Source organism: Paraburkholderia sp. HD33-4 (assembly GCF_021390635.1).
Classification (GTDB): Bacteria; Pseudomonadota; Gammaproteobacteria; order Burkholderiales; family Burkholderiaceae; genus Paraburkholderia.
Genome location: NZ_JAJEJS010000003.1, coordinates 173015 through 288357, shown reverse-complemented (window position 1 = coordinate 288357; position 115343 = coordinate 173015). Strand labels below are relative to the sequence as shown.

The window sequence follows — 115343 nt, the reverse complement described above, 5'->3', positions numbered from 1 at the left end:
GCGTTGAATTGGGCGTCGCGGTCGAGGCGATTGGCGAGCCGCAGGAAAAGTCGAGCGGCGGCGCGCGCTACGTCGTGCGCTGCCAACCCCTCGTCGCTGATCCGACACGATCGAACGAAGTCTTCGAGGTCGCGGCCGACACGATCCTGATCGCGATCGGCGTCGATTGCGCGCCGGCGTTTCTGGCCGGCACGGGGCTCGCGGGACGCCATGGCGTCGATGTCGACGAAACCTGCCGCAGTCCCCACGCGCCGTGGCTTTACGCGGTCGGCGACGTCGCGCATGTGCTCGATCGTGCATGCGAGCGCGGCGGTCTGCGTCAGGAGACGTGGCGCAATGCCGAGAACCAGTCGCTCGCGGTCGCGCAGGCGCTGCTCGGCCGCGCGCAGCCCTACCGCGAAACGCCGTGGATGTGGACCGATCAGCTTGGCAACAACATCCAGGTCGTCGGCCAGCCCGATTCGCGCGACGAAGTCGTGCTGCGCGGCGAACCGGGCGCCGGCGCATGCGCGGCGCTGAGCGTACGCGACGGTCGCGTCGTCGCGGGCGTGCTCGTCAATGCGGGCCGCGAGCGGCGCTTCCTCGAAAAGCTCGTCGCGAGCGCGATGCCCGTGGACCTGGCGCGCCTCGCGGACCCGCGCACGTCACTCAAGGAGCTTGCCGCATGAGCGCGATCTCGATGGGTTTGACAGAGGCCGAGGCCCGCGCCTGCAACGACACGCCCGCAAATACCGACGTACAGATGGCGGCGCTCGCGGCACGCGTCGAACGGCTCGAAGCGAACGAAGCGATTCGCGCGCTGAAGGCGTACTACGGCGCGCTAGCCGATGCGAAGTACACCGGCGACTACCGCAAGCTCGACGCACAAGCGCTCGCCGACGTCGCTCGCCAGCAGGCTGCCTGCTTCACCATCGATGCGGTCTGGGCGGGTGGCAAAGGCTTCGGCGGCGACCTCGTTGGACGCGAGGCCATCGAGCGCTGGTTTCTCGCCTCGCCGTGGCGTTTCGCGATGCATTACTACGTCAGCGAGACGCTCCAGGTCGACGCCGCGCGCGGCGTCGCGCAAGCGAACTGGCGGCTCATGCAGGTCGCGCTGCGCGAGGGTGCGGACACGCGCGCAGGCGCGGTCTGGCTCGGCGCGGTGACGACCGAACACTACCGGCGCGACGCGGCGAGCGGCCTCTGGCTGATCAGCTACATGAAGTTCGAAGCGCTCCACATGATGACCCTGGCGGATGGGCCGTTGCCGCTCGCCAGCAATTTTGCGGACCTCGACGCGCTGCGCGTCGCCCGCACCGAGGACAACCAGTCATGACAGAAGTCATTGCGTCGCCTTGCGCGACCCATTCGCAATCCTGCTGCGGCGAGCTCGCCGCGCTCGATATCGCCGAGCACGCCTGCGAGGTCCTGCAAAACACGCCGGTCAACGCCGAGTACCGGCACATGATCGTCGCGGCGCCGGCCGGCGCCGCGCTCGCGCAGCCGGGCCAGTTCTTCCATCTCGCGTGCCCGCCGGGCGCCGCGGGCAGTTCGTTCCTGCGCCGGCCGATGAGCGTCTATGGGGCCGATCCACGGCGACGGACTGTCGAGTTTCTCTACAAGGTGCAGGGCACCGGCACCCAAGGCCTGGCCACATTGCAGCCGGGCGACACGCTCGACGCGCTCGGGCCGCTCGGTCATGGCTTCGTACTGCCCACGGGCACCCGCCACGTGCTGCTGCTGGCACGCGGGGTCGGTCTCGCGACGCTAGCGCCGCTCGCCGCGCATGCCGTCGCGCAGGGCGCGCAGGTGAGCGCCGTGCTCAGCGCGCGCAGCCAGGCACTGGTGATGTCGGCCGAACGCCTGCGCGCAACGGGCGCGACCGTTCATATAGTCACCGACGAAGACGGCAGCAGCGATGCCTCCCGCGTCGAAGCGCAGCTCGAAGCACTGCACGCCGAAGCGCCGTTCGACTTCCTCTCCACCTGCGGCTCGAACCGGCTTCTGCTGCTGCTCCAGAAGCTGGGCCGCGCGTGGGGCGTGGCGGGGCAAACCGCAATCGAGCAGCGCATGGGTTGCGGCATCGGCTCGTGCTATGCCTGTGTGCGCCCGTTCCGCGAGCGTGCGGATTCAGACCGTCTGACCTTCCGGCGCGTTTGCTGGGACGGCCCCGTGTTCGATTTGCAGGAAACCACATCATGGTAGATCTGAGCGTCAAGGTGGGCGGACTCACGCTCGCCAATCCCATCATGCCCGCGTCGGGCACCTTCGCGGACGGCAACGCGCGCGTCTTCGATCTGAATTGCCTCGGCGCGATCGTCACCAAGACGATCACCGCCGACATTCGCGAAGGCGTGCCTCCGCCGCGGGTCGCCGAGTTCAAGGACGCCACGCTGTTTTCGATCGGCATTCCGAGCAAGGGCGCTGACTATTACATCAACACGACGGTGCCGTTCTATCAGCGCTATACGCCGCCGATCGTGGGCAGCATCTCGGCGAACTCGGCAACCGAATTTGGTGAACTGGCGGCGCGCATCGGCACGAGCGGCATCGCGGCGATCGAGGCAAACGTCTCGTGTCCGAACCTGAAGAAGAACGGCAAGGCGTTCGGCATGGACCCCGACGCAACCTATCAGGTCGTGCATGCGATGAAGTCGAGCACGGGAATTCCGGTGTGGGTCAAGATGACCCCGAATGCCGGCAACCTGGTCGAAGTCGCGCTCGCGGCGCAAGCGGCCGGCGCCGACGCGCTCGTGTGCTGCAACGCGATTCTGGCAATGGCGATCGATGTGCAGACCTTCAAGCCGCGCGTCGCGAATGTGATGGGCGGCCTGACCGGCGCGGCGACCAAGCCGATCCTGCTGCGCATGGCTTATCAGTGCGCCGCGGCCGTCGAGATTCCGGTGATCGGCTGCGGCGGCATCAGCACGGCGGAAGACGCCATCGAGTTCATGCTCGCGGGTTGCACGGCGGTCCAGGTCGGCACCGCCAACTTCGTCACGCCGAACGCGATGCCGCGGGTAATCGACGGGATGCGGGCGTTTTGCGAGCAGCGCGGCATTGAACGCGTGGCCGACCTGATCGGCGCGATGACGCGTCATGACGTGATCAATCTTCAGAAGGACTATGCGCTATGAAGGTCATTCCCATTGTTTCCGTTTGCGGGCGCACGGTCCGCGCGCCTGAGCATGCGCCCGAGCAGACGTTCGCGAGCGGCGGGGCGGCATCGGTCGCGGACGTCGGCGACGCGTGGCATCTGATCGGTGAAGCGGCTCAATGTTTCGACGGCAACGATTGTCTGAGCGTGACGATCGACGCAGTAAAGGTGGGTCTGTTTCGCGTTGATGGCGAGATCCACGCGATCGACGACGTCTGCACGCACGGCAACGCGCTGCTGAGCGAGGGCTTCCTCGACGGCCACGAGATCGAGTGTCCGTTGCACGCGGGACTCATCGACGTGCGCACGGGCAAGGGAACGACCGCGCCGATCGTGCGCGATACGCGCCGCCACGAGGTGCGGATCGACGGCGGCAATCTCTACGTTCGGCTGAGCCGCTGAAACGATGGCCTCTTTATCGACTAACACGCGGCCGGCGCACGCGCCGAAGATCGCCGTGATCGGCACCGGCGGCACGTTCGCGATGCACGCGCGCGGTCCGTTCGACTGGGTCGAGTATTCGGAAAGCGGCGTCGTACATCCGATCGACACATTGCTCACGACGCTCGGCGAACTGGCACCCGAGGTCGAACTGCTGCCCGTGACGTTTCGCAGCCTCGGCAGCGTGGCGATCCGGCCGGCCGACTGGGTAGAACTCGCGCGCCTGATACGGCGCACCGCGCTCGCCGATCCGTCGATCACTGGCTTCATCGTCACGCACGGCACCGCGACGCTCGAAGAAACCGCGTGGTTCCTGCAACTCGTGCTCGACATCGCGCAACCGGTCATCGTCACCGGCGCGCAGCGACCCGCGAACACCGCGGGCAGCGACGTGCTCGCGAACCTGCGTGGCGCGATCGCGGCGGCGCGCGATCCGCACAGCGCGGCACACGGCGTGCTGGTCGCGATGGACGGCTGGCTGTTCTCCCCGCGCGACGTGACCAAGGCGGCCAGCTTCGAGCTGAACGCGTTCGAGTCGCCGGGCTACGGGCCGCTCGCGCGAATCGAACCGGACGCGCGAATCGCGTGGCGGCGCAATGCGATCGCCCCGCGTAGCGCCGGCGAACCCGCGTGGTTTGCACGCGCGCTACTGGAGGCGGACTCGCCGTTCGCGCTGCCGCGCGTCGATATCGCGATCTCGTATGCGGGCGCGGACGGGGCCGCGATCGACGCGCTTGTCGCGGCGGGCAGCGCAGGCATCGTCAGTGCGGGACTGGTGCCGGGACGGCCGGCGGCAGGCGAGGCGGCCGCGTATCGCCTGGCGGTGGAGGCGGGCGTCATGGTCGTGCAGTCGAGCCGCGCGGCGCGCGGCGCGGTGCCGCCACAAGCGTTTCTGGCACGCGACGGCGTGATCGCTGGCGGCGATCTCGCGCCGCATAAGTTGCGCATTGCGTTGATGCTCGCACTCACGTTCAATGACGACTCGAGCGCCACTTACGCGCAACGGCGCGAACGCATCCAAACCATTCTGCTGGCGCTGTGAACGCTTCAGCACGCAAGGAGACCTCTCCAATCATGCAGTTCTCTTACCTCGTGACCTGGGTTAAGTCGGATCCGGCGGCGCGCGTCGCCGCACCCGATCTCGACCGGATTACCGCGATCGTCGACGCGACGCCCGCATTGCGCCGCTCGCGCCTTTACACCCCGGAGTCCGCTGACGACTACTACACGCAGGACGGCCCATCGCCGATCTTCGCGATGCAACTCGACTACGACACGGTGTTCGACCTCGAAGCGCCGATCGCGCCAGGTGGTCATTTGCAGGCGCTCGCCAGCGCGGCTCTGCCGAGCCTCGCCGGCTGCCGCGTCGAGCAGCAGGCGATGCTGCGCCGCCCGTTTCCGGTCGCCGATGCCGAACCACGCGTGCCGGCAGGTAGTCTGCCTTGCCAGTTCCTCGTGCACTACCCGGGCCATGCGCTCGACTTCGACGCGTGGATCAACTACTACCTCACGCATCATCCGCAGATCATGTTCGACTTTCCGGGCGTGCGCGAGATCGAGATCTTCACGCGCATCGACTGGCTCGATGCGATGCCGTGGACGCGCGTGCACTACATGCAGCGCAACAAGCTGATGTTCGACAGCGCGCAGGCGATCACCGAGGCAATGCACTCGCCGGTGCGCCACGCGATGCGCCAGGACTTCGAGAAATTCCCGCCGTTCGAAGGCAGCAACATCCATCATCCGATGGCGGCGCGCACGACCGTCTACGACTAATCGCGACACAGGAGAGGCAAGCATGAGTATCGGGTTCGGTCATCTCGCGCGCATCGGCCATCTCTATCCGTCGGGCGGACTGTGCGACTTCGAGATTCAGGCCATGGCACCCGATGGCGTGCAGTTCGTCACGACGCGTCTGCCGTTTCGCGACACTTCGATCGAGTCCGATCGCACACTGATCGACGACATCGAACAGCACGCGCAACTGCTCGCCGACGCGAGGGTCGATCTGATCGCGACAAATTGCACGGCGGCCGGCGTCGTGAACGGGCCTGACGCGATCAATGCACGGGTGAAGGCAGCGACGAACATCACAGCGGTCACGACGATCGAGGCCGTGCTCGCCGCGTGCGACGCGCTGGGCGTGAAAAAGCTCGGACTCGTCACCGCCTACAGCGAGCACGTGGTGGCGGCGGAGCTGGCATTTTTCGAGCAACGCGGGCTGAGCGTCGTCGCCGAAGCGAGCCGCGCGTGCCGGACGCCGTTCGAGCAGGGTACGTTGCCGCCGGAGGTCTGGTCCGACATTGCGACGCGCTTGCCGCGCGACTATGACGCGCTGCTGATCAGTTGCGCGGGGATTCGCGTGAGCAGTGTGATCGGGTCGATCGAAGCGCAAGTCGGGCGTCCGGTGATTACCAGCAATTCCGCGCTGTTGTGGTACTGCTTGAGAAGGCTGAACATCGCCGCGAAGTCGCCGGGATACGGAGTTCTTATGGCCCGGTAGGGCGGCGCGATGAAAGTGCTCCTGCCTCGTTCCGCACAATACCGGTGGTACTCGTTTGACATCACGCCGTTGGACGGCTGACAGATGGTTGGCGCGTCGGATGATTTCATGCGGACGACAAACACGAAGTTCCGCTGTTCCATCCACGCTGCATGCACGTGAAACGTTTCGCCGTTGCGGACGGTAACTCCCCGAACATGACGCGATAGTCATGCGCGAAGCCGCTGAGATGCCAGAAGCCCCATTTCGTCGCCGCCGACGTGACGGATTCGCCGAGCCTTAATTCCCGACGCACGTGATTCAGACGCACCGCTCGAAGGTATGCAATTGGATTCAGGCCAAGCGCGTCCTGGAAGGCATACTGCAGTGTCCTTCTGCTAACGCCCAACTGCACGCATAGTTCGGCTATCGATAATGGACAACTTGCTGGATCCTGAAACTGTTCCTGCACGGAATTCACGAGGGACCAGTATTTTGCCGGGCCGACATGAGTGTTCGCACCCGGCGCAACAGAAATGACTTCGGAAATCGCATAGAGGATCGTTCTTTCGAGAAGCTCGATGCGATCGTCACTGTTTGCCTGTTCGCCCGCTGATGACTGCGCGGCGGCGGCGAGCGTCTGCTTGAGAAGGTCGCGCAGATTGCCTGCGGCTTGGGCGGCCATTGGGATGAGCGGCCCCATCGGTCGGGAAACGAGCGACGTACCCAGAACACGCATCGAATTCGCCGACAGCTTCTGAGGCTCTATTTCGACGTTCACGAGAACGTGCCGGTCCGGCGAGTAGAACTCAAACTCCGAGCTGCTGGAGAAGACATGCAGGCTGTCACGTTCGCTTTTTTTTCCGCACATCCTGGCGTGGCCCTCCAGTTCCAGTGGAACGGCGACAGCCAGCCTGTCGGAAGGCACCGAGCCTTGCTGCATGATGACTTTGTCCAGTTGCTCGACGAGCAGCCTGATCCCGCCAAGCCAAACAATCGACGACGATCCGTGGAAAAGACCGCCCGAGATCTGTGTGTATCGAAGGTTCCAGCCGTCGAATGCACGCGCCTGCTCGTCCACTTCAGTGAATGAGCACACTGCGACCGTGCGCGCCAGAAGCCGGGCACTTGGAGAAGTCGTCGAAACAGGAGCCGTACTCATCAGAGGAAAAGCGGGTTACCGCATCACGTAATCTTTGGTTCAGGAGGATAACGTGCAGAGGCGGCAAAACAGATGCCCGTAAAAACCCTTGCTAACCGAAATTCGATCATGCGGTGCTTTCTGGCGCAATCACTTCGGGGTCGACAAGGTCCGATCGATCCGGAGAACGAACGCAGTTGCAAAACAAAATAAATCCAGGGGCCAAAGGGAAGGATTTGCAGTGGCACGAGCCTTCGATCCTACCGATGTGCTTGCATTCCAGATGCATGTCGCAATGCTTCTAGCCGGAACATGCTGAGTGCGATTGAATGAGAGTCCGATGACCTCAAGCCCCACGATTCCCAACTCCCGCTAGCGGATACATCGTGTTCAATCGCGCTAACGCGGCCACTGCTATGTCGGCGCGGAGAAAGCTTACACGTCAAGCTTTTTGAAAAAATGTCCGGTCGTCGTTAGGGATGACCCGTACTTGCCGAAATCCGATAGTGCACAGGAAAACGGCCTTCTACAGTGAGATCAACCTGCAAGCCGGGACCAATGCCTGGAGTTCGGGCGATACCGTCGCGGTCTGACGCGGGATATACGACTCCGTGGAGACAGAAAGATGGACATGAAAAGACGAAGTACCGATGACGACCTCTTGTCACCCTCGATCAACCTCGGACGATTGCAGGATCGGAAGGTTCTGATCACCGGCGGTGCGGGTGGGATGGGCCGTGCCGCGTCGCTGTTGTTCGCCATGCACGGCGCAGAGTTGGCGATCGTCGATATCGCGCGGGAGGCCGGCGAACAGGTGGTGGATGAGATCCGCAGCAAAGGCGGCCGCGCGACCTTCTATCAGGCGGACGCATCGAGCTCCGAGCAGATCGGCGCTGCGGTACACGCGGCTACCGAGTCGCTCGGATGGATCGACTGTCTGTTCAACCATGCGGGAACAATTGTCGTGAAGCCCCTGCACGAGACCACGGACGAGGACTATGACCGGCTTATGGCGATTAACGCCAGGTCCGCCTTTATCACTTGCCGGGCTGTGCTGCCGGGTATGGTCGCGCGCGGCAAGGGCAGTATCGTCATCACATCATCGATTGGCGGCGAGAAAGGGTTTGCGCTAGAGAGCGTGTATTGCATGACCAAGGGCGCGGTTCTGCAACTGGCCCGGTCCATTGCGGCCGAGTACAGAGGAAGTGGGATCCGCTGCAACGCGATCTGCCCTGGATTCGTTCGTACCGCTCATGGCCTTCGCGAGATCGACGAGCTCGACCAGCTTGGCCAGAAATGGGAAGACGCAGGCCTTGCCGATACTCAGGTCCGTATCTGCGAAGCCGAGGAGGCGGCGTCGGCGGCACTGTTCCTTTTGTCGGATGACGCCAGTTTTATCAACGGCGCAGCCCTTTACGTTGACAACGGCTGGTATTCGAAAGGCTAGTCGTCGGTGAAATTAGCAGAACCATTGCCGCCTTGATAGATAGGAGTTCCAAATGCATGATAGAGAGAAAGCGCAATCCGGCGTACGCGACAGCGAAGACAGCAGATTGCTGGCACTAGGCTATCAGCCGCAATTTCGCCGCGTACTCGGTCTCTTCGCCGACTTTTCCCTCGGCTATTCCTACATGAGCCCGATGGCCGGCGTGTTTGCGCTGTTCTCGACAGCGCTCATGGCCGCTGGACCGGCCTTTTTCTGGACGATGCCGGTGGTGCTCGCGGGTCAGGCCTTTGTATGTCTGGTTTTTGCGGAGGCCGCGTCTGCCTACCCCATCGCCGGGGGGATCTATCAATGGGCACGGCAGCTCGGTGGAACACGTTGGGGGTTTCTGACCGCCTGGATTTACCTGTTCGCGCTCGTTGGAACCGCGGCCGGAATCGCCGCCGGTGGGGCTCCCTTTCTGGCCAGCCTTCTGGGTGCGCCCGCAACCCCGGAGTTCAACGCCATCGCGGGCATCGCGATTGCCGTCATTGCGATAATCGCGAACTTCGCTGGCACTCGTGTGCTGGCAAAAGCCACGGAAGTCGGGGTCTGGGCCGGCATCGCCGGGTTGATCGTCTGCGGCGTCTATATGCTCTTTTTCGCCCGCGTGCAGCCACTCTCGATTATCTGGCACACGTACAACATCGCGCATGGCAACTACACCGCAGCATTATTTTCAGCGGGGCTCATCGGCATCTGGATTTTCTATGGCTTTGAAGCCTGCGGCGATCTCGCCGAGGAAGTGGACGGCGCGTCGCATGCGGTACCGCGCGCCATGCTGCTGACCATCGTATGCGGAGGCACCTCCGCATTGCTGATGACGGTCGGCCTGCTGTTCGCCATTCCCGATCTGGCGGGCGCGCTCAGTGGCAAAGTTGCCGATCCGGCGAGCGCCGCGATTCAACAAGCGTTAGGTCCGCTGGGATTGAATATCACCATGGTGTGCCTGCTTTGCGTCGTTGTCAGCGCGGTCGCCTCGGTGATCGCTTCGATCAGTCGCCTGATGTTCTCGCTTGGCCGCGACAATATGATCGTCGGCGCCCGTTTCCTGGGCCGGCTCAGCGGAACGCGGCAACAACCGACTCCTGCGATCTGGACGACGTCTGCCTTGACCATCCTGGTCCTGTCGGTCGGGTTCATTTCCGCTAATGCCGCGACGCAGATCATCAGCTTCGCCACCACCGGCATTTACACTGCGTTCCAGATGGTGGTGCTTGCGTCTCTGGTATCGAGTCTGCGAGGGTGGCGTTCCGACGGTGCCTTCCAGCTTGGCTCGAAGGGCATCATCATCAAGGTCATCGCGCTGGCTTTCGGCGTTGCTTCGATCATCGATCTTGCGTGGCCGAGAACGCCCGAAGCAGGCTGGTTCGCAAACTGGCTCATCGTCATTTCCCTGATCGTCATTGTTGTTGCCGGGTTGATTCAAATGGCCAAGCTCGAGTTGCCATCGAATCGATTAACCGTGGAATGAAGATACGGTTCCCATTCGTGAGGTGCAGATCGCGCTGCCGGCCGCGCGGGGCGGCCACGGCTAGCCTGGCCCGGACGGGACGCCACCTCGCTCGGAGAAAGGTGTGCTTCGCCGGCTACATCGATAACGATGGCGAACGGCGTGCTGGCAGGCACGCCGTAATCCGTGGCTTTCTTGGTAACTGGCGCGGGACGGGCCTCGGCCTCCTCACGCCTTTCTCAGTCTCACCGTGGTGAGTCGCGTGCGTTGGAGTCAGAGCGGCAGCAACTCCGAGACTCGCATCCATTTGCTGCGTGTTCCGGCCAGCCGTGAAAGCAAAGGCGCCTCGGCAACGAGGCACTCAACGGGAAAGCAGCGTGCCCCATGCGAAGTGAGCCACAGCATTCGGGCGACGCCATCGGCCACTGACACGTATGGCTTTGTGGTCGTCCCAACGAAGGACGAAGCGTTGATCGATCGGGAGATCGATTCGGGACGTACCCGGCACCGGACTTCAGTTAACGGGACAGGGTCGGTCCTTCCAAGCAAGAAATCCTTCTCGGCGAATTCGAGATTTTTCCTGAGCGATGTAGACGCCTTACGTAGCGAAGACGGGTCTTCGCCTTCAGCCAACGTCCCATTGCGCCATAGCCCTAGCACTGCGTCGCGCCGGACTTCAACGATTGCACGTTCTTCATTCCTGGGACCGGTAGGGTTCACCTTCATGAAGACGTCACCGCGATCGGTACCAATCTTAAACAACGCGACTTTGCAAGCAACCGGAGAATCAAAGGGTCCAATGTAGGTTTGCACGGTAATCCCAATTTGGAAATAACAATTTGGCAACGCCGGGAATGGGTCGACATTCAGGCAAAGTGCTTCGCTGTTTCACGAACGCCACATCCGTGTGCGAGCCAGACGGTTGACTCTGGCTGATCGCAATCACTGGCGGCATGTTCATTTTCGACGCCACTGCGCAAAGAATCGTCGCCGTGAGGCACCCGTTTCCGTTCGACAACCGTCCGGAGTTCGAAATGGACATCCTCGGCGAGGCGTTTGCGTGTGAACATGACTTTTCCGGTCGTAGTTGGAAAGATGACGTGCAGGATGGACCGCTGTTTTGATTTGAATACAAGCCTTGTCTCGTCGCTAGAAAATTTTCGACGTCTTACTAGAACGGAGACCACGTCGAGGCGGATATCTGGCTTCGGGTCGGCGAATTGATGGACTCTGTGTCTTCGGAAGTGAGTTACGAATCAGTCTGCCGCGGGTCCGCTCGCTGGTCTGGCGGTGACTATTGATTCCCGAACAAGTCGCGATTGCGCAACGGCATTATGTGATTGAATCGCCATAGGGCGAAGATCACTTACACCCGTTCGTCATTCGTCGATGGCGTTACAGTGGACGAGCCGACATTGGGTTCCACTCCTTCGTTGGCCCGCTCACGCGGTCTTTATCGGCGTTTGACTGCAACACAAACGCTTGGTCCGCTGGTACGGCGAACGCGCCACCATCGGTCGATGGTTGCTATAGAGCAGTCGCGCCGAGTCGGCGGGCGCGCGGTCGGCGGCGCCTGTTCGACCTCGGCGGGATACGCCTCAGGTGCCGAAATTTGAGGTTGGCGGCAGCCATTGTCGCGCCCCCAATTGCCTGTCCGGATGAGGTGTAAACCCTTATTATCCCTAAGACTACTATCAACCTATACTATGTCTACACTTCGTAGACAAACAAATCATGTCTAAACAGAAGCTTCAATTGGCACCCGCGGACACCGAATCCGGAGCGTCGGGAGATCGTAAGAATGTGATGGCGGAGACGCTGCGGCGTCGTATCGTGAGCATGGAGCTCGCGCCCGGCGCGGTCGTCGACGAGCTGGCGCTGGCCGAGGAGTTCGGACTGTCGCGTCCGCCGGTACGCGAACTGATGCGCCAGATGGCGGCCGAGGGTTACCTTGAACTCGAACCGAATCGACCGGCCCGGGTGTCACCAATGGGCTACCAGTCGTTGCGGAGCTTTTTCCAGGCCGCGCCGCTGATTTATGTCGCAACGACGCAGCTGGCAGCGAGCCACGCGACCCCCGAAGAGGTAGAGCGTTTGAAGCAGATCCAGGCGCAATTTCGCGCGTCGATCGAGCGCAACGACCTGCAGGGGCGCGTGCTGCATAACGATGAATTTCACTTTGAAATTGGTCGCATTGCCCGCAACGCTTATCTGATGCCAAGCCTGCGGCGTGTATTGATCGACCACGCGCGCCTCGGCAAGGTTTTTTATCGCGCGCCGACGACGAGTGATATGCAGAAGGACCTGGACAAGGCCGTGGATCAACACGACCAGATCATCGAAGCGATTGCACGTGGAGATGTCCAGCTAGCCGGCGAACTGGTTCGTAGTCACATGGAACTGTCGCGCCGACGTATGACCGAGTATGTGATCCCGGAAGGGCTGAACGTACCGATCCAGTTTTAAGGGCCGCGCGGAACGGCGCACAAATCTTGGTGCGCCGTTCCTGTCAGACCGCGGGGGATTACCTCATAGCGACCATGGATTTAGGAATGCAAAGTATTTCATCGGTTCCCGCCGACGACAGTATGTGCGGTTGGTATCACACCAGCCGGGCTCGCAAGCCACGGCCGGGCCACGTGGGCGAATCACATGCGCGCTGGGCCGTGATCGGCGCAGGCTTCACCGGTCTGGCCGCCGCACGCCAGCTGGCCCTGAACTTTCCGGACGACGAAGTCGTGCTGGTCGACGCACAAGAGGTCGGGTTCGGCACATCGGGACGCAATGCCGGCTTCGCGATCGACCTGCCACACGACATTGGCGCTGACGACTACATCGGCGACATTGCGACCGCCAAGTCCACGCTAAGGCTGAACCTGCTCGGCCAGAGGATCCTGCGAGAGATCGTCGGCGAGCACGGCATCGATTGTCAGATGAGCGCTTCCGGCAAATATCAGGCAGCGGTCGAGGAGCGCGGCGTGGCCGTGCTTGACGCCTACCGGCGTGGCCTCGACAAGCTCGGCCAGTCGTATGAAGTGATCGAAGGGAAGGACCTGTCCGAGCATATCGGCACATCGTTCTATCGCAAGGCATTGTTCACGCCGGGGACGATCCTCGTACAGCCGTCGGCGCTGGTCAAAGGATTGGCCGACTGCCTGCCGCCGAACGTGACGCTGCACGAACATACACCGATTACCGATGTCGAGTACGGCGAGAAGATCGTGCTCGCGCATCGCAACGGCCGTATCGTTGCCGACAAGCTGGTGCTCGCGAACAACGCGTTCGGCGCACGCTTCGGTTTCCTCGAGCGCACGATGCTGCCGGTTTTTTTGTACGCGAGCCTGACGCGTCCGCTCACCCGGGCCGAACAGCTGCAGCTCGGCGGCAAGCCGTTCTGGGGCGTGATTCCGGCCGATCCGTTCGGCAGCACGGTGCGGCGCACGCACGATAACCGCGTCCTCGTGCGCAACAGCTTCAGCTTCAATCCCGACGGTCGTCCGAAGGAACAGAACCTGGCGCGCTTCGTCGAGCGGCATCGGCAGTCGTTCCAGCGGCGCTTCCCGATGCTGCCGGATGTCGACTTCGAATATACGTGGAGCGGTTCGCTGGCGCTGTCGCATAACCACAAGGGATTCTTCGGGCAACTCGCGCCCAATGTGTATGGCGCGCTGTGCTGCAACGGGCTCGGCATCACGCGCGGCACCGTCACCGGCACGCTGCTCGCCGACTGGCTCGCAGGTAAGCGCAGCGATCAGATCGATTTTCTGCTCGCCACCTCGGGCCCGAACAAGACGCCGCCAGAGCCGTTCCTCTCGCTCGGCGTCAACGCAACCCTTTGGTGGGGCCAACGCAAGGCAGGACTCGAAAGCTGAACCCACCTCAGTCGTCGACGCAGCCGGCAGGCCGACGGCGGTTTGCGCGGAACGCATCAATCGGCGGAGCGACCGAGCCAACCGCATACGAAATGTTCAGGTTCAGTACGCAAGACCCATGGCGCAAGCCAGGACTTTTGCAGCAGATTTCAAGGAAGGAAACAGCAATGCTGAAGAATCACCTGACTATTGAGGAGGTTCCGCTCAATGGATTTCATCAACTGCTGACCATCCGCTCGAGTGGCGGCTGGCTGATGGATGGGTACGTGCTGAGCATTATCGGTGTGGCGATGGTGCAGTTTTCCGCCGCGCTGGGCCTGACCAGTTTCTGGGAAGGGATGGTCGCCGCTTCCGCGCTGATTGGCATCTTCTTTGGCGGCTTCCTCGGCGGCTGGCTGTCCGACCGCCTCGGCCGTCAGAAGCCCTATTTCTTCGGTCCGGTCATCTTCTTCGTCGGTTCGCTCGCACAGCTTTGGGTGCATTCCGGCGAAGCACTGTTCGTTCTGCGCTTCCTGATCGGCATCGGAATCGGGATCGAGTATCCGGTCGCCGGTTCGCTGCTGGTCGAATTCATGCCGCGCAAATACCGCGGCCCGCGTCTCGCACTGCTGACGATCATCTGGTTCCTCGGCGCGGCACTCGCGTATATCGTCGGTAATCTGATCCTCGCGAGCGGTGGTCCCGATGCCTGGCGCTGGGTGCTGGCGAGTCCGGCCGTGATCGGTCTGGCGCTGTTCGTGGTGCGCATCGGTACGCCCGAGTCGCCGCGCTGGCTGCTCAGCAAGGGCCGGGCAGCCGAGGCGGAAGCCGTGATCAAGCGAGTGTATGGTCCTTCGTTTTCCCTGGCGAATTTGCCTGAAGAGAAGACCGGCAAGAAAATTTCTTTGGGGGCACTGCTGCATTCCGGCTACGGCAAGCGCATGTTGTTCGTATCGCTGTTCTGGAGCTGCTCGGTGATTCCGGTGTTCGCGGTCTATTCGTTCGCGCCCCGTGTGCTCGAAGCGCTGAATCTGACCGGCAAGTGGGAGTCGCTCGGTTCGGTCGCGATCACGCTGCTGTTCGTGGTGGGCTGCTTCATCGCGACGCGCATCATCAACACGCTGGGCCGGCGCGCGATGGTGATCCACAGCTTCCTGTGGTCGGGCCTCGCACTCCTGGCGCTCGGCGCCGCCTCCAACGGCTCTGCGCTGGTGATCCTGGTGCTGTTCGGCGCGTATGCAGTGCTGATCGGCGGCGCGCAGGTTCTGCAGTTGGTGTACCCGAATGAAATTTTCCCGACCGATATCCGCGCGTTTGCGGTCGGCATGGGTGCATCGCTGTCGCGGATCGGCGCGGCGGTCGGAACCTGGCTGGTGCCCATCGCGCTGCAAAGCATCGGTATCGGCAACACGATGTACGCGGCGGCGGCCGTCTCGTTCATCGGTCTCGCGGCGTCGCTCGCGCTGGCACCCGAGACCTGTTCGCTGAGTCTGCAGGAGGCCGCATCGCTGAGCCACTGACCTTTACCACGCGTGCCGACATTCAAACCCTGGCGGCGCGCGCTTCGTTGAAGCACTCGTTTTCCTTTTTAAGCGGAACCACATCATGAACTTCGAAGGCATTTATACCCCGGCTATCACGCCGTTGAACGCAGCAGGGCAGATCGACAAGGCGGCGTTCACAGACGTGCTCGAATCGCTGATTGCGGCGAAAGTGCACGGCATCATCATCGGCGGCTCGACTGGCGAGTACTACGCGCACACCGCGCAGGAGCGCTTCGATCTGGGCGCGTTCGCGAAGGAAGTTATTGGCTCGCGCACCGCGCTGATCATCGGCACGGGCGCGGTCCGTACCGAGGACTCCATCGAGTACGCGAAGGCCGCGAAGGCGATCCAGGCGGACGCAATCCTGGTCGGCTCGCCGCCCTATGCGCTGCCGACTCAGCAGGAAAACGCCGCGCACGCGCTGGCGGTCGACCGCGCGGCCGACCTACCGATCATGCTGTATAACTACCCGGGCCGCATGAGTGTGTCGATGGGCCGTGAGTTCTTCGAGACGGTGACCCGCGCGTCGAAAAACTTCGTCGCCATCAAGGAAAGCTCGGGCGAAACTGGCCAAATGCACATGCTCGCGCGCGAGTTCCCACAGCTCGGCCTGTCGTGCGGCTGGGATGATCAGGCGCTGGAATTCTTCGCATGGGGCGCGCGCAGCTGGGTGTGCGCCGGCTCGAACTTCCTGCCGCGCGAACACATCGCGCTGTACGAAGCGTGCGCGGTCGAAAAGGATTTCGACAAGGGCCGCCGCATCATGTCCGCGATGCTGCCGCTGATGGACTTCCTCGAAGGCGGCAAATTCGTCCAGTCGATCAAGTATGGGTGCGAGATCGCCGGACTGCGCGCCGGCGGCGTGCGTGCGCCACTACAGGAACTCGACGAAGCGGAGAAACAGGCGCTGCGCACGGTAGTGACCGAACTCAAGCGCGAAGTCGCGGCCGTGGCGGGAGGCAAAGCCTGATGGCCGATCTGCTCAGCGCTACCGAATACGCGGCGCTTGCCGCGCAACTCCGGTTACCGACTCAGGCGTTCATCGACGGCGCGTTCCGTGCGTCGATGTCCGGTGCAACGTTCGTGACCACCAACCCGGCGACCGGCGAAGTCCTCACTGAAATCGCCGCCTGCAATGCGGCCGACGTTGACCTGACGGTCGCGAGGGCGAAGGCCGCATTCGAGGACGGACGCTGGCGCAATCTGGCGCCGTCGCGTCGCAAGTCGATCCTGCTGAAGTTCGCCGATCTGCTTGAGCAGCACGCGCACGAGCTCGCGACGATGGAGTCCCTCGACAGCGGCAAGCCGATTCGCGAATGCCAGAACACCGACGTTCCAGAGACGATCCATACGATCCGCTGGCACGCCGAGCTGATCGACAAGATCTACGACAACACCGCTCCTGTGGGCGCCAGTGCGCTGGCTCTGGTGGTGCGCGAGCCGATCGGCGTGGTGGGTCTCGTGCTGCCGTGGAATTTCCCGCTGCTGATGCTCGCGTGGAAGATCGGCCCGTCGTTGGCGGCGGGATGCTCGATCGTCGTGAAGCCGGCCAAGGAGACCACGTTGACCGCATTGCGCGTCGCGGAACTTGCTTACGAAGCCGGTGTGCCGGCGGGCGTGTTCAACGTGTTGCCGGGCAGCGGCAAGGACGTCGGTGAGCCGTTGGGGCGCCACGCGGACGTCGATATGGTCAGCTTCACCGGCTCGACTGAGACCGGCCGCCGCTTCCTTCAGTATGCGTCCGAGTCCAATCTGAAGCGGGTCGTGCTCGAATGCGGTGGCAAGAATCCTGCCGTCGTGCTGCGTGACGTGGAAAATCTCGATACGGTCGCGCAGCATGTCGTCAGTGGCGCGTTCTGGAACATGGGCGAGAACTGCTCGGCCTCGTCGCGCCTGATCGTCCACGCGGACATCAAGGACGAACTGCTGCAGCGGATCGGTGTGCACCTGCGCGAATGGAAAATGGGCAATCCGCTCGATCCGGAGAACCGGCTCGGTGCGATGGTCAGCAAGGCGCACTTCGAGAAAGTTCGCGAGTATCTCACGCACGCCGCTGCCGAACGCATGTGTGTGCCGTTCGGCGGCAACACCGAGGGCGAGATCTTCGTTCAGCCGACCGTGGTCGACGAGGTCGCGCAAAGCAGCCGGCTGTTTCAGGAGGAGATCTTCGGCCCGGTGCTGTCGGTGACGACGTTCACCGACCTCGACGAAGCGATCGCACTGGCGAACGACTCGATCTATGGACTCGCCGCATCGGTCTACACAAGCAACCTGAACCATGCGGTGCGGTTGTCGCGCGAGATCCGCGCGGGTGTCGTGACCGTCAACTGTTTTGGCGAGGGCGACGTTACAACACCGTTCGGCGGCTACAAGCAATCGGGCTTCGGCGGCCGGGACAAGTCCCAGTGGGCGCACGACCAGTACACCGAGATCAAGACCATCTGGATCGACGTACCGCTCGCGAGCGCATAGTCGCATCACGCGCTGTTGCCGGCCGCGTCCGTCAGCCCGATGGACGCGGCCGGTCGTGTTTGGCTGGATTGAGTCATTGCAATAGGCCGGCGCCGTGCGCTGGCGGGTCGGATTTATCTGAAGCAGACGATGAGTATGAAGAGCAAAAAGAACGCAACGTTTATCGGCTTGATGGCGGTGATTTTGTGGGCCTCGATCGTCGCGATGATTCGCGGCGTCAGCGAAAGCCTCGGCGCAACAGGGGGCGCCGCGATGATTTACTCGCTGGCGGCCGTGTTGCTGTTTTTTTCGGTCGGCTTTCCGAGGCTCAGCGAGTTTCCGCGCCGATATCTGGTCTGGGGCAGCGTGCTTTTCGTCGCCTATGAGTTGTGTCTGTCACTTTCCATCGGCTACGCGAATAGCGGCCGGCAGGCGATCGAGGTCGGCATGGTCAACTACCTCTGGCCGACCTTCACGCTGGTGTCGGCGATCCTGTTCAACCGGCAGCGGGCCAGCCTGCTGGTGGTTCCGGGCTTCCTGCTGTCGATGCTCGGCATCTGCTGGGCGCTTGGCGGCGACCACGGGCTGGACTTGCCGGGGATGCTGGAGAACGTCAGGGACAACCCGCTGAGCTACGGACTCGCGCTGTCTGGCGCGCTGATCTGGGCCGCCTATTGCACGGTGACCGTGCGGATCGCCAACGGCAAGAACGGCATTACGCCGTTCTTCATGCTGACCGGTGTGGTGCTGTGGGCCAAGTTCGGTATCGAGGGCGGCGGCCAGATGGCGATCAGCCTGGAGGCGATCATCTATCTGGTACTGGCCGCGTCCGCGATGGCATTTGGCTATGCAGCGTGGAACATCGGCATTCTGCACGGTAACGTGACGGTGCTTGCCGGCGCGTCGTACTTCATTCCCGTGCTGTCGGCCGCGTTGGCCGCGCTGCTGCTGCACGCGCCGTTGTCGACCGAATTCTGGAAGGGCGCGCTGATGGTATGCGGAGGTTCGATCCTGTGCTGGTTCGCGACGCGCGCGCGGCCAGCGAGAGTGACGGGGCCGGTTCAGGCTGGGAAGGGCTGATGTTGCGAGCAACGACGTCAATCACAAGCATCGGGACATAAGCACGCGAGCGGCGCGCCTGCTGGTGCTTGGGCGCAGGATCGAGCCATAGGCCATCGCAGCTGGTCGCCGCGTGGCCTGCCCCACAGCATAGAACTCAACAGCATTGCAGGTGCAACGTGGTCGCCGCACTGAACTTCGGCGAGAACGGCTTTATTTACACCGCGGGTGCCAGCACGATCAAAGGCCCTGACGTTATCGAATTTCTCCATGACAAGTACACCCAGCTCAAGACGATCTGGCTTGATCTGAACGATGATGAAGCGGACGAAGTTTGAGAACCTGAAAGAGATTCTTCTCTAGCCGATTACGCACTGGCCCGCCCGTCAGGCGGCATTCTAGCGATACGTCGCAAACGTTCTAGCCGACAGATCCTGTCTGACTTCAAATAGCGGTACGGGACTAAAGTCCCGTCTGATCATGAACAAGCAGTGCAGCTGGAAAGACTGCATCGCAATCACTGGCAAAGACTTCTTTCGTTCGTACGCTATCTGACGGCAACATGAATCGACTCTTCTGCTCGAGTCATGTCGACCGACTTAAGTACGCCGAAATGAATTCGACGGACTTCAGACGTATGCGAACGTTTGTCAGTCTCCGGTGCAAGCCAAAAGAATCATTGCTTCGCGCATTTTTAATGAATTAGAGCCCATCGCCTCGACGAAACGATCGTGCGGGGAGGGGCCTTGCTTAGAGACCGTTCGGCGCTACTGTACAGCGCACGAGCTGAGCATCCCCGGATGCCAGCTGAATGAAAAATAGGAGGAGCTACTGTATGTCATCGCAAAGCAGAACCTTGGGCGCCGTCGGAGAAATCCCCCAGACAGAGACGTCCGTCGCATTCAAACGACGTTTCATGAAGAGGCTGATTTTCGTTCTGTTGGGCGGAACGTTTCTCGACGGTTATATCCTCGGGATTGTCGGACCGGTGAGTGCCAGGCTAGCTGCCGATCTTCACATTTCGGCGTTCTGGGAGGGCCTGATTGCCGCGGGTGCGCTGTTCGGCATCCTGTTCGGATCGCCGCTGGGCGGCTGGGCCTCTGACAAGTACGGTCGGAAGCCGCTGTTCATGGTCGATATGCTGGTATTCCTGATTGCGTCCGCGGCACAGTTCTTTGTCGACTCTCCCCTTCAGCTGTTCATCGTACGTCTGTTGATGGGCGTCGCAATCGGCGTGGAGTACTCCGTCGGCTGGCCGCTCATGGCGGAGTTCGCTCCCGCCCGGCTACGAGGCATCCTCATGGGCGCGCTCACGATGACCTGGTATGGGGGATTCATGGTCGCCTTCATGGTGGGATACGTGTTGGACCACTCGACACACCTGGACTGGCGCATCATCATCGGTTCGAGCACCATTATCGCGCTGATCGTGGCGGTCGCCCGGTTCGGCCTGCCCGAATCGCCACGCTGGCTGTGGAGACAGAAACGCACGACCGAGGCACGCGCGATTGCCCGACGGTATATCGGGAGCGCAGAGGATAGAGCCGACATCGAGCGCGAGCACTCCCCTACGGGCGACGTGGGGCTCGCGACGCTCTTTTCCCGCAAGTACTGGCGTGCCACCTTGTTCATGTCCGGTTTCTGGTTCTGCGCCGTCACACCGTATTTCGCCATCGGCACCTTTGCGGACAGCGTGCTGCAGAAATACGGCCTCAGCGGCGGGCTGGCCGGTGGCATCGGACTCTCCGCGCTCGCGTTGGCCGGCGTTGTGATCACGGTCCTGCTGATCGAGAAAGTCGGCCGTCGTACGCTAACCGTGCCACCGCAGTGGCTTTGCACCGTGGTCCTCGCGGCCATTGCCCTGTGGTCCAGCGCCCCGCCCGCGGCCGTGCTGGCATTGTTCCTGATCTTCTCGTTCTTCAACGCCGGGTATAACACGCTGACGAGCGTCTATCCTGGAGAGGTCTTCCCAACGGAAGCCCGAGGCATCGGCACGGGCTTCGCGGCCGCCGTCAGCCGGGTCGGCGCTGGCTTCGGCACGTTCCTTCTGCCGTGGTCGATGACCCACATCGGCGCTTCGGGAACCATGCTGATCGCCGCCGGCATCGCCGGTTTGGGTGCGGCATTGTCGCAATGGCTCGCACCCGAAACCAAAGGCAAGAGCCTCTCGGAGACGGCCGCTGGTTACGCTCATTAGCTCGGGCTCGAAGCTAGAGATGCCCCAGTTGAACTTTCGGCAAGGGAGACGCAATTGCAACACGAGCACAGTATCGATACGAAATCTGAAGCTTCTTTCGGTCGTGACCGGGACGCTGAATATATCCTCAAGGCGGGCGAGACCGCTCGCAACTGGCCTTGGGCGGAAGTCGGCAGGCAATACGACTGGATGGACCGCCATTTACCGTTCGAAGAAGTTCTGAGTCTGAACGAAATCTGAGAACTGTATAAGCGGTTCGACGGCCCGCAATTTCGTCGAAGAGCACGATATCGACTGTGCGATGAACACAGCCGGTAAGTATCAGGCCGAGTCAAAATGCGCGAGCTGGCCGTGCTCGGTGTATATCGCCGCGCTCTCGGCAAGCTTGCTGAGCAACGCCAAATGATCGAGGCAAGAGATTTGTCCGGGCACATTGGCACGCGCTTCCACAAACGCCAAGGAGGGTCAGTGCCATGTTCAGCGCCCGCAGAATAGGGCGCAGGCCTGCGATACGCATCAGGCGCGCCACCCGTTTGCCTCCCCACGTGAATGCCCTGGATAGCCAGTGCGGCGTGAATGCGCGGCATGGCACGGGAGCGCGTGTGAATCGCACGAATGCGTGCCAGCAGATCCGCATCACTGCGGGCGCGGTTCGATGGGCCGTCCAGTTCGACCTGCCGATAGCCCAAGGACGTATCTGATTTTCGACCCAGTTGTTGTCTATAGGCACGTGACCGTCATCGAGATAGCGGATCAGCGCATCCCATCGTTGAAGACTGTAATCCAACGCTTTGGCAATCGCCGAGCCTTCCGACACCAGCTTGCGTTGCGCGATCATCCATTCGTGAAGCGCGTCGCAGACCGGTTTGGCCCGACTCTGTCGGAGCTTTTGGTGTTCCTCGGCAGGCAGCGCGGGCACCGCTGCCTTCAGCGTGTATTCGGCTTCGAAGGCCGCGGTGCGTGCCTTCGCACACAGCTGGATTCTCGACCTCAAGGACCGCCGCGTCCGCGTGAACACGATCACCCGGGCGCGACCCGTACTCCGGGCCTGCTTATCGGCAGGGCTATGTGAGAGGTCAGCCATCGGGGTCGGGTGGATGCCGGGAAAAGCCTGACACTTGACTCAGTCCTGTCGGTCTACACACAACTGTGCTTTGCCCAGAAAGCTCGCCTTGGTCCCGGAAAAAGTATGGCACCGGTCGCACAGGCGACGACGAGCGCGGCAGTATTTTCCCGCCGCGCCGCACCGGCGGTGTATCGCGAGGCGGCAGCCATTCCCCAACGTCCTGGTCGCCGCGACGATCGCCCCGGGCGGGGGCCCGCATTGCGACCGAGTCGTAGAGATGGCGCGGCATTTGCAAAAGTCCCTTCATGAGCCATCTTGCCGGGGCTCCGCCAGCGACGGGCTGCGCGCGGTGCGCATGCCGCTCGTCGATGATTCAAACCTATGCCTGAGCGAGGTTTGCCATGAAGACGTCTGACCTCGCTGTCCGATGCTTGCGGCCGGACGAATGGCGCCTCCTGAAGGCGCTTCGCCTGAGCGCGCTTGCCTGCGATCCACAGTCGTACTGGGAGACCGTCGATGAAGCGCGCGCCCGCGACGACGCCTACTGGAAGACCTTCGCCGGCAAATTGACGGCGCCCGAAGGCTCTCGCATGTTCCTCGTCGAGCAGGCTCAGCGTGTTGTCGCTTTCGTTTTCGCCGTCAGGAAGGACGGTGACGAATATCGCATCGGCGGCCTGTGGGTCGATCCGGTTCACCGGCGCAAAGGTTTGGGAAGCCTGCTGGTGCAACAGGTGATTACATGGGCACGAGCAGATTCGCCCGCGGCGGTAATCCAACTCTGGTGTCATACAGGACCGGCGTTGTCGTTCTATCGAAGAAATGGCTTCGAGTCGTTGTGCAGATTTCGGACTCACGAATCTGATGGTCGTCAGATCGTTGAGATGGAATGGCGCGACACCTGATATTTGCGCACTCCTCGATCGCGTGGAGACGGAGGGCCCTCGGATGCCCGACTGGCTCGTCACGCCGTTGGCACTGCACCACGACGTAGGGAGAGAGGCATGTACACGATCAATGTCTACGATTCGACGTGGAACTGGCTTGCGCAGTGCGGCGTCGACTATTCTTATCGGCTGCCGCAGGCAAAGAAGGCGCCGAACGCCGTGCTGTGAGGAAGTGCAACTTTTCGCGCCCGCTGCGTACCGTAACGACGAGGTTCGCCGCTTCCAGCAGGCCCAGATGCTGCGTCACGCCTTGCCGCGTCATGTCGAGGTGCTCGCACGGATGGTTCAGGGTCTGGCCGTCGTGCGCGTGCAGCAACGTCGATGCTTGCATGTCAAGGAGACGCGAGGGACTTCGATCCGGGACAACGGTCCCCTTAGAGCGATGCTCCACCACACATGACGATTTGCTGTCCCGTGATTGAACCGGCTGCTTCGCTCAATAGGAAACCCGTCAGGGCGGCCACTTCGTCGGGCGTTATGAATCGTCCAATGGGAGGAAGCCTGGGCGGCGTTGCTGCCCGCGCCGGGTCGCGAAGGAAAGGGGTGTCCGTTGCCCCGGGTGCCACGACATTCACTGTTATGCCTCTCGGCGCAAGCTCCGCAGCCCAAGACCTTGCCAGTCCGACCAACGCCGACTTCGTCGCGGCATATTGGCTACGCGTCGCAGCGCCATTGGCCGTTCGGCTGCCCACCAGCACGATTCTTCCCCCCACGGGCATGCCGGGTGCCAAACGGTCGGCGAGATAAGTCGCCGATTCGACGTGCAGGCGCCACATCGCCATGCCGTCATCGAGCGAAAGCTGACCAAGCGGCGCGGTACGCATGAAGCCGGCAGCGTGCACCAGTGCGTCGACAGCGCCCAGGTCGTCGCAAACGTGGCCAAGCGCGTCGAAATCAGTAACGTCGACTGGAACGATTTTCAGCAGATCGTGCGTCGCTGCAATCTGCGAGCGGCAAAGCCCGGTAACCCGCCAACCGTCAGAAACCAGGCGCTCGACAATTGCCCTTCCGATTCCTGATGACGCACCCGTTACCACTGCATGACGCCGTGCCGACCTCGGCTGTTCCGATGGGTCCACCACACCTCCTGTCGTTATTGAATGTGCAAAGACCCTTTAACGCTGACCGCCCGAACCGTCACCCGTTCTTGCGCAGTGAAAGGTTCTAGCTGCTCTCGTTGCGCCGCGTCGTCTGTGATGAGCGTCCAGTCCCGCTCGAGCGGAGTCCAGTGCTGCTGACTGGCCCTCCCGAGTTTGTCCGCCGTCACAAGTACGAAGACCTGAGCGGCCTGGCGCATCACGCACTCCTTCAGGTAGGACTGGTCGCTGCTCGCCTCGCACAGCCCTAGTTCCGCTACGACTCCGTCAGCGCCGAGGAATGCTTTGTCGACACTCACGCGACTCAGTGCGATTTGCGCCAGCGGGCCCAAGGTGCTCATGCTCGACGTCCGTACGTCACCGCCGATGACCGTCACCTGAACTCCCGACGATACAAGTAGACTGACCACCAGCAGGTTATTGGTGACGACGTGTACGGATGTGCGACCGGCGAGGAGTCGCGCCAGTTCCGCGGTGGTCGTTCCCCCATCCAGAAACACGGTGTCGCCGTCTTCGACGAACTCACTTGCTGCATGCGCTATCGCCTGCTTCTGCTCGGGCGAGCTGATTCGCCGTTCCTCGAGCGATGGTTCGCGTTCATGCGAGCCGACCGCCGCCGCACCGCCGTAGGTGCGAAGAATCCGATTGTCGCTGGCAAGCGCGCGCAGGTCCCGGCGAACCGTTGCTTCCGACATGCCGAAATGCTCACAAAGCGTTGCAACATCCGTCATCCCGCCGAGCACTGCCTGCAGCATCGCCTCACGGCGTTTGGTCACTTTCATGTGCGTGAATTCTTGGTCCGATAAAGTTCGCGCGTTGCTCCGCGCGTCTCGAGCACCAAGTTTATCCAAATGCCGCACTGACTGTCGATTCGCAATGGCGAGACTCATCAGCCGCGCACCCAGGATTCGTCAACGCATACGTACTTGATTTTCTGTCGAAACCAGGTGAACGCAATGTGTAACGCGCCATCACCAGATTGTACGATGGACGGGTACGAGTATTCCCGATTGCGTTGGTCGGCGGAGTTGTTCGTCATGCAGTAGCCGTCTCCGATTTCCAGATTGCGGCGGCGCCGCCAGGTCTTGCCACCGTCCTCCGAGATTGCCAACGACATCGGTGCGCGCGGTGCGCCCCAGAACGCAGTGCCGCGCGCCGAGGCCTTCTGGTCGCGCAACTCGCCACTGTCCTCCGAATCCTCGATGTCGTCATACAGGGAGGCTCGACGCTCCTTGCTATGCGATGCATCGCTCTCGTTGAAAACAAGCGCGAGATGACCGTTTTTCAACACCGTGAACTGAATCGAGGAGTTGTTGTTCGGCACGCCAGTCGGCTGTGGAGCACTCCATTCTTTCCCGTTGGTAGAGCGGCTCGCATACACAAAATCGGCCCACCGACTGCGGTAGAGAGCCAGCAGCGAGCCATCCTGCAGAACGTGGACATTCATGTGAACGCAGCCGACACTCTCGGGCACTTCGTATAGCTCCCATGAACCACCCTGGTCAGCGGAAACCATGACTGCGCTAACGTCATCATTGCCGACCCAACGTTCACCAGCCTGCGTGCGGCACAGAAACACCGGACAAATCCACGTTCCATTTGCGAGCGTGATTATCGGTTGGCGAACGAACGTACCGGGACGGTCGAACAACGTTTCGACTGGACCCCAGGTGATGCCGCCGTCCATTGACACTCGCCGGCGGACAATCGCCGTGTTTTGATGTCCGGACAACTGTGCGGTATAGATTAGCCAAAGGCGGCCATCAGGAGCGTTGAAGAGCACTGGATTTTGCTCCGAACGCGTCGGGTCGTCCGAGAGCTTTTGCGGCGCAGACCATTCGCCGCTCCCCGCCGCGAGACGCGACATGTAGATGGATACGTCCGGAATGCCTTCCTGAGTTCCTCCGAACCAGACGCACAGCAGGTCACCGTTATCGAGTACGTGCAAATTTGCGGCATGGTTCTGAACGCAGGACGTGGGCAGGAAAGCCTCCTTGCGCTCCGCGTCGGCGTAGGCAGTGCGAACGCGGTTATCTGAAACGGCGGCCGCCACACCACTGAAGTTCGAGTTCATGAAAATTCTCTCTGATGAAATGCTGATTCAGTGCGACTCACGATGCGTGAGCCCCTTGTCGTGAACACCCGAAACGTCGGGGTTACTGCTGTGGAACAGCAGCTTGCCTACGACAAGGACGATCGCGGGCGTGACGAGCGCGATGTACATGTTGTCGATGCCGAACGGGTTGCCAATCAGGTACCAGAGTGTCGTTGCGAGAGTTGCAATGACAAGGCTCCAAACCGCGGCGCGCTTGCCGCTGAAGAATGGTAGATAGATTCCAATCAGTGCGACAACCGAGACGGAAAGACGCAGCGCACGGGTGAAGAAGGACAACGCGAGAATCTGGGGCGCGAAAAGGACAAAAACCAGCGGAAGGAAACCTACTACCAGAGAGATCCAGCGCGTCATACGCAGTTCAACGTCCGGAGTGGGATTGAACCGCGGCACATAGAAATCCTTCACTATCAGTGAGGCAATGGCCAGTGCGACTGTACAGACGCTCACAAAGATGGACGCAACGAGCGAAGTCGTGACAACGCCGGCAAGAATCGGATTCATGTGCTGCAGGAACACCGGCAGCGAGTAAAGGCTGTTGATATTGGGGTAGAGATATTTCGCCGCTACACCGAGGAAGCCGAGCGCCAGACCGATGGGTACACACAGGAACGCGGCTATCAGCGAAGACGCGCGTGCGGCCTCGGGACTTCTGGTCGCTGAAATTGCCTGGATGATGAATTGCGTCGAGAAAATGGCGCCGGCCGTACCGATAATCCAGGCGCCAATCGTGCCGCCCGACAGGGCACCTGACCAGGTGAAGTAGTGCGGGGGCATGCTTTGCTCCATGTGCCCGATGCCGCCCGACAGCTTCCACGCGACAGCAACGAGAACGGCAATGCCGAACAGTTTCACCGCGCTGTGAACGATCGTCAGGTACGCAACGCTTTTGAGTCCTCCCCACGCGAAGTAGATGGTACTGACGACGGCGGTGATGATTGCAGCGGTGGGAAGATTGATACGCATGACCGTCGCAATGGCCGCGGCACCACTGATGTAATTGCCCACGTTCACGAGGAAGAGTGCGTAAATCATGATGGCCGACACGACGAGCTTCGTGCCATTGCCGTACTTCTTTGCAATGAAGCCTGAGATGGTGAATTCGCCCGAGGAGTACAGGCGCTTGGCCATAAAAAGGCCGAAGACAAGGAATCCAATCGACGCTGCCAGGACCGACCACGCGGCAGCCATACCAACCGAGAATGCTTCCTGGGATGTCCCGACCGTTGATTTTGCGCCGATGAACTCGGACATCAGCAGAATGGCGACGACTACCGCGGGCATCGAACGCCCTGCCACCATGAACTGTTCCGAATTGCGGCTGCGCAAGCGAATACTGAGCAGGCTGGTTATGACGATATAGGCGACAACTATCCCAATGATGATAGTTGTATCCCAGTAACTGAAGGTGGTCATAGCTTGTCTCCGGAAGACCTTCGGGTGATGCTTTTGCATTGGATTGAACGACCCGGCATGTGCCTGCCGGTATTGCTCAATGCTCAGTTCCCGCCTTTGCGCTGGAAATCAGGCGACGCTGTCGGCGGGTGACTGCTCGTTGTGACGCGTGGCGAGGTCCACGGCCTGGCGGAATGCTTCCAGCATGCTGCGTTCGTCGGCGATGCCTTTCCCGGCGATATCGAATGCCGTCCCGTGGTCCACCGAAGTGCGGATAACCGGCAAGCCGACGGTGACATTCACCCCTGCTTCGAGCCCCATCACTTTCACCGGGCCGTGACCCTGGTCGTGGTACATCGCGACCACCACATCGAAATCGCCTCGTCCGGCGCGGAAGAACAGGGTGTCCGCAGGCAGCGGACCTTCGACGTCCCATCCGCGGTTCTGAAGGATCTTGACCGCGGGAACAATCTTCTCTTCCTCTTCGCCATAACCGAAGAGTCCGTTCTCGCCGGCATGCGGATTGATTCCGCAGACGCCGATGCGGGGACTGGAGATGCCGGCGCGGACCAGCGTTTCGTGTGCCCGTTCGATGGTGCGCTGGACGAGGCCCGGCTCGATTTTGCGAATCGCGTCGAGCAGACCGATGTGAGTCGTGACGTGAATTACGCGCAGGTTGGGTGCAACAAGCATCATCGACACTTCATCGATGCCAGTCAGATAGGCGAGCATTTCGGTGTGCCCGGGGAAGATATGGCCGCCCGCGTGCAACGCTTCCTTGTTGAGTGGCGCTGTGCAGATGGCGTCGAGTTCGCCTTTCGAGGTCAGTTCCACCGTACGGGCGATGTACTGGTATGCCGCGTCGCCTGCGATAGGGGAGAGCTTCCCATAAGGCAGGTCTGCAGGGATGAGTCCGAGGTCGATGCAGTCGACCACGCCCTGACGAAACTCCCCCTCTGACGGTCGACTGATAGCGCGAACTTCCAGATCGACTCCTGCTCGACGGCCCGCGTCGCGCAGACGCGAGACATCCCCAATGACGACGGGACGGCACTGCTCATACACCGACGCATGCGCGAGGCTTTTCATGATGATTTCGGGACCAACGCCGGCGGCATCGCCCATGGTGATGCCGATTACAGGACGATAAGTCATAGCTTCCTCTTCGCTAGGTTGACGCGGCGCTTGCGCATCCGCTTGCTGCATGGCGACGAGTTGTCGCCATGCGCGATGCAGGGTGTCGGGCTGACCGAAGCCGCCTGCCTTGGTGACAACTGGCAAGGTGCGACCGCCGTGCGTAGCGGCGAGCAATGGCACGCCACTTTCGATTTCCTTGACTACTTCAAGCGACGCGATGCCCATCGCCGTTAGCAAGGCACGAGCCGTTTCGCCTCCGGTTGCAATCACTCCGCCCGCGTGCTCGGCCACGGGGGCAAGCCGCTCCGCGAGGCGCCGCGCCAGCAATGCGCCATCCGTGACAGGAATGCGCTCGGACTGGCTCAACGCAACGACTGCACTCCGGCCACGCGTGAGCGCGTTCGTCACCTCCGCGGTGAGCGCGAGTGTGGTGGAACCGATCGCATCGAGTAGTTCCGGAGCATTTGCTTCGAAGAAGTCGACGGCGCCGTCAGCGTTCGAGCGCAATGTCGCGACCTGCTGATGCGAAACACTCGACATGCTGCCAACTACCGCTAGTACCCCGCGTTGAGCAGCCATGCCTTCCATCGAAGCGGGCGCCGCATTCCTTCCAGCACTGGTCGATTGCGAGGCGGATTCGGCCAGGCATTTGACCAGCGGGGCCGCCAGCCCGGCGGAGCCAACCCAGAACACTTCTGTGAGCGCGATCGATGCTGCGGCCACGGTAGCGAGGTCGTCTTCGGTTTCGCTGTCACAAACTACGGCATCCCAGTGACCCCGCTGGCAGTCGGCGAGCTTCGAATGCAGCAGTGACACGCCGGCTCGCACTGTTTCCAGTGGGACATGGCAGACGCGCAGACCTGCTCCGGCGAGCATCGAACGCAAGTCGGCATTCCCGGCAATGTGTTCGTTTCGCCAGACCTCGGACGCTTCTACCGGGACGCCAAACACAAACTGGTGCCCGTTGCGGGTCGTCCTGCCGGCTTGCGGGAACGCCGGTGCGACTATGGCCATACCAGCAACGGCTGAGAGCGCCGCTACCTCCGCGGCGACGTTCCCGCGCAGCGTCGAATCTATCTTCTTGTAGACATGGCGTCCGTTGGCAAAGAGATTCCAGGCATGAGTGTTTGCGCGTGCGGCCTCGGTGGCCGCATACCGGCGCGTGTCCATGTCCACGGCCAGTACATCGATATCGCCTGTCGCGCCGGGCTGCTCGGCGCCGAGAGTGACGACGCTGCGAAGCCCGTGATGCGTGCACGTGACGGCGCAATCGGCGGTGCCGGACAGGTCGTCACCGATGATAAGAAGTTTCGCGTCGCTGCCCGGCAAGGTATTCATGGCAGCAGACGGCTATAAATCGCCTTGATATCGTCAAGGCTCAACGGCTTTGGATTGTTGCCGAGCAGGCGCTTCACTTTGGATGCGGCGAGCGCGAGTGCGTCGAGATGGTCCACCGAGACGCCGAAGACGCGCAGGTCCTGCGGAATGGCGATGGCTGCGGTCCATTGATGAATACGCGCCAGCAGTTTGTCGGCAGCCGACTCGTCACTGTCGCCGTGTTGCGCAATGTCGAGGGCACGCGCGACATTCGCAAGGCGGTCGACGATTGCATCCAGGTTGAAGGCCATCACGTGTGGTAGCAGCATCGAATTCGCGACGCCATGCGTGATGTTGAACATTCCACCCAACGGGTAGGCAAGCGCGTGCACAGCCGCGGTCCCGGCAGCCGTGAGCGCAAGACCGCCGTACATTGACCCGAGTAGCATCGCTTCGCGGGCTTTCAGCGATTGGCCATTTTCATAGGCTTCTACGAGGTTCGCGCCAATCAACCGCATCGATTCCATCGCGAACATGTCGCTGATAGGGTTCGCCTTGGTTGAAATGTACGATTCAAGTGAGTGGATGAAAGCGTCCATGCCCGTTGCTGCCGTAATCGGCTTCGGCAAGTCAACGGTGAGTGCCGCGTCCAGGATAACGAGCTGCGGCAACAGGTGGCGACTTACGATGCCAACCTTCAACTCCTCGTCGGGAAGAGTAACGATGGCGTTCGGCGTCACCTCGGAACCCGTACCGGCGGTTGTGGGGACGAGAATCAGTGGAATGCCTGGCGCCTGAATCAAATCAATGCCCAGCCATTCGCGCAACGGTTGCTGATTGGTCAGTCGAACAGCGAAGAGCTTCGCGGCATCCAGCACGCTGCCACCACCAATCGACAGTACAGCGTCGGGTGCGAACGGCTCGATCTGGGTGTGGTACACCGATTCGACATTTTGAATCGTAGGCTCGGGCTGCACATCTCGCACGATCAGCGTTTCAATGTCTTTCGCGCTGAGCGCGGCGACGACGCGTCCGGCAACGCCGTTTTCTTCCATTACTGGCTGCGTAATGAATGCAATCCGGCGAATCGGCCGGTCAAGCAGCGCCAGCTTCTCTGGCAACTGGTCCAGGCTGTTGGGACCGTGAACGATGTGCTTGACGCCCTGGAAGTGATAGACGGTGTTCATGTGAAATGCCTCTGCCTCTGTCAATCGGTGAAATTGGTGCGGCCCGGCCGCCTCGCGCTCAGTCAGCTCGCGGATAGATCGCAATCGCTTTGGCGAGCCTCTCGCGAGCCGCATCATCGAGCGGCTGCGCCGGCGAGCGGGCAGGACCAGCCGGCATGCCGAGCATTGCCGCCGCTGTCTTCAGCACGACGGGCATCGTGCCCAGTGCGAATGCATCGCGCAGCGCGCGCAGTGACTCCTGCGCGCGACGGGCCGCCTCGATGTTGCCCGCCTGGAAGTTGTTCCAGATTGACATCACGACGCTCGGAACGGCGTTGGTCGTCGCCGCGACCGCACCGTCGCCGCCGGCAATCAGCGTCCACAGAATCATCGAGTCGGTGCCGGTGAATACGGCGAAATCATCCCGGCGCAAACTGATCAGTTGCACGAGGCGGTCGAAGTCGCCTCCACTGTCCTTGATGCCGCGAATATTCGGAATTTCGGAGAGCCGACGCACCGTGTCGACGTTTAGCGTCACTCCGGCCTTGGCGGGAATCGTGTAGAGCATCACGGGCAGCGAAGTGCCGCGTGCGATTCGTTCGTAGTGAGTGAACAGCTCCTGCTGCGTCGCGCCGTTGAAATACGGTGTGATGACGGACAACGCATCGACGCCTACATCGTGCATCTTGTGGTTGAGCTCGATGACGTCGCGCGTCGCATAGGCGCCCGTCCCCGCGATGACCGGGACTCGTCCGCGCGCCTGCTCGACCGCGATGGCGGCGATACGCAGCTTTTCCGTTTCCGACAATGCAATGAATTCACCATTCGTACCGAGCACGAAGAGACCATGCACGCCCGCGTCAATCAGGCGGTCGATAAGTGTGCGAAGGCCAATCTCATCGACTTCCTCGGTCGATGTCATCGGGGTGATCAGAGCGGGCACGATGCCCTTGAACGTGACTGACATGGTGAATCTCTCCACTTTTGCTTGGCGGGCAGCTTTCGTGCTGCCCTTCATTGGCGCCCGCGCAACGGGTGCCGAAGTAGCTAATAAAAGTCCGCGCCGTACACCCAACGTCGCGAGAAACTGACTGATGCAATCAGTTTTCGGGTTCCCGTAGCGCTTTCGACTGCTATCACTGCAACTAAGTGACCGTTGTGAGCATTCTAGGTAATTGAAACGCTCAATATAAACCCGGGAAAACCCCAGTAAATGATCGAATCGGTCATTCGCTGGGGGGAATAGCCGCCCCTTTTTTCTGAATGACCGATTCGATCAAATGGTGGCGTCCGTGATTTGGGTGCCCTTCGGGCAGCGACGGAGCGTTCTCCGGTCGACCAGCCTCGCTGCACTTGGAAGTGAATCCTGACAAGCAAATCAGCCATTTCCTACGGCACAATCCGCTAGTCCCGATGGAAGTCGGATTTGCCGCGGCCTAGGATGTTTAGCTGCAGAGGCAATGGCGTAACCCCCGAGGACGCGATAGAACTCCTTGGCTGGATGAGCCGCTAGCATGACTACGCCGTAGCAGAGCACCGGTACGTCCAACGCGATTCGGAAAAGGATGTCGATGATGCGATCAACATCTGACGGGGATGGAATTGGAGTCCCCAGCAGAGAAGACGATTGAACGATATGTCCGCATTCATACCCCTGAGCGACGCGGACTGGGGCCGTATCGCCAACCTCTTCCGCTTCGATGAAGCAAGGCGTTTCGGAAAGACGCCCAGGCATCCGCGCGAAATCCTGAACGCGATTCTATGGGTCTCGACCCACCAAACGACATGGGCCTGTTTGCCGCCCGACATGCCACCTGCAAGGACCTGCTACATAAGGTGCATGCAATGGCGGCGCGATGGGACCTTGAAACAAGTGGAAGCCATCCTCGGACTGCGCTTCGATCTCCGCTAACGCTTGCCAATTCATATCTTTTCTCTGCTTATACTCATAGCCGCCTGAACGGCTCATGCCGAGGTTTCACGCTGCACGCGAGTGGCGCGACGGCGTACCCCAGCGGTAGCGTGTTTGCGGCGTGTAAGGCGTACCGCGTACCGGTCTAAACCAGGTTGTCAGCTACCGCATGGCCACGATACGACAGATGCGCTGGGCAGACGAACGGGCACATTCCGTGGCGCAGGCCGACCGTTCAGCCATGCCATAGATCAGGGAATCCTGAGCAAGTCGAGATCTTCCCAGCGACCGCACGCTCTCTTCTAAGGCTCCCGGTAGAACACCGGTGATAACACGTTGTATCAAGCATCGCGGTTGCTTTTTTGCGGCGTTGCAGGGTGAGTTGACCGGATCCCGGATTCCTCCAGCGCCCGACACATTCGCCCAATCAACTGTTTGTAATCTTCCGAAGAATTGCGTCTATTTTCGCGATTTAGAAATTCAATTGCGCGCAAACCTTTGCGACCCGCTGCACATCGATTTCCCCTCTTTAGCAACGCGAAACCAGGCCGTTATGCAAGCTGCATGAGCGCAAAGATTTGCGCAGTGTGCCGCCCGGCGCACGTTTCGAAATCCATGCGGCCCGGAGTTCTCTTCGTCGCGTATCGACCATTGGCAACTGGAGTTGAAAGATGAATCTCAGCAATCTGTCAGTGAAGGCAAAACTCACGGGGGCCTTCGGGGTGCTTGCCGCGATTGTCCTGATCGTGTCAGGCATTTCGTTGAAAGCACTGAACGATGCCAACGACCGGTTTGCCAATTTCGTGTCGGGCGTCAATGCCCGCGCCAATGTGGCTGCGCAGGTTCGAACTGCGGTCGACCGGCGCGCAATTGCGGCGCGCAATATGGCGCTCGTCACCACGCCGGGCGATTTCGCGACCGAAAAGGCCGCTGAAGAACAGGCCCAGATCGATGTCGAGTCGAGACTTGCGAAGCTCAACGAAATGCTTTCGTCCGCGACCGATTCGACCGAGAAGGCCCGCAGCCTCGTAGCAGAAATCAACCGGATCGAGACGGCCTATGCACCCGTTGCCAAAGGCATTGTTGATCTCGCCGTCGCGAACAAACACGACGAGGCCGTGAAGAGAATTGCCGAAGAATGTCGTCCTCTACTTGCCGAACTCATCAAGGCAACCAACGATTACACGCAATACACACGCAGTCGTGCCGATGCGCTGGTTCTGGAATCGGCGCAGCGTTATGCGACACAGCGAAACGTTCTGATGGCGATCTGCCTCGCCGCGCTGGCGCTGGCGGTTGCGGCGGGCATGATGATTACAAGGGGTTTGCTGCGTGCCCTCGGCGCCGAGCCGGTAGCTCTTCGTGAAATCACGCAGCGCGTTGCCGCCGGCGATCTGAGTCCCGTCGCAGGCGCGCAGCATGCGCCTGCCGGTAGCGTGCTCGCGTCAATGGGCGAAATGCAGGCAAGTCTCGTCAGCCTGATCGGTCAGGTCCGCACCGCCGCGGACAGTATCGCGACTGGTTCCAGCCAGATCGCTTCGGGCAACGTCGATCTTTCTTCACGAACGGAACAGCAGGCTGCGTCACTGCAGGAAACCGCATCAAGCATGGAAGAGCTGACTTCGACAGTCAGGCAGAACGCAGAAAACGCGCAGCAGGCGAGCTCGCTGTCCGCCAACGCGTCCGAAGTGGCGCTGAAGGGCAACGAGGTGGTCAGTCAGGTCGTCGGTACGATGGGAGAGATCAGTACGAGCTCGACAAAGATCGCGGAAATCACAGGGATCATCGAAGGGATTGCATTCCAGACCAACATCCTCGCACTGAACGCGGCGGTGGAAGCGGCCCGGGCAGGTGAACAGGGGCGTGGGTTCGCGGTGGTCGCAAGCGAAGTACGCAACCTCGCGCAGCGTTCGTCGAGCGCGGCGAAGGAAATCAAGGATCTGATCAACGCTTCCGTGCAGAAAATCCACGACGGTTCGGTGCTCGCGAATGAGGCCGGTAAAACGATGTCGGACGTCACCCAGGCCGTCGCGCGCGTGACCGACATCATGGGCGAAATCGCGGCGGCGTCCACCGAGCAAAGCAGAGGGATCGAACAGGTCAACCTGGCGATTACGCAGATGGACGAAGTCACGCAGCAGAATGCTGCGCTCGTGGAGGAAGCCGCGGCGGCCTCGAAATCACTCGAAGACCAGGGACGGCAACTCAATCAGGCCATTGCGTTCTTCCGTCTCGATGATGCCGGCGCCGCTTCGGCCGGAGCGGTTGGACGGGCATCCGCAGCAAATCGTCAGACGCCGCGGAAACAACCCGCTCGACGCGCGAATGGCACTGCCGCAACGTCGGCCCGACCGGTCGCACTGCCATTGGCTTCACCAGGTGCAGCGAGGGTGGCTGTCAATAGCGATGGCTGGGACAAGTTCTGAGCGGCCTGGCAATAGGGGCGACTGTCCCGGCCTGAATCGTTGCCATTGACACCCCGAGATCCGAGCAGGTTCGGTGCCGGGCGGTGTAGCGGTGTTCTGATCCTCTGGCAGAGCAGTCAGTTTGATCTGTGACCATCCACGAGATGGCAGGCGAGGGGCGTGAACGCGCGTCGGCGGTCCATCAGCTCGAGGGCCCTAGATCGGCTTGCCTTCGATCACGGTCGTGCCGGTAGGCGATTTTGTTTCGACCGTTTGGATCAATTCGAAGCCAGCAGCGCCGTAGATCGCACGATATTGGGCCTCGGTGCGCTCGCAGCCTCCTGTCATAAGGAGCATGTTCAAGTCGGAGAGTTCGGGATAGACGGTCGTCGCGGCCGGGCGCAACATCGTTTCCAACAAGACCAATTTGCCGTTGGCAGCGATGGCCCGGCGGACGTTCTTCAGGATTGTCGTTGCCTTTTCGTCATCCCAATCGTGAATTACCCGGGAAAGAAGGTAGGTATTGCCTCCGGCAGGAACGGACGCAAAGAAGTCGCCCGAAATGACTTCGCAACGGTCTTCCAATCCAGCGTGGGCAATCGTGCTTTGGCCACCCGCCAAGGCGTGAGGCAGATCGAACAGCACGCCGTGCATGCCCGGATTTCGCTTCAGGATGTCGGCAATGATCCTTCCATGTCCCCCACCCACGTCGACGATCTTTGTGGCTGAAGCAAAGTCATACACGTCCAGCACACCGGTCATATGGAGGGTCGAGAAGGCGGTCATCGTGGCGTTGAAGAGTTGCGCTCGCTCGGGGTCGCTCAGCATCCAATCGAAACAGTTGATGGCGCCAGAGAGTTTCTGGCCAGCGCTTTCCCCCGTCCTGACGCAGTGCTCGAAAAGCTCGATGACGCTCGCTCCGGCTTCGCCACCGAAGAAGAGTGCCGCGGAGTATAAAGACCCCTCGGCATCACGCCTGAGCAGTTCGCCCAACGGCCCCATCGCGAAACGACCGGGCATCTCTTCTAAAAAGACGCCAAAGCTCGATAACGCTCGCATCACGCGCCCGAGAGGCAGCGTGCTGGCGCCGGCCGCCTCGGCCAACTGGTCGATGCCTCTGGGCCCATTGGCAAGCAGATCGGCAATTCCCAGTGCCGCCACAACATGAATCGCTTCTGAAATGAGCCGCATCTGGATAAGCTCAAGCAGCCGAGCGGCCGCCTGGGGATTTGTCGCATGTAATGGAGCAGTGGCATGCATTTGCAGTCTCCCAAGTCCACTTGTCAGCGCCCTGCGGAACAGGCCACCTTGCAAGCACTTGCAGTTCAAAGACGAAACTACCCGGCCAGAATTGCGTTGATTTTGGCGATTCCGAAACGTCGAAGTCGCCATACAACCGACTCAACTTCGGCTGAAGGCGACGTTCGAATGTCCTTGTGGCCGGGAGCTTCAACGGTCGGAGATGGCTGACTTGTGCCGCTAGCACAACTGCTACGCTGAGGCGCGAGATGTCCCGTTGCGGTCTCTCTATGGCCCCGTAGCGTGGTACCTGTCGAGCAACACGTTGCTCAGCGGATGCGAAACGCCAGTTGCTGCAGTTCAGGATAGGTCAAGGAGTATCCGCTTTCTTGCTGGTACCCTTTGTCAAGGATTTCCGCAACAGCCTGGGTCGCGACCCGGCAGTGCCGGACAGACTCATCGCCGCCCGAACTGGCGAACCTGCGGCTCGCGTTGCGATCGCAGGTGTAATCAAACCGCCGTGGGCCCGACCGAACGGTTTCGAATATGCGCTCGCGACCTTGCGGCAAATCGTCGAGTGCGCGCAGATCGGGCACCGTGACCAGTGGAGCACGGCGTGCGTCGCGGCTCGCGGCGCACGCGTCCGTCAGCGAAGACCGGTGACGGGCTCGAATTCGAGCCCGTCACTCCTTGCCGGAACGGGCACCGAACCAGCGATCAAGCAGTCTGCCCGCCGCCTCGCGTCCGCCGAGTCCGAACGACAGTGCCACTGCGACTGCGATAGCGCCCAATACCAGAGCGAACGCAATTTGCACGATTTCGTTTGCGATGCCCATCGCGCGCAACCCCATTGCGAACACGAGTCCGAGGATCGCGAATTGCGCGATCCGGGCGAGCAGTACGCTGTGCTCGCGATCGGCCTGTTCGATCACACGCCGCGCGAGGTTTGAAAGCCAGAATCCGATGATCAGGATTACGCTGCCCGTCAGGACGTGCGCACTGAACTCAATAAACAGGGTGACGACATCGCGGACCTGAGTGAAGCCGAGTCGATTTGCGGCTTCCACCACCGCAAACAGCATCGCAAAGAAAATGACCAGGCGCCTGGCCAGCGTGGACGGCTGCAATACGCCGTTAAAGACCGTATCGAGGCCGAGCACCATTGGCAGCCCGTCCACGCCGGCTGCGACCAGCAGCCTCTCCACCAGTGACCCAACGAAGCGCGCCACGTAGAACGTGACCAACAGAATCACCACCGCAGCAATGATGTTCGGCACCGCGCTGAGGAACTGATCGAGCAGATGCGTAGCGGGTCCTGACACCGCTTCGATCTTTAACGCATCGAGCGCCGAGATTAGCGTCGGGACAAACACCAGAATGTAGATCACGGTTCCGACGAGACTCGACAGCCGCACCGGGGCGGGGCTTTCGAGGTTCTCCATGAGCTTGTCCGCACCGGCGGCCACCAGCAGGTTGGTGACGAGACCGCGCAGGATTTTCGCGAGCACCCAGCCGACGAACCCGATCGCGGCGGCGGCGAAAAGATTGGGCACAATCGCGAGCAGCTTGTCGATCATGCTTTGAACAGGACTCAGCAAGCCGTTCACGTTGAATGCGGCAAGCACGGCCGGGATGAACATCAGGATGACGAGCCAGAACAGTACGTCACCCACGTAGGAGCTCATGGGACGCATGCCGGCCGTCTCGGACAGCTTGCTGTCGAGTTTGCTCGCTCGCAACGCTCTATCTGCGACGCTGCGCAACAGCGACGCGATCAGCCAGGCGATCAGGGCGAGCGCCGTGCCGCCGATCAGGTTCGGCAAATAGTTGACTATGTTGGTAACAAGGAGCGAAAACGGATTGGACACCTCATTCAGGTTCAGGACATTGAAGACCCCGACCGCGGTAATGAGGAGAATGAGCCAGAACAGGCCACCCGCGATGACGGACTCCACCTGGGCCACCTGCCTGGTGCTCTCGGCGATGCGGTTGTCGACCTTGAGTGCGGCCAACAGCCTTCGGGTGCCCGCGCGCGCGATCACCGCAATCAGCCAGCCGACTACAAGGATGCCGACCGCGCCGGCGATCTTGGGCAAATAGACGCCTACGGTGGTTTCGAGGGTCGTGAGAAATCCGGACAGATCCATTTTGCGCTCCCAAAAACGGACGATGCGATTCCTGGTAACGGCCAGGCTCGGGCAGACGGGACGCCCACCGCCGCCGGCCTCGAGGTCAAACGAAGGCACTTTCCCCGGACGGTTTCGAGAAGTCGTGACCGCAATACGCTGCCAGCACGGCCATAAGATTCTTAGTCACGAAACCTTGGTGCCCGAACGCGACACGTCACGCTCAGACCTGTATTTGTCACCTCGATCGCTTCGATGGGCGCGGCGGCCGTTGCAGTTTTGACGTTAATTTTGCAGGGCGCTGTTGAGCGCATCCTGCGTCATGAACAGGAAGATCATGGCCTTCGATCGTGCCGATCTCGTCGTCCCCGCCACATGGTGCTGGTAACGGCCGGTAGTCCCTCTTGTCAAGTGTGGCCAGCGTATACGTCAATCGCAATGAGACTTTGGTCCCACACCATCCCAATGGCACGCGCAAGCGTGCTCACTGATGATCGTCAGTCCGTAAATGGCCCGAAGTCGGATTCGAACGGACACTTGAGTGTTCCTCTGATTGTTCAGACGAAGGGACCGGCTATGGACGGCTGCCTAAACCACTCGCTTTATAGGGGTTACGGTACGACACTCGCCGGTGTACGCACGCGTGCCCGTCAAGTTCGGCGAATACTGCGGCGTTGCGGAGACTATGGTGAAAAACAGCATCTCCACGGTCCCGGCGAAACGAGACCCCGTTGTCACCCGACCCAGCCAAAGACCTGTCCGTAATGAACCAGTAAGCCGCCACTTGAATATCCTTGGGTCCACGGGCAGAAATGGGTCGTTCAAGCAATGGCAGGCATCCAACAACCCTCAACGGCTACGGAAACTGGCGATTGCGCGCGGCGGGGAGCGGAACAACATGCGGGTCGTCAGGCGGTCCGGATGGGGTTTAATTAGAGCTGTTAACAAAATGAGTTCTTCAGTCTTCGCCAGCAGATGATGCAATAGGCTATTTTCATGAAGGCTTCGTGAATAAATGCGGGGCGTTCAAGGCGAATACGCACTCTCCGGACCTCGTTTACTCGGACCATGGTCCTATGGCCCCTGTGGCCAGCGCAATCTAATCTTGTATTCGGTAGTATCTCCGATACGAAGGGTGGCGCGGCTTAGGATCATAGGTGAGCGGGACTTTTGCTACCCGTAAGTGCGGCCGACACATGTGAGAGGACAGCCATGCGCTTAGCCCTGTTGTGTCGAGTGCGCCTGGACACGTGATGGGAGCGCCTTCGTTGGACACGGGCTTTAAAAGCCTCCGGGATTGCTTTGGCGATATGTGCAACCTGGGGCGACGCTCTTGATCCATTGGTGCGCGACGGTACTGAGCATCCAAAGTCGATTCGATTAGTTGGAGCCAACAATTGACGAGAAGCGACCAGCTTCCGCGATCTGATGCAAAAACAGCGCTCGAATGTCTGTCCGGACCACTCCCGAGGAGGATGCAATGGTGACGAAACTGAAGGTGTACGCGGTGATAGTCGTAACATGTGTTTCGCTGGCGGCGTCGGTCGCAGCCCGTGCTGATGATATATCGTTGGTAACGGGCCAACAGTGGACTCAGTCATCGGAGCAGGTGAAGAAGGCCTATCTCGTCGGCATCGCGAACATTGTCCAGGTCGAAATCGCGTTTCAGGGCGGCCATTCGCCTGCCGACTCGCAGAGCGTTATTCCGCGCTTTGCGAGGGGGCTGAGCGGTGAATCGCTCGACTCAGTGCGCGAAAAAGTCGATCAGTGGTACGCCGCGCATTCTGATCGCCTTCAGCGGCCGGTCATCGAGACCATCTGGTTCGAAATGGTCGTGCCCGGCCTCGCCCACAACAAGTAGGAGACACTCGTGAAACGAATCGAAGCCATTGGCGCAGGACTGGTCCTCGCCAGCATTGTCGGGTGTACGAACATGACACCGCAACAGCAAGGAACTGTTTCAGGCGCGGCCATAGGCGGCGCGGCCGGCGCCGGCATTGCAGCGGTCGCCGGCGGAAATGCCTGGACAGGTCTCGCAATAGGCGCTGTTGCCGGTGGTGTCGCGGGCCACATCAAGGGAAACCAGCAAAATTATTGACCTGTGGGGGCGCTGACACGACTCCCGGCAGCATCGGGCGAAAGCCGGCCACCTGCGGTCATTGGCCTACGCATCAACGCGGACATTCCAGCGTCGGCTCGACAACCGATTGTGTTGAAAAAGTCGTGTTTTGGGTGGGCATGCAGGAGTTGGCGGAACGTCTCGAGTTTTGGTGATCGGCGAAGTGGCGACCTTGAACGAGGCAACGGTCCCCGTTGCTCGTCATGGAACTGCATAGTTGATCTGCTTGTTTGCTGACATAAGCCTCTTGGCCATTCTTCGCAGATTTTGCGCAGTCGCTGCCATCAGAAACTCATCATGGGCACCGCTTGGCCCCCGCAATCGCAGACGGTCGAGCTTCAGAATGCGTTTGAGATGAGCGAAGAGCATTTCCACCTTCTTTCGCTCACGGCAGGATCGGTTGTATTCAGGCGTCTTCGCAATCCGCCTCGTTTCGTCACGAGCGGCTTCATGGATGCTACGGGCGATCTTGCGAAATGGTGTGTTCGGACAGCAGCGATCCTTCATTGAACAGCTCTCACAGTCGAACTGGCTTGCCCGGTAGATGATCGTGTCTGCCTTCGTGACTCGCGAGCGCGGATTTTTGAATTTGCGCCGATCACTGCGTAGTGTGTGCCCTGTGGGACAGCGATATTCATTGGCCCGTTCATCCCATTGGAACTCGCTGCTCGACAATGTGTTGTCCTTTCGCGCGGTTTTGTCCCAGACCGGAATATGAGGTGCAATCCCTTTCTGCCCGATCATCCAGGCAAGCATCGCTGCTGAACCATAGGCGGTGTCGCCGGCAAGACGTCGAGGTTTGAGATCGTGTCGCTGCTCGACGCGGTCAATCATCGTCCTGGTAGATTCCACTTCATGCGAGCGGTTCGCGGGCGTCGCCTCGACGTCAACGATGATTCCTGCCTGCAGGTCAATAAGATAATTGGTCGAGTAAGCGAAGAACGGCAAGCCCCCCTTTGCGGCCGTCCAGCTCGCGGCGGGATCCGTCAGGGATATTCTCCTTGGAGGCGTCGATGTCTCCGTCTTCTCCGCCGCTTCGGCGGCCACTGGATTCGCTTCTTCCAATGCTTCCAGATACTCCCGCACTGCACGGCTCTGGCCTTTGACGCAAGCCCAATCGACGGGCTCAGAACCCGCAACACCGCGAACCGAACTCGCGTCGGCTCTGATGATGCTCGCGTCAATCGCGAAACCTTCACCCTTGACGAGCCCTTCGGACATGCATCGACCCAGCACCGACTCGAATACATGGCGCAGCACATCGCTATCGCGAAAGCGACCGTGGCGGTTCTTGGAGAAGGTCGAGTGTTCCGGTACGGCGTCCTCCAGCCCCAAGCGGCAGAACCATCGATACGCCAGATTCAGATGCACCTCTTCGCACAGCCCGCGCTCGGACCGGATGCCGAAACAGTAGCCGACGACCAACATGCGGATCATGAGCTCCGGATCAATCGATGGTCGTCCCATCGGGCTATAGAACGGCGCGAGATGCTGGCGTAGATCGTGTAGATCCAGGAAGTGATCAATGCCTCTCAACAGGTGCTCGCGAGGGACGTGATTATCAAGGTTGAACGAGTAGAAGAGTTTGTCCTGTCCGCCGCCCAGTTGCCCCATCATGACGAATCACTCCCGTCGATCGATGCCTTCCAGGATAGCGAACATTCCGAGCCAGGGGTGACTTTTTCAACACAATCCAACCGACAATGGACATTCGCTGAGCCGATAACCCACCACGTATGCAGCCCCCAACCAGCGTATGTGCAGTCAAATCTCGACGTCGCAGTTGACGAGAACGAGTTGGACGTTCAGGTGCTAGCGGTGCTCAGCAGCATGACGCTACACGGGCGCGGTCGAGCACCATCGTGGTCTCAAAGGGATGCCGCGTGCCCGGGATCTGGCGATGTACCATATGTGATTAGATTAAATTAGAAGCGCTTTGAAAAGCCCACCGTGAAGCTGTGTGGAAGGATCTGTACGAACAACGGTGTTTGCCATCGCGTGCTCAAGTACCCCACCGCGGTGCCCAATGCCCAGCCTGCAAGCACATCGGTCTGCCAATGTGCCTGGCTCTTCACGCGCGCGATGGAGTCATAGAGCGGCAACAGTTCGAGGGACCACACCCATGGATCATGCCGGGCATAGTTCACGATGAACGGTGTGACGAAGCTGGCCTGAAGCGTGACTTCGCCGCTGGGAAAGCTATCTCCGCCGCTGAACCATTGGTTAGGTCCCTTTCCGGCGCTGGGGCGCTGGCGACCGAACGCGTACTTCATGCCTTGTGCAGCCACAGCAGATATCGCCGACGCATCGAGCGTTTGCCAGAACGTGTGCCCCAGTTCATTGTCATTCCCAAGCCAGAACGCACCAGCTAACCCGGTGGCGATCACCGAATATTCCAGCGCAAGCTGAACATTTCTGTTCCAGATACCGCTGTTGTCGTAGGCAACCTCGTGATCGATTCCGCCTGCGTGAGCGCCAGACACGACAAGTGCTGTCATCGCGGCAGCACCACACCGCTTCAAGGCATCACGAAATCCGGAATCCGTCGACTCCATCTGGATCTCTTCGAACATTGCCTGATTCCCCTAGGGAAGGGCCTGCCCTCGGTGTTCCTCGGAACACCCCTATGGATTGCCGCGGCGGCGCACCGCGCGAACCGAAATTTGGGGTTGCGTACCCGTGCGAGTGAACGCCGCGCACTTGCTCCTCGGTAGAGTCTGGAGGAGCGGCTCGGATCGTGCCGCCATCGGTCAGCCTAGACCGAGAACCTGATGGGAATCTTAAGCAAACGGTCCTTTTTTTGAGCGGTCGGCGCCGATGCACTTCACTTGGCAAAGAAAGCCAGGACGCAGGCAAGCCAGTGCATCCTGCGACGATTCAAGACTTTTGCGAAGACCTGTTGCTATGCGCGTTTTGCTTGAAGATGTCGATCTGATCGCCAGCGTATTTGAAGCCGGTGAGCGTCGGAATCGTGGCCACGGGCGGCAACGCCAGAAGACGACAACACAGAAGCGACAGGTTGCAGCGGCTAGCGGCATCATTTATTTTCGTCTGTTGTTGCGATTCCGTGAGTGGGAAATCGAACGAGAACACGAATGGACTGTTGGGGCAGTACTTCCCGAAAGGTACCGACCTGTCAGTGTATTCACAGGCCAAACTCAATGCTGTGGCAAGACGCCTCAATGAACGTCCGAGGAAGACACTGAACTACGAAACGCCAGCCGAGCGGTTTAACCAAACTATTGCATCGACCGGCTGAATCCGCACCGATGACTTGCCGTACCGAGTGCCGAGCCGACGACCGCTGCTCTGGAAGGTGCCGGTGACTGTGTGCGTGCTCGAAGAGGGGTTCAGGATCGGCGGCCGCCTCACAAGTCCGAAAATGCGGCGAAATGGGCCCGCGGGATTTGCGCGGCCGCCCGGAAAACAAAGCGGCCCGCGCATGGCGGGCCGGAAATCCCTGTGGAGACAGGGAGGAGACGAAATGAGTATAAACCCTGGCGAAAACTTCTGCACGTCGCGAGGCGGTGACTGCGGCCGCCGGAGCAGGGAAGGTTGCGGCGATAACCGGCGTTTTCGCGACCAACGACGTTGGAATCGTGACGACGGGAACGCCCGGCAGCCTCGGGTCCAACGCCATAGCACTCCGTCACTCAGCGAGCCTGTGGACAATCTAGAGGTTTTCGAAATCGCCAAACTCTTATGAAGTGCGTGAACCCACGATGCGGGTTCACGGTAACAAAAACACGGAAACCCGAAGCGTCATCTAATACTGATCGTATTAGATGACGCTAAAACCTAATGCCGACTGGAGTCTAAGAGTTAGTTCTAGTGAAGCGCCGGCTATAACATAGGTAGCCGTCGTTGCCGTCGCGACTTCCGCTCTCTCGCAGCGCAACAATCAGCGATAGCGTCTCCTCCGTCATTCGCGCGGTGTCTGGCTCGAAGGCGTTACGTCTCGCGATGTTGAAGGCAGCATTGGGTGCATCCAGCCCCCCTATATCACGACTGCATCGCCGTGGCACCGCAGACGCCATGCGAAATGACCTGTTCAAGACGGCGCAGCGCGCGAAATTCGATCCCCAATGACTCACCATCTAGCCACTGCGCGACGCGGGCGAGCGTGGGCTTGCTCGATCCGGTCGCCGACTGTGAAGTTTCCGCGCCACGAGCGGCCAGCACCCCTCCGGGGAAGGACTATCGGGGCGAAAAAAATCGTTGAATTCGCTCTGCAGCCAACCTATCCTGAACTTCGGAAACGAAACGTGGAAGGCGTTGACTGTCGGCTTGGTGCTGAGCACCCGCGCCGTGTGGTAACGCTTGTCTGAGCACAAAGACCGAGGGTTATTGGTCGAGCGACATAACGGGATTCATCCATGCCAAAAAAACACCTTGTCCTCGAGCAATCATCGGGCCAGATCGTGGTCCACGACGGAAACCGCCCGGCGGAATCTGAATATTCCGAAACCTTTAGGGACCCGAACGTTTTCTTCGGAAGGGTGCCAATTTACGATGTCAAAGGCACGAAGCCAGAAACTCGCCGCAGCGCTATAGCGGATTTCCTGCATCGGATGGGGTATGCAAAACTGTTTGGTGATACGTGTTCCGCCGTCCAGCAATTGATTCAGAAGTGCGGGGAGGATGGCGTGGGATACATTGCAGTGGGTGGCAGTCCGAAACTGGTGAAATGGTTGCTAAAGTATCGCGGTTTCAAGGTGGTCACGGTCAACGTTAGCGAAGTTAGCAAAGTGGAGCTTGAACATGCGCCGACTAGCGACTTTAAGAGATATCTGGCGAGAAAGCTCGAAAAGCTTGGCAATCCGGGTCGTTACATCGTCCTGGATTTCGCTGATACAGGCGATTCCCTTATCAAGCTCAAGAGAGATGTGAAGGATACCTTAGAACAGGCGGGAAGAAGCGCGGAAGTGCTCGCCGTCGCTGTTGGTGGCTCACCGAAATTTTTTTCGGAAAAGAACACTACGAAAAGAGAGCAAATAATAGTACTGGATGGTATTCCAGATTTAACGGAAGTACTCCACAAACAATTACTGAAGAATTATATTCTCGGACGTAATAAGGCAAAGAATCCGTATGCGACTTGGTCGGAAGAGCAGTCAAAGAAGCTGGAAGTTCCCACACAGGCGGGAATCAAGGATCACACGCACTATCAAACGATGAAGACTGCCTTGCCTAAACTCATTGGTATGGGCAGGATCCAGGTCGATATAGTCGACCTTCTGGATAATCTGAATCCTGAGGGTACGGGTCCTCAGTCAGACGACGCTTCTGGTGGGACGGCCGCGCTTCAAGAGGAAGGTTCCAACGACGACGACTACACGTGGTGAACCGCTAGAATGTTCGGCTGTCTGACGGGCCCGGCAGACGGGATGTCTTCTGCTTCCAGTAGGTTTCGACCGCTGAGCCCGAACGTTCCCATTGAGGACTGGCGAGGTGACTACCTTGGCGCGGCGCTTTGAACTAATGCCGCCTCAAGCAGCGCGTGCAGTTTGATTACAAACGACCAATCGTCTCCAGTGCGCAGCATGTCGAAGAACCCCTCGGGCAGTTCCAGTTCCTTTTCGAGCTCTCGGGTGCGCGGTCGCCATTCATCGGCATGCTCGCCAGCCGGATATGTTCGAGTAATCGCGTGGAAAACACGGCCCGTGAGTTATCGCGGGTCGTTCAAGTCCGTTCCGGAAGCTTGCCGCCGTGCAAAGGGCCGAACAGCCGCGCACAGAGCAAGCCCATCGCGATGACACCGATGCCGAACGGCACGACATCACCCGTCACCTCGAGCCGAAAGTCGCCGACACGAAAAACGAGAAGATAGCCGACGACCAGATTGAAGAAGCCCCACAGCACATTGACGGTCGATGACGACAACCCTTTTCCGGACGGCTTCGCGAACGGGCTCTGAAACGGCTCGCCCATCACACCGCTGACGAAATGCGGCACCGCATTCGTGAACAGGACCCCACCGAAAAAGTAAGAGACGACGTGTGGCCAATCCATATCAGTTGCTCCTTGAAGCGGCGATGAAGTACCTGCAAATGTTCAGAAGTCGGCGAGCCGCTGTAGCAGTCCCACCGCGGCGGCGAGCGTGGCCTGTTCTCGCGACGATAGCTGCGCTTGCAACGCGCGGACCAGCCAGTCTTCTTTGGCCGCCCGACTCGCCAGGAGCGTTCGTCTGAACGTGGGAGTGAGATCGATCAGGGTTTTGCGTCCATCGGTTGGGTCCGCTTCGCCTTGGACGACGCCCAACGTTTCCAGACCGGCAACCGTAATCCGCATGGACTGAGGTTTTACGCCCTGTGCCCGCGCTAAAGCGGAAACGGTGGCTGGACCGTCGCGCTCCAGATGAAACAGCACCGACTTCTGCGCCGACGTGAAGTCGCTCGATTGCGAATGTTCTCGCGCGCGGCGAACCAGTTTGCTCACGGCAACACGCAATTCGCCTGCAAGGGCGGGTAAATCGGTAGATTGCGCAGCAGATGAATGTCTCGTCATCGTGAGAACATAGCATATCTACAGTTTAACTGTACATATAAACTGTAAATATTGTCGCCATCGAATCTGCGTGAACCCAGTGGAAACGAGCGCCTGTGAGATACTTCCTCACTCACGCATAACCCCTGCGTCTACCGCATTCGAACCGCCCAGGCATGCAAGCCCATCCTCTGCGACTCAGTCCTGGCGACGACCTTCGCGTCGCCGTCGAAGACGCGCTTCGACGGCGCGACCTGCAAGCGGCGTTCGTCGTTCAGGGTATCGGCAGTCTCCACGTTGCGGCATTGAGGTTCGCTGGCGCGGACGCGCCGACGGAAATTCGCGGCGACCTCGAAATATTGACGCTCGCGGGCTCCGTCTCGCCCGATGGCGCTCATCTGCACATGTCGATCGCGGATGCGCGCGGGCAGGTGTTTGGCGGTCATGTGGCGCGCGGCTGCACGGTACGTACGACCGCCGAGTTGTTGCTCGTGTCGGTTCCAGGCTATTCGTTCGCACGGGAGCCCGATCCGCAGACGGGTTATATGGAACTGGTGATTCGCGGTGGCGGCGCGCCGTAGCCCAGTTCCACCTGATCACGCGAAGGGGGCATCACGTTGCGCGCCGCTAGCCGCTCAACGCCCCGCCAACATGCGCCCGCCGACTCCCACCAACAGCACACCCGCCGCCGTATCGAGCACGGCCTTGCGCCGTTCCAGCGTGCGCCGAACCGCCGGATGCGATGCAAGCAACGCCATCGCGCAGTACCACGCGCACGAGATGCCGATCGACAGCGCCACGACCGCGATATCGAGCCACAACGGCGCATGCGGCGGCACCATCAACGCGAAGATGCTGCCGTAGAACGCGACGGATTTCGGGTTCGTCATGCTGACGAAATAGCCCTTCTTTGTCGCGGTCCAACCGGACACCGTGATATTGACGTCCGCGGACAACGGCCGCCGCGCGGTCGCAATCATCTTGATGCCTAGCCAGATCAGGTAGAGCGCGCCGGCGACGCGCAGCACGGCGCTGAGCCAGGTCACGTGCGTGACGATCAGACTCAGACCCGCGATCGCAATCAATGCCCACGTGCCGGACGCGGCGGCAAGCCCAAGGCCGGTCATCATGCCGGCGCTGCGTGACGCAACGGCCGTCGACGTGACGATCAGAAAGTTGGGCCCTGGGCTCGCGACGCTGAGCAACAGGACGCCCGCAAGCGCAAGCAGGATGTTTACGGAATGCAAGATGAATCTCCTGTGGTGGGCTGGGTGTGGGTTCGATCGATCGCCCGACGCTTTCATCATACCGGCGCAGCTTCATGCGTCGTCGGCCGGCACTGTGCGTGCATATGAGCTTGCGCGCAGGCATCGCTTTGTAACATTTGACCTTTCAGTGCGCTTCCTGCCCGCTGACCGTGTCCCTCATATTGGGAGGTCGGGTTTACTGTAATTGAAAGAGCGCCCCCTTCTAAAGCATGATCCGTCGTACGTTGTACGATGAATTTTATTGTTGCCCGACAACCGGCTCCGCGAGCGTGCGGAGACGATTGTCGGCAAGCCCGTCGCGTGGCCGGCTCGCAACCAGAAAATAAGCTTCGAGGCGCAGGCCCAAGCTGGGCCAAGCACCACTTCTGCAATGCGCTCTTGAGATCCGGCTTGGGGCTGGGTCGTGTGGCGTCGATATAAGTTGCGCGATGTTTGGTTTTCGGCCGTCGCGCGTCGTGTGGAAGCTCCGGATTTGAGGTTGTAACTTATACGATGTCTTATAACAAAGATTGATGCTCCGCATAGCCTGACGCCTTTCCGTCGCATCCGCGCGAGGAGAGCGAGGCCTGCCAGGAACACGCACTGGACCCACTCCCAAGGAGATAACTTATGAAAATGCGCTCAGTCCGAGAGTTTGCGGTACTCGGCCTGTTTGTTATGACCGTCGCCGGTTGCGGTGCGGGCAGTAACATTTCAGGTTCCAGTACCAGCTCGACCACGCCACCCACCAACCCGACCTCGCCGACGTCCCCCGTCTGGACGCCCGGCCGCTACGCTGGCGATACGAATCTGCCGGATTCGCCGTCGTTGCCCGCTGACACGCAGGTGTGCTCGACGCTCCAGGCGGCCAACAACCTGGTGAAGAACGCCGACGGCTCGCTGCCGGTCAGCTCGGACCCGACGCCGGCCGCTTACGGCGGCGCGACCACCGCATTGAACAATCCCGACCAGGCGCGCATTCAGGCCGCGCTCGACGCGTGCGGCGCAGCCGTGGACGCGGAAGTCGGCGCGAAGATCACGCAGGCCGATCAGCAGGCAGCGGCTACGCAGCAGGCGGCCAAAAATCCCACCGTCAACATCGCGGGTGCCTCGAGCGAAACGCTGTCGAACCCTTCCTACAAGGCCACCAAGTTCGCGGTGCGTCTCGTCAAGAACAGCAGCGGCGCAGGCAACGCGTTCCTGAGCGGTCCGCTGGTTCTGCCGTCGGGCGTCACGCTGTGGGTCGACGACGGCGTCACGCTGTTCGCGAGCCGCGACGTGGTCGTCTACGACAAGACCGCGCAGGATCGCCCGAACGCGATCACCTGCGGCGCCGCGATCAACAATCCGGCAGGGCTTCCCGCGCCGGCTGGCACCGCCAATGCGGGCGCGGCGACCATCGCGGGCACGAGCGGCATGCAGAATTGCTATCCGCTGATCCGCGGCACGCATACGGTCAACGCGTCGATCATGGGCACCGGCTCGATCGATGCGCGTGGCTACATGCCGCTCATCAGCTCGTCGCCGCAGTATCCGATGATCCGCTGGGCAACCGGCGTCACCGAGGCGTTCACGTATTCGGGCAACAACATCACCGGCGTGAGCACGCCGAAGTTCAGCTGCACGAACACGATCGCCGCTTACCGCGCAGGCACGCTCGCGCCGGAAGGCAGCGCTTGCGACGTGGTCACCGCGATGGGCAAGACGACGCTGACTACCCCGGCCGTCACCTATGTGGTGAACCGTCAGGCAACCAGCGTCCCGAGCGGCTACACGGTCAACGGCGGCGGCTGTACCGCCGGCACGGCCGGTTGCGCACGCTGGGTGACGGCAAGCTGGTGGGATATCTCGTACCACGGCAACAAGGACATCGGCGGCGGCCCGTACAGCTTCCAGGGCAACCCCGGCATGCTGTGGATGCAGCAGTCGAAGAACCTGTCGCTGTATCAGATCACGTTCCGCAACAGCACGTTCTTCACCGTCGAAGCCGACGGCGTGGACGGCTTCACCGTGTGGGGCATCAAGATCATCACGCCGTTGCTGCCGGATGCGGCCAACCAGGCGAGCGTCGGCATGAACAACGACGGCTTCGACGGCGTCAGCGGTTCGTACTCGCACCTCTATACGGGCGCGACGATCGATGCCAGCTCGACCGGCGTGAAGAACACCGACGGCGTCGACCCGAGCGTTGCGGCAGGTCCGGAACACGCGGCTCTCGGCACGGGCAGCAAGACGACGTCCTCGGGCCAGGTGTACTTCGACGGCTACGTGAAGAACGTCGCGATCGTGTACAACTTCCTGAGCCCGTCCGACGACAACGTCGCGTTCAAGGGCGGTCTGCAGGATCCTCGTCCGGCATCGGCACAAGGCGCGACGACGGCGGCCAACATGCTGTGGGCCATCGACGGTAACCGCGACGTTTCGTCGAACCGCACGTACGGCATCACGGTGGCGCACAACCACAACTACAACGGCCATGGTCTGTCGATCGGCAGCCCGACGAATGCAGGTGTGCGTAACATTCACTTCTACGACAACTACTTCGACAATATCTACGACGGCACCAATGCGTCGACGGATATGGGCATCGTGGGCCTGCGTATCAAGAGCGGTCAGGCACGCGGCGGCGACGTCAGCAACATCTACTACGACGGCGCATGTATGCGTGGTGTGAAGGACTTCCTCGTGTTCGACATGTACTACACGGGGCCGAGCGCGGATCCGATCTCGTACACGGGGCTGGGCTGGTTGCCGCCGAGCTTCCACGACATCAACCTCAGCAACATCCGCATGATGAACATCCCGGCCAACAAGGCTGGGGGCAAGACCGGCGGCGGCGGCCTGACCTTCCGTGGTCTGCATGCCGACACGCTCTACGCCAATACGCAGAGCGTGATCCAGCTGAACCTGGATAACGTGGTCGCGGACAAGGATGTCGCGATGTCGATTGCGAACCTGAGCAAGCCTGTCGTGAACATCGGCTCGACCGATGGCTCGACGCAATCGAAGGCCGCCAACGCCACGCTGAACCTGGGCGCCAACGTGAGCCTGATCGGCTCGTCGATGGCTCACGGCACGGGCGGTATCCTGACGAACACGTCGAGCGGCGCTGGCAAGTACACGGCCCCGACGAACACGTTGAACCTGACCGTCAATGGCAGCGACGACGCCGGCGCGGCGGGCGACACGGACCCGGCGGGCACGATCGTCTCGCAGAACGCGAAGATGCAGCTGTGCGATCAGGCTGCGTCCTGGCCGGTGTTCCCGAATGTGAAGTAAGCGTGGTTGCTTGAAAGACCAGGACTCGCGGTGTCAGGCTGCGGGTCTTATTTGAAGCCTCACGGGTGACCGTGGGGCTTTTTTTCATTTTTGGGGGGCGATGTGTGTATCGATGCAGCCGCTAACCGCCTCAACGCCACAACGCCAGACACAACCCAATCCCCGCTCCATAAGTCCCAATCGCACCGACGAACCGCAAAGGATTGGGCTTCGCCATCGTCGGAAATGCAACCAGCCCGACGACGAGCAAGCACCGGCATACGGTCGCGATGACCATCAGCGACACGGTCACCACGGATGGCGATCTCGCGCCCAGAAAGAGAAACAGCACCGCGAGAAACGGCGCATATTCCGCCGTATTGCCATGGGCCCGCACCAGCTTGTGCAGCAGGTTGGTGGGATCGTCGGCGCAGCCCGACGTGGTGCCTTCCCGGAAGCGCATCATCGACACCGACAAGCCGAGGCCGAACAACAGCAACCCCAACACCGCTACGCATCCAAGCGCAATGTTGTTCATGGCAACGCGGCTCCTTGTCAGGCAATCGACGCACACCTGTTGGGTGACATCAGGCGACTCCTATGCTATTCCCCTGCGCGCCGGCACGCGAGGTCCGCGCGGCTGGACCTCGCAAAAACGACTGCACCGCGATCGTTCCAACACTGATCGCGGCGCAGTTCACTACTCAAATACGGCGACTACCCAGTACTCAGTCGTGATCAAATTCCGGCAGCGGACGCGTGCCTTCAAGCGCGACCGAATTCAGCAGCGCAGGGTTCAGATCGAGCAGACGCAAAATCGTCGGTGCGACCTGCGTGGTCAGCACCCGCTCGTCGTTGACCTGACCGGCGTGATGCGAATGAGGCACGTACATCACGAGGCCCAGATGGCTGTCGTCGGGTGCGTTGCCGCCATGCTCTTCGTCCTTCGACGTGCTCGACGTATAGATGACGCCCGGATTCGGCTGAACGATGATGTCCGGCGTGCGGCCGTGCGACGGATCGCCGAACCGGTTCGCCAGTTGCGGGCCAGACAGGATGTACGCCTGCGGGCCGTCCGCGCAAATGCCCGGCGCGTTGCAGCTCAGGTTGTCTTTCAGCGTCTTCACGACCGCGGCCGCCTGGCTTTGATCGCGCAGCCAGATCAGACCGACGTCGTCGGTCTGCACGAAGCCGGTGCCGACGAGTCCGGTGCCGTCGTTGAGGTTGCCGCTCTTCGTCGCGGCCTGCCCAAAATTACCGCCCGAATCCAGGTAGTTGCTGGTTTCGAGCAGCTTGGTCAGCGTATCGCCGTTCTTCACGAGCTTCGAATGATCGGTCGGCGACTGGCCATGCTTCGCGGTCACGATGATCGCCGTCGACGAATAGAGACCGGTCTCCTTCAGTTCGGACACGATGCGTCCCAGCGCGTCGTCGATATACTCGATCGCGCCGGTGACCTGCGGACCCGGCGTGAAGCTCGCATCGAGATAGCCGCCGCCCGTCGCGACCGTGGCCTTCTGCGCGACGCTCAGCGTCTGGAAGTTGGCGCCGAACACGGTCGGGACCGGGACGCTCTTCTTACCGGTCGAATCCTTGCCATTGATCTCGCGGAGCAGCGATCGCACGTGGTAGTTGTCGAACTTCTCCGTGTGCGTGTAAGTGTCGAGGTAGTACGTGTTGGTATCCGGATCGATCGAATTTATTTCGGTGCGCGAGAGATCGTCGACGCCAGCGCCGGACGGTCCGTTGAGCCAGTCGTAGCCCCACGCGTGTTTGTCGGCCCACGCGGTGCGCGCGCCTTTCACGTTGCCCTTGATCACTTCGAAGACCGTGTTGGTCTTCAGATAGTTATGCGGATAGACGGGCGTACAGACGCCATTGACGAGCGCATTCGGAATCGCTTGCGGATTGAACGCGCCGCCGCCGTCGAGATGTTTCAGCACGCCGCCGTTCTCGCCGTCGATACCGGTCGTTTCATCGAAGACGACGTTCCAGCCGGTCGGGCCCGTGCAATTGGTATCGGACGGCGCATAGAGCGTGCGGTCGTAGGAGACGTCGTAGAACAGGCCCGCCGACTTCGGCGAGCCGCCGGTCACGAGCGCGGCGAGGCCCGGAAACGAATCCGACAGTCCGGGGGTGTGCGCGTTCGTATAGGTGGTGCCCGACTTCGCGAGCAGCGCCAGATTGGGGCACGTGTTCGCGCCGATGCAACGCGCGACGTCCTGCTGATGCAGACCGTCGAAGCTGATCAGCAGCACGTGCTTGACCGACGTGCGATCGCGATCGTTGTCGCGGCCGTGGTCGTGATCGTCGCCGGCTGTCGCGACTGTCGCGTACAGCCCTGCAAGCAAGGCGACGGCTGCGCACATTGCGCTTTGCTTACGCTTCCATTTCGTGATCGGTTTCATGTCTCGTCCTTTTGTTTGACAACGACTTTGGGTAAAGCCGGACGAATTTGAACCGTTAAAAAGTCATTTGCGTGAACTGGGGTTTTTATTTGGCAATACTGATCTCTTAAGGTTTTGTTAAGGTAAGCCTGATCCATTTGGGACGCATGCGCTGTGAATCTAATGCGATTCCGTGCGTGATGTACGCGAGCCATCGCGCATAAAAACGGCACGGGTTATCGCAACCCGTGCCGTTTCGCCGCTCGGTAGTCAAATACTGCCGGGTGTCATCCCAATGAATGAATCAACGCTTGATCCGTCCGCACAGCGCGGCGGTATCGACGGTGCTGGCGGCGTTGCAGGCGGCGAGCGCCGAGCGCGCACCGCTGCCGGGGAAATGATGCGGGCGCGCTCGCCTAGTGAGCGGCCGGCTCCTGCGTGATGGAATCCACGCGGTCGGGATAGAACGCGAGGTGCTCGCGGATCGGCGCGACGGCGTCGTAAGGGTGCTCGTAGGTCCACACCGCGTTGGTGCCGCGCTCGCCCGCCGACGGAATCGAGAAGTAGGCGCAGTCGCCCTTGTACGGACAGTAAGTTGCGTGCGCCGTGCGTTCGAGCCGGGCCATGTCGACGTCCTGGCGCGGGATGTGGAGCACGGCCGGATAGCGCGCTTCGCGCAGCTTCAACGCGTCGTGCGTATCGGCGATCACGTGGCCGCCTGCCATGACGATCCGCGCGCGTGGTGCTGCTCGATCGTGATCGGATGGTCCGGGCCGGGGATCTTGACGGGTTTGTCGTTCGGGACCGAATGGGCGGACATAACGAGGCTCCGTGAGTAAGTGGGGCTGCTGCGAGATTCCGTTTGTCGCGGTGGTGTCCCTCACCCGCGCAAGGCAAGCGACTGAAGATATGCCCGTATTGATGTACCTGTTCACTTCGGGTATTTCTATACGATACTAGCGCAGACCTTCCAGGTGCTGTGAGCGGCGCAACGCCCGTCCGGAGTCGCTTCAGTTGCGCGCACGCGCTTTTGCAGCGGGAAGGCGACTTCGCGGAAGACGAACACCATCAGCCGACTGACAGGAGTGCGTCATGCTCGTTGGATACGCCGTGTGTGAGCCCGCAAGTCAGCCTGCAATCTCGTCGACAAATGGCGAGGTTGTTTGACTATGCCTGCACTCCGCAAGCGTTGCTCGCATCGCGCATCAGGGGCGTGCGCCGCTCTGCTGCTGAGCCTGCTTTCCTGCCCTTCGCACGCGCAGGTCGCGCCGGGGCAATTGTCGAGCAATACCGTGATTGGCGGCAATGTTAAGCAGCACGCAGACGCCGTGCTCGCGATCATGACCTACACGACAGTCCCGGACGTCACGACCAGTAACCTGTCGGTCAACAACGGCCTGACGGGTAATCCAGGTTTCGGGCAGACGCAATTTGGCGGGGGCTTCACGCTCAGCAGGTCATTTCCGTTGTATATGGAGGGGACGCTCGCCTACAGCCGCTACGATCCGGTCTTCATCGCCACGGATGGCGCCCAGCAGCGTGCGGTGCCGACGAAGTGGAACACCTTCAGTGGCACGGTCGGCTTGGGGTGGGATTTCCACATCACGGACGAACTGGTATTCCGTCCGATCCTGAACGGTACGATTGGGCGTGTGTCGAGTGACCTGAAGGTGGGGCAGACGATCTTCAACCGTGTCACGGACAGCAACCTGCAGTTTCTCGAGGACGGCTCGCTCAACGCCTACGGCTATGGCGGCTCGCTGATGCTCGACTACGAGCACTACCGGGAAAACTACGAAATCGACGCCGAATTGCGGGCGACCGATATTTACCTGCGCAGTTTCGGCAGTACTTCGGAGGCCGTGCAGGGCTCGGCGATGGCCCAGCAACTGAGCCTATGGACTCGCTGGCGCGCGCCCACCGGCTGGCACGCGCTGGACCGACCAGTCCGCTATGTACTCGAAGCGGCTTACTCTCACTATTTTGGCGACAGTGCCGGGGTGTTGGGTTTCAACGACCTCACGTCGCTGGGCGTCGGCCTCGAACTCGACAGCAGCAGGTATCCCGTCATCGTCACCCGCACGCGCGCGATGGTGCGATATGTATTCGGTCGCAACGTGCACGGCGTGTCGTTCGGATTCGCGATGAGTTTCTAGACGGGCCCGCTTGTCGGGCTGCACGGATCGGGCAGACGCCTTGTCATTTCGTTCCACTGATCGATTGCGTGGGCTGCGTCGGGGCGTGAAAGCGGGAGGTACTGACTGACGCATCGGATCCGCCGGTTCATTCGGGGAAGGGTGCTCGCGGAGACCGCACGCGCCATTCTCGCTGCCGGCAATCGATCGACCCGTTGCCAGCACCCGCTAGCGGAGTTCTTTGCTGCTCTTGATGGCGCTCAATGCAGAGTCGGCGGCATCCGCCGCGCGGGCGAACAGGTCGTCGACGATTCGGCGCGCCGCGCTGTATCCGGCCATCAACGCGTCGGCTTCGGTGTCGAACGGCCGGCCGCCCGCAGCGTCGAAGCGCAGCGGGGAGAACGTCGCGACCGCATTACCCGCCTGATAGACATGAACCACCGCCGCGTAGCGCGTGCGTACCGCCGCGCGCCCGGCAGGGCGCAACGTGAAATCCGCCTCGACGGTCACCTCGATCGTGAACCCGTGGTATTCGTAGGTCCGCATCATCTTTTCCTTCGTCGCGTGAATGGCTAATAGTGCCGGTGCGCGATGATCACGTCCGGCCGGCGCGGTGCTCGCCGCCACCGCGCGGGTTCGAGCGTCGCGAGCAGTAGCGGCGCTTGCGGCGGGGGGGCCGCCGGCAGTTCGGCATTGGCCTCGATGCGCGCGCGCGAGAAACTTGGTGACGCAAATACCGTGCCCAGCCAGTCGACGCAGTCGCGTTGAACGGGTTGTTCGAGGCGCTGGGGCAGCGTGCCGATGTGCGTCAATTCCTTTACGACGTAGTTATGGTTACGCACGGCTTTCACAGACTCTCTCCGTTTTTTTGTTTTCCCACTTGATGCCGCGTCGCTCGGTCGACGGGCCTGTGCGGCTCAAAGCGTATTCGCGTGATGTTTTGAAGCGACGCCTCGTGTCTGCCGAAGCGGCCAATCCTTCATGATCTCTTCAGCTTACGCGTCGCTCGTAGTAAGTCGTACGGGCTGGACGAAGTGTCCGAAACAGCCGCATTGTGGGCAGCCCTGTCGGCACTCGCACGGCGGTCTGCAAACCTCACATTCGCTGACCCAATGCGCCGGATTGCTTCTACGCTCGGCCGTTGCTGTGACGTCGTGATGACAGCGCGTTCAATCAAGCTTGCGCCGTCGTCGGTTAGCCCGTCAAGTTCTGACCTGGGTCAAAAAAGCAACAGGCGATCCGGTTCGCGCCGCGCAGAACCTTCGTGATGACCTTTGCCGTCACCGTGATGGCAACGCTCCCAGTGCGTGTCGGCGCGCGTCACGCTCCTCGCCGTCCCGCCTTCGTGTGCCGTCGGACGACCGATCTTGGACATGTCGCGCCGTGCGTCGGCACGTGCGTTTCCATCGCCTTCAGCGTATGGACAGCCTGCATCGGTTGGAGGAGCATGGTCGAGGAATAGACTGGCAGCGGTAAGCGCGACCGGACAAAGCGACAGCGCTGACCACGCGCACGAGCGAGGCAACCAGTCGTCCCGATGCAGGAGGAAGAAAATGCTGACGCAGAAAACCAAGGACATCGTAAAGGCCACGGCCCCGGTTCTGGCCGCGCACGGCTACACGATCATTGCGCGCTTCTATAGGCGCCTCTTCGAGGCGCATCCCGAACTGAAGAACGTGTTCAACATGGCGCACCAGGAGCAGGGCCAGCAGCAGGAAGCGCTCGCCCGCGCCGTGTACGCGTACGCCGAGAACATCGAGGATCCGGGCAGTCTCGCCGCGGTGCTGCGCAATATCGCCAACAAGCACGCGAGCCTCGACGTGAAAGCGGAGCACTATCCGATCGTCGGCGAACATCTGCTTGGCGCGATCAAGGACGTGCTCGGCGACGCCGCGACCGACGACATTATCTCCGCGTGGGCGCAGGCATACGGCAATCTCGCGGACGTGCTGATGGGCATGGAGTCCGAGTTGCGTGAAACGCGAGCGGCGCAGCTTGGCGGCTGGACCGGATGGCGCGCGTTCGTCGTCAAGGAGAAGCGGCCCGAGAGCAGCGTCATCACGTCGTTCATTCTCGAACCGAAGGACGGCCAGCCGGTCGCCAACTTCGAGCCTGGCCAGTACATCGGCATTGCCGTCGATGTGCCCGCGCTCGGCCTGCAGCAGATCCGGCAATACAGCCTGTCCGACGTGCCGAACGGCCATAGTTATCGGATCTCGGTCAAGCGCGAGAGCGGCGAGGCCGGGCGGCCGCCGGGCTATGTGTCGTCACTGCTGCACGATCACGTGAACGTCGGCGACGAGGTGAAACTGGCGGCACCGTACGGCACGTTCTACATCGATGTCCATGCGCAGACGCCAATCGTGCTGATCAGCGGCGGCGTCGGTCTGACGCCGATGGTCAGCATGTTGAAGCGCGCGATTCAGGACCCGCAGCGGCGCGTGGTGTTCATACACGGTGCGCGCAACGGCGCGGTGCACGCGATGCGCGATCGTTTGCAGCAGACCGCCGCCACCCAGCCGAATTTCCGCGCGATCGTGTTCTACGACGCGCCGCTCGCTACCGACGTGCAGGGCCGCGACTACGACAACGCGGGCTTCATCGACCTCGGCAAGCTGCGCAACGAGATTCTATTGCCCGACGCCGATTACTACATCTGCGGTCCTGTTCCTTTCATGCGGCTGCAGCACGACGCACTGAAAAGCATGGACATCCACGAGTCGAAGATTCACTACGAGGTGTTCGGCCCGGATCTGTTCGCCGAATGATTTCTCTCTAATGCTTATTTGCATTGAGTGCCTTGACGAAGGCCTCGATATCCATGAGCGGCAGTTCGCGATTCGTGCCATCGCCGATGGGTCCCCCGGCGTTGCCAAATCCAGGCGCCAGAGTGATCCCAGGATGGTCGCCACCATTTTCTGCCGCGTGTTCGTCTGAAGACATCACCTTGCGCATCGAATCAAAGACAGGAGAGCGAAACTGAGGACTCCAGGAAACCCGCAAATCGTCTAGTTGCACTTTCACGCCCGCGAAGTAGTCGGCCCACACGTTGACACCTCGGGACCGCCAGAATCGATCCGCATGATCGGCATACCACTCGGCAATGCCGAGACTGACGTTGACTGGGTTCGCGACACACTCCTCGGCAAGATTCTGCAGCCACACGAATGCGCCCGACACGTTGTCGATGCGTCGCTCCCGCGATGCATTGCGATCAAGAAAGTCTTTGAGATCGGAGTCGCTCAAGGTCGGGTAGATCTGCAGGTACTCGCTACCGTTGAAGTAGTCCTTGGCGTTGAATCCATCGGGCTTGCCATCGGGTAGATAAACGCCGATCCGGGACGAAACGTTTCCGTCGAAAAATCCCAGCTCCCACGGCGTCCAGACTCCGACACCATGTGCAGATGCAGAACCGGCAGGATTCCCGGAGGCTTTCTGCTGCGTTGGATACAACAGGAGCAGACAGGTTGCGCGCGATATTCTGTTGCAAAGGATCTCGACCTTTTTGCGCGTCACGTTGCCCGTATCGGCAAGCTCGGCAAAATCCGTGTCGAGGAACGGTGTGAAACCGTAGCCGCGAATCGTCGTTGCGAGTTGCTGGGCTTTGTCCTTGTCGTGGTGACGATAAGAGATGAACACATCAAAGAACTCAGGAACGCTATCTTGATCTTCTGCCACGGTAACCTCCGCCAAGACTGCATGTCCGAACGTTCTATGTTGCGCCGTTTTCCAAACCCGATTGCGCGGCCAGCCCGTCGGCCACCGCGCTAAGCCGCGCGCGTTGAGCCTCGTCCGCAACCAGCCGTAGGCTCACGCGCAGATCGGCTAGCACACTCTCTATCTTCCAGCGCGCCACATCTTCGTTGGCCACTTTTTTCGCGAGATCCTCGGCAAGATCGGCGTTGCCGTCGTCGAAGGCAAGAGCCAGCCACGTCGGCCTTAGCCATTCGTCCGTGACGCCACGCCGGAATGCGCGGTCGCAAGCGGCGTTCGCGAGCACCGCCGCGGTGTGCGCGCGCTTCAAGTCGCCGTCGCCATTGCGCTCGCGGTACAGACGCGGAAGATTCGACGAGCAGTAGTACTCGTTGAAGTCGAGATCCATGCCTCGTTCGTAGTACTCGATAGCCTTGTCGCGCAATCGCGACTGCCTTTTCGAATCGCCGGTCTCCTCGTTGTAGAGCCGTTTGTACCGGCCTCCCAGCAGGCCGAAGCGTTCAGCCGACGGCCCGGCGATCGCCACCAGACCCTCGAGTTGATTGATCGCGTCCTGGACGTCGCCCGTCTGCGAAACGGCGAACGCGCGCTGAGCTCGTACCTCGGGCTTCTCGCGGTATTCCTGCGGCAACTGGTCGATGAAGTCGAGTAGCTTGCTCCAATCGGCCTTTTGGTTCATCGAGTCGCGCAACAGCAGCAGCAACGCGAATACGACACTCGCCATCAAGGGCGGCACACCGTGCTCCTTCACGAGTTCCTGCGCCGCCTCCATGCGCTCTTCCCTGGGCAGCTGGCGCACGTTGCGCACGGCGGACTGGAACACCGCCAGGTCCATCATCTGCTGCTTCATCGTGGTTGCGAGGGCCGGTTCGGGCTTGTCCGGGAAGCCGCTGATCGCGCTGAACATCGGCGATTCGCCATTCGCGAGCGCGCGGATGCCTGGCACGATGCATTCCTGGATGCGCTGCGCGGTGTCATTGTCGATATTGCCGGTCGAAAGCGGATAGCGGACCGTGCGCATCTGCGCCACGTCGAACAGCGGTTGTGACCAGTCGGCCGCGAGCAGCACGCAGCCGGTCCGCGTCGCCGCGTGGCGAATGCCGACCTCGTAGTAGACATTGCCATTGGGGATGGTCATGTCCGCGAGCACGAGGTCCGCGTAGAAGATGCGTTCGAGCATCTGCGTGACGATCATCGAGCCGGTGTCCTGATCCGCGCGCACGGGCTCGTAGCCCAGCGCCTGGATTGCCGGCACGTAGGCGAGGTCCCACAAGGCATTGAAGTCGATCTCCCCCGGAGCGTGCGCGGTGTCCGCCTGGGTCCGCTTGCGCCCGTAGGGCATGATGGCGAAGCAAATGGGTTTCAGCATGATCGCCTCACTGTGTCGATCCGAGCGGATGGATGGGCCGCCCGGCAACGCCGCCCGCCGCCTCGACGGCCTCGTACATATGACCGGTTCCGCCCGGCCCGTCGCCCGCCTCGCCGTTCCAGACGCAAATGAAATGAACCTTCTGCGCCCCGTATCCCAGCGCACGCTCGAGCATCCACAGGTTATTGCGCTCGTAAGGGGACGCCTGACGCTCCACCTCGGTTCCTGGTTCGGGCAGCACGAAAGTGCGGGCATACGCGTGCGCCCGCACGGCCTCGAAGCGCGCGTGCCAGCGCGAGTTCGCAAAGTCGACCGAGTCCTTCACGAACACCTGCGGCTCGAAGGGCAGATAGAGATCGAGATGCGCGCCGCGCGCAAGCATGAGTTCCGCAAAGATCAAATCGCCGCCGCATGCACCGCCGCAGATGGCGAGATCGGCGCTGCCAGCCTGGAGATCGTCGAGCGCCGCGGCGACGTCGTTCGTCACCGCGCCTTCCCGTTCGGGCGGGAAACGCGGCTGCGGGCGCTCGGGACGATCGATCATGTGCCCGCTGAAGAGAAAGACACGCTTCGTCGAAAAGTTGTCAGTCACCTTGGAGGTCCTTGGCGATGGGCGTCGAAAGGCGTCCGGGGCGCGCTGTGGTCAATAGTTCCATTCGGGCTCTTCACAAACGGGCATCACATCGAGCATCTGTTCCGCGAGTCCTTGCAGCGCGAACCAGTTGGGATCCACCATGGGGCCGAACCATTCCAGATAGCGAAGGATCTGTCGCCGGGTGGAGAACACGTGAAACGATGAAGGGCCCGCCAGCTCAACCACGCTGCGGCAAGCCTTGATCGCTTTGTCGATCGTCCCCTGCTCAGGAGGTAGTGGAATATCTTTCAGCCAGGGTTCGATCAGGCTCAACTCCGCGATATTGCCGTAGGCCCAAGCGCGGTCGAAGGCGGAACCGTTCTCGGCGTCGTTCCTCGATTGCGAGTCCGCCGTGAACCACAAGGGCTTGACTTTGGCCTCACCCCAATCCGACTGCGAGAGGCGGCCCGAAGTGCGCAGGAACAACGTGAGCGACACATATTGCACCAGTTCCCACGGATGCGACCGGTTCAGCAGATAGGCTTGCCAATACCAGGCTCGTGCGCGTTCCAGCTTGTCCAGCACTTCGTTGCCGCCTTTCTTCGTCGTGCGGCTAGCGGACCTGCGCGAGTGGAAGAGCATCTGCGCTTCGCGCTTCTCGGTGCTTGCGAGTTGCGCGAGGATCCGGGCCCTCTGCGCTGGATACGCTTCATTCGCCGCTTCGAGCCGCTCCTTGGCGTAGGCCACCTTTCTCTGCACATGTAGGAGCATCTCCTGCCGCTTATCGTCGGCGAGCATCTGATGACGCCCAGTGGAGCTGGACTCCCGGTCGGAAAAGGCCACCATCACGCGATCCGACGCACGCAGCGCAATATTGATGCTGCTCATGGCCTGCTGAATGCACGCATTGGCCAACTGATCGTCGAAATTGGGGGGCAGGGATGCGTACGCGACGATGCTCGCCCAGTCGTGCTGGTCCTTGAAGCAGGAATGCAGCCTCCTGCGCAGGCCGACCAGCAGCTTGCGCGGGTCCTCGCCCCAGAGCAGGCCCTGATAGAGATCCTGCACCAGCATCACCGAGCCGCCGAACGACAGCGGATACTGGCTCGCGATCACGAGCGGAATGCCTGCCTCGTGCAGCGCATGCCCGACACTCGCCCCGACACCCGTCACCCCGCCGACGTTGCCGCCGTTGCAGCTCGCAAGCGTCACGACGGCGGGCCGCACGAACTTGCCAGCCTTGTCGCGACGTGGCGTGCGCAGAATGCTCGCGAGCCGCGCGCCGGAGACGACCTCATAGCCCTTCGGATCGGCGTGCGAGATCAGCGCGACGCCGTACCGCTGGTCGTACCCGCCAGGCAGATCGACGCCGTGCGCGAGGATGTGCACATGCGTGTAGTCGCTGGACGCGCATGCGCGCTCCAGGCTCTCGACCGTCGCGTCGGGAAGCACGGACAGCCGTTCTCCGATGATCTCGAGCCGCTCGTCGTCGTCGAGGTCGTCCGATAGCGCGAGCCACGGCGCGAGCGCCTCGCGTAGCGCTAGCAGATGCGCCGCGGCCGGCACTTCCTCGAAGGTGGGCGGGGACGCATAGGCAAACAGTACGCGCGGCTTGCTCGGCCAGCGGATGAATTCCTCGGGCACGCGCCGCGTCTCGCGTGTGACGCAGATGGGCTGCTGGGTCTGCAGGACGAGCGGCTGGCCTTCGCCGGGAAAGCCGCTGGGCGCGGTCGCGAGCTCGAAGGGCAAGAGCGCGAGCTCGGAGGCGGACAGGATCAGCCGCAGATGCGTGACCGGCTCATCGCCCGTCGCGGAATCGACACCGCGGCGGTTGAGGTCGGCGGTCAACCCGGGAATCTCGCCGAGCAGCTTGCCCAGCACCAGCGCGGTGTCGCCGAGCTGAAACTCCCGCGCCTCCGCTCCGAGCTGATAGCTGAGCGCGCGCAGCCGGTAGAGCATCTGGTTGTGCTCGAACGGAACATGGAGCGTCACCGCGCTATGGTTTTCGCACAGTGCGATATAGGCCGTGAGCGGCGACAGCAGCTGGTTGTGCGAGGGGCCCTGACGGAGCAGTTCGAGTGTGATCTTGCGCATCGTCAGTCTTCCAGAAGGCTGTTGGCCGTGGTATTGAGTGTGAACCCGCTTGTCGCGTTGTTGACCACGTGACGCAGCTCGGCATTCGCGCCGCCGCCGTCTTTCTTCCATATGGCCACGACCGTGCAGAGGCGCACGACCAGCGATCCGGAGCGAAAGCCGTCTAGCGTCGACATGTCGCCGCCGTTGAGCACGTCGAAAAATTCCGCAAAGGCTTTTGAATCGCTCCGCGTCTTCGGATCGATGCGGATCAGCCGCGCCCAGGTCCCACTGTTGAAGTATCGCCCCTTGCCGTTCTGGCGGTGCAGGGCGCGCGCGAGGTGGGTATGCCCCGCGACGATGATGTCGATCTCCGGGCCGATCTCCTTGTCGAGCAGCGTGGCGGTTTCGTCATGCGCGGAAATGTCGAAGCTACGATCCTTGTCCAGCCTCTCGAGCGCCTCGCGCAGCACTTCGCTCGTCGGCGCGTCGCGCGACCACTGGATCAGCGCGGTCATCATGTCGAGCCGCTTGCCCTGCTCGATCGCGACGAACTTGAGCGGATCGACGCCCTGGCGGACCAGCGCATCGGCCTCGGCAAGCATCGCGCGCCCGTCGCGCTCCTGGCGCGAAGCGGGCAGCTCCACAGGATTGAGCAGACCGCCGGGCATGGGCGTGGGCCGCACCGGATCCCCGGCCGCCAGCTCCTCGGCCCCCAGCATGCCGCCCGGCTTGTAGATGCCAGCCCACGCACGCGCGAACCCCACGTTGGCGAGCCGGAGCGCGCTGTTGAAGTTGCGCATGGCTTCGGGTGCGCAGGCGGTGAGCGTCGGCACGACACCGAACGTTTCAGGCTTGAGCAGATCGACGAATGGATACTTGCGCTTGATCGGATTCATCACGTCGATCACCATGCGCGAGCCGGCGTTGGGAATCCACGGGTCGACTGGGCGGCTCAACTGCTTATCGCGGCCGATCTGCCTGATCTTCTCGAAGTCGGCCGGATTCCACCGGTCCACCTCGTTGCCATGCACGCACAGCACCGAGCGTCCGCCGACGTCGCACCGCACGCCCGAACCGTCGAACACGAAATACAGGCGCGCGTGCGCGCCGCTCGAGGAGGGCGCGTCCTTCGTCAGGATCTGCACGAGGCGCTCGCGCACCCAGGGCAGCGCGAGCTCCAGATCGTGATTGCCGAGGTTGACGATCAGACGACGCTTGTCCTGCTTGAGAAAAGCCGGAAACGCATCGAACACGGGCTTGAACGTGGGGTCCTGCAACGCGATCCGCTCGAGCTTCGCGACGGCACCATCCGGGTCGAAGTAGGTGGCGTTCGGTTCGGCCAGGAAATCGATGAAGTCGCCGTTGATGACGAGCGCGATCTCCTGTTCGGGATCGCGTAGGGCAAGGTCGTTGATCAGCCACGCGAGTTCGCCCGCGGAGCCGAAGATCTGGAAGCCCGGCGTGCCGCCGAGATGGAGATCGGAAATGATGTAGAGCTGATCGACGCTGTGAACCGGATTCAATTCGGTCTCCTCTTATCCAGGTCCATCAACGCGCGACGCGGGGCTCGCGCTCGGACGTAGGCGCAATAACGCGTGCGCGATCTTGCGCCGTGTCATGTTCGCCCCTTTGGTATGAAAAAGATAGCTGACGCGAATTGGGCGCTGAGACACGATGTGTTGTGGAATGTGTGGCGTCGCACACAGGAAGTATTCCCAACTTCTAACGGAATCCGTCATGATGTTTGTCTACGCCGAAAAGATCTGGGCAACCGCGCCGGTTGCTAGCGCGAGCCGTGCCAGAGTCAAACAATGGTGGGCGGTTCGCTGGACGTTTTGAACGACGGCTTCGTGCGCCTCCTGATTTTCCCTACTCAATCTAGCAGATGTTTTCTGGCCGCCAAGTACCGGTTATGGACTCCGAGCGCCAAAATGAATCATTTGTTCGCTATACCGCGAGCCGGCCCAAAAGCCGCACATTGTCTGGATCGGAGAATCGCCTTGCTCGTTGCGAAGCAGCACTAAATTACAGGACGAGCAAAAGGAGAGATTTTTTCATATTGCCGGGTTCCATCTGCGTTTTCACACAGGTGCGCCGGGAGACCGGCAAGGAGTAAGTGGTGCAAGTCCACTGCGATGAAGGAATAGCGAACCACATCGGCCCCGAGCCGTGCGCAGGCATCCGCGAGGATGTCGGCGAAGCGTCGGCAGGGGTACGTGCAGGCCAGCCATTGAGCCACGATAGAAAACTGATTCCGGGTGCCGACGCTGTCTGTGTAGCGGAAGGCAAAACGTCCGAGCGCGCAATCGCGAGCGCCCGGATGACCTGGCGTGGTCGTAGAACCTGGCATGTGCGCACGCTCCTTGTTCGGGAACCGGGAGATCTCCAGTCTGGCCTGTCGCAGGATGGGCAGGTCCGCATCGGGAAGGCGAGGAGCCGTAGCCGATGATGAACGGACGGGAGAAGTCAGACTCCGCCGTAGTAGCGACGAAGCCTGCGAACAAGGCTGGGGAACCAGCTGCGGAGTGGGCGGAGCCAAGGGCGGGGACCAAGGGGAACACGGGCCAACCACACACGCACCGGGCGCAGTACCGGGCAAGCGTGCCACAGGGGCTGGAACGTGTACGGCATGCTGCAAGACAGCGGAAGAAGGAGCGGTTCACCGCGCTTCTGCACCACGTCACAGTTGACCGACTTCGGATGGCATTCCTTGCGCTCAAACGCAATGCGGCTCCCGGAGTGGATGGCCTGACGTGGCGGTACTACGAGGCAGGACTGGAAGAGAATCTCGAGCGCCTGTTCTCGCAGGTACAGAGCGGAGCGTACCGGGCGCTGCCTGTTCGGCGACAGTACATACCGAAGCCGGACGGCAAACAGCGCCCGCTGGGGATTGCCGCGCTGGAAGACAAGGTCGTCCAGCGTGCGGTGGTGGAAGTGCTGAACGCGATATACGAGGAAGACTTTCTTGGTTTCTCGTACGGGTTTCGGCCCGGGCGTAGTCAACATGATGCGCTGGATGCGTTGGCGACGGCCATCACCCACACCCCGGTGAACTGGATTCTGGACGCGGATCTTCGGAGCTTCTTCGACTCGGTTAGCCAGAGTTGGCTAGTCCGTTTCATTGAGCACCGGATCGGCGACCAGCGCATCATCCGCCTTGTGCGCAAGTGGCTCAAGGCCGGTGTTCTGGAAGACGGAGAGCTGAACGTCAGTGAGACCGGTACACCACAGGGATCAGTGGCTTCACCGCTGTTCGCGAACGTGTACCTGCACTACGTCTTTGATCTCTGGGCCAACCGGTGGCGACGGCGGGAAGCCAAAGGCAACGTGATCATCCTGCGGTATGCGGATGATATCGTTGTCGGCTTCGAGCACGAAGCCGACGCGCGGCGCTTCTGGGACGCGATGCGATCGAGGCTGGAAGAGTTCTCGCTTGAGCTACATCCGGACAAGACGAGGCTGCTGGAGTTCGGCCGCTATGCAGCGGTCAACCGCCAGAGTCGGGGTCTTGGCCGACCGGAGACCTTCACCTTTCTGGGTTTCATCTTTATCTGCGGCAGATCTCGTCGCGGGGCTTTCCAGTTACAGCGGAAGACCCGAGGGGATCGCATGCGGGCGAGACTCAGGCAGATCAAGGAGGCGCTCCGGAAGCGCATGCACGAACCGATTCCAGTGCAAGGGCAATGGCTCAGGCAGGTGGTTCGCGGATACTTCGCGTATCACGCGGTGCCTACCAACTCGCGGGCAATCGTCGCATTCCGACATCACGTCGCCGATCTATGGCGGCGCACGCTCCGTCGGCGCAGTCAGAAGGACGCCATGACGTGGGCGCGAATGACACGAATCGCCAATGCCTGGCTTCCGGCCCCTCGAATCCTTCATCCGTGGCCTGATCGGCGCTTCGCCGTCAAACACCCGAGGTAGGAGCCCGGTGCTCGAATTGGGCACGCCGGGATCTGTGCGGGGGGTGCTCAGTAATGGGCATCCCTACCGCAATCCCCGTGTGTTTGCTAACGCTGTATGCAGTACGTTCGGGCCGCGTTGTATGCAGTGGTGGTGCCGGATTATTTTTTCATTGAAAGGCGAAAATCAGACCATCGTCGAGTCGGACTGAAACCCTGTTCGAGATGCGTTAGATTGAGATTCTTCTCCCGAATCATGGCGGACTGCAGATTGGAAAAGGCGCTTCCATGCTAGCCGTTGCACTGAATTCGATCGACGCTGTACTAATATGAATGCGGAAACCCGCCGGCGCTGCACACGCTCGACCGCATTCGGTCCAGAACGGCCCGAATCGCGGCATCCACCCGCAGTTCATCCGGATTGCTGAAGTTCGCTAGCCCGAGCGATCACGCGCTATCGCAGTCGGCGTGCAATGCGCGGCACCCGCCTCGCGGCGTCGAACCACGCATCCAATCCGCGAGTCGTCAGGGAATGCCTATGAGCCCGACTTCGCCTTCGGCCACCTCCACGCGTGCGCTGTATCTATCGAACTGGCGTGATCTCGTTGGCGTGTGGAAAGCCGCGAAGCTCAGCCAGATCGATACCTCATGGACCGGCCCATGCCTGAGCGAACTCCATTGTCTGCGCGGCTCTCTCGCGCGCCGGACGGTGAACCAGATCGTCGACTACACCGGTTTCTTCCGCGACGAAACCAACGCGATCTCCTACAGCCACGCCGAGAAGTTCGACTCTGAAGCGTGGTTCGAAAGCGGCGCAGATGACGCCGGCGTTCTGACGACGCACTATCTGAGCTATCAGGGCGCGTCGCTGCCACCTCGCCTTGACCTGACCCGCAGCTTCGCGGCGCCGCCCGATCAGCCGTTCTTTATCGTTCGCTACACGCTGACCAATCCGACGGCCGAGAGCGTTACTTTCAACGTGCTCGATCAGGTTCATCTCAACAACGTTGATGCGAGCAAGCCGGTTCACGCGTGGTACGACGCCGGACAAAACGCGTTCATCGCGGACATGACGGCCTCCGGTCAGTTATTCGTGCTGCTGGGCGCGCTGCAACCGAGCGACGGCTATCAGGCCGGCAACAACGCCGACGCATCGACACAAAGCGGGACCGTGTCCGCCTGGTACAGCTTCGACGCCGACGGCACGCTGAAAAACAACGCCGACGTCAGTGCGCCCGACGTATCGCTCGCGTTCAGCAAGCGCGTGGAGGTCGCGCCAGGCGCATCCGCGACGCTCTACTTCTATCTCGGCGTATGCGAGACGCAGGCCGATGCCACCGCCGCGATCGCCGCCGCCCGGGCATCTTCGGGCGACGCCTGGATGACGGCGGTCGCATCCGCGTACAACACCTGGCTCGCGAACGGCAATCAGGGCAGGCGCGTGCATTTCGACGACGATGCGCTCAACCAGATGTTCGACCGCGCGCTGATCCTGATGAAGAACATCCAGAACCCCGTACTCGGCACCTTCGCCGCGACCACGAATCCCGTCGCCTATCAATATCGCACCTGGGTGCGGGATGCGTGCATCGCGGCTATCGGGCTCGACGCCAGTGGCCATCACGACGAAGCGCAACTGTACTGGCGCTGGATGAGCGGCAGCCAGGGCGGCGACGGCACCTGGAAGACGACTTACAACACATGGGACGGCAGCTATGTACCCTTTGTCGAGCCCGAGTACGACTCGGTCGGCGCATTCCTGTACGGCGTCTATCAGCACTACGCGCTGACCGCTGACGCGACATTTCTGCGCGACCTGTGGCCGAGCGTCAAGCGGTCGGCGGACTGGATCGTCAGCCATATCCAGCCGAACGGATTCGGCCAGGCGGACTACAGCATCTGGGAAGAAAGCGACAATCTGGAGCACAACAGCTATACGCAGAGTTGGTATGTCGTCGGCATGTACGCGACGCAGGCCCTCTCCGAGGGGCTCGGCGAGACATCTCTGACCGACTGGTATGCGGGCGGCGCGGCTTCGATTCTCACCGCTCTTCAGCGTCCGTCGGACTGGTATCCGCCGGGCTCCTGGAATCCGCAAGGATATTTCTGTCGCGCGGTGAACGTGAACGACACGCCGCGCACGATGATCGACAGCTCGTCGGACATGCTGATCGCGCTGGGTGTGATCGATCATGAGTCCGGCCGCGCGGCGAGCCATGTCAACACGATCCTGAGCGCGCTCACGCAGCAAAGTTATGGCATCGCGCGCTATCCTGGCGACACGTTCTACTACACGGCGAGCTGGAGTCCGGGCGGCAACGAGGCCCTCGGGCCGGAACCGGCGTGGCCGCAGATGAGCCTGTGGGTGGCCGTCTACGACATCCTGCGCGGCCATGCCGCCGACGCGCTGGCGCGCCTGCAATGGTGCGCCAGCATCTGGGGCAAGGGCTACATGCCACCCGGCGAGGCGGTTTCCAACGTGACGAAACAGCCGCTCGTGAGCTCGATGTGCGAACCGCTGACGGCCTCAGCGTTCATTCTGGCTGCGCTGCTCTACGAAAAGCAGGTGCGCTTTGGGTGCGTGCCGCCGTCGTACAACGCGGGTACCTTCAAGACGATGAGTGTCAGCTTCGCGGCGGCGGGAGACTGGAATCAGTGGTCGAATGTTCCGTACTTCGTGGGCGCGCAGGCAGCGGGCGTTTCGCCGATGAGTTCGATCAAGCGCGTATACGTCACCAATGACGGCTCGAATCTCTATGTGCGGATCGACAACGTATCGGGGACGTTCACGCGCTTCGCGCAGCCCCCCTTGTTCGCGGTGCAGGTATACAGCCAGGATCTGGCACAAGGCGGCGCGGCCACCAGCAGCTTCGGCATCTTCAATCAGGCGTTGAGCCGGCCGATGAGCTTCCTGGTCGAACGTCGCAGCGATTCGGATTCGTTCTCGCGCTGGCGCGTCGCCAACAATGCATGGAGCGCCGACAGCAACGTCGATTATGTCGAAGCGCCCCAATGGGATCCCGGCAGCGGAAGAATCGAAGCGATCATTCCGCTCGCCGCGCTGGCGAGCGCGAGTCCTTCGTTCGGGAATTGGACCGACATGTTGTTCGTGCTCGCCGCTTGCGACCCGGCCTCCGGCGCGTGGTCCGAGACGGATCGCATGCTGATTCACTATCGGCTCAGCACCGGCGCTCAGGACTGGATCTATGGGAACATCGAAATTTGACCGAGGTGGAGCGGGCCGAACGCATCGTATCGGGCTACCCGGCGCCATGTCGTGAGCGGATGGCGTATCAGTCCCTTGCTTTCAGGCAAATATCCGTCTCGTATCGCTGCCTGTGCCTTGCGAATTCGAATTCTTCGCGTTTTCACTGATGCATCATCGAATACGTCGCCACGGCGATGTCGCAAGCAACAGATTCGAGGGCTTCGTCGTGTGCGCTCACGAGGGCGTGGTACCCCGGGCCACGACCGGATCGGGATACGACAGAGCGTCCGCTTACTCTATGCCCCTGCTTCGGAGCGCGTACCGACCAGAGCACGGCTAGCATCACCGTCCCTTCGGCTGACGATTCGAAGGTCTGCACGTCCACTGTTACACGGTACGCTGTATCGTCGGCATGCTGCGGGTACGTTGACGTGATCGCGCCCGGAATAAGTTGCGCGAGATCCGCGGCTAACACGCGCGGAATCTGGTTCTTGAGAGGTTCCGCCCAGCGTGCGAATTCATCGATCGAGACCCGGTTCGGATCGAGCCGCACGACCATTTGCGGTCGATCGACGATTTCGGGAAGCGTAATTGGATCAAACGCTATTGCAATCCGATCTGCGGCCGGTGCAGCCTGGGTTATCTGGATGGGACTCAATGTGTAAAACTTCGAGGCTGGCGGGGAGGTGCACGCCGCGAGACAGCCAGCTACGATGATCGATAAGAACAGTGATATCAGCCGGTTCATGGCGTGTCCTCCCTCTTGCCACGGATTAGCGATTCCGGGTGACGTTCGAGATACTCCGCAAGCGAGCGAATCGACGCCGCGGAGCGCGATAACTCGCGCATCGTTTCAGCAGTCTGCTGCTGCAATGGCGAGTCGCTCTGCAGCGTACGATTCGCAGACATCAGTGCCTCACGGGCCGCGCTCAGCGTTTCTTTTGCCTCAGGTGCAATATCTGTATTGATGGTTTTCAGCAATGTGTCCGCATCGCTTAGCGTCTTGTGCAGGTCCGCGCTGATTCCGTCAAAAGGAATTCTGTTCAGGTTCGCGACCAGATTCGTGATGGACTCCTGCAAGCCCTGGAGGTTGCCCGGCACGGTTGGCAATTGCGGCATCTTTTCGTTCCAGTCGACGGCCGCTTTAGGCGCCGCCGGGAAGAAATCGATTGCGACATAAAGTTGTCCGGTGAGCAGACTCGCTGTTCTCAGTTGCGCTCGCAATCCCTTCGATACGAGATAGTCCGCAAACGTCTTTCGGTCCGACTGCGTACTGCCGGCGTTACCTTGCCAGTCTTCGCGCGAGATAAGTCGTTCGGGGAAAATGCTGACCTCGACGGGAATACTGAATTCCTTCCTGACAGGATCGAAGTGCACGCGAATCGCCGATACCTCGCCAATGACGATCCCCCGGAAGTCGACAGGCGCACCCACGGTCAAGCCACGCACGGACTCGTTAAAAGTCAGCACGTATTTATCGACGATAGAGTCATGGCGCTTCATGGCTTCGTTGCGGTCGCCAAAAAGCTGGTACATGTGCTGGGCCTGCGCTTCAGCCCTGTCCGACGAATCGGGTGGGTTTTCGAAGGCGAGGCCGCCAATCAGGATCGATGCGAGCGATTCAGTGCTGACTTTCACGCCGGTCGTATCCAGCGTCACATCAACGCCGCTCGCCTGCCAGAAACGTGTGTCATTTGTCACATACCGGTCGTAAGGCGCATTGATGAAAGCGTGGATGGTCATGCCGGCTCCGTCAGCGTCGAGCGCATAGGAGACGATCTGACCGACCTGAAGCCGCCGGAAGAAAACCGGCGAGCCGATATCCAGTGAGCCGATGTTGCCGCTCTTCAGTACGAACTCGCGCCCGGGCGTGCCGGATGCGAGGACGGGTGGCGACTCGAGACCGGCAAACTCCCGGCGCACCGTATGCGATGTACCGATGTCCATACCGATGTGAGCGCCTGATATCAATGTGGTGATACCCGACACCGTGCCGGCCGAGATACGCGGTCGAACCACCCAGAAGCGGGTGTCGTCAACGAGCATGCTGGAGGAGTTGCGAGACATCTCCGCACGGGCCACCACGGTCTTGTGGTCGTCGGAAAGTTCGAGGCTTTTGATCACGCCGATATCGACGTTCTTGAACTTGATCTTGGTCTTGCCGGGCTCGATTCCGTCACCGGTAGCAAAGCTGATCGTGATGGTCGGCCCTCTTTGCATGATTGACTGCACCGCCAACCCGCCAGCGATCAGAATCGCGACAAGCGGGACGAGCCAGACGAACTGCGGACGCCAACGCGATGGTTCTGCCACGACGGCGATGGGGAAGTTCGCTGCGTTTCGGTCATCGCTTTCTCCGGACAGCTTACTCACTATCAGGCTCCACGGCGTCCCACATGAGTCGCGGGTCGAACGACAGTGAGGCAAACATCGTCAGCACGATGACCGCGCCGAACGCAATCGCACCGGGTCCGGCATCGATCGTCGCAACTTCGCCGATCTGCACGAATGCCACCAGAATCGTGATGACATAGATATCGAGCATTGACCAGCGGCCGATAGACTCGACCAGCCGATAGATGCGCGTTCGTCTGCGCGCATTCAGAGGTGACCTCAACTGGGTGGTCCACGCGAGAAAAGCCAACGACAGGATCTTGAGGATCGGCACCGCGACGCTTGCGATGAAGACGATCACGGAGAGCGACCATGACCCGGAGTTCCACAGAAAGACAACGCCGCTCAGAATCGTGTCGGACTGAGCACCGAATAAGGTACTTGTCATCATGACCGGCAGCAGGACGGCCGGTATGTACAGCACCGCGGCCGCCAAAAGGAGTGCCCACGTGCGAGCGAGACTGTCGGGCTTGCGCGGATGCAGTACCGTGCCGCAGCACGAACACGTTCCGGTGGGGGCATTCGCATGCTGCTTTGAGAGCAGGCCGCAAAGTTGACAGGCGACCAAACCGGCCCGTGCCGCTGTGGTCCCGGTTGACGTGCTCCACACAGCGTGCGAAATGCCGAGATGGACAGGGGGAGCCCAGATCGCACGGGGGGAGAAAGCGGCGGTTGCGGCGGCCAGCAACACCATCACCGCGCCGAATGCACCGATGCCGACTCCCGGAACGACATCTGCAATATGCTGGAGTTTGACGAGCGCAACGAGCATCGCAAGCACGAGCACCTCGATCATTCCCCAAGGGGCGACGTGTCGTAGCAAACGCAGCGCCTGCTCGGGCCGTTGAGGAATTCGGCCAAGATGCAATGGGAGAAGTAGATAGATCATTGCGGCTATGTTTAGCGCTGGCATGAACAGCGTCGTTACGAAAACCAGGCCAGCGATGGGCCACATACCCTCTGCGTAGAGCGACGATGCGGCCCCGACCAGTGTGGTTTCAACGAGCGTTTCGTGAAGCCGGAACCCGAATATTGGAAAGCAGTTGGCAATCGCAAACAGGATGGCGGCAGCCAACGTATACGCGAGCGCGCGAGTGGACGTGGCAGACGAGCTTCTGTAGAGAACCGCGCCACAACGTGCACATCGCGCCGCGCCGCCGTGCGGGAGTTGCGTGTCCGCTTGAAGAAAGTCGCATTCGTGACAGGCAATCAACGTGGTTTCATCCATTTTCGATGTCCGGTTGCCGGAATGTGAGTTGCGGGCTGCGCCTCACCGTAGCGGGGATCAAATGTTTGCATGGGACCCGAGAACCCACGTGATATAGAGGAGTGCAGCGAAAACGCCCGCCAACGTACCGAGCACGTCCCTCGCGACCGCGCCGCGGGTGAAATGGACTGGAATCCCGACCAGCAGGTACGCCACAGAAAAGACAATCGCGACCGTTAAAGGTGGGCACGCGAATGCAAGGTTGACATCGGTCAGTCCATGCATGATGGGATCTCGCGGGAGTGCGGAACCGCCGCGCGACCGTCAAGTCGGGTTTCGGTGCGCGGTGCTTTGGAAGTCTGAGCAGAGACAGGAATCACAGCACGCGATCCTGTCGGTCGAGAAATTCAGTGGAGTTGACTTACAAGCGCATCGGCACCCTTGTCCAGGCCGGTTCTCGCTGCGCTCAGAGAGCCGAAGGCAGCCGGGAGATTCATTGCATTCGGGTACTGCTTCGAGACGTAGGCTTTCAGCAGTTTGCCGCTGCTGCTGTCATAGATTTCCACGGCGTAAGAGACCGACCCACTGAACGCGCCCTGTCCTCCGCGGACAGCCTGAACACCGTTATAGAGATTGCCCGCGATGTCGAAATGCATGACCTGACCGACAATCGGCGTCGTTTTTTCCGCACCGGTCAGCGTGAGCTTGACCCGCAGCGTGTTCGGGCCGACCTGCTTCGCAACGTCGAACCGTTTCGACAGTTTCTTCGCGAAAGTCTCTGCCATGTAGTTGGCCAACTCGGTCCGGTCATCGTTTTTCATGTCGCCGAACTGGTTGTCGGCGCCCTGATAGACGGCAACAGGATCCAGCACGACTTGCGTGTATCGCGACCAGACGACGGGCTCCACGTACTTGTAGGGCATGTGGCTCGAATCGTCATCCCGGTTCTGCTTCAATTGCGACGACGATGAAATAGCCGTGTAGGGGACAGGCTGTACACCGGCGCATGCCGCGAGAGATAACGCCGCTGTGACGGGAAGAAGAAGCGCGACGAGTTTGTGCTTGAACATACTGTGTTCCTTGAAGAGGTGGCTGCGGGGCCGGCCCAGGATTGAGCGAGAACCGATGAGGTCGAACAGTAGCATCGTCTAAATCGAATGTAAACCGTCTACCCGGTTTGTTTTTACGTCACTCGAGGCGGTACAATTCCGCGAAGTACGGCGACTGTCCCCTTGCGGTAACGGGTTGGGGGGCGTTTGCCGTCACGCATTCGCCACGCCGGGTGCCCGCCAAACACCATCACGATGCGACCGCAATCGGGCAAGCACCGCCCCTGCCGCAACGTCATTAATATCGACAATGGACAACCAGACCCGCTCGGAGATATCCCGCAAGAAAGCAATCCATGCCGCTCTCGCCATCCTGACCCGGGACGGAGTGGGCGGACTGACTTTCGACTCTTTGTCGCGCGAAAGCGGCATCAGCAAGGGTGGACTATTGCATCAGTTCCGCACCAGGCAAGGCGTGCTTGGCGCGTTACTCGAGTATCAACGGCAACAGTTCGAGCAGATTGCGCGTGACTATGTTGCGAAGGAGGGAGCGTCGAAAGCCGAGCCGACCCTTGCGGCCCAGATCGCCATCTACCGGGAATCCGTCAATCAGCCGCACTCCGTGGCAAGGGCCGTGCTCGCCGCGCTTATCGAGAGTCCAAACCTGCTGGATGAAATGAAGACGTCGGACGACGCGAAAATGAAGGCGTTGCACGACGAGGCGACAGACCCGGATTTGGCGCTGCTGCGCTATTTCGCCGCCAGCGGGCTCGCGTTTCACTCTCTGCTGGGCATGTCGCCTTTGGATGATACGGCCCGCAATCGTCTGTTCGACCGGCTCCTTGATGAAGAGAAATGGCATGGTCAGGGCGGCGCGAAGGGAACACGTCGCAAACGATCTGCCGGATGAACCGGCCGTGGCCGTCGTGTCCGGCGCGCAGCGTGCTGCTCACTTCGCCGTAGGCCGCGGCGCCGGCACTCGCTGAAAGTCGGCATGGTTCGGCGGTTGTGCGGCCACCTCGACCTGTCCGTGAATGCGTGCCTGATGACCATCCGCGAACATGTAGTACGGGAACGGGTGGGGCGGCTCCGAGGCCGCGTCGAGTCTGGCAATCAAGTCGGGCGCCAGCACGAAGTCGAGTGCGCCGAGCGACTGTTCGAGCTGCGCCGCCTTCGTCGCGCCGACGACGATGCTCGCGACCCCGCGTTTCTGATACAGCCAGTTCAGGGCGACCTGGGCCATAGGCCGATTCGCAGCGTGCGCGACTGCCTCGAGCTCAGCGACAATCGAAAAGTTGCGCGCAGATAGCTTGTCGAAGCCGGGCGGAGGCGTAGTACCTAGCGTCTGCAGGCGACCACTGCCCGTTACAGCGGTCTGATTTTGGGCGTCTTGCGACGGACGGTATTTGCCCGACAGCACGCCCATACCAAGCGGGCTCCACGCCACGAGCCCCATGCCGAGGTTTGTGGCGAGGTCGGCGAACTCGTGTTCCGCGTTGCGTTCTATCATGGAGTATTCCAACTGCATGGCAGCGACCGGTTCGAAGCCGCGCCAGTCCGCGAGCGTCTGCGCCCGACCCGCATACCACGCTGGCACATCGGAGAGGCCGACGTAACGGATCTTGCCAGCGCTCACGGCGTCGTCCATGGCGCGCATCACTTCGTCGGCGGGCGTCATGCGGTCCCACGTGTGCAGGTAATAGAGATCGATGTAGTCTGTGCCGAGCCGCCTGAGTGAGCCTTCGAGTGCCCGAAGCAGGTTCTTCCGATGGTTGCCGCCTGCATTCGGATTGCCGGGCTGCGCGTTGTACGAGTACTTCGTCGCGATCACGAGCCGCTCCCGCATCGCGCGCGCTGCTGCGAACCTGCCGACCCATTGCTCGCTCGTGCCTTCCGTGTAAAGGTCGGCCGTGTCAATGAAGTTACCGCCTGCGTCGACGTAGAGATCGAAGAGCTGCTGCGCCGTTGCTTCGTCGGCGCCCCAGCCCCATTCGGTGCCGAAAGTCATCGTGCCGAGTGATATCGGGCTCACGCGCAGGCCGGAACGACCGAGCAGGGTATAGCGATCGAGCGCCATGACTGTCTCCTCTGGGGCTAGGTAAGCGACACCTTGTCATGCGCGCGCGTTTCCGCGCGCATTTCTTGCGGTTAGATCGGCTTCACCTGAAAGAGGTTGCACTTCGGGGAGTAGTCAGGCGCAATGTGTGGAGGCGCACGGCAACATTCTTGTCCGCTATCTGCCCACCTGCAATCCGCATGCCTGGTCCGCCGTCTGCGATACGCGCGTACTGCACGGCTGGATGATGGATCTTTCCAAAACGTGATCGGTGCGAATGCGCGCCGCGGTAACGCGACGCGGATCGCAACGGTCAGACCGGCTGGCGCAGCGTTTTCGCGGCCGCAACCATGTTGGTCAGCGCCGGAATCACTTCGGCCCACGCACGGGTTTTCAGGCCGCAGTCCGGATTGACCCAAAGGCGCTCAGCCGGAATGCGCTCGGCTGCCTTCTTCATCAGGTTCACGATGTGTTCCTGGCTCGGGATGTTCGGCGAGTGGATGTCATACACGCCCGGGCCGATCTCATTCGGATACTTGAAGTTGTCGAATGCATCGAGCAGTTCCATGTCGGAGCGCGACGTTTCAATCGTGATCACGTCGGCATCCATATCGGCGATCGACGCGATGATATCGTTGAACTCCGAGTAGCACATATGCGTATGAATCTGCGTTTCGTCCTGCACGCCGTTCGCCGTGATGCGGAACGATTCCACCGCCCATTGCAGGTATTCGTTCCATTGCGCACGACGCAGCGGGAGACCTTCGCGCAGCGCGGCTTCGTCGATCTGGATCACGCGCACACCGGCCTTTTCCAGATCGAGCACTTCTTCGCGGATCGCCAGCGCGAGCTGGTAGCACGACACCGAACGCGGCTGGTCATCACGCACGAACGACCAGTTCAGGATCGTGACGGGGCCGGTCAGCATGGCCTTCATGGGCTTCGTCGTTTGCGACTGCGCGTAGCTGATCCACTCGACCGTCATTGCCTTCGGACGGCTGATGTCGCCGAACAGGATAGGCGGCTTCACGCAACGTGAGCCGTACGACTGCACCCAGCCGTACTGGCTGAACGCGTAGCCGTCGAGCTGCTCGCCGAAATATTCGACCATGTCGTTACGTTCCGCTTCGCCGTGGACGAGCACGTCGAGGCCGAGTGCTTCCTGCTCATTCACGGCGCGGGTGATTTCCTGCTCCATCGCTGCCTTGTAGCCGGCCTGATCGAGATTGCCGGCCTTGAACTGGCTGCGTGCGTGGCGAATTTCGCTGGTCTGCGGGAACGAACCGATCGTCGTAGTCGGGAATGCCGGTAGATTCAGAATTGCGGACTGCTTTTCCGCGCGTTGCGGATAGGCGCTTGCGCGCTTGCCGAGCGACGCATCGACGCGCGCAATCGCCGCCTTGACGGCGGGGTTGTGCACGCGCGGCGAGGTGCGGCGGCTCTCGATGGCTTTCGCGTTAGCTGCGAGCGCGTCGGCGACCGAAGCGCGGCCATGGTTCAGTGCGCCGGACAGCACGGTCAGTTCATCGAGCTTTTGCAGCGCGAATGCGAGCCACGATTTGATTTCCGCGTCGAGCTTCTGCTCGCTGTTCAGATCGACCGGGGTGTGCAGCAATGAGCACGACGGTGCAATCCACAAACGATCGCCGAGCGTGCGATAGAGCGGCTCGAGCCACTCCAGCGCTGCGGTCAGATCGGTCTTCCAGATGTTGCGGCCATTGATCGCGCCGACCGAGACGACCGAAGTCGCGGGCAATTGTGCGACGGCCTTCACAATCTCATCGCGGGCATTGATCGCGTCGATGTGAAGACCATCGACAGACAGCTTGCATGCGAGTTCGAGGTTGTCCTGCAACGGGCCGAAATAGGTGGCGAGCAGCAGCTTGACGCGGCGCTCCGACAGCGCTTCATACGCGGTACGGAATGCCTGACGCCACGTTGCGTCGAGTTCGGTCACGAGCACTGGTTCGTCGATCTGCACCCAGTCGATCCCCTGCGCGGTGAAGTAGTCGAGCAGTGCAGCATAGACAGGTAGCAGACGCGGCAGCAGCGCGAGCTTGTCCGAATCGTCCTTCGCCTTGCCAAGCCACAGATAGGTGACCGGGCCGATGATCACGGGCTTCGCTGTGACGCCCAGCGCGCGTGCCTGGTTGAGCTGTTCGAGCAGACGCGACGGATCGAGCGAGAACTGCGTGTTCGCGTCGAATTCGGGGACGATGTAGTGATAGTTCGTATCGAACCACTTCGTCATCTCGCCGGCGGCCACACCACCGCAACATGCGCTGTGATCCTCGACACCTTGTGCCGAACGACCGCGCGCGACACGGAAATAGTTGTCGAGTACATCGCCGTGGAAACCACGCACCCGTTTGGGCAGGTTGCCGAGCGTGAAGCTCATGTCGAGCACCTGGTCGTAAAACGCGAAGTCGCCGACCGGCGCGAAATCCAGACCTGCCTGGTCTTTCCAGTGACGCTCGCGAAGCTGTGCGCCGACGGCTTTAAGTTCGTCGCGCGACGACTCGCTTTTCCAGTATTTTTCGAGCGCGAATTTCAGTTCGCGTTTGGCGCCGATGCGCGGAAAGCCCAGATTGTGCGTAGTGACCATGTTTCGGGTGTCGTCCAGAGAGAGTGACTGGAAGCGATGATAGAATTTTCCGTGTATGAATAAAAATGGATTTATTTCATACAAGGATCAATTTTGTTCATGGAGTGTGGAATGTTGGAGCGCAGTCACCTGATGGTCGTGCGTGAGGTAGAGCGTCTAGGGTCACTTACCGCGGCCGCGGGTACGCTCAACCTCACGCAATCGGCTCTAAGCCACGCGGTGAAAAAGCTGGAACAGCACCTGGGCACGCCGGTATGGACGCGCGAGGGCCGCTCGATGCGGCTCACGCAGGCGGGGCAGTACCTGCTTGGACTTGCGAATCGTATGCTGCCGCAGTTTGAGCTTGCCGAAGAACGCATGAAACAGTACGCGCAAGGTGAGCGCGGAACGCTGCGCATCGGGATGGAATGTCACCCGTGCTATCAGTGGCTGCTTAAGGTGGTCTCGCCGTATCTCGCGCAATGGCCTGACGTCGATGTCGACGTGAAGCAGCGCTTCCAGTTTGGCGGCATTGGCGCGCTGATCGGCTACGAAATCGACGTGCTCGTCACGCCCGATCCGCTGAAGAGGCCCGAGTTGCGCTTCCAGCCGGTGTTCGACTATGAACAGGTGCTGGTCGTCGCCGATGCGCATGCGCTGGCACACGAACCATTCGTCAAGCCCGAACAACTCGCGAGCGAAGTGCTGATCACCTATCCCGTGGAAACCGACCGGCTCGACATTTACACGCAATTTCTGACGCCGGCCAATGTCGTGCCACGACGCCACAAGGTGATCGAGACGACGGACATCATGCTGCAGATGGTCGCGAGCGGTCGGGGCGTTGCGGCGCTGCCGCGCTGGCTCGCTGAAGAGTACGCGGACTGGATGCCGCTCATCCCGCTTCAACTCGGCAAGAAGGGCATCGCCAAGCGGATTTTTCTGGGCACCCGCAAGGCCGATGACGAGATCGAATATCTGGCGGCGTTCGTAAAGGCGGCGCGTGAGCCGGAATGGACCGCGGCGAAGTTGCGTCGATAGTGTTGCCGCTGGGGCAAAATGCCCCGCGAACAAGCCTGCATGTGGTTTACTCGATCGATCGCGAGTCGTTGGAAGACCTCGCTTCGGGGCGAGATCATTTCGCGCTGGGTTTTTCGGATGAGACGGAGCTCGTAACGGTCCTCACAGCTGTTTCATGGTCCAGAAATTGTCGACTCATTAGATCGATCCCTATCAAGACTTCAAGTTGGCCGCTGCTTGCGCTGGCATGAACAATGTACCCACACGGATCACGGCAGGTACGGAGGACGCTGAACATGAATCCCTCAACGAAGGACTCGCGACTTCAGTGGATCGACCCGGGCAAGCAGTTGAGAGCCCCCCGCGCGGCGGCAGTCGCCGGCATCTTATTTTCCTTGCTACTGATTACCGGCCTTCTGATGCTGCGGCATGCTGTTCCGGTTGGTCCTATAGAAGCGGGCCAGTGGCTTCGAGAAAGCTCGGGTACGGTAACTGTGGCGCTCAATATGGTGCCCTTTGCTGGCATTGCCTTTCTCTGGTTCATTGGCGTGCTGCGGGACCGTCTCGGAGACTACGAGGATCGCTTCTTCGCTACGGTGTTCCTGGGGAGTGGCCTCCTGTTCCTGGCGATGTTGTTTACCGCTGCCGCATTCTTCGGAGGGATTGTGGCCGCGTACCGCGTTGGGTTCGAACGACTTCCCGGTTCGGTCACGTTCACCGTCGCTCGGGAGTTTGCCTACGAAGCCATGAATACTTACGCGGTCCGCATGGCCGCGGTATTCACGATGGCCACCAGTACACTTGCTCTTCATACTGGCTTTGTTTCGCGCTGGATTGCGTATATTGGATACGCCACGGCGCTCGCGTTGCTCCTGGCTGGCCGCTACATAGATTGGATTGTGCTTGTTTTTCCGATCTGGATTCTCGTTCTCAGCCTGCACATCCTGGTCGACAATTTCGGCATATTGCCGAAGGTGGACAGGAGTGGTTCTGACAGGAAAGACGACGCTTGAATCGTTGATCCGGGCGGGGGCTGGCGGGCAGCCTGATTCCCCTGACTCGGGGGCTCAGGATGGGCAATTTGTAGCTCGAATGTGTCGCGTCCGGCTTCAGTCGTTAGAAGCTGGACGAGGGTGAACTACCACAGCCAACAAGCGACACAGTCAACAAGACAAGAACGAACGGTACAAGGACGCGTGTCACGGGTGGGTCTCCTTCTGCTTGCCGCGAATCAACGCTTCCGGATGCTGCTCCAGATAATCGGCAAGCGTCCGGAACGCCGTCGCTGTGCGCGAAAGCTCCTCTACCACGTTGTCCGCGTTCTGCTGCAAGGGCGAGTCCGGCTGCAGTACATTGTTGGCCGAGTCTAGCGCCGCGTGGGCCGAGGCGAGTGCGTCGTGCGCCTGCGGGACGACCTGGGCGTCGAGATGATTGAGCAGCGTCTCCGCACTCGACAGCGTGTGTTGCGTGTTCTTTCCAATCGCCGAAAACGGGATCGTGTTCAGCTTCGCTATGAGTTCTGTGACGTTGTCCTCGATCCGTTGCAGGTTACCGGGTATGGTAGGCAGCTCTGGAGGCGATGACGCCCAGTTGACAGTGGCTTTGGGCGCGTCGGGAAAGAAGTCGACGGCAAGGTACAGTTGCCCAGTCAACAGGTTGCCGGTCCTAAGCTGAAAACGCAGCCCCCTCGCGACGAGGTGATCCGCGAGTTCGTGATCTTTGTTCAGGAGGGCGCCGGGAGTGGCGCCCGTGGGATTCTTAAAGCGGGCCGTGAAGAGCTCTGGATAGAAATCCACTTCCACTGGAATGGTGAGTCTCTCCGTTTTGGGATCAAAACGTGTATTGATCGCTGTCACTTCTCCGATCACAATGCCACGGAATTCGATTGGCGCGCCCACGGTCAATCCACGGACCGATTCCGTGAAGTTCGCAACGTACTTGTCGATGACGTGATAGTGCGCCTTCATTGCGCCAGCCCGATCCGCAAACAGCGTAAAGGTTGCATCGTTCGCAGCGACGGCCTCATCGGCCGCGCCCGGCGGAGACTCGAATGCCACGCCGCCAATCATGATCGACACGAGCGACTGTGTGTTCACCTCGAAGCCATTGGCCCCGAGTGTCATGTCGACACCGCTCGCGTGCCAGAAGCGTGTATCCGCAAGAACGAACCTGTCGTACGGCGCGTTGATATATACGCGCAGCGTCACACCGTGTCCGTCAGGATCGAGCTTGTAGCCGGATATCTGCCCGACCTGCAGTCGTCGGAAAAATACCGGCGTGCCGACATCGAGCGAGCCCATATTGGTGCTCTTCAGGACGAATTCGCGCCCCGGCACATCACTCGTGATCACCGGCGGGACTTCGAGACCGACGAAGTCGCGCCGTGCCGTTTTCGATTTTCCAACGTCCATCTCAACGTAGGACCCGGACAGAAGCGTGCCGATCCCGGACACTGTCCCGCCGGATATGCGTGGGCGCACGACCCAGAAGCGTGTATCGTCGACGAGCAGTTTCGTCGCATTCTTGTTGATGTCCGCGGACGCGATGACTCGCGTGCTATCGGGGGTCAACGTTACGGTCTTGATGACCCCGATGTCGACGTTTTTGAGCTTGATTTTCGTCTTGCCCGCCTCGATACCGTCAGCGGTTGCAAAGCCGATCGTAATCGTTGGCCCTTTTTCAATAACCGCCTTGACAGCAAGCCACCCGCCAATCAGAACCGCGATGATGGGTACGAGCCACACCACTTGCAGCCGCCAGCGCGATCGCGGCACAGGCTCCGCGTCGGGGAAATCAGGCTTTTTCTCCAGTCCTGACATGATCGTGCTCCACTTCGTCCCATATCAGGCGGGGATCGAACGCCATCGCTGCGAACATCGTCAGCACAACCACTGCCCCAAATGCGATGGCCGCGTTACCGGCCTGGATCGTCGCGAGTGCCTGGAACTGCACGAGCGCGACGAGCATCGTGATCACGTAGATGTCGAGCATTGACCATCGCCCCACGAACTCGACCATCCGATAGATCCGAGTGCGCTCGACGGGGTACCAGCGCGAGTGCATCTGTGTTGAGATCGTCAAGTACCCGAGGGCGAGGATCTTGAGCATCGGCACGGCGATGCTCGCGACGAATACGACGATTGCGAGCGGCCACGATCCAGATGTCCATAGGTAGACGACGCCAGAGAGGATGGTGTCGTTCTCTGTTCCGAAGAGCGAGTTCGTGTACATCACCGGCAACATGTTGGCTGGGACATACATCACCATCGCGGCAATCAGGAAGGCCCACGTGCGCGACAGGCTTGCGGGCTTGCGCAGGTGCATGGTCGCACCACAGCGAGGACAGTGGAACGCGTGAGGATTATCCTGCGCGCTTACGAGCAGTCCGCAATCGTGACATCGTGCAAGTCCGCATTGTGCTGCGGTAATCGCACCTTGCAGCGACGCCTCGTCCAGGCTTGAGCCCGTGCCCGTGTACTGAACGGTAGTGACGCGCGACCAAAGATTGCGCGTATCGAAAGCTGAGCCGGCCGCCGCCAGCACGAACATTAATATTCCGAACGACCACAGCGCCGGACCCACAACCACACCTGCGATTGCGGACAACTTCACGAGCGCGACCAGCAAGCCGAGGATTAGCACTTCGGTCATTCCCCATGGCCCGCAGAATTGGCACAGTCGGAATATGGCCGGACCGCCCCACGGCGCGTGGTCAAACTTTAGGGGTATCAGTAGCCATAGCATACTCACGGTCTGCAAGATCGGCATCAGGACCGTGGTTACAAACACCAGCGCGGCGATCGGCCACTTTCCCTCGTCGTAAATCACGCTCACGGCGCCCAACAGCGTCGTCTCTACGACAGTCCCATTAACCGATAGACCGACAATCGGATACACGTTCGAAATGGTGAAGAGTACAACTGCCGCGAGAGAAAATGCGAGTGCGCGGTCAAAGCTGTTGGGGAGTTCACGGCACAACTTGGCCCGGCATCGCCGGCAGCGCAAACCGCCCCCTTCTGGCACGGGTACCTCCCGCTGCAGAAGATCACACTCGTGGCAGGCAATGAGCTTCCCGTGAGTCATCGCGACACCTGTGAAACGGGTTGCGAAGTCGCGGCTTGCGGTTGCGACTGGCCGCTTGCTGGCCCCGACATGGTCATCTGCTGCGCCTGGACAACCGAACTGCCGGATCAAAAGCGGCCAGATGCGCAAGGACCGGTGACGTCAGCGAACTGAATTCCTGGCGAAGATGGCCGTGTAGACGTCAGCCTGGCGCTTTGTTGTGGTCACATTTCGCGCAGCGCGGTCACCCATGGCTGTCGTGACGACGATCCAGGCTGTTCGCTATAAGTTTGGTTAGCGTTTTGGTCTAACGCAATGAGACCAAAGTCTCATTGGGATCTAAATGCGAGAAGCGTGCCCGCAGCGCTGGGCGGGCGCTCCGGAGCCTCCTGATCCGACCCGTGAAGCCAATTACCGAGAGTTGTGAAGGCACCCACGGTCGTCCCCCATATCGCTTCCAAAACCGCGGCCCTTACATGCCGCGCGTCCATCGCCCCGCTCAATGACAGTTCAATCGCGCCAATACCGCCGCCAACCGTATTGGGCGTTCAACGTGATTGATACACTTTGAAAATTCCTCCACCAGTTGTCTGCAACGCCGGCAAAAGTGTCGTAGCCAGGCGCTTGCATGCCCGCGCCGCGACGATCTCGCGCGGCGCGGACCCGGGAACGCTGGTTGCGGTTTGATCGCGATGGCCGTGGCAATCCTGGTGAAATAGCGCCGAATGGCGAATCGTGACGACGAGAGGCGACGTGGAAAAGCTACACATCTATCTGTTCGGCGCGCACGATGCGGTTCAGCACGAGCAGGCGCTGATCAGGCTCGACAAGGCCGGCTATATGGTCACGCTCGCGCGGGTCGTGGTCGAGGATCTGCCGACCTACATGCAGGGGCGCGAACGTCCCGAGTTGCAGAGTCTGATCCGACGAATCGAGCCGCGCGACACGCTCGCCGTGCTCGAACTGGCCGCGCTCGGCTGCAATGCGCGCGATATCCTCGCCACCGTGATGCAGTGCCGCAAGGCGGGTGTGGCGCTGCGTTGCGTCGAAGTCGGCCATACCGATCTGGCCGGCCGTCCCGAGCCTTCGGCGGTGAAGGCGCTGCGCGCGCTGGTGCGGCTCGACGCGGCGTGCCGCAGCCTGCGCAGCCGCGATAGTCTCGCGGCCGTTCGCGCGAGCGGCAAGCACATGGGCAGGCCGCCGTCGCTGTCCGAGCAGCAGCGTCAACGCGTGCTGCAATCGCTGGGCAGAGGGCAGTCGGTCAGCGAGGTCGCGCGGCGCTTCGGCACATCGCGCCAGACCGTGATGCGCATTCGCGCGGACATGCCCAGCGCGTAAAAATTGCCTGCCCCTTTCATTTTGCGGATCGTTTTTGCCGCATCCCTACCTGCGAAGTCCGAGCGTCGCGTTTCACCGCAGCCGCTCCGCAAAAAGCGCCAACTCCGTTCCGGCAGCCGTGCACCTATGCCTGTCCATAACACCAGCGATATGGACAGCGCATGTACTTTGCTTTGAAAGTTCACACGTCTAATCTCCACGTAAACAAACAACATTAATCTCTGAGATCCGAACCAGAGGCGCGGCGCCATGCCGTGAGTGAGCCATGAACGTAAAACGTCTGACTGTTTATGCAAGCCCGGGATCATTGCGGGTCGTCGCAGTCTGGAAAAGCCTGATCGAACATCGTGCGCAAGTGTGCGGCTGGTCCGCGCACGTGAACACCGCAGGCGGACGCGAGTCGTTGAGCGTCGATCTGGTCGATTGCCCGGCGGACCGCCTCGCAGTCATCTCGGCCGCGTTGAGCGCGGGGCCGATGACCGTTCTGACGAGCGACGCCGAGTCGACGATCCGTTCCTCCTGAATGTGCAAAGACCGGTGCGAGTCAGGATCGCAACCGAATTCCATCGTGAATGCCTGAGCTTTACCGTATGCCATAGCCCGCAAGCCCTTCGCGGCATGGCTTTTGAGCGCGGCCCCCGTGGCTGCTCTCCGGGCGGCCTTTATGGCCGCTTCTTTTTTGCGCTTCGAGAGATTCGCACGGCCGTCCACTTGCACGGTATGTCCCGCTGTTCGGGGCGGCAAGCGCGGCCGTCGGCAGGCAACGGCTAGACGCGTTGTACTGCGCCGAGCCGCGCACTCAACCGCGCAGCCGCACGACAATGCTCAGCAGGTCTTCGAGAACCACCGGCTTTTTCAGGTGCGCGTCAAAGCCTGCTTCTTCGGCCGCGCTGACGTCCGCCTGCTGGCCGAAGCCGCTGACCGCGACACAGATCACGGACTTCATAGCCGGCATGCCGCGCAGCTTGCCGATGAACTCCATACCGTCCATGCCCGGCATGCCGATGTCGGACAGGATGATATCGGGCGCGTTGCCGTCGATGATCGTCAGCGCTTCCTCGCCGCTCGTCGCGGTCCGCACTTCGGCGCCCTCCGTTTCCAGCAGCAGCTTGAAGGTTTCGACGGTCGCGGCGTCGTCGTCGACCATCAGGATGCGCGTGCCCTTCAGCGACTCGGCGGCGACTTCGATACCCGCGCTCGTGCGCGTGGCGAGCCGGTAGATGGGCAGCGTCACCGTGAACGTCGCGCCGCGGCCGAAGCCGTCCGACTCCGCGCGCACCGCGCCGCCGTGCAGATTGACCAGATCGCGCACCAGCGCGAGGCCGATGCCGAGGCCTCCGCGGCGCGAGCCCGGATCGCGGCTCTGCCGGAACATGTCGAAAATATGCGGCAGCAGCGACGCCTCGATGCCCGCGCCGGTATCGCTGATGCGCAGCACCGCCTCGGCGTGATCGTTGACCTTCAACGACACGTGAATCGAACCGCGCTGCGTGAATTTGAGCGCATTGCTGATCAGGTTCCAGACGATCTGCTCGATCCGCGTAAGGTCCGCGTGAATGATCACGGGCGCATCGGTCATCTCGGCGCTGAGCGCGATGCCGCGCTGCGCGGCATCGTCCTGCACCGCGCTGCACACACGCTGCACGATGTCGCGCATGTCCACCACGGTCCGCACGACCGACAGCTTGCCGGTGCGCACGCGCGAAATGTCGAGCAGATCGTCGATGATCTGCGCCTGGCCGATCACGGTGCGGCGGATCGTATCGGTTGCGCGCGACAGGTTCAGGTTCTGCCGCGTTTCCGGCGCGCGCGCGATCAACTCGGCGCTCGCCGAAATCAGGTTCAGCGGATGCTTGAGTTCGTGCGACACCACCGCCAGAAATTCGTCGCGGCGCCGCTGCGCTTCGCGCTCGCTCGCCGCGCGCAGCGTTTCGACGTGGGTGCCGCGCCCCGAGGTCGGGTCGGTGGCGAACTCGCCGAGATCGCGGGTAATCTTCGCAAAGCCGCTGATACCCGGTTCGTCGAGACGGGACAGCACGCCGCTCGCGAAAAAGCGCGTGCCGTCCTTGCGCAGATGCCAGCACTCCTCTTCGGCGCGGCCGTTCAGACGCGCTTCGGCGATCTCGCGCTGCGCGACGTTGGCGGCGCGGTCCTCGTCGCTGTACAGGATCTCGGCGGACTCGCCGATCATTTCGGCTTCCGAATAGCCGAAAATCCGTTCCGCGGCCGCGTTCCAGCTATTGATAATCCCGTTGTCGTCGAACGTGATGATCGCGTAGTCGCGCGTACTTTCCGCGACGATGCGCATGCGCCGCTCGCCTTCACGCAGGCGGTCTTCGGCCTGACGCCGCCCGGTGATGTCGATGAACGACAGCACCGCGCCGTCGATGCGGTCTTCGGTCGTGCGGTACGGCACGAAGCGCGCGAGATACCAGCGGCCGTCGCTGCTTTTCAGTTCGCGCTCGATCAGGCGCAGCGAGTCGAATGCTTCGGCCGCGTCGTCGGCGAGCTTGTCGTATTCGAGGCGGTGCGTGATGTCGAGGAGCGAGCGGCCGATGTCAGATGGAATGACGCTGAAGACGTCGGTTGCGCGCGGCGTATAGCGCTTGATGCAAATGTTGCGGTCGACGAAGATCGTGCCGATGTCGTTCGCGGCGATCAGGTTGTGCAGGTCGTCGTTGATCTTGCCGGTTTCCTCGACCTTCGACTTCAACTCCGCGTTGACCGTGGTCAGCTCCTCGTTGATCGATTGCAGCTCTTCCTTGCTGGTTTCGAGTTCCTCGGTCGCCGAGCGCAGTTCCTCGTTGATCGCCTGCAATTCCTCGTTCGACGCCTTCAGCTCCTCGGTCGAGGTCTCCGACTGCTCGATCGTGGCCTGCAACTGCTCCTTCGTGCGTTGCAGCTCGCGTTCGAGCTGGCTGATGATCGGATCCTTCTGAACGTCGCTCGACGCCGTTTCGGCGGTGGCCATGCTGTCTTCGACCTCGTCGAACAGCACCAGCACGAAGTCGGCGTTCGCTTCCGGATCGTGCACCGGCCGCGCGGTCATGTTGACGAAGTACGAACGGCCATCGCGCTCGATGCGCACGCGCCGCGCTTCGACGCTGCGGTTCGTGTTCAAGGCCTGATAGATCGCCGTGCGCAGTTCGAGCCGCAGTTCGGGACGCACCACGGCCACGATGTTGTGCGACGGTTCGCCGCCCGAATACTGCAGGAAGCGCCCGGCCCGATCGGACAGATGGACGATTTCGGATTCGCGGCTCACGAGCACGCTAGGCGGCGCATATTGTTCGACGAGCCGCTGATGCAGATCGCCGATCGAAAAACGCCGGCGCCCCGGCGGCTGCACGGTGGTGACGACGGGGCGCGAACTCATCGTGCCCGAAATCGCGATCGGCACCGGCGTGTCGCCGCGCACCGCCATGTTCGCGCGATAGATGCAGTTGCGCTTGTCGACCACGGTGAACATCGAGCTCACGCTGTCGGCCGATTCCGAGCTGCCGAGGAATAGCACACCGCCGGGCCGCAGCGCGAAGTGGAACATCTTCAGGATTTCGATCTGCGCTTCGCGGTCCAGATAGACCAGCAGGTTGCGGCAGCAGATCATGTCGAGTCGCGAGAACGGCGGGTCGCTGAGCACGTTATGGTGCGCGAACAGCATGTGTTCGCGCAGTTCCTTCTTGATCCGGTAATGCGCGGCGTCCTTCGTGAAGAACTGGCGGATGCGCGCCGGCGTCACATCGGCGGAAATCGAGTCCGGGTACAGACCGGTGCGCGCGAACGCAATGGCACGCTCGTCGATGTCGGTCGCGAATACCTGGAACGACAAGCCCTCAGGCGACTTCAGCGAGCGCTCCTGCAGCAGCATCGCCAGCGAATAGGCTTCCTCGCCGGTCGCGCAGCCCACCGACCACACGCGGATGCGCTCGTGTTGGCCGCGGCTTTCGAAGAGGGGCGGCAACACTTCGCGCTCGAGCCCGTCGAACGCTTCCTTGTCGCGGAAGAAATTGGTGACGCTGATCAGCATGTCCTGCAGCAGCGCCTGGGTTTCTTCGGCATGCAGATGCAGATAGTCGCGGTACGCGTGCAGGTCGGGAATGCCGTTGACCTGCAGCCGGCGTTCGATGCGGCGCAGAACCGTAGCGCGTTTGTAATGGCGGAAGTCATGCGCGGTGCGGGTGCGCAGGATCACCATGATTTCGCGCAGGGCGCGCTCGGCCGCCTCGTTGATCGGGTCTTCCTCGGGCTCGTCCGGCTGGGCGGCCGGCAAATGGATTTCCCGCGCGGTGGACCACAGATCGAGCAGCCGTTGCGGCATTTCGGCCGCGGTCATCACGAAGTCGGCCATGCCGGTCGCGATCGCGCTGCGCGGCATGCTGTCGTATTCGGCCTCGCTCGGGTCCTGTACCAGCGTGATACCGCCCATTTCCTTGATACGCGAAAGCCCGACCGAGCCGTCGGAGCCCGCGCCCGACATCACGATGCCGATCGCGCGCTCGCGGTGCGCCTCGGCGAGCGTGCGGAAGAACAGATCGATGCTCGCGCGGCATCCTTCCGCGGGCGGCTTCTGCGTGACGCGCAGGTAGCCGTCGATCATGATCATTTCGAACGAGGGCGCGACCAGATAGACGTGGTCGGATTCGATCTGTGTGGGGCCCGTGACCTGTAGCACGGGCATGCTGGTAACTTTCTGCAGAAGCGAGGCGAGATTGCTCTCGTGATCCGGCGACAGGTGAACGACCACCACGAAGGCCATCGACGTATGCGCGGGCAGCGCCTCGAAGAATTCCGTCAGCGCGTTAAGTCCCCCTGCCGATGCGCCGATACCGACGATCGGATAGAGTGCCTGGCAAGGCAGAGTCTGCCCTCGCTTTTTTGGCATGGCTGCGTGTCCCTTCATGGGAAAGGATAGTGTCCAGCGGTGGATTTTTATAGGGCGGCGAGCCCATTTCTTGCTGGCTCGCTATTATCCCGCATCGGACTCACTTTTCCAGCAGCATCGACTGCAAGAATTCGGCCGCGTGGGCCGCCCGCCGGGCGTCGTCCTCCTCGCGACGTTGCGCGACGGTGTCTCCTGTCGTCGCGAAATGTTCGCTGAGCTCGCGGCTGAACATTTCGCGCTCGCGCAACGCCCGCAGAGCGTTGCGCAGGGAGTCTTCGGCATCGATCATGCGGCCGTCGTCGAGCGACGCGGCCGAATAGGCATGACCGGTATGACAGGCAGGCCGACGCGGCATTTTGCTGTGCGCTCGCCCGTGAAAACGTTTCTGGTTCGGCGCCCGTTTTCAGCTTCCGCCACAATCCAGCCGCGCGGGTCGAAAGCGCTGCGCGAACGTCGAACGGCGCACATTTGGGAACAGGTGTGCGGGGCATCGGACGCCTGCGTTCCTTCGCGCGAAGTCACCCATGGCGTCGCTGCGACAGTCATGTTCATAAATCGACACTTACGGACGAACGCACCCTTTTACACGTCCGTTAACATCGATTTGAGGAGGGCACAACAGGATCGCCTGATTCAGGCAGGGAGAGCCATGGCACGGAGAAAGCTGAAACTGACGCGCTACCCAGCGGCAGCGGTCGCCACGCGCGACGACTTTTCGATCTACGTCACCGCGCGACGCAGCGCCGACGGACGCTTCTATGCCGATCTGCTGGTGAGCCGCAAAGCGGATGGCCGCCGTCTGTTCCCGTTCGATGGCGCACCCGAAGTCGGCCCGTTCAACAGCATCGAGGAAGCGCGACTCGCCGCCGAAGAATACGGTGCGCGGATCGTCGCGGCCGACCTTTCCTGTCCCGAGGCGTGAGCGCGTTGTGGGCGTGGCGCTCAGCAGTCTGGCTGTGATGGCGACGACACCGGGCCGTCGGCGTGCGCCGCTGTATCGCCTGGAGACAGGATCCCCATCAGAAGCCGGTGCCGGTTCATGACCGGCACACGGCTGCGCCCTTGCCACACCATCCAGCATGCGGGTTCGCACCGCGGATGCCGCGCTTCACTTCACTCGCTGTGACCAGCTTATGGCGGGACTTGCACCCGCGGGCCTGATGGCTGCCCCCTTTCCCGATTGACGTCGTCGTCTTCCGCGTTTTCGAAGCACCTGTGCGGCGGCGAGCTGATTTGGTTGGCAGGTCGAATGGTGTAGTGCCGTCGAACCAACGCGCCGCGCGGAACATCGATTGCATGTCTGTTGCTCGCCGTCATTGTGATCAAGAGGTAGCGCGCGCTTCACGTTTCGCGCATCGCCACCAGTTCCTGCCGGCGGTATGCTGGTTGCTGAAGCGTGGAAGAGCAGCGGATTCGCGCGTGCCCCCGTCGCAATGCGAGGCGCGCGCGGCGCTGCGCATTCGCGGGGAGGCGGCGATGGGCGATTTCGACGAGGCGCGCGCATGGATGGTCGAGCGGCAGATCGTGCAGCGCGGCGTGCGCGACGACTACGTGATCGAGGCGATGCGACGCGTGCCGCGCGAAGCATTCGTGCCGTCCGATCTGCGCGAATTCGCGTATGACGATACGCCGCTGCCGATCGGCGGCGAGCAGTCGATCTCGCAGCCATACATCGTCGCGAAGATGCTCGCGGCCGCCGAGTTGCAGCCCGGCGATCGCGTGCTCGACATCGGCACGGGCTCCGGCTATGCGGCCGCGATCGCCGCGGAGATCGCGGGCCGGGTGGATTCGATCGAACGCGACGCGAGCCTCGCCGAGGGTGCGCGCGAGCGCTTGCAGCGGCTCGGCTACGAGAACGTCGAGGTGCATGTCGGCGACGGCACCGTGGGGCTTGCCGCGCATGCGCCCTATAACGCGATCATCGCGGCGGCGGGCGGCCCGCACGTGCCGCGGGCGCTGCGCGCGCAGCTCGCGCTCGGCGGACGGCTCGTGATGCCGGTCGGCGGCAGCCCGAGCCGTCAGCGGCTCGTGAAGATCGTGCGACGTGGCGAACACGACTACGACGAACACGCGTTCGCCGACGTGCGCTTCGTACCGCTCGTCGGCGACGACGGCTGGCCGGAGCCTGGCGGCGCGCCGCGTACGTATGATTCGCGAGCTGAGCCGACCGCGCCGGTGCCGACCGCATCTACGCCACCCCCACTCGCAGTCGCGATTCGCGACGCGGCCGAACCATTACCCGACATCGATGCCCCGGAATTCGCGACGTTTTTCGATCGTTTCGCCATGCGTCGCGTCGTGCTGCTCGGCGAAGCCAGTCACGGCACGTCGGAGTTCTATCGCGCGCGGGCGGCGATCACGCGACGCCTCGTCGAGCGTCACGGCTTTTCGATGCTCGCAGTCGAGGCCGACTGGGCCGACGCCGCGATCATCGACCGGCATGTGCGCGATCGGCCGATGCCCGGCGAGCGGTCCCGCCCGTTTCGACGTTTCCCGACCTGGATGTGGCGCAACACCGACTTCATGAGCCTGGTCGCATGGCTGCGCTCGCACAATGCCGAGCACCGCGAGCGCGAAACGCGCTTTTGCGGGCTCGACATCTACAGCCTGTCCGAATCGATCGACGCGGTATTGCGCTATCTCGACAGCGTCGACCCGGCCGCGGCGCGCGTCGCGCGCGAGCGTTACGGCTGCCTCGGTCCATGGCAGAAAGATCCGGCCGTGTATGCCCGCGCCGCGTTGAGTGGCGGCTACGCGCGGTTCGAAGAGCACATGGTCGCGCAACTCGGCGATCTGCTGAAAAGCCGGCTCGCCTATGCGCGTGAAGACGGCGAGTGCTGCCTCGATGCCGCGCGGAAGGCGCGGCTCGTTGCGCTCGCCGAACACTACTATCGGGCGATGTACTACGGCGGGCCGCAAAGCTGGAATCTGCGCGACACGCACATGTTCGACACGCTGCGTCACGCGCTCGACAGCCGCGGGCCCCAGGCACGTTTGATCGTATGGGCGCACAACTCGCATATCGGCGACGCGAGCGCCACGCAGATGGGCCGCGTGCACGACGGGATCAATTTAGGCCAGCTGTGTCGCGCGCAGTTCGGCGACGCGGCGGCGCTGATCGGGTTCGGCACGCACAGCGGCACGGTCGCCGCGGCCAGCGACTGGGGCGGACCGATGGAAGTGAAGACCGTGCGGCCATCGTTCGACGGCAGTGTCGAATTCAGCATGCACGGCACGGGCCTTGCGCGTTTGCTGCTCGACCTGCGGCCCGGCGTGCACGACGCGCTGCGCGAACGGCTGCGCGCGCCGCTGCTGGAGCGTTTCATCGGTGTCATCTATCGTCCCGAGACCGAGCGGTATAGCCACTACGCGCAAGCGTCGCTGGCCGGGCAGTTCGACGCGTACGTGTGGTTCGATCGCACCAGCGCGGTGAGCGCGCTGCCCGTTTCCGCCGATGAAAAGAACCACGCGGCGCAGGCCTTTCCATTCGGCGTGTGACGGCGGTCGGCACGCATCTGCGTCAGGCGAGGAACGCGGCTTGCAACGGAACGGACAGTGCATATCCTGCTTGTCCGAACCGGGGGGGCCGCTCATGACCAAGGTAGTACAGCGCTTTGCGATCGCCGCGATGTCGGGTGTTGCCAGTGGCGTCGGCTGCGCGCGAGCGGTCGGGCGGAGCGCGACCCGGCCGGCTGGCACCGCGCAACCCTTGCTGTTCGCGCGGGCCGGCAACGCCGCGAACACCGAAGGCGGCGCGGGCGCGGCAGACGATACGGCCGCGCCGCCCGACGAGCTGAGCCGCGACCCGGTGAACCGCGCAAACCAGGCCGCGCCTCAGCACGGGCAGCGCCACCAGCAATTCGCTAGCGCGCCCCACGGAGCGAGCCGTGCGTGCTAGCGACGGCTCGCTCCAACTGCCTCCGACGCCGCGCGTGTTCGCGATTGCGCCATGAGAGACGAACCGGTCTGGTTCCTGCTGATCGGCGCGCTGCTCACCTTCATGGCCGTCGCGCGCGGGCCGATTCGCCGCTTGCCGCTGACAGGCGCGATGATCTATCTGCTGGTCGGCGTGGCGCTCGGACCGGGCGTGTCGGGTCTCGTCGGTGTCGATCTGCTCGGCAATGCAGCATTGCTCGCGACGCTCGCCGAAGTCGGGCTCGTCGTGTCGCTGTTCGCGATCGGCATGCATCTGCGCGTGCGGCCGCGCAATCCGCTGTGGCTGTTGCCGCTGCGACTCGGCGCGCCCGCGATGCTCGTCACCGTCGCGTTGATGTTCGGCTTCACCGCGCTCGTGACTGGACGCGCCGACGGCGCGGCGTTGTTCCTCGCGGCCGCGCTAGCGCCGACCGACCCGGTGCTTGCCAACGAGCTGCGCGTGACGCAGGCCGGCGACGACGAACCCGTGCGCTTCGCGCTGTCAGGGGAAGGCGGTCTGAACGACGGCGCCGCCTATCCGTTTGCCGCGTTGGGTTTGGCGTTTGTCGGCGTGAAGCTGTTCGGCTCGGGCAGCGGCGTGCATTTCGTCGGCTCGGTGCTGTGGGGGATCGTGAGCGCGCTCGTGATCGGCGGCGTATTCGCGATTCTGTTCGCGCGGACGATCTTTTTCCTACGCACCCGCTACGGCGAGGCGATCGGTCTCGACGGTTTTCTTGCGCTGGGGCTGATGTCGACATCGTATGGCGCGGCGCTGTGGCTGCACGCCTATGCGTTCGTCGCGGTGTTCGTCGCGGGCGTCGTGCTGCGTCATGAGGAATTGCGCGCCACGGGCGACAAGCATCCCGCGGAGGTGCTCGACGAGGTGCAGCACGGCGACCAGCTCGACGTCGCGAAAGACCCGGAAAAGGCGCACGCGGTCCTCGCCGAATCGATGATGGGCTTTACGCTCGAAATGGAGCGGATTGCGGAGATGTCGCTGATGCTGATCATCGGCTGCGTCGTGTCCGCGCATTGGCGCGAGATGCTCGACCTGCGCGCCGCGTTGTCCGTGCTGTTCCTGTTCTTCGTCGCGCGGCCGCTGTCCGTGGTGGTTTCGATGTTCGGTGCGCGCATCGACCACGCTCAGCGCTACCTGATGGCCTGGATGGGCATTCGCGGTGTCGGCGCGTTCTACTACCTTATGTTCGGGGTCGAATACGCGCGTGGCGCGATAGCACCGTTGCTGCCGACGGTGCTCGACGCGATCGTTTTGTCGGTGCTGCTGCATGGCTCGACCGCGAACTATCTGTTGCGGCGGTATTTCGGACGGCGTCGCTGAATGACGCGTCCGGGCATCCGCAAGAGGCGGATCATTCGCACCGGCATCCTCGGCAGGTCAGCGACGCGGCGGCCCAAACATCCTGGAAAGCGCACGCGCCAGTTCCTTCACGACCGGATCAGCGGTCGGACGATGCAGGAGTGCGATCTCCATCGATTCGATCGAGGGCAGGCGGCTTTTCGACGTCAGGACGACGTGCTCGGCAGTGACGGCGCGCGCCGGAAGAAGGCTGATGCCGAGACCGTCGGCGACAGCGGCCTGGATGCCGCTCAGACTCGAACTGATAAAACTGATTCGCCAACGGCGCCCGATGGCTTCGATCGCGTTGATCATGTCGTCCCGGTATAAACCTCGCGGCGGAAACGCGACGAGCGGAATCGGATCGAGCTGGATGGAAGGGTTTTTCGCGCTGTCGATCCATCGCATTTGCTCGGGCCACGTCGCGACAGCTTCGCGGCTGTTGCGACGTTGTTTGACGAGGACCAGGTCGAGATCTCCCCGGTCATAGCTACTGGCAAGATCACGGCTCAAGCCACTGGTCACTTCGAGCTTGACGAGCGGCTGCTTGCGATTGAACGTCGCGAGTACATGGGTGGTCGGTCCGCCGACGAAATCCTCCGGGACGCCGAGACGCACGGTCAAGCCCACGGTTGCGCCCGACAGCGCTTCGAGCATCTCGTCGTTGAGCGCGAGCATGCGTCGCGCGTATCCGAGCAGCGTTTCTCCCGCATCGGTCGGACGCACGTCCCGGCTGCCACGATCGAGCAGCTTGTGTCCAGCCATGTCCTCCAGCCGCCGAATTTTCTGGCTCACGGTGGACTGAGTCGAATGGAGTCGCGCGGACGCCGCTGTGAATGTGCCGCAATCTGCGACCATGACGATCGCTTTGAGCAGATCGAGATCGAACAACGGTCTACGCGGTTTTGCACTGTTTGCCATGGCGTCATTCGATGCGTGAATGAATTGCCGACTTGTATCACGCACCGTACGGGCTGGCAATCGTGCCGTCTGCTAGCCGGATGCTTCTACTCTGCCGGCCGCTGTTCTTAGTTATAAACGTCGAACGCGAAGTACTTGCGGGAAATGCGCTGGTAGGTGCCGTCTTGAATGATCTCGGCCAGTGCCTTGTTGATCTGCTGGCGCAGTTCGTTGTCTTCCTTGCGAACGCCGATGGCGGCACCGAGGCCCAGCGTTTTCGGATCGCTCAGTGCAGGTCCGGCGAACGCGTAGTCGCGGCCGCTGGCGGTCTTCAGAAAGCCAAGTTCCGCCTGCACCGACGATTGCAGCGCGGCATCGATGCGGCCAGCCAGCAGGTCCTGATAGACGAGGTCTTGAGTCTGATAGGTCCGCAGAATGACGCCTTTCGGTTCCCAGTAGGTGCGGGCGTACGTTTCCTGCGTCGAACCCTGCTCCACGCCGACGGTCTTGCCCTTCAATGACTCGGCGGTGGGCAGAATGTCCGAGCCTTTTCTTGCGACCAACCGTGGCAGCACGTTGTCGATCTTGTCAGTGAAGGCGATCTGCTCTTCACGCTTGGCGGTGACGCTCATCGACGACAACACGCCGTCGAATTTCCTCGCTTTCAGGGCCGGAATCATTCCGTCGAAAGAGTTTTCGATCCACACACATTTGACCTTCAGCCTTTCACAGATCGCATTGCCAAGGTCGATGTCGAAGCCCACCAGTTTGCCGTCCGGCGCGAGGGACTCGAACGGGGCATAGCTGGGATCAACTCCGAAGCGAATGGCCTTTAGATCGCTGGCATGTCCAGCTCCGGCCACGAGGGCGAGGGTTACCGCAAGCACTGCTTTCTTCATGACGTCTCCATCCATGTTTGGTGATATGTCGCGCCAAGCGTAAGCTCCTCTGCCGTCATGAGGAAATGAAATATTCGACTGGTAATCAGTGGAAAACGAAATGGCCAGCGGGGAATTCCTCAGCATTAATTTATCCACTGCATCATATTCACACATTTAATTTTCGAATACACGGGCAGGTGGATATCATCGGACGGTGACGATGCAATTAGCGAGTATCACCATGAAAATCCGCATTATTCTCGCCGCGCTGCCGTTCATCGGGCTCTTTTCGGGTGGCTCGCTGGCGGCGCACACGACCTTTCTGTTCGGCATGCCTTTTCTGCTGGTGTGGAACCTGTTCTGGATGGGCGCGACAGCGGCCATTCTGGCGCTCATCTATCGCCTCGACAGTCGCGACGCAGCCGCGGGCGCGCGCGAAAGCGCGGGAGGGGGGCAATGAACCCGGCACTGATCATCATCGTTCTGTTCGCGATCTTCGCACTCGCGGTGGGCCTGTACGCACGGCGCGGAAAGAAGCTCAGCCTGGAGCAATGGGCAATCGGCGGACGCGGTTTCGGTTCTCTACTCACTTTCCTGCTGATGGCGGGCGCGGCCTTCTCGACTTTCACGTTCCTCGGCGCGAGCGGCTGGACCTATAGCAAGGGCGTGCCCGCTTTCTATATCCTGTCGTACGGCTGTCTCGCCTACGTGCTCGGTTACTGGATGCTGCCCGTCATCTGGCGCCACGCGAAGGAGCGCGGCCTCGTGTCGTTCGCCGACTATTTCGCCTCCAAATACGAAAGTCGCGCCGTGGGTGTGCTGGTTTCGGTGGTGGCCGTGCTGGCGATGGTCGCGCTGTTGATCATCCAATTGCGTGGGCTCGGCATCATCGTCTCGGAGATGTCGTATGGCCTGATTTCGCAGAATACGGCGATCTGGATCAGCGCGCTGCTGATGGTCGCATACATGACGGTCTCGGGTATTCACGGCTCGGCTAGCATCGCGATCTTCAAGGATGCGCTGATTCTCGGTCTCGCGATCTTTCTCGGCACGTACTTGCCGCTGCATTACTTCGGCGGCGTCGGCGAGATGTTCGCGCGCATCGATGCCGTGCATCCGGAACTACTGCGCATGCCCGAACATGGGTTGAACCTGAGCTGGTACAACTCGACGCTGCTGCTGACGGCGCTCGGCTACTACCTGTATCCGCACGGCTTCACGGCGGTCTATGTGGCACGCGACGCCTCGGCGCTGCGCAAGAACGTCGTGCTGATGCCGATCTATCAGGTGCTCATCGCGTTCCTGTTCCTCGTCGGTTTCGCCGCCGTGCTCACCGTGCACGGCCTGGAGGGCGCGCAGACCGATCTCGCGTTGTTGCGGCTCGTGAAGCAGACGTTCCCGTCGTGGTTCGTCGGTATCGTCGGCGGGGCTGGGCTGCTCACGGCGCTGGTGCCGGGCTCGTTGATCATGCTCAACGCCTCGACGACGATCGCTCGCAACGTCTATCGCGAAGGCTTTGCCCCACAGGCCAGCGACAGGGCCGTTACGCGCGTTGCCCGTATTTCGTTGCCGCTGTTCACGCTGGTCGTCGTCTTCTTCGTGTTGCGCGGCGGCACGACGTTCGTCGCGCTGGCTATCTTCTCATCGAGCTTGCTCACTCAACTCGTGCCCATGCTCGCATCGAGTTTCCTGAAGCGTCCGTTCGGCACGCGCGAGGCGGCGTTTGGCGGCATCGCGGCGGGCGGCGTCGTACTCGGGCTGTCGAACTGGGGTGGCATGACGCTCGCGTCCGTATTTCCGAACGCGCCGCTCGCGCTCACGTCCATCAACATGGGACTCGTCGCTCTGTTCTCGAACGCGGTGGTCTTCGTTGCAATCAGCGCCGCGCAACACCTGCTGCGTGCGCGTATCGATACTGCCGTCGAATCGGCATGACACACATGACTCGCAATCTCTATCTCTCCAATGTCCGGCTGGCCGATGCCGAGCCGGTTTCCGTAGCGGTCGTCGATGGCCGGATCGAAGCGCTTGGCGCGCACGTCGCCGCGCCAGGCGACGCCCATCTCGAAGATGGCGGCGGCGCGTTGCTGCTGCCGGGGTTCGTCGAAGGCCACACGCACATCGACAAGAGCAACTGGGGACGCCCGTGGTATCGCAACGATGTCGGTCCACTGCTCACCGATCGCATCGGCAATGAACGCGAGTGGCGCAAGACCTCCGGGCACGATGCGGCCGCGCAATCGCTCGCGCTGTCGCGCGCGTTCGTGCAGGCGGGCACCACGCGTCTGCGTACGCATGTCGATGTCGATACCGATGCGGGCCTGCGCTATCTCGAAGGCGTGTGCGCGACGCGAGAGGCGATGCGCGACGTGCAGGACATGCAGATCGTCGCGTTTCCGCAATCGGGCATGCTGGTTCGCCCCGGCACGGTCGAACTGCTCGGCAGCGCGCTCGCGGAAGGCGCCGACGTACTCGGCGCGCTCGATCCGGCGCTGATCGACGGCGATCCCGTCGCCTCGCTGAACGCGACCTTCGCGCTCGCGGAGCGCTATCGCAAGCCGATCGATATTCATTTGCACGAGCCCGGCGAGATCGGCGCGTTCACGCTGAAATTGCTGCTCGATCGGGTCAAAGCGATGAGCATGCAGGGACAGGTCGTCGTCAGTCACGGCTTTTGTCTGGGCGCGCTGCCGGAGCGCGAGCGCGATGTGCTGCTCGCCCGGATCGCCGATCTGCGGGTGGCGTTGTTGACGAGCGCGCCGCCTTCGCGCACGGTGCCGCCGCTCAAGACGTGTCGTGAGAAGGGCATCACGATGTTTGGTGGCAACGACGGGATTCGCGATACGTGGTCCCCGTACGGCGTCCCTGACATGCTCGAACGTGCAATGCTGATCGGCTTGCGCTACGACCTGCGGCGCGACGACGATCTTCAGATCGCATTCGATTGCGTGAGCCACGCCGCTGCGCGCGGCTGCGGATTCGACGACTATGGCCTGCAGCCCGGCGCGCGCGCCGACCTCGTGCTGGTCGATGCAGAGTCCGTCGCGCATGCGGTCGTGGCGAGGCCGAAGCGCAAGCTCGTCGTGGCGAACGGACGCATCGTCGCGCGCAACGGAGAACTCGTCCCGTCATGAACGAATACGAAAACGTCGATGTACTGATCGCGCACGGCTGTGTGATCACGATGGATCCATCGCGCCGCGTCATCGACGATGGCGCGGTGGCCGTGAAGGGCGAGCGCATCGTCGCCGTCGGCGAAACGAACGAGTTGGTGCGGCGATATCGCGCGGCACGGGTGATCGATGCGCGCCGCAAGGCCGTACTGCCGGGTCTGATCGATGCCCACGCTCATGCCGGACACGCGATGCTGAAAACGATCGGCGGCGCGGACGGCGACGCATGGACGGCGGCGTGCGAGGCGATCTATACGCGCGCATCTGACGAGGCGTTCTGGGAAACCGAGTCACATCTCGCGGCGCTCGAGCGTCTGAAGGCGGGCGTGACAACCGGCGTGTCGCTGCTGGGCGGCGGAGATTCGATCATGCGTGTTGATGACGCCGTGTACGCGCGGCGTCACTGCGACGCCGTGGTCAAGACGGGCACGCGTTCGATTGTCGCGGTCGGACCGTCGCGTCCGCCCGCGCCTCGTGCCTATACACGGCACGCTGCAGGCGGCAGCGAGACGCGCGAGATCTCCTTCGATCGCATGTTCGAGGTATGCAGGGACATTGTCGATGCGTGTCACGGCGATGCCGATGGCCGCATCCGGATCGCGCTGACGCTACCCGTGTATGCGCCGGACCACTATCCGGACGTCGCGCGATACGAACACGACTTCCGCCGCGAGGCGGCGCGCTATGCGGCCTTCGCTCGCGAACGGGATTTGGGTTTTACCCAGGATGGCCATCGCGCGGGCACACTCGATTTCGCGCATCGCGAACTGGGACTGCTGAGCGCGAAGTCGTTCATGTCGCATGCCATCGATCTGACGGAGGCCGACATCGCGGCATGCGTCGAGACGGGCGCTTCGATCGTGCACAACCCGAGCGCGATCATGTCGATCATCGGACGCTGCCCGGTCCCGGAACTGATCGATGCGGGCGTGACGGTGGCGATTGGCTCCGACGGCGCGGCGCCCGACCGCGGTTACGACATGTTCCGGCACATGTGGCAGTGCATGCACTACCATCGCCGGCACTTCCGCGATCCGGATGTTCTGCCGCACGGCAAGGTGCTCGAAATGGTGACGATCGATGCCGCGCGGGCATTGTCGCTCGATCGCGAACTGGGCTCGCTCGAAGCGGGCAAGCAGGCTGACATCATTCTGGTCGACCTGTTCAAGCCGCACCTGATGCCGATGCATATGCCTGTCTACCGCGTCACCTGTTTCGCCAATGCCGGCGACGTATGCATGACGATGGTCGGTGGGAAGATCCTGATGGAGGACTACCGGGTGCTGTCGGTCGATGAAGACGCGATCCTCGCACGCGTCTCGGAGGTCGCGGAGCATACGTTCGAGCGCGCTGGTTTGCGTCATTTGCTCGATGCGCCACCTTCGCTCTGGGGGCGCAGCCGCTATTGAGGCCGCGCTCGGCGCGGCACGCCCGGATGAAGGGGCGTGCCGTTTGGCCTGAATTCAGCGCGGCGCGTTGAGCGTCAGCTTCATATGCCGGTTGACGTCCTTGTACAGCAGATAGCGGAAACGGCTCGGTCCGCCTGCATAGCAGGCCTGCGGGCAGAACGCGCGCAGCCACATGAAGTCGCCCGCTTCCACCTCGACCCAGTCCTGGTTCAGACGATAGACCGCCTTGCCTTCCAGCACGTACAGGCCGTGCTCCATGACGTGCGTTTCCGCGAACGGGATGACGCCGCCGGGCTGGAAGGTGACGATGTTGACGTGCATATCGTGGCGCATGTCGCTGGTATCGACGAAGCGCGTCGTGACCCAGCGTCCTTCCGTGCCCGGCATCGGAATCGGTTCGATGTCCTGCTCGTTCTTCACGAACGGTTCGGGAAGCGGCACGCCATCCACGGCTTCATAGTGCTTGCGGATCCAGTGAAAGCGTGCGGTGTCCCCGTGGCGATTGCGCAATTGCCAGTTCGTGCCTGGCGGAATGAACGCATAGCCGCCCGGCTTCAGGACGTGCAGGCTGCCTTGCAGCGTCACCTCGATTTCGCCTTCGACGACGAAAAGCACGCCTTCGGCTTTCTCATCCTGTTCAGGATGCTCGCTGCCGCCGCCGGAAGCCACTTCCATGATGTATTGCGAGAACGTTTCGGCGAATCCGGACAGCGGACGCGCCAGAACCCAGAGGCGCGTGTTGTCCCAGAAGGGAAGGTGACTCGTGACGATATCGCGAAGTACGCCCTTCGGAATGACCGCGTACGCTTCCGTGAACATCGCGCGATCGGTCAACAACTCCGTCTGTGCAGGATGGCCGCCGTGAGGCGCATAGTAAGTGTTGCTTGACATACAGGTGTCTCCGGTAAATGTTCACCTCGTTGCACGCATGACGACGCCATGGTGATGTCGAGGTTTTTCGGACTCGAATCGCAGACTGGATAGGTCGTACTGGAACTCGCCGCCGCGGACGATGGCGCGCTCCGCAGGCGCCGCTGCCACGGCAGCAGCGCCATTGGGCGCCTTGACAATGACGAAGCTCGCGTCACTGCCGGGCTTCAGTCCGTAAGCATCTTTGCCGAGCACGGCGGCGCCGGCGTTTGTGGCCATATGAAGCGCGACGAGCAGCTCGTGGTCGGTGTAGAAACCGGACCGGTAGCCGATCAACATCGCTCTTTGCAGCATGTCGCCATTGCCGTAAGGCCACCAGGCGTCCTGGATGTTGTCGTTGCCGGTAAAGACGCACACGCCTGCTTCACGCAATCGCAGGATCGGCGGGAACGCCCGGTCGCCAGGCGCGTTGGTCATGATCGATACGCCAGCCTGCGCGAGCGTCGCGGCGATCCGGTCTACCACGCCGGGGGCGACATCGCCCAACCCGTAGGCATGGCTGACGGCGACGCGGCCCTGCATGCCTGATGCCTTCGTGCGCGCGGCGATCCGGTGCAACTGGTCGATTCCTTGCTGTCCCGGTTCGTGCAAGTGAATATCGATCTTCACGCCGCGCCTTTCCGCGATGTCGAAGATGATCTGAAGCTGGCCGTCGGCGTCGCCGTCGAGTGTCGTCGGGTCGATGCCACCGACCACCTCTGCGCCTTCGCATGCAGCCGCATCGAGAATATCCGCCGTGCCGGGACAGGAAACGACACCTGCCTGGGGAAACGCCACCAGTTCGATGTCGACGAGACCGCGCCATTTCTCGCGCGCCGCCATGACTGCGTGCAGGTGGGTCAGTCCCGTGCTTGCGTCGACGTCCACGTGACTGCGCATTGCAATGGTGCCGAACGATGCGGCCTGGCGTATCAGCGCATCCGCACGTTCCGCGATGGGGCGCGCGCCAGCCAGTTCCTGCTTCTCAACGGCAAGGCGCTCACGCAGACTCGAGGCTGGCCGGTGAGGGCGCCAGCGATCGCCCACGAAGCTCTTGTCCAGATGAATATGACCATCGACGAAGCCCGGCAGGACAAGGTGGCCCTCGAGATCGATGATCTCTTCGTCGCCGGTCTCGGGGTGTTGCGAGCCGACGGCGGCAAACAGACCGTTTTTTACCGCGAGGTTCAATGCGTTGCCGTTGACGTCGATGGCATTGATGAAGACGCGGTCGTACATGCTTGTGCCTCAGTGAATCGGGACATGGTCAACACATCCCGAACCTTCGGCGGCGCTGCGTTGACTAGTCCTTAGGGTGGTGGACCTGTTCAAAGTACAGCAGGCGCATAGCATCTACAAATTAAATGATGAAATGAGATTCATCCATTTTCTGAATGGGTGCTCGCCACTGGCGCAGAGTGATGTAGAACTCGCGTCATTTCCGTTGTCGTGATCGTCGGTTCTGCTATGCCAGCAGCTTCGAAATCTGCGCGGCGGCGCGCTTGACCGGCAACGCCAGCGCTTCGTCGTGCTCCGGCCGATCGGCGAACAGACGCGACGGCCCGGCGATGCTGAGTGCGGCAACCGGGTTGCCCGCGGCGTCGACGATCGGCGCCGCGCACGAATCGATGCCCGCTTCCAGTCCCGAATGACTCCACGCGCAACCGTCCGCGCGTATTTCGGCGAGACGCGCCGACAGTGCCTCGAACGATGGCGCGTCGGCGTCCTTCCACTCGGTCGCGCAGAGCCGCTCGAGTTCCGCGCGCGCGAGCAGCGCGAGCATCGCGAGCCCCGGCGTCGCACGATACGCGGGCAGCCGGCTGCCGACGCGGATCTGACTGACGAGCGGCGTGTCCGGTACTTCTGCGAGCGAGTAGACGATTTCCGCGCCTTCGCGCACGACCAGATAGGCCGACATGCGCGTCGACGCGGCGAGCGTCGGCAGTACGGCGCGCGCATGCGCGATCAGATCGGACGATCCCAGCGCGGCCGAAGCGAGCGTCAGAAACGGCATCCCCAGACGATGTCCGGTCCCGTCCGCGACGATCAGGCCGAGCGCTTCGAGCGACGCGATCAATCGCATCAGCGTGATGCGATTGACGCCGAGCTGCCGCGCGGCCTCGCTGACGTTGCCGGTCTGCCCGCCCTCGGCAATGAAGCGCAACAGCCGGAACGAGCGTTCGACGGCGTTCGGGGCTTCAGTGCTGCGTTCTGAACGGTCAGACATGCGATGGCCGAGGAGCGGGATAAAGGACAGCGATCATGCCACAGGAACCGTCCACGCATCGTAGCCGTAGACCCAGTCGGCGTTGCCGCCTTCCTTGAGCCAGTTGTTGCCGCGCGAGCCGATCTGGATGCGCGCGGTGCGCTCGCGACGCGCTTCTTCGTAGCGCGCGAGCGCGGCATCGAGCGTCGTGGACGAAGCGCCGGCGAGCGCGCGCGACAGCACGACCGCGTCTTCGATCGCCATGCCGGCGCCCTGCGCCATGAACGGCATCATCGGATGGCAGGCGTCGCCGAGCAGCGTGAAGTTGCCGCGGCTCCATTGCGGCAGCGGGTCGCGCACGTACAGCGCCGAGGCCAGCACGGTATCGCAGGCGGCCAGCAGCGTTTTCGCGTCGGCGTGAAAGTGCCGGTAGGCCTCGCGCAGCGCGTCGGGGTCGCCGGGGGCGGTCCACGATTCGTTGGTCCAGTCGGGCTGCGCGGTCGTCGCGAAGATGAACACGTCGCGGCCGCGATTCAGTGGGAACGTAACGATCTGCGATTCCGGCGTCGGGCCCCACCATTTGACGAACGCGCCGGTTTCGAGATTCGCGAGACGCGTGGCGGGCACCACCGCGCGATACGACACGACGCCGGTGAACTGAGGCGCGTCCGGGCCGAGGATGAATTCGCGCACCCCGGAATGAATACCGTCCGCGCCGATCACGAGATCGAAGCGATGCACGACGCCGTCGGCGAGCGTGACGGTGGCGGCGCCGTCTTCCTGCGCGAGCTTCGTCACGCGATGGCCGAGCCGCAACGCGCCGGCGGGCATCGCGGCTTCGAGCGCTGTGATCACGTCGGCACGGTGCATCGTCAATTGCGGGGCGCCGTACTTGATCTCGGCTTCGTCGGACATCGGCAGATGCGACGTCACTTCGCCGGTGTCCCACGTCCGGCTGATGCGCGCCGACGGACGCGCGGCGGTTTCGCGCAGCGTAGCGCCGATGCCGAGGCCGTCCAACGCGCGCACCGCGTTCGGCGTCAGGTTGATGTCCGCGCCGACGCGGCCGAAACGCTCGGCCTGTTCGAACACGACCACGTCGTGGCCTTGCTCGTGCAACGCGATAGCCGCCGCCAGGCCGCCGATTCCGCCGCCATTGATTCCGATCTTCAGCACTTCGTTTCTCCGATGTTCATAAATGAACATATTGGTGATAATTTGAACAGGTGACGATTGTGGCCAGAAATTTTTCGGGATGCAACGAGTTTTGGGAGGCGAGGGCCTGGGGGAATCCCTTGGTGAGGAAAGCGGAAGTCACGCCGAAGGCCTTGGGGAGAGGCAGCGTGAAGGTTCATGCGAACCGTGTGCGGGTTGCCGAGTGTGAATAACGCAGGGAGAAGAAAAGCACTGCGGGGTGCGGGAGAGCGAGCGGGTTGCGCGAAAGACTCGCGAAGATCAGCAACCGCGTAGCGGGGCGCTACGCGGTATCGGCCTGGAGCGGCCTGCTACGCCGCGGGCGCAACGGACGCCCCAGCGATCCCATGTCGCGCGAGCGATTGCGCCACGAAGCCCGACGCCTTCACCTCTTCGACGAACGAACGCAGCGCCTGAGCCGCCGCTTCGCCGCGGCTCTTCGGCACACCCATCGCCTGGCGGATCACCATGAAGCGCTCGTCGAGCAGCCGCAGTCCGGTGGTTTGCTTCGCATCGGCTTCGAGTTGCTGCTTCACGCCTGCGGCCACTTCCAGTTGCTGCTCGATGAACGTCGGCACGACACTCGGCGAGCTTGGCGCGCGCACGATCTGCGCGGCCTTCAGTTCGCGCGTCAGAAACAGATCGTACGCACTGCCTTTGCCGACGACGACCCGGTTGTGCGGTTGATCCACATCCTGATTCGAGCGCACCGGCGAGTCATCGCGCACCAGATAGAAGCCTTCGATCAACACATACGGCGCCGTGAACTCAATCGTTTCGCCGCGCAATGGATCGATCGCGAAGAAGCCGAAATCAGCGAGCTCCTCGCTGACGGCCTGCACCGATTTGCCGGCCGTATCGAACACCACCAGTTCCAGTTCGACCTTCAGTTTTGCGGCGAACGCGCGCGCGAGATCGATCGATACGCCGAACGGCTCGTCGGATTCAGTGTGACGATTAGCGAGGATCGGATTGCCGAGATTGATCGACGCGCGCAGCTTGCCCGTAGGCGTGAACGTGGCGACGACGGATTGATCGATGGTCATGAAGGCTCTCGTGGCGACCGCGTTCAGGGCGAAGCGCGGTCTCAGGTTCAAGGATTTCGCTGATGCGGGACAGCGCGTCGAGCGTATGGAGCAGGGCGCCAGCGAAAGTGCAACGGTGAACGCTGAAAATCAACGAACTGACGTGCAGTCGCGCCAAAGGTGCCCGGTCGGCCGCGTCAGAGGTCGTGCGACTGGCCTACTATCGCGCCAAAGTTGCAGCATTTCGCCGGATGCGATTGTCAGTCGACCCTGAGCCGTCTCCCAGCGCCCACCGTTCAAAAGTCGCTTGCCGAAGTCTAGCGGACGTCCGCCCGCGCCGTCGCCAGCTGCTGTTGACTTTTCCACCGCTCGAACCCGTTCGCTTTACCGTCAGCTCACTGTCAGGCGGATGTGCGGTCAACCGCGAAAAACCGCTCACGTGAAATGGCCCACGAGGCTGTACGTCGCGGCAGCCCCAAACCACACCGGCCAGCCTCGGTTGCTAAGGCAGCATGACGCGCCCCAAGTCAGTACTGACACGCCAAAGGTAAGAATGGTGCAAAGCATCATCGCTGGCATAGTTTCGCGAGCCTATACTTCGCACGACCGTTTCACCCTTGGGCGCTTTGCGATGAGGGCGTCAGTCGCGATCGCGGACGCTGTAAAACCAGTCGCCTTTTCCTTGCAGGGATGCACGTCCCAGGTCGAGCAGCGCAACACGACTTACCTACGCCGATTTTCCCCAAAGGGAGACGTGCGCCGCGGCGCAAGGCGCGAACATGGCACACCCTGTGGGGTGGAGACCATTGGTCCGCAACGCTGGCTACGCTGTCAGAGTAGTGCTGCGGACAAACGTAGCGGCGATCGATTGCTTTTCTCGGATGTCTGAAGAGGAGAAGCGACCATGAAAATCCTGTGGGTTGACGACCACGAAATTCTTTGCGTTGCTCTCTCCGAATATGTCCAAGCACACGCCTCGGAGCTGGGCGCGACCCCAATCGACATCACGCCCGTCTTTACGCTTGCCCGCGCGCTTGAAGAAGTCAACAAGACACCCTCCCCCGATCTGGTATTCCTGGATCTTAATCTGGATGATGAGAACCGTGGTGCCGCCACACTTGAGCATTTCCAGGCCGGGAATCCATCTAAAGTTCCCGTGGTCGTCTGCACAGGACTCACTCCTGTGAACGATCAGGAAGTTGAAATTTTGCGCATGTGCATGCGCGACTACGCCGCTCGCGGAATCCTGTTGAAAGGAGGCGCGCACAAAAAAATGTTCATTGGACTGAGCAGGATCCTGGGAGGTGAACTCTGGATTCCGGAAGAAGTCCTTCTCCGCTTTGCCTGCTCGACACAAGCGCCCTCAGCTAGCGGGAATGAGCACCATCTTGGGCTTACTCCACGAGAGTGGGACGTCGGGCGTTGCATTGCACGTGGCCTCTCGGGGAAACAGATCGCTAAAGAGCTTAACGTCACCGAGGGACATGTCAGACAGGTCTCCTGTGTTATCTACGACAAACTTCGAGTCAGAAACCGCGTCGAAGCGGCACTTAGAGTCAATGCCGAGTTGGGCGGTGGAAGCGGACCAGACAAGGCACCGTTGTGAATATCTCTGCTATACCGCTATTTATGTTGCGGCGCGAATACTAGCACCCGCCTTCGGCCGATTTTCCTGGGGCTTATGTTTTGCAAGTAAGGTCAATAAGGTCTGTTCAGAAACCGGTTTCGACAAAAGCTTCATGCCACTGGCGGCTACCTTTTTGAGCACAGCTGAGGAGGTGTCCCCCGACCACAGGACCGCAGGGATCGAAGCGTTGCTAACAGCGCGGACCGCCGCAATCGCAGCAATACCGTCCTCGTTTTCCAGCCGGTAGTCTGAGAGGATGAAGTGCGGACCACTTGCCAACGCTTCAATGCGCAACTGCTCGATGACGTCGGATGACGATTCCCCCGCCACGACGTAGCAGCCATGCTCGATCAGGCGCATCGATATTTCTATTCGTAAGTCGCTGTTGTCCTCGATGATCGCCACGACCATATCGGTCAGGTCCACTTCGCCCTCTTCAACCGTTTGAACCTCGAGCAACTCCGGTGGTATGAGTCCTATGAAGGGGACCGTCACGGAAAAACGCGAACCCCGCCCGGGTGCCGAGTCGACATCCAGTTTGTGACCAAGAAGGTCCGCGAGACCCTGGACAATTGACAGACCCAGTCCAAACCCTTTATCGCGATTCCTCTCGGGATTGGCAACCTGGACATAGCTTTTGAAGATATCCGCCAGTCTATCTTCAGGGATACCGATCCCGTTGTCCCAGACGCTTATCTTCACGCGGCTGCCACGCCTCTGGCAACTTACCAGAAGATGTCCGTTCTTTCCTCCCTGCCCGGAAGGCGTGTAGCGGACCGCATTGATCACCATATTCCGGACGATCCTGTCCAACGCATGTCGATCCGTACGGACCAGATAGGGGCGACTATGGAGTCGTAATCTCAGCCCCTTCGCCTCAGCCAACGGCTGCATATCCGCAACTATGCCGCGCAAAAGAGAAGTCAACGCTACCTCCTGAATTTCCACACTCCAGGTGTGGGACTCCAGGCGGGAGATATCCAGTGCCCCGTTAATCATCCCTTCCATCGCATCCACCTGTCTTTGCGCCATCGAGACGTCATCGACCATCCTGGTTGATTCAATGCTCCGCTCAATGAAACTTAACTTCAGGCCGAGGGTGGTGAGCGGTTGGCGCAAGTCATGACTTATCGCAGCGATAAGCAGGCTCTTCTCCGCCTTCGCCGCTTCGGCCCGCTCTCGCGCCTCATCGAGAATAATCTCTTTAACATATGCGTGTTTCTCATTGCAAAAAACAAAAACCGCGAGCAAACAATAGCCAATTAGTTGAGCCGTATAAAAGACCAGCATTGATGGCCGGTAAATAAACAGAGGTGGTCCCAGGCTAAATCCGAACGGGATAGCGCCGAGCACGAATGAACCTAAATTCGCGCGAAGACTGGGGGCAAGCAGAAGCAAGGTAAATGTATGGCTGATTAGCGTGTACTCAAGAAAGCCAGAGCTAGCCAATTTGACGTAGCGAGCTTGTGGCGAGATGAAATCGGGTGGGGTTAGCCCAAAGCTACCCGCTGCCCACCAGAACGATGTCAGCGTGACCATTGCAGCCCATGCCCAGTGCATCTGCTCGATCGCGTTGACACCAGCGTGCTTTGGGAGCGCCATGGTCTTTTTCAGTAAGTATGCCGCCATGGGCGTCGCTACCCCCCACAGTCCTAGGGGCCAGACGACGCGGAACCAAAGATAGCTATCCGGCGTTTTGATCCACGAGCCATACACGCACAACAGCGAGGCTCCGACCGAAACCAGTGCGGTCCAACATAGCGCTCGCCGGGACAGCGATTGCAATAACTCGCGTTTGACGTAGAGATTCTGCTCAGCACTGAGTGCTGCAATCGGTCCCACAAAAAGATTCACAAAATCAGCGAATCTGCGGCGCCCGGTTGAGTGGGCCTTTTCATCCGCTAACCGTGATGTTCTGGGCCGGGGCGTTTCGCTCGCGTCAGAATCACGTGGTGTTCGAGTACAGGACGCCATAGCAGGCCTCCGGCAATCAGGTGCAGTTTTGCTCCGTTGTGCTGGCTTCGTGTTTGCCTGCCCTCTCTTTCTCCCGTCATTGGTCAATGTTTTTGGCTTATGTCCTGCAAGTAAGGTCAATAAGGTCTGTTCAGAAACCGGCTTCGACAAAAGCTTCATGCCACTGGCGGCTACCTTTTTGAGCACAGCTGAGGAGGTGTCCCCCGACCACAGGACCGCAGGGATCGAAGCGTTGGTAACAGCGTGGATCTCCGCAATCGCAGCAATACCGTCCTCGTTTTCCAGCCGGTAGTCTGAGAGGATGAAGTGCGGACCACTTGTCAACTCTTCAATGCGCAACTGCTCGATGACGTCGGATGACGATTCCCCTGCCACGACGTAGCAGCCATGCTCGATCAGGCGCATCGAAATTTCCATTCTCAGGTCACTGTTGTCTTCGATGACCGCCACGACCATATTGGTCAGGTCCGGGTTGTCGTTTTCGACCGTTTGAACCTCGAGCAACTCTGGCGGTATGAGTCCTATGAAGGGGACCGTCACGGAAAAACGCGATCCCCGCCCGGGTGCCGAGTCGACATCCAGTTTGTGCCCAAGAAGGTTCGCGAGCCCCTGGACAATGGCCAGACCCAGTCCAAACCCTTTATCGCGATTCCTCTCGGGATTGGCAACCTGGACATAGCTTTTGAAGATATCCGCCAGTCTATCTTCAGGGATACCGATCCCGTTGTCCCAGACGCTTATGTTCACGCGGCGGCCACGCCTCTGGCAACTTACCAGAACATGCCCGTTCTTTCCTCCCTGCCCGGAAGGCGTGTAACGGATCGCATTGATCACCATATTCCGGACGATCCTGTCCAACGCATTTCGATCGGTACGGACCAGATAGGGGCGACTATGGAGTCTTAACCTCAGCCCCTTCGCCTCAGCCAGCGGCTGCATATCCACGACTATGCCGTGTAAAAGAGAAGGAAGCGCCACCTCCTGAATTTCCACATTCCAGGTGTGGGACTCCAGGCGGGAGATATCCAGTGCCCCGTTAATCATCCCTTCCATCGCATCCACCTGTCTTTGCGCCATCGAGACGTCGTCGACCAGGCTGGTCGACTTAATGCATCGCTCGATAAAACTTAACTTCAGGCCGAGCGTGGTGAGCGGCTGGCGCAAGTCATGGCTTATGGCAGCAATAAACTGGTTCTTTTCTAGCATTGTCGCTACTGCCTGAGCTCGCGCCTCGTCGAGAACAACCTCTTTTACACATATGAGTTGCTGATCATTGCAGATGTACCGGGCGATGACACAATAGCCAATTAGTTGAGCCGTATACCAGTCAAACATTCCCGGCCGGTGGATAAAAAACCCTGGTGCCATGTCAAATGCGAATGGGATAGTGCCGACCAGCAGTGCACCTAAAGCCGCACGAAAACTGGGGGCGAGCAGCAGCAACGTAATTGCCTGGCCGATCATAGTCAGTTCCATGAAGCCATACCTGGCAAATCTGAAGTAGTAGCCATGGACGATCAGGCCGGTCACGTAGGTGGGTGGTTTTAGCCCAAAGCTGGCCGCCGCCCACCAGAACGATGTCAGCATGGCCAATGCAGCCCAGGCCCAGTGCATCTGCTCGACTTCGCCGACGCCGGCGTGCTTCGGGAGCATCGTTGTTTTTTTCAGTAAGTATGCTGCGCAAGGAGCGGCCAGCCCCCAGAGTCCCACGATCCAGACGACACGGAACCAAGGATAGATATCCGACGTTTTGGTCCAGGCGCCAACTACGAACCAGAACGGGCTTGCGACCAACAATAGCGCGATCCAATATACCGACCGGCGGGACAGCGATTGCAATAACTCGCGTTTGACGAGGAGATTCTGCTCAGCACTGAGTGCTGCGACGGCAACCGGTCCAACAAAAAATTTTGTGAATTCAGCGATCCTGCGGCGCACGATTTCCTGAATCGTTTCACTCACGCCCACTGATGTTCTGGCCCTGGGATCTTCGTCGGCGTCAGAATCACTTGGTGTTTGAGAACGGCACGCCATAACAGGCCTCCGGACGGGAATCAGGGGCAGCTACAAACTATTGTCCTAGTAGTTCGCCAGCAAGTCGATGACAAGTGTGCTGTTTTAGCCCGAACAAATGTTCGTGATCCACGCAGGTGGTTCCAACCGCCCGCAGTACCAGCAAGCTCGGCTCGCCAGTTGCGATTTTGGTGGCTCCATGTATGCCGCGTCAAACTGCATCCGTAACCAGGCACGCTCCGTATTCTGACAACGGCATCATGGCGAACAATCGTAAAACGATACCGAACGTTTATTCTCCGGCAAAGGAACATTTAATACCGAACATCAAACTATCGACGCAACTACAACTGACATGGTTTCACGGCGAAATAACGCAAACATAATTTGACACAACGAGGGCGTTAATGACCGTACAACTGGCTTGCCTTTTTCTCCTGTCGAGTGCTGTTGTGAGTACGCCTCTATAACCGGCCGGCGCGGAAAACGCAGTGCGTACAGGCACCGGTATTGCCGCAGTGCTGGATAGACAACGAGG

91 protein-coding genes and 5 pseudogenes (1 of these 96 cut by a window edge) are annotated in these 115343 nt (G+C 61.3%); 48 read left to right on the top strand and 48 right to left on the bottom strand.

The annotated features are described in order from the left end of the window. The 8 genes in view from L0U84_RS35865 to L0U84_RS35830 are tightly spaced (at most 32 nt apart) and all read left to right on the top strand, a layout consistent with a single transcriptional unit that may run on beyond the window. Positions 1-668 carry the 3' portion of an NAD(P)/FAD-dependent oxidoreductase gene (locus tag L0U84_RS35865; protein WP_233857508.1) on the top strand. 655 nt of this gene lie to the left of the window's left edge, so 668 of the gene's 1323 nt are visible here — the last part of the coding sequence; its start codon lies off the left edge, out of view; its stop codon occupies positions 666-668. Continuing rightward, complete coding sequence (locus L0U84_RS35860) at positions 665-1315, top strand: nuclear transport factor 2 family protein (RefSeq protein ID WP_233857506.1); 651 nt, start codon at positions 665-667, stop codon at positions 1313-1315. The genes L0U84_RS35865 and L0U84_RS35860 overlap by 4 nt, the downstream gene beginning before the upstream one ends. Beyond that, on the top strand, positions 1312-2184 hold the full coding sequence (locus L0U84_RS35855) for a dihydroorotate dehydrogenase electron transfer subunit (protein ID WP_233857504.1): 873 nt from the start codon (positions 1312-1314) through the stop codon (positions 2182-2184). The genes L0U84_RS35860 and L0U84_RS35855 overlap by 4 nt, the downstream gene beginning before the upstream one ends. Further along, complete coding sequence (locus L0U84_RS35850) at positions 2178-3116, top strand: dihydroorotate dehydrogenase (RefSeq protein WP_233857502.1); 939 nt, start codon at positions 2178-2180, stop codon at positions 3114-3116. The genes L0U84_RS35855 and L0U84_RS35850 overlap by 7 nt, the downstream gene beginning before the upstream one ends. Continuing rightward, positions 3113-3538: a non-heme iron oxygenase ferredoxin subunit gene (locus tag L0U84_RS35845; RefSeq protein WP_233857500.1), complete on the top strand. Its 426-nt coding sequence runs from the start codon at positions 3113-3115 to the stop codon at positions 3536-3538. Before L0U84_RS35850 ends, L0U84_RS35845 begins: the two co-directional genes overlap by 4 nt. Before the next feature lie 4 nt (positions 3539-3542). Continuing rightward, on the top strand, positions 3543-4619 hold the full coding sequence (locus tag L0U84_RS35840; RefSeq protein WP_233857499.1) for an asparaginase: 1077 nt from the start codon (positions 3543-3545) through the stop codon (positions 4617-4619). Positions 4620-4651: 32 nt separating this feature from the next. Beyond that, on the top strand, positions 4652-5353 hold the full coding sequence (locus L0U84_RS35835; RefSeq protein ID WP_233857497.1) for a hypothetical protein: 702 nt from the start codon (positions 4652-4654) through the stop codon (positions 5351-5353). Between the two features lie 22 nt (positions 5354-5375). Further along, positions 5376-6080: a maleate cis-trans isomerase family protein gene (locus L0U84_RS35830; protein WP_233857495.1), complete on the top strand. Its 705-nt coding sequence runs from the start codon at positions 5376-5378 to the stop codon at positions 6078-6080. 106 nt (positions 6081-6186) lie between these two features. Here L0U84_RS35830 and L0U84_RS35825 read toward each other — a convergent pair whose 3' ends face one another. Further along, positions 6187-7221: a helix-turn-helix domain-containing protein gene (locus L0U84_RS35825; protein WP_233857493.1), complete on the bottom strand. Its 1035-nt coding sequence runs from the start codon at positions 7219-7221 to the stop codon at positions 6187-6189. Positions 7222-7825: 604 nt separating this feature from the next. Here L0U84_RS35825 and L0U84_RS35820 point away from each other — a divergent pair. Next, positions 7826-8647 carry an SDR family NAD(P)-dependent oxidoreductase gene (locus L0U84_RS35820; RefSeq protein ID WP_233857491.1) on the top strand — a complete coding sequence of 274 codons (822 nt, stop codon included), beginning with the start codon at positions 7826-7828 and terminating at the stop codon, positions 8645-8647. A 52-nt stretch (positions 8648-8699) separates the two neighbouring features. Continuing rightward, positions 8700-10157 (top strand): amino acid permease, encoded by a 1458-nt coding sequence (locus L0U84_RS35815; RefSeq protein WP_233857489.1) that lies wholly within the window; start codon positions 8700-8702, stop codon positions 10155-10157. Positions 10158-10409: 252 nt separating this feature from the next. On the opposite strand, the gene L0U84_RS44305 is transcribed toward L0U84_RS35815, so the two are convergent. Continuing rightward, on the bottom strand, positions 10410-10862 hold the full coding sequence (locus L0U84_RS44305) for a plasmid fertility inhibition factor family protein (RefSeq protein ID WP_442794126.1): 453 nt from the start codon (positions 10860-10862) through the stop codon (positions 10410-10412). A gap of 227 nt (positions 10863-11089) precedes the next feature. Here L0U84_RS44305 and L0U84_RS35810 point away from each other — a divergent pair, with 227 nt between their 5' ends. The 10 genes from L0U84_RS35810 (at position 11090) to L0U84_RS35765 (ending at position 21478) form a co-directional block, all read left to right on the top strand. After that, positions 11090-11260, top strand: coding sequence for a hypothetical protein (locus L0U84_RS35810; RefSeq protein ID WP_233857487.1), 171 nt, complete (start codon positions 11090-11092; stop codon positions 11258-11260). A 610-nt stretch (positions 11261-11870) separates the two neighbouring features. Further along, the gene (locus L0U84_RS35805; protein WP_233857480.1) at positions 11871-12602 is read left to right on the top strand and encodes a GntR family transcriptional regulator; all 732 of its coding nucleotides are present in this window, start codon (positions 11871-11873) and stop codon (positions 12600-12602) included. A gap of 86 nt (positions 12603-12688) precedes the next feature. Continuing rightward, positions 12689-14008, top strand: a complete 1320-nt coding sequence (locus L0U84_RS35800) for an NAD(P)/FAD-dependent oxidoreductase (protein WP_233857478.1) — start codon at positions 12689-12691, stop codon at positions 14006-14008. Between the two features lie 167 nt (positions 14009-14175). After that, entirely contained in the window at positions 14176-15507 is a 1332-nt protein-coding gene (locus tag L0U84_RS35795; RefSeq protein ID WP_233857476.1) for an MFS transporter, read from the top strand. 85 nt (positions 15508-15592) lie between these two features. Beyond that, the gene (locus tag L0U84_RS35790) at positions 15593-16501 is read left to right on the top strand and encodes a dihydrodipicolinate synthase family protein (protein WP_233857474.1); all 909 of its coding nucleotides are present in this window, start codon (positions 15593-15595) and stop codon (positions 16499-16501) included. Beyond that, entirely contained in the window at positions 16501-18003 is a 1503-nt protein-coding gene (locus L0U84_RS35785) for an aldehyde dehydrogenase (protein ID WP_233857472.1), read from the top strand. The genes L0U84_RS35790 and L0U84_RS35785 overlap by 1 nt, the downstream gene beginning before the upstream one ends. A 135-nt stretch (positions 18004-18138) precedes the next feature. Next, positions 18139-19062 (top strand): aromatic amino acid DMT transporter YddG, encoded by a 924-nt coding sequence (gene yddG, locus L0U84_RS35780; RefSeq protein WP_233857470.1) that lies wholly within the window; start codon positions 18139-18141, stop codon positions 19060-19062. A 158-nt stretch (positions 19063-19220) separates the two neighbouring features. Further along, positions 19221-19379, top strand: coding sequence for a hypothetical protein (locus tag L0U84_RS35775; RefSeq protein ID WP_233857468.1), 159 nt, complete (start codon positions 19221-19223; stop codon positions 19377-19379). 497 nt (positions 19380-19876) lie between these two features. Next, positions 19877-21238 (top strand): MFS transporter, encoded by a 1362-nt coding sequence (locus tag L0U84_RS35770; RefSeq protein WP_233857466.1) that lies wholly within the window; start codon positions 19877-19879, stop codon positions 21236-21238. 54 nt (positions 21239-21292) lie between these two features. Next, complete coding sequence (locus tag L0U84_RS35765) at positions 21293-21478, top strand: hypothetical protein (RefSeq protein ID WP_233857464.1); 186 nt, start codon at positions 21293-21295, stop codon at positions 21476-21478. Between the two features lie 424 nt (positions 21479-21902). Here the strand turns inward: L0U84_RS35765 and L0U84_RS35755 are convergent. Next, positions 21903-22130, bottom strand: a pseudogene (locus L0U84_RS35755) (IS66 family transposase); the annotation flags it as partial. 4 nt (positions 22131-22134) lie between these two features. Between L0U84_RS35755 and L0U84_RS35750 the strand changes: the two are divergent. Together L0U84_RS35750 and L0U84_RS35745 are read left to right on the top strand one after the other, a co-directional pair. After that, positions 22135-22292: pseudogene (locus tag L0U84_RS35750) on the top strand (SDR family NAD(P)-dependent oxidoreductase); the annotation flags it as partial. 413 nt (positions 22293-22705) lie between these two features. Next, entirely contained in the window at positions 22706-23206 is a 501-nt protein-coding gene (locus L0U84_RS35745; protein WP_233857462.1) for a GNAT family N-acetyltransferase, read from the top strand. Positions 23207-23622: 416 nt separating this feature from the next. Here the strand turns inward: L0U84_RS35745 and L0U84_RS35740 are convergent, their stop codons facing one another. From L0U84_RS35740 to dapA, 7 genes are all read right to left on the bottom strand, one after another. Continuing rightward, positions 23623-24327, bottom strand: coding sequence for an SDR family NAD(P)-dependent oxidoreductase (locus tag L0U84_RS35740; RefSeq protein ID WP_233857460.1), 705 nt, complete (start codon positions 24325-24327; stop codon positions 23623-23625). 14 nt (positions 24328-24341) lie between these two features. Further along, entirely contained in the window at positions 24342-25127 is a 786-nt protein-coding gene (locus L0U84_RS35735; RefSeq protein WP_233857458.1) for a DeoR/GlpR family DNA-binding transcription regulator, read from the bottom strand. Between the two features lie 107 nt (positions 25128-25234). Continuing rightward, positions 25235-26419, bottom strand: a complete 1185-nt coding sequence (locus L0U84_RS35730; protein WP_233857456.1) for a sialidase family protein — start codon at positions 26417-26419, stop codon at positions 25235-25237. A gap of 27 nt (positions 26420-26446) precedes the next feature. Then, positions 26447-27874 carry a sodium:solute symporter family protein gene (locus L0U84_RS35725; RefSeq protein WP_233857454.1) on the bottom strand — a complete coding sequence of 476 codons (1428 nt, stop codon included), beginning with the start codon at positions 27872-27874 and terminating at the stop codon, positions 26447-26449. 108 nt (positions 27875-27982) lie between these two features. After that, complete coding sequence (pdxA, locus tag L0U84_RS35720) at positions 27983-30328, bottom strand: 4-hydroxythreonine-4-phosphate dehydrogenase PdxA (protein WP_233857452.1); 2346 nt, start codon at positions 30326-30328, stop codon at positions 27983-27985. Continuing rightward, positions 30325-31494: an iron-containing alcohol dehydrogenase gene (locus tag L0U84_RS35715; protein ID WP_233857450.1), complete on the bottom strand. Its 1170-nt coding sequence runs from the start codon at positions 31492-31494 to the stop codon at positions 30325-30327. The genes pdxA and L0U84_RS35715 overlap by 4 nt, the downstream gene beginning before the upstream one ends. Positions 31495-31552: 58 nt before the next feature. After that, the gene (dapA, locus tag L0U84_RS35710) at positions 31553-32440 is read right to left on the bottom strand and encodes a 4-hydroxy-tetrahydrodipicolinate synthase (protein ID WP_233857448.1); all 888 of its coding nucleotides are present in this window, start codon (positions 32438-32440) and stop codon (positions 31553-31555) included. A 669-nt stretch (positions 32441-33109) separates the two neighbouring features. Between dapA and L0U84_RS44300 the strand changes: the two genes are divergently transcribed. Both L0U84_RS44300 and L0U84_RS35705 read left to right on the top strand, forming a co-directional pair. Further along, positions 33110-33385, top strand: a complete 276-nt coding sequence (locus L0U84_RS44300) for a transposase (protein ID WP_442794125.1) — start codon at positions 33110-33112, stop codon at positions 33383-33385. 671 nt (positions 33386-34056) lie between these two features. Next, positions 34057-35811 carry a methyl-accepting chemotaxis protein gene (locus L0U84_RS35705; RefSeq protein WP_233857447.1) on the top strand — a complete coding sequence of 585 codons (1755 nt, stop codon included), beginning with the start codon at positions 34057-34059 and terminating at the stop codon, positions 35809-35811. A gap of 195 nt (positions 35812-36006) precedes the next feature. Here the strand turns inward: L0U84_RS35705 and L0U84_RS35700 are convergent, their stop codons facing one another. The 4 genes and pseudogenes from L0U84_RS35700 to L0U84_RS44295 form a co-directional block, all read right to left on the bottom strand. Next, positions 36007-37050: an acetylserotonin O-methyltransferase gene (locus tag L0U84_RS35700; protein ID WP_233857440.1), complete on the bottom strand. Its 1044-nt coding sequence runs from the start codon at positions 37048-37050 to the stop codon at positions 36007-36009. A 308-nt stretch (positions 37051-37358) separates the two neighbouring features. After that, complete coding sequence (locus tag L0U84_RS35695) at positions 37359-37625, bottom strand: hypothetical protein (RefSeq protein WP_233857438.1); 267 nt, start codon at positions 37623-37625, stop codon at positions 37359-37361. A gap of 87 nt (positions 37626-37712) precedes the next feature. Beyond that, a complete protein-coding gene (locus tag L0U84_RS35690) occupies positions 37713-39176 on the bottom strand; it encodes a mechanosensitive ion channel (RefSeq protein WP_233857436.1) in 1464 nt (487 codons plus the stop codon). Between the two features lie 920 nt (positions 39177-40096). Beyond that, positions 40097-40204, bottom strand: a pseudogene (locus L0U84_RS44295) (IS5/IS1182 family transposase); the annotation flags it as partial. A 431-nt stretch (positions 40205-40635) separates the two neighbouring features. Between L0U84_RS44295 and L0U84_RS35685 the strand changes: the two are divergent. Next, the gene (locus L0U84_RS35685) at positions 40636-41016 is read left to right on the top strand and encodes a hypothetical protein (protein WP_233857434.1); all 381 of its coding nucleotides are present in this window, start codon (positions 40636-40638) and stop codon (positions 41014-41016) included. A 9-nt stretch (positions 41017-41025) separates the two neighbouring features. After that, entirely contained in the window at positions 41026-41253 is a 228-nt protein-coding gene (locus L0U84_RS35680; protein WP_233857432.1) for a YMGG-like glycine zipper-containing protein, read from the top strand. Positions 41254-41475: 222 nt separating this feature from the next. On the opposite strand, the gene L0U84_RS35675 is transcribed toward L0U84_RS35680, so the two are convergent. Together L0U84_RS35675 and L0U84_RS35670 are read right to left on the bottom strand one after the other, a co-directional pair. Then, positions 41476-42891: an IS1182 family transposase gene (locus L0U84_RS35675; protein ID WP_233857430.1), complete on the bottom strand. Its 1416-nt coding sequence runs from the start codon at positions 42889-42891 to the stop codon at positions 41476-41478. A gap of 308 nt (positions 42892-43199) precedes the next feature. Next, the gene (locus L0U84_RS35670; protein ID WP_233857428.1) at positions 43200-43847 is read right to left on the bottom strand and encodes a phosphatase PAP2 family protein; all 648 of its coding nucleotides are present in this window, start codon (positions 43845-43847) and stop codon (positions 43200-43202) included. A 476-nt stretch (positions 43848-44323) separates the two neighbouring features. On the opposite strand from L0U84_RS35670, the pseudogene L0U84_RS35665 reads away from it, so the two are divergent. Next, positions 44324-44533, top strand: a pseudogene (locus L0U84_RS35665) (transposase); the annotation flags it as partial. Positions 44534-45650: 1117 nt separating this feature from the next. Further along, positions 45651-46619: a hypothetical protein gene (locus L0U84_RS35660; RefSeq protein ID WP_233857418.1), complete on the top strand. Its 969-nt coding sequence runs from the start codon at positions 45651-45653 to the stop codon at positions 46617-46619. A gap of 337 nt (positions 46620-46956) precedes the next feature. On the opposite strand, the gene L0U84_RS35655 is transcribed toward L0U84_RS35660, so the two are convergent. Further along, a complete protein-coding gene (locus L0U84_RS35655; protein ID WP_233857416.1) occupies positions 46957-47286 on the bottom strand; it encodes a hypothetical protein in 330 nt (109 codons plus the stop codon). A gap of 42 nt (positions 47287-47328) precedes the next feature. Continuing rightward, entirely contained in the window at positions 47329-47781 is a 453-nt protein-coding gene (locus tag L0U84_RS35650) for a MarR family winged helix-turn-helix transcriptional regulator (RefSeq protein WP_233857414.1), read from the bottom strand. A gap of 155 nt (positions 47782-47936) precedes the next feature. Between L0U84_RS35650 and L0U84_RS35645 the strand changes: the two genes are divergently transcribed. Continuing rightward, the gene (locus L0U84_RS35645; protein ID WP_233857412.1) at positions 47937-48341 is read left to right on the top strand and encodes a PPC domain-containing DNA-binding protein; all 405 of its coding nucleotides are present in this window, start codon (positions 47937-47939) and stop codon (positions 48339-48341) included. 54 nt (positions 48342-48395) lie between these two features. Here the strand turns inward: L0U84_RS35645 and L0U84_RS35640 are convergent, their stop codons facing one another. Next, positions 48396-49007: a LysE family translocator gene (locus L0U84_RS35640; protein ID WP_442794097.1), complete on the bottom strand. Its 612-nt coding sequence runs from the start codon at positions 49005-49007 to the stop codon at positions 48396-48398. Positions 49008-49637: 630 nt separating this feature from the next. On the opposite strand from L0U84_RS35640, the gene L0U84_RS35635 reads away from it, so the two are divergent. After that, positions 49638-52286: a glycosyl hydrolase family 28 protein gene (locus tag L0U84_RS35635; protein WP_233857410.1), complete on the top strand. Its 2649-nt coding sequence runs from the start codon at positions 49638-49640 to the stop codon at positions 52284-52286. A gap of 130 nt (positions 52287-52416) precedes the next feature. On the opposite strand, the gene L0U84_RS35630 is transcribed toward L0U84_RS35635, so the two are convergent. The 3 genes and pseudogenes from L0U84_RS35630 to L0U84_RS35620 all read right to left on the bottom strand — a co-directional run bounded on the left by L0U84_RS35630 (position 52417) and on the right by L0U84_RS35620 (position 55472). Continuing rightward, complete coding sequence (locus L0U84_RS35630; protein WP_233857408.1) at positions 52417-52803, bottom strand: MAPEG family protein; 387 nt, start codon at positions 52801-52803, stop codon at positions 52417-52419. 190 nt (positions 52804-52993) lie between these two features. Then, positions 52994-54673 (bottom strand): alkaline phosphatase family protein, encoded by a 1680-nt coding sequence (locus L0U84_RS35625; RefSeq protein ID WP_233857406.1) that lies wholly within the window; start codon positions 54671-54673, stop codon positions 52994-52996. 395 nt (positions 54674-55068) lie between these two features. Further along, positions 55069-55472: pseudogene (locus L0U84_RS35620) on the bottom strand (DUF427 domain-containing protein). 349 nt (positions 55473-55821) lie between these two features. Between L0U84_RS35620 and L0U84_RS35615 the strand changes: the two are divergent. After that, positions 55822-56808 (top strand): hypothetical protein, encoded by a 987-nt coding sequence (locus tag L0U84_RS35615; RefSeq protein ID WP_233857404.1) that lies wholly within the window; start codon positions 55822-55824, stop codon positions 56806-56808. A gap of 207 nt (positions 56809-57015) precedes the next feature. Here L0U84_RS35615 and L0U84_RS35610 read toward each other — a convergent pair whose 3' ends face one another. Continuing rightward, the gene (locus L0U84_RS35610; protein ID WP_233857402.1) at positions 57016-57336 is read right to left on the bottom strand and encodes a hypothetical protein; all 321 of its coding nucleotides are present in this window, start codon (positions 57334-57336) and stop codon (positions 57016-57018) included. A 23-nt stretch (positions 57337-57359) separates the two neighbouring features. Then, positions 57360-57638, bottom strand: coding sequence for a hypothetical protein (locus tag L0U84_RS35605; RefSeq protein ID WP_233857400.1), 279 nt, complete (start codon positions 57636-57638; stop codon positions 57360-57362). A gap of 702 nt (positions 57639-58340) precedes the next feature. Here L0U84_RS35605 and hmpA point away from each other — a divergent pair. Beyond that, positions 58341-59555, top strand: coding sequence for an NO-inducible flavohemoprotein (gene hmpA, locus L0U84_RS35600; RefSeq protein WP_233857398.1), 1215 nt, complete (start codon positions 58341-58343; stop codon positions 59553-59555). Between the two features lie 7 nt (positions 59556-59562). On the opposite strand, the gene L0U84_RS35595 is transcribed toward hmpA, so the two are convergent. The 6 genes from L0U84_RS35595 to L0U84_RS35570 all read right to left on the bottom strand — a co-directional run bounded on the left by L0U84_RS35595 (position 59563) and on the right by L0U84_RS35570 (position 66870). Beyond that, positions 59563-60465: a toll/interleukin-1 receptor domain-containing protein gene (locus L0U84_RS35595; protein ID WP_233857396.1), complete on the bottom strand. Its 903-nt coding sequence runs from the start codon at positions 60463-60465 to the stop codon at positions 59563-59565. A 34-nt stretch (positions 60466-60499) separates the two neighbouring features. Then, positions 60500-61870 (bottom strand): TRAFs-binding domain-containing protein, encoded by a 1371-nt coding sequence (locus L0U84_RS35590; protein WP_233857394.1) that lies wholly within the window; start codon positions 61868-61870, stop codon positions 60500-60502. Positions 61871-61877: 7 nt separating this feature from the next. Continuing rightward, positions 61878-62357, bottom strand: a complete 480-nt coding sequence (locus tag L0U84_RS35585) for a hypothetical protein (RefSeq protein ID WP_233857392.1) — start codon at positions 62355-62357, stop codon at positions 61878-61880. 156 nt (positions 62358-62513) lie between these two features. Next, positions 62514-64538, bottom strand: coding sequence for a CHAT domain-containing protein (locus L0U84_RS35580; protein WP_233857390.1), 2025 nt, complete (start codon positions 64536-64538; stop codon positions 62514-62516). A gap of 2 nt (positions 64539-64540) precedes the next feature. After that, complete coding sequence (locus tag L0U84_RS35575) at positions 64541-66043, bottom strand: metallophosphoesterase (protein ID WP_233857388.1); 1503 nt, start codon at positions 66041-66043, stop codon at positions 64541-64543. Between the two features lie 497 nt (positions 66044-66540). Beyond that, positions 66541-66870, bottom strand: coding sequence for a hypothetical protein (locus tag L0U84_RS35570; RefSeq protein WP_233857386.1), 330 nt, complete (start codon positions 66868-66870; stop codon positions 66541-66543). Positions 66871-66965: 95 nt separating this feature from the next. Here L0U84_RS35570 and ltrA point away from each other — a divergent pair, with 95 nt between their 5' ends. Continuing rightward, on the top strand, positions 66966-68444 hold the full coding sequence (gene ltrA, locus L0U84_RS35565; RefSeq protein WP_233857384.1) for a group II intron reverse transcriptase/maturase: 1479 nt from the start codon (positions 66966-66968) through the stop codon (positions 68442-68444). 516 nt (positions 68445-68960) lie between these two features. Then, on the top strand, positions 68961-71648 hold the full coding sequence (locus L0U84_RS35560) for a glycoside hydrolase family 15 protein (RefSeq protein WP_233857382.1): 2688 nt from the start codon (positions 68961-68963) through the stop codon (positions 71646-71648). A 142-nt stretch (positions 71649-71790) separates the two neighbouring features. Here the strand turns inward: L0U84_RS35560 and L0U84_RS35555 are convergent, their stop codons facing one another. The 4 genes from L0U84_RS35555 to L0U84_RS35540 all read right to left on the bottom strand — a co-directional run bounded on the left by L0U84_RS35555 (position 71791) and on the right by L0U84_RS35540 (position 76301). Next, positions 71791-72378: a PqiC family protein gene (locus L0U84_RS35555; protein WP_233857380.1), complete on the bottom strand. Its 588-nt coding sequence runs from the start codon at positions 72376-72378 to the stop codon at positions 71791-71793. After that, the gene (locus L0U84_RS35550) at positions 72375-74003 is read right to left on the bottom strand and encodes a PqiB family protein (protein ID WP_442794096.1); all 1629 of its coding nucleotides are present in this window, start codon (positions 74001-74003) and stop codon (positions 72375-72377) included. Before L0U84_RS35550 ends, L0U84_RS35555 begins: the two co-directional genes overlap by 4 nt. Beyond that, positions 73996-75252 carry a paraquat-inducible protein A gene (locus tag L0U84_RS35545; RefSeq protein WP_233857378.1) on the bottom strand — a complete coding sequence of 419 codons (1257 nt, stop codon included), beginning with the start codon at positions 75250-75252 and terminating at the stop codon, positions 73996-73998. The genes L0U84_RS35550 and L0U84_RS35545 overlap by 8 nt, the downstream gene beginning before the upstream one ends. A gap of 386 nt (positions 75253-75638) precedes the next feature. Continuing rightward, positions 75639-76301, bottom strand: a complete 663-nt coding sequence (locus L0U84_RS35540; protein ID WP_233857370.1) for a DUF3313 domain-containing protein — start codon at positions 76299-76301, stop codon at positions 75639-75641. Between the two features lie 289 nt (positions 76302-76590). On the opposite strand from L0U84_RS35540, the gene L0U84_RS35535 reads away from it, so the two are divergent. Further along, positions 76591-77190, top strand: a complete 600-nt coding sequence (locus L0U84_RS35535) for a TetR/AcrR family transcriptional regulator (protein ID WP_233857368.1) — start codon at positions 76591-76593, stop codon at positions 77188-77190. Between the two features lie 39 nt (positions 77191-77229). Here L0U84_RS35535 and L0U84_RS35530 read toward each other — a convergent pair whose 3' ends face one another. Then, the gene (locus L0U84_RS35530) at positions 77230-78357 is read right to left on the bottom strand and encodes an aldo/keto reductase (protein ID WP_233857366.1); all 1128 of its coding nucleotides are present in this window, start codon (positions 78355-78357) and stop codon (positions 77230-77232) included. Between the two features lie 292 nt (positions 78358-78649). Next, positions 78650-80941: a 5-methyltetrahydropteroyltriglutamate--homocysteine S-methyltransferase gene (metE, locus tag L0U84_RS35525; RefSeq protein WP_233857364.1), complete on the bottom strand. Its 2292-nt coding sequence runs from the start codon at positions 80939-80941 to the stop codon at positions 78650-78652. Between the two features lie 111 nt (positions 80942-81052). On the opposite strand from metE, the gene L0U84_RS35520 reads away from it, so the two are divergent. Together L0U84_RS35520 and L0U84_RS35515 are read left to right on the top strand one after the other, a co-directional pair. Continuing rightward, on the top strand, positions 81053-81961 hold the full coding sequence (locus L0U84_RS35520) for a LysR family transcriptional regulator (protein WP_233857356.1): 909 nt from the start codon (positions 81053-81055) through the stop codon (positions 81959-81961). A 275-nt stretch (positions 81962-82236) separates the two neighbouring features. Further along, positions 82237-82953, top strand: a complete 717-nt coding sequence (locus tag L0U84_RS35515) for a hypothetical protein (RefSeq protein ID WP_233857354.1) — start codon at positions 82237-82239, stop codon at positions 82951-82953. Positions 82954-83139: 186 nt separating this feature from the next. Here the strand turns inward: L0U84_RS35515 and L0U84_RS35510 are convergent, their stop codons facing one another. Next, positions 83140-84759, bottom strand: coding sequence for a PqiB family protein (locus L0U84_RS35510; protein WP_233857352.1), 1620 nt, complete (start codon positions 84757-84759; stop codon positions 83140-83142). Next, positions 84734-86023 carry a paraquat-inducible protein A gene (locus L0U84_RS35505; protein ID WP_233857350.1) on the bottom strand — a complete coding sequence of 430 codons (1290 nt, stop codon included), beginning with the start codon at positions 86021-86023 and terminating at the stop codon, positions 84734-84736. The genes L0U84_RS35510 and L0U84_RS35505 overlap by 26 nt, the downstream gene beginning before the upstream one ends. A gap of 732 nt (positions 86024-86755) precedes the next feature. Here L0U84_RS35505 and L0U84_RS35500 point away from each other — a divergent pair. Both L0U84_RS35500 and L0U84_RS35495 read left to right on the top strand, forming a co-directional pair. Continuing rightward, the gene (locus L0U84_RS35500; protein ID WP_233857348.1) at positions 86756-87340 is read left to right on the top strand and encodes a helix-turn-helix domain-containing protein; all 585 of its coding nucleotides are present in this window, start codon (positions 86756-86758) and stop codon (positions 87338-87340) included. Between the two features lie 265 nt (positions 87341-87605). After that, positions 87606-87863, top strand: coding sequence for a hypothetical protein (locus L0U84_RS35495; RefSeq protein ID WP_233857347.1), 258 nt, complete (start codon positions 87606-87608; stop codon positions 87861-87863). A gap of 276 nt (positions 87864-88139) precedes the next feature. On the opposite strand, the gene L0U84_RS35490 is transcribed toward L0U84_RS35495, so the two are convergent. Together L0U84_RS35490 and L0U84_RS35485 are read right to left on the bottom strand one after the other, a co-directional pair. After that, positions 88140-92222, bottom strand: a complete 4083-nt coding sequence (locus L0U84_RS35490) for a CheR family methyltransferase (RefSeq protein WP_233857345.1) — start codon at positions 92220-92222, stop codon at positions 88140-88142. Between the two features lie 100 nt (positions 92223-92322). Then, positions 92323-92511: a hypothetical protein gene (locus L0U84_RS35485; protein ID WP_233857343.1), complete on the bottom strand. Its 189-nt coding sequence runs from the start codon at positions 92509-92511 to the stop codon at positions 92323-92325. A 360-nt stretch (positions 92512-92871) separates the two neighbouring features. Between L0U84_RS35485 and L0U84_RS35480 the strand changes: the two genes are divergently transcribed. From L0U84_RS35480 to L0U84_RS35465, 4 genes are all read left to right on the top strand, one after another. Beyond that, positions 92872-93144 (top strand): DUF6723 family protein, encoded by a 273-nt coding sequence (locus L0U84_RS35480; protein ID WP_233857341.1) that lies wholly within the window; start codon positions 92872-92874, stop codon positions 93142-93144. Between the two features lie 554 nt (positions 93145-93698). Continuing rightward, positions 93699-95720, top strand: coding sequence for a protein-L-isoaspartate(D-aspartate) O-methyltransferase (locus tag L0U84_RS35475; RefSeq protein ID WP_233859784.1), 2022 nt, complete (start codon positions 93699-93701; stop codon positions 95718-95720). Positions 95721-95814: 94 nt separating this feature from the next. Continuing rightward, positions 95815-96120, top strand: coding sequence for a hypothetical protein (locus tag L0U84_RS35470; RefSeq protein WP_233857339.1), 306 nt, complete (start codon positions 95815-95817; stop codon positions 96118-96120). A gap of 51 nt (positions 96121-96171) precedes the next feature. Continuing rightward, the gene (locus L0U84_RS35465; RefSeq protein WP_233857337.1) at positions 96172-97476 is read left to right on the top strand and encodes a cation:proton antiporter domain-containing protein; all 1305 of its coding nucleotides are present in this window, start codon (positions 96172-96174) and stop codon (positions 97474-97476) included. Positions 97477-97533: 57 nt separating this feature from the next. Here the strand turns inward: L0U84_RS35465 and L0U84_RS35460 are convergent, their stop codons facing one another. Continuing rightward, the gene (locus L0U84_RS35460) at positions 97534-98415 is read right to left on the bottom strand and encodes a LysR family transcriptional regulator (protein WP_233857335.1); all 882 of its coding nucleotides are present in this window, start codon (positions 98413-98415) and stop codon (positions 97534-97536) included. A gap of 107 nt (positions 98416-98522) precedes the next feature. Beyond that, positions 98523-99293, bottom strand: coding sequence for an ABC transporter substrate-binding protein (locus L0U84_RS35455; RefSeq protein ID WP_233857333.1), 771 nt, complete (start codon positions 99291-99293; stop codon positions 98523-98525). 223 nt (positions 99294-99516) lie between these two features. On the opposite strand from L0U84_RS35455, the gene L0U84_RS35450 reads away from it, so the two are divergent. Genes L0U84_RS35450 through L0U84_RS35435 form a run of 4 tightly spaced genes read left to right on the top strand, consistent with a single transcriptional unit; the run spans position 99517 to position 103857 of the window. Further along, on the top strand, positions 99517-99735 hold the full coding sequence (locus tag L0U84_RS35450) for a DUF3311 domain-containing protein (RefSeq protein ID WP_233857331.1): 219 nt from the start codon (positions 99517-99519) through the stop codon (positions 99733-99735). After that, positions 99732-101210 (top strand): sodium:solute symporter family protein, encoded by a 1479-nt coding sequence (locus tag L0U84_RS35445; RefSeq protein ID WP_233857330.1) that lies wholly within the window; start codon positions 99732-99734, stop codon positions 101208-101210. Before L0U84_RS35450 ends, L0U84_RS35445 begins: the two co-directional genes overlap by 4 nt. Before the next feature lie 5 nt (positions 101211-101215). Next, complete coding sequence (locus L0U84_RS35440) at positions 101216-102409, top strand: amidohydrolase family protein (RefSeq protein WP_233859783.1); 1194 nt, start codon at positions 101216-101218, stop codon at positions 102407-102409. Beyond that, positions 102406-103857, top strand: coding sequence for an amidohydrolase family protein (locus L0U84_RS35435; protein WP_233857328.1), 1452 nt, complete (start codon positions 102406-102408; stop codon positions 103855-103857). The genes L0U84_RS35440 and L0U84_RS35435 overlap by 4 nt, the downstream gene beginning before the upstream one ends. A 54-nt stretch (positions 103858-103911) precedes the next feature. Here the strand turns inward: L0U84_RS35435 and L0U84_RS35430 are convergent, their stop codons facing one another. The 5 genes from L0U84_RS35430 to L0U84_RS35410 form a co-directional block, all read right to left on the bottom strand. Then, positions 103912-104748, bottom strand: a complete 837-nt coding sequence (locus L0U84_RS35430) for a bifunctional allantoicase/(S)-ureidoglycine aminohydrolase (RefSeq protein WP_129958678.1) — start codon at positions 104746-104748, stop codon at positions 103912-103914. A 21-nt stretch (positions 104749-104769) separates the two neighbouring features. Then, a complete protein-coding gene (locus L0U84_RS35425; protein ID WP_233857326.1) occupies positions 104770-106005 on the bottom strand; it encodes an amidohydrolase family protein in 1236 nt (411 codons plus the stop codon). 226 nt (positions 106006-106231) lie between these two features. Next, a complete protein-coding gene (locus L0U84_RS35420; RefSeq protein WP_233857324.1) occupies positions 106232-106993 on the bottom strand; it encodes an IclR family transcriptional regulator in 762 nt (253 codons plus the stop codon). A gap of 33 nt (positions 106994-107026) precedes the next feature. Then, positions 107027-108178: an FAD-dependent monooxygenase gene (locus tag L0U84_RS35415; RefSeq protein ID WP_233857322.1), complete on the bottom strand. Its 1152-nt coding sequence runs from the start codon at positions 108176-108178 to the stop codon at positions 107027-107029. 299 nt (positions 108179-108477) lie between these two features. Further along, on the bottom strand, positions 108478-109212 hold the full coding sequence (locus L0U84_RS35410) for an ABC transporter substrate-binding protein (RefSeq protein ID WP_233857320.1): 735 nt from the start codon (positions 109210-109212) through the stop codon (positions 108478-108480). 883 nt (positions 109213-110095) lie between these two features. On the opposite strand from L0U84_RS35410, the gene L0U84_RS35405 reads away from it, so the two are divergent. Next, entirely contained in the window at positions 110096-110797 is a 702-nt protein-coding gene (locus tag L0U84_RS35405) for a LuxR C-terminal-related transcriptional regulator (RefSeq protein ID WP_233857318.1), read from the top strand. 21 nt (positions 110798-110818) lie between these two features. Here the strand turns inward: L0U84_RS35405 and L0U84_RS35400 are convergent, their stop codons facing one another. Next, on the bottom strand, positions 110819-114754 hold the full coding sequence (locus tag L0U84_RS35400; RefSeq protein WP_233857316.1) for an ATP-binding protein: 3936 nt from the start codon (positions 114752-114754) through the stop codon (positions 110819-110821). Positions 114755-115343: the final 589 nt, after the last annotated feature.

Excerpts from the sequence above, each read along its gene's own strand:
- L0U84_RS35860 (WP_233857506.1), top strand. The coding sequence starts at position 665 with ATGAGCGCGATCTCGATGGGTTTGACAGAGGCCGAGGCCCGCGCCTGC.
- L0U84_RS35855 (WP_233857504.1), top strand. The coding sequence starts at position 1,312 with ATGACAGAAGTCATTGCGTCGCCTTGCGCGACCCATTCGCAATCCTGC.
- L0U84_RS35850 (WP_233857502.1), top strand. The coding sequence starts at position 2,178 with ATGGTAGATCTGAGCGTCAAGGTGGGCGGACTCACGCTCGCCAATCCC.
- L0U84_RS35845 (WP_233857500.1), top strand. The coding sequence starts at position 3,113 with ATGAAGGTCATTCCCATTGTTTCCGTTTGCGGGCGCACGGTCCGCGCG.
- L0U84_RS35840 (WP_233857499.1), top strand. The coding sequence starts at position 3,543 with ATGGCCTCTTTATCGACTAACACGCGGCCGGCGCACGCGCCGAAGATC.
- L0U84_RS35835 (WP_233857497.1), top strand. The coding sequence starts at position 4,652 with ATGCAGTTCTCTTACCTCGTGACCTGGGTTAAGTCGGATCCGGCGGCG.
- L0U84_RS35830 (WP_233857495.1), top strand. The coding sequence starts at position 5,376 with ATGAGTATCGGGTTCGGTCATCTCGCGCGCATCGGCCATCTCTATCCG.
- L0U84_RS35825 (WP_233857493.1), bottom strand. The coding sequence starts at position 7,221 with ATGAGTACGGCTCCTGTTTCGACGACTTCTCCAAGTGCCCGGCTTCTG.
- L0U84_RS35820 (WP_233857491.1), top strand. The coding sequence starts at position 7,826 with ATGGACATGAAAAGACGAAGTACCGATGACGACCTCTTGTCACCCTCG.
- L0U84_RS35815 (WP_233857489.1), top strand. The coding sequence starts at position 8,700 with ATGCATGATAGAGAGAAAGCGCAATCCGGCGTACGCGACAGCGAAGAC.
- L0U84_RS44305 (WP_442794126.1), bottom strand. The coding sequence starts at position 10,862 with ATGAAGGTGAACCCTACCGGTCCCAGGAATGAAGAACGTGCAATCGTT.
- L0U84_RS35810 (WP_233857487.1), top strand. The coding sequence starts at position 11,090 with ATGTTCATTTTCGACGCCACTGCGCAAAGAATCGTCGCCGTGAGGCAC.
- L0U84_RS35805 (WP_233857480.1), top strand. The coding sequence starts at position 11,871 with ATGTCTAAACAGAAGCTTCAATTGGCACCCGCGGACACCGAATCCGGA.
- L0U84_RS35800 (WP_233857478.1), top strand. The coding sequence starts at position 12,689 with ATGCAAAGTATTTCATCGGTTCCCGCCGACGACAGTATGTGCGGTTGG.
- L0U84_RS35795 (WP_233857476.1), top strand. The coding sequence starts at position 14,176 with ATGCTGAAGAATCACCTGACTATTGAGGAGGTTCCGCTCAATGGATTT.
- L0U84_RS35790 (WP_233857474.1), top strand. The coding sequence starts at position 15,593 with ATGAACTTCGAAGGCATTTATACCCCGGCTATCACGCCGTTGAACGCA.
- L0U84_RS35785 (WP_233857472.1), top strand. The coding sequence starts at position 16,501 with ATGGCCGATCTGCTCAGCGCTACCGAATACGCGGCGCTTGCCGCGCAA.
- yddG (WP_233857470.1), top strand. The coding sequence starts at position 18,139 with ATGAAGAGCAAAAAGAACGCAACGTTTATCGGCTTGATGGCGGTGATT.
- L0U84_RS35770 (WP_233857466.1), top strand. The coding sequence starts at position 19,877 with ATGTCATCGCAAAGCAGAACCTTGGGCGCCGTCGGAGAAATCCCCCAG.
- L0U84_RS35745 (WP_233857462.1), top strand. The coding sequence starts at position 22,706 with ATGAAGACGTCTGACCTCGCTGTCCGATGCTTGCGGCCGGACGAATGG.
- L0U84_RS35735 (WP_233857458.1), bottom strand. The coding sequence starts at position 25,127 with ATGAAAGTGACCAAACGCCGTGAGGCGATGCTGCAGGCAGTGCTCGGC.
- L0U84_RS35730 (WP_233857456.1), bottom strand. The coding sequence starts at position 26,419 with ATGAACTCGAACTTCAGTGGTGTGGCGGCCGCCGTTTCAGATAACCGC.
- L0U84_RS35725 (WP_233857454.1), bottom strand. The coding sequence starts at position 27,874 with ATGACCACCTTCAGTTACTGGGATACAACTATCATCATTGGGATAGTT.
- pdxA (WP_233857452.1), bottom strand. The coding sequence starts at position 30,328 with ATGAATACCTTGCCGGGCAGCGACGCGAAACTTCTTATCATCGGTGAC.
- L0U84_RS35715 (WP_233857450.1), bottom strand. The coding sequence starts at position 31,494 with ATGAACACCGTCTATCACTTCCAGGGCGTCAAGCACATCGTTCACGGT.
- dapA (WP_233857448.1), bottom strand. The coding sequence starts at position 32,440 with ATGTCAGTCACGTTCAAGGGCATCGTGCCCGCTCTGATCACCCCGATG.
- L0U84_RS44300 (WP_442794125.1), top strand. The coding sequence starts at position 33,110 with ATGTCCGCATTCATACCCCTGAGCGACGCGGACTGGGGCCGTATCGCC.
- L0U84_RS35705 (WP_233857447.1), top strand. The coding sequence starts at position 34,057 with ATGAATCTCAGCAATCTGTCAGTGAAGGCAAAACTCACGGGGGCCTTC.
- L0U84_RS35700 (WP_233857440.1), bottom strand. The coding sequence starts at position 37,050 with ATGCATGCCACTGCTCCATTACATGCGACAAATCCCCAGGCGGCCGCT.
- L0U84_RS35690 (WP_233857436.1), bottom strand. The coding sequence starts at position 39,176 with ATGGATCTGTCCGGATTTCTCACGACCCTCGAAACCACCGTAGGCGTC.
- L0U84_RS35685 (WP_233857434.1), top strand. The coding sequence starts at position 40,636 with ATGGTGACGAAACTGAAGGTGTACGCGGTGATAGTCGTAACATGTGTT.
- L0U84_RS35675 (WP_233857430.1), bottom strand. The coding sequence starts at position 42,891 with ATGATGGGGCAACTGGGCGGCGGACAGGACAAACTCTTCTACTCGTTC.
- L0U84_RS35670 (WP_233857428.1), bottom strand. The coding sequence starts at position 43,847 with ATGTTCGAAGAGATCCAGATGGAGTCGACGGATTCCGGATTTCGTGAT.
- L0U84_RS35660 (WP_233857418.1), top strand. The coding sequence starts at position 45,651 with ATGCCAAAAAAACACCTTGTCCTCGAGCAATCATCGGGCCAGATCGTG.
- L0U84_RS35655 (WP_233857416.1), bottom strand. The coding sequence starts at position 47,286 with ATGGATTGGCCACACGTCGTCTCTTACTTTTTCGGTGGGGTCCTGTTC.
- L0U84_RS35650 (WP_233857414.1), bottom strand. The coding sequence starts at position 47,781 with ATGACGAGACATTCATCTGCTGCGCAATCTACCGATTTACCCGCCCTT.
- L0U84_RS35645 (WP_233857412.1), top strand. The coding sequence starts at position 47,937 with ATGCAAGCCCATCCTCTGCGACTCAGTCCTGGCGACGACCTTCGCGTC.
- L0U84_RS35635 (WP_233857410.1), top strand. The coding sequence starts at position 49,638 with ATGAAAATGCGCTCAGTCCGAGAGTTTGCGGTACTCGGCCTGTTTGTT.
- L0U84_RS35630 (WP_233857408.1), bottom strand. The coding sequence starts at position 52,803 with ATGAACAACATTGCGCTTGGATGCGTAGCGGTGTTGGGGTTGCTGTTG.
- L0U84_RS35625 (WP_233857406.1), bottom strand. The coding sequence starts at position 54,673 with ATGAAACCGATCACGAAATGGAAGCGTAAGCAAAGCGCAATGTGCGCA.
- L0U84_RS35615 (WP_233857404.1), top strand. The coding sequence starts at position 55,822 with ATGCCTGCACTCCGCAAGCGTTGCTCGCATCGCGCATCAGGGGCGTGC.
- L0U84_RS35610 (WP_233857402.1), bottom strand. The coding sequence starts at position 57,336 with ATGATGCGGACCTACGAATACCACGGGTTCACGATCGAGGTGACCGTC.
- hmpA (WP_233857398.1), top strand. The coding sequence starts at position 58,341 with ATGCTGACGCAGAAAACCAAGGACATCGTAAAGGCCACGGCCCCGGTT.
- L0U84_RS35590 (WP_233857394.1), bottom strand. The coding sequence starts at position 61,870 with ATGCTGAAACCCATTTGCTTCGCCATCATGCCCTACGGGCGCAAGCGG.
- L0U84_RS35580 (WP_233857390.1), bottom strand. The coding sequence starts at position 64,538 with ATGCGCAAGATCACACTCGAACTGCTCCGTCAGGGCCCCTCGCACAAC.
- L0U84_RS35570 (WP_233857386.1), bottom strand. The coding sequence starts at position 66,870 with ATGCCAGGTTCTACGACCACGCCAGGTCATCCGGGCGCTCGCGATTGC.
- ltrA (WP_233857384.1), top strand. The coding sequence starts at position 66,966 with ATGATGAACGGACGGGAGAAGTCAGACTCCGCCGTAGTAGCGACGAAG.
- L0U84_RS35560 (WP_233857382.1), top strand. The coding sequence starts at position 68,961 with ATGAGCCCGACTTCGCCTTCGGCCACCTCCACGCGTGCGCTGTATCTA.
- L0U84_RS35555 (WP_233857380.1), bottom strand. The coding sequence starts at position 72,378 with ATGAACCGGCTGATATCACTGTTCTTATCGATCATCGTAGCTGGCTGT.
- L0U84_RS35545 (WP_233857378.1), bottom strand. The coding sequence starts at position 75,252 with ATGGATGAAACCACGTTGATTGCCTGTCACGAATGCGACTTTCTTCAA.
- L0U84_RS35540 (WP_233857370.1), bottom strand. The coding sequence starts at position 76,301 with ATGTTCAAGCACAAACTCGTCGCGCTTCTTCTTCCCGTCACAGCGGCG.
- L0U84_RS35535 (WP_233857368.1), top strand. The coding sequence starts at position 76,591 with ATGGACAACCAGACCCGCTCGGAGATATCCCGCAAGAAAGCAATCCAT.
- L0U84_RS35530 (WP_233857366.1), bottom strand. The coding sequence starts at position 78,357 with ATGGCGCTCGATCGCTATACCCTGCTCGGTCGTTCCGGCCTGCGCGTG.
- metE (WP_233857364.1), bottom strand. The coding sequence starts at position 80,941 with ATGGTCACTACGCACAATCTGGGCTTTCCGCGCATCGGCGCCAAACGC.
- L0U84_RS35520 (WP_233857356.1), top strand. The coding sequence starts at position 81,053 with ATGTTGGAGCGCAGTCACCTGATGGTCGTGCGTGAGGTAGAGCGTCTA.
- L0U84_RS35515 (WP_233857354.1), top strand. The coding sequence starts at position 82,237 with ATGAATCCCTCAACGAAGGACTCGCGACTTCAGTGGATCGACCCGGGC.
- L0U84_RS35510 (WP_233857352.1), bottom strand. The coding sequence starts at position 84,759 with ATGTCAGGACTGGAGAAAAAGCCTGATTTCCCCGACGCGGAGCCTGTG.
- L0U84_RS35505 (WP_233857350.1), bottom strand. The coding sequence starts at position 86,023 with ATGACTCACGGGAAGCTCATTGCCTGCCACGAGTGTGATCTTCTGCAG.
- L0U84_RS35495 (WP_233857347.1), top strand. The coding sequence starts at position 87,606 with ATGAACGTAAAACGTCTGACTGTTTATGCAAGCCCGGGATCATTGCGG.
- L0U84_RS35490 (WP_233857345.1), bottom strand. The coding sequence starts at position 92,222 with ATGCCAAAAAAGCGAGGGCAGACTCTGCCTTGCCAGGCACTCTATCCG.
- L0U84_RS35485 (WP_233857343.1), bottom strand. The coding sequence starts at position 92,511 with ATGATCGATGCCGAAGACTCCCTGCGCAACGCTCTGCGGGCGTTGCGC.
- L0U84_RS35480 (WP_233857341.1), top strand. The coding sequence starts at position 92,872 with ATGGCACGGAGAAAGCTGAAACTGACGCGCTACCCAGCGGCAGCGGTC.
- L0U84_RS35475 (WP_233859784.1), top strand. The coding sequence starts at position 93,699 with ATGGGCGATTTCGACGAGGCGCGCGCATGGATGGTCGAGCGGCAGATC.
- L0U84_RS35470 (WP_233857339.1), top strand. The coding sequence starts at position 95,815 with ATGACCAAGGTAGTACAGCGCTTTGCGATCGCCGCGATGTCGGGTGTT.
- L0U84_RS35465 (WP_233857337.1), top strand. The coding sequence starts at position 96,172 with ATGAGAGACGAACCGGTCTGGTTCCTGCTGATCGGCGCGCTGCTCACC.
- L0U84_RS35460 (WP_233857335.1), bottom strand. The coding sequence starts at position 98,415 with ATGGCAAACAGTGCAAAACCGCGTAGACCGTTGTTCGATCTCGATCTG.
- L0U84_RS35455 (WP_233857333.1), bottom strand. The coding sequence starts at position 99,293 with ATGAAGAAAGCAGTGCTTGCGGTAACCCTCGCCCTCGTGGCCGGAGCT.
- L0U84_RS35450 (WP_233857331.1), top strand. The coding sequence starts at position 99,517 with ATGAAAATCCGCATTATTCTCGCCGCGCTGCCGTTCATCGGGCTCTTT.
- L0U84_RS35445 (WP_233857330.1), top strand. The coding sequence starts at position 99,732 with ATGAACCCGGCACTGATCATCATCGTTCTGTTCGCGATCTTCGCACTC.
- L0U84_RS35440 (WP_233859783.1), top strand. The coding sequence starts at position 101,216 with ATGACTCGCAATCTCTATCTCTCCAATGTCCGGCTGGCCGATGCCGAG.
- L0U84_RS35435 (WP_233857328.1), top strand. The coding sequence starts at position 102,406 with ATGAACGAATACGAAAACGTCGATGTACTGATCGCGCACGGCTGTGTG.
- L0U84_RS35430 (WP_129958678.1), bottom strand. The coding sequence starts at position 104,748 with ATGTCAAGCAACACTTACTATGCGCCTCACGGCGGCCATCCTGCACAG.
- L0U84_RS35425 (WP_233857326.1), bottom strand. The coding sequence starts at position 106,005 with ATGTACGACCGCGTCTTCATCAATGCCATCGACGTCAACGGCAACGCA.
- L0U84_RS35420 (WP_233857324.1), bottom strand. The coding sequence starts at position 106,993 with ATGTCTGACCGTTCAGAACGCAGCACTGAAGCCCCGAACGCCGTCGAA.
- L0U84_RS35415 (WP_233857322.1), bottom strand. The coding sequence starts at position 108,178 with ATGTTCATTTATGAACATCGGAGAAACGAAGTGCTGAAGATCGGAATC.
- L0U84_RS35410 (WP_233857320.1), bottom strand. The coding sequence starts at position 109,212 with ATGACCATCGATCAATCCGTCGTCGCCACGTTCACGCCTACGGGCAAG.
- L0U84_RS35405 (WP_233857318.1), top strand. The coding sequence starts at position 110,096 with ATGAAAATCCTGTGGGTTGACGACCACGAAATTCTTTGCGTTGCTCTC.